General features: G+C 68.7%; 93 protein-coding genes, 3 tRNA genes, 4 pseudogenes and 1 riboswitch. Of the genes and pseudogenes, 44 read left to right on the top strand and 56 right to left on the bottom strand.

Annotated features, from left to right (window positions below):
- From FL344_RS10790 to FL344_RS10805, 4 genes and pseudogenes are all read right to left on the bottom strand, one after another.
- Positions 1-754: pseudogene (locus tag FL344_RS10790) on the bottom strand (hypothetical protein); the annotation flags it as partial.
- Between the two features lie 57 nt (positions 755-811).
- On the bottom strand, positions 812-1,309 hold the full coding sequence (locus FL344_RS10795; protein ID WP_141593547.1) for a hypothetical protein: 498 nt from the start codon (positions 1,307-1,309) through the stop codon (positions 812-814).
- Between the two features lie 13 nt (positions 1,310-1,322).
- Positions 1,323-1,826, bottom strand: coding sequence for a cupin domain-containing protein (locus tag FL344_RS10800; protein ID WP_141618456.1), 504 nt, complete (start codon positions 1,824-1,826; stop codon positions 1,323-1,325).
- Between the two features lie 16 nt (positions 1,827-1,842).
- Positions 1,843-2,622 (bottom strand): class I SAM-dependent methyltransferase, encoded by a 780-nt coding sequence (locus FL344_RS10805; RefSeq protein WP_194863069.1) that lies wholly within the window; start codon positions 2,620-2,622, stop codon positions 1,843-1,845.
- A 106-nt stretch (positions 2,623-2,728) separates the two neighbouring features.
- Between FL344_RS10805 and FL344_RS10810 the strand changes: the two genes are divergently transcribed.
- On the top strand, positions 2,729-4,033 hold the full coding sequence (locus tag FL344_RS10810) for a citrate synthase family protein (protein ID WP_141618457.1): 1,305 nt from the start codon (positions 2,729-2,731) through the stop codon (positions 4,031-4,033).
- A 124-nt stretch (positions 4,034-4,157) separates the two neighbouring features.
- Positions 4,158-4,454: a hypothetical protein gene (locus FL344_RS10815; protein WP_194863070.1), complete on the top strand. Its 297-nt coding sequence runs from the start codon at positions 4,158-4,160 to the stop codon at positions 4,452-4,454.
- A 91-nt stretch (positions 4,455-4,545) separates the two neighbouring features.
- Here the strand turns inward: FL344_RS10815 and ychF are convergent, their stop codons facing one another.
- The 6 genes from ychF to FL344_RS10845 all read right to left on the bottom strand — a co-directional run bounded on the left by ychF (position 4,546) and on the right by FL344_RS10845 (position 8,452).
- Complete coding sequence (gene ychF / locus FL344_RS10820) at positions 4,546-5,655, bottom strand: redox-regulated ATPase YchF (RefSeq protein WP_141593543.1); 1,110 nt, start codon at positions 5,653-5,655, stop codon at positions 4,546-4,548.
- 52 nt (positions 5,656-5,707) lie between these two features.
- Positions 5,708-6,262, bottom strand: coding sequence for a F0F1 ATP synthase subunit B (gene atpF / locus FL344_RS10825; RefSeq protein WP_020478431.1), 555 nt, complete (start codon positions 6,260-6,262; stop codon positions 5,708-5,710).
- A 131-nt stretch (positions 6,263-6,393) separates the two neighbouring features.
- Complete coding sequence (locus tag FL344_RS10830; RefSeq protein ID WP_002636238.1) at positions 6,394-6,624, bottom strand: ATP synthase F0 subunit C; 231 nt, start codon at positions 6,622-6,624, stop codon at positions 6,394-6,396.
- Between the two features lie 144 nt (positions 6,625-6,768).
- Positions 6,769-7,779: a F0F1 ATP synthase subunit A gene (gene atpB, locus FL344_RS10835; protein WP_141593542.1), complete on the bottom strand. Its 1,011-nt coding sequence runs from the start codon at positions 7,777-7,779 to the stop codon at positions 6,769-6,771.
- Positions 7,779-8,189, bottom strand: a complete 411-nt coding sequence (locus FL344_RS10840; protein ID WP_011550536.1) for a hypothetical protein — start codon at positions 8,187-8,189, stop codon at positions 7,779-7,781. Before FL344_RS10840 ends, atpB begins: the two co-directional genes overlap by 1 nt.
- Entirely contained in the window at positions 8,186-8,452 is a 267-nt protein-coding gene (locus FL344_RS10845) for an AtpZ/AtpI family protein (protein ID WP_141593541.1), read from the bottom strand. The genes FL344_RS10840 and FL344_RS10845 overlap by 4 nt, the downstream gene beginning before the upstream one ends.
- A 414-nt stretch (positions 8,453-8,866) precedes the next feature.
- On the opposite strand from FL344_RS10845, the gene FL344_RS10850 reads away from it, so the two are divergent.
- The 3 genes from FL344_RS10850 (at position 8,867) to FL344_RS10860 (ending at position 13,091) form a co-directional block, all read left to right on the top strand.
- A complete protein-coding gene (locus FL344_RS10850) occupies positions 8,867-9,385 on the top strand; it encodes a YbhB/YbcL family Raf kinase inhibitor-like protein (RefSeq protein ID WP_141618459.1) in 519 nt (172 codons plus the stop codon).
- 168 nt (positions 9,386-9,553) lie between these two features.
- A complete protein-coding gene (locus FL344_RS10855) occupies positions 9,554-12,181 on the top strand; it encodes an ATP-binding protein (protein WP_141618460.1) in 2,628 nt (875 codons plus the stop codon).
- Positions 12,182-12,233: 52 nt separating this feature from the next.
- The gene (locus tag FL344_RS10860; protein ID WP_141618461.1) at positions 12,234-13,091 is read left to right on the top strand and encodes a hypothetical protein; all 858 of its coding nucleotides are present in this window, start codon (positions 12,234-12,236) and stop codon (positions 13,089-13,091) included.
- Positions 13,092-13,106: 15 nt separating this feature from the next.
- Here the strand turns inward: FL344_RS10860 and FL344_RS10865 are convergent, their stop codons facing one another.
- Positions 13,107-15,035, bottom strand: a complete 1,929-nt coding sequence (locus tag FL344_RS10865; protein ID WP_228564941.1) for a serine/threonine-protein kinase — start codon at positions 15,033-15,035, stop codon at positions 13,107-13,109.
- Positions 15,036-15,081: 46 nt separating this feature from the next.
- Positions 15,082-16,377 carry a glutamate-1-semialdehyde 2,1-aminomutase gene (gene hemL / locus FL344_RS10870; RefSeq protein WP_141618463.1) on the bottom strand — a complete coding sequence of 432 codons (1,296 nt, stop codon included), beginning with the start codon at positions 16,375-16,377 and terminating at the stop codon, positions 15,082-15,084.
- A gap of 290 nt (positions 16,378-16,667) precedes the next feature.
- Between hemL and FL344_RS10875 the strand changes: the two genes are divergently transcribed.
- From FL344_RS10875 to rraA, 4 genes are all read left to right on the top strand, one after another.
- Positions 16,668-17,654: a hypothetical protein gene (locus tag FL344_RS10875; RefSeq protein ID WP_228564942.1), complete on the top strand. Its 987-nt coding sequence runs from the start codon at positions 16,668-16,670 to the stop codon at positions 17,652-17,654.
- Complete coding sequence (locus FL344_RS10880; RefSeq protein ID WP_228564943.1) at positions 17,651-18,736, top strand: HEAT repeat domain-containing protein; 1,086 nt, start codon at positions 17,651-17,653, stop codon at positions 18,734-18,736. The genes FL344_RS10875 and FL344_RS10880 overlap by 4 nt, the downstream gene beginning before the upstream one ends.
- Before the next feature lie 94 nt (positions 18,737-18,830).
- Positions 18,831-19,808 carry an aldo/keto reductase gene (locus FL344_RS10885; RefSeq protein WP_141618465.1) on the top strand — a complete coding sequence of 326 codons (978 nt, stop codon included), beginning with the start codon at positions 18,831-18,833 and terminating at the stop codon, positions 19,806-19,808.
- Between the two features lie 15 nt (positions 19,809-19,823).
- Positions 19,824-20,321 carry a ribonuclease E activity regulator RraA gene (gene rraA, locus FL344_RS10890; RefSeq protein ID WP_011550525.1) on the top strand — a complete coding sequence of 166 codons (498 nt, stop codon included), beginning with the start codon at positions 19,824-19,826 and terminating at the stop codon, positions 20,319-20,321.
- A gap of 30 nt (positions 20,322-20,351) precedes the next feature.
- On the opposite strand, the gene FL344_RS10895 is transcribed toward rraA, so the two are convergent.
- The 7 genes from FL344_RS10895 to FL344_RS10925 form a co-directional block, all read right to left on the bottom strand.
- On the bottom strand, positions 20,352-21,314 hold the full coding sequence (locus FL344_RS10895; RefSeq protein WP_141618466.1) for a hypothetical protein: 963 nt from the start codon (positions 21,312-21,314) through the stop codon (positions 20,352-20,354).
- A 428-nt stretch (positions 21,315-21,742) separates the two neighbouring features.
- The gene (locus FL344_RS10900) at positions 21,743-22,210 is read right to left on the bottom strand and encodes an NUDIX hydrolase (protein WP_141618467.1); all 468 of its coding nucleotides are present in this window, start codon (positions 22,208-22,210) and stop codon (positions 21,743-21,745) included.
- Positions 22,207-23,733, bottom strand: coding sequence for a DUF2380 domain-containing protein (locus FL344_RS10905; RefSeq protein ID WP_141618468.1), 1,527 nt, complete (start codon positions 23,731-23,733; stop codon positions 22,207-22,209). The genes FL344_RS10900 and FL344_RS10905 overlap by 4 nt, the downstream gene beginning before the upstream one ends.
- Positions 23,723-25,072, bottom strand: a complete 1,350-nt coding sequence (locus FL344_RS10910; protein WP_141618469.1) for a hypothetical protein — start codon at positions 25,070-25,072, stop codon at positions 23,723-23,725. Before FL344_RS10910 ends, FL344_RS10905 begins: the two co-directional genes overlap by 11 nt.
- 120 nt (positions 25,073-25,192) lie before the next feature.
- Positions 25,193-26,488 carry a protein kinase gene (locus FL344_RS10915; protein ID WP_141618470.1) on the bottom strand — a complete coding sequence of 432 codons (1,296 nt, stop codon included), beginning with the start codon at positions 26,486-26,488 and terminating at the stop codon, positions 25,193-25,195.
- A 178-nt stretch (positions 26,489-26,666) separates the two neighbouring features.
- On the bottom strand, positions 26,667-28,508 hold the full coding sequence (locus FL344_RS10920; protein ID WP_228564944.1) for a serine/threonine-protein kinase: 1,842 nt from the start codon (positions 28,506-28,508) through the stop codon (positions 26,667-26,669).
- Positions 28,509-28,519: 11 nt separating this feature from the next.
- Complete coding sequence (locus tag FL344_RS10925) at positions 28,520-29,440, bottom strand: DUF2381 family protein (protein ID WP_194863072.1); 921 nt, start codon at positions 29,438-29,440, stop codon at positions 28,520-28,522.
- 472 nt (positions 29,441-29,912) lie between these two features.
- On the opposite strand from FL344_RS10925, the gene FL344_RS10930 reads away from it, so the two are divergent.
- From FL344_RS10930 to FL344_RS10950, 5 genes are all read left to right on the top strand, one after another.
- Positions 29,913-30,149 (top strand): hypothetical protein, encoded by a 237-nt coding sequence (locus FL344_RS10930; RefSeq protein ID WP_141618473.1) that lies wholly within the window; start codon positions 29,913-29,915, stop codon positions 30,147-30,149.
- A 260-nt stretch (positions 30,150-30,409) separates the two neighbouring features.
- The gene (locus FL344_RS10935) at positions 30,410-31,525 is read left to right on the top strand and encodes a hypothetical protein (protein ID WP_141618474.1); all 1,116 of its coding nucleotides are present in this window, start codon (positions 30,410-30,412) and stop codon (positions 31,523-31,525) included.
- The gene (locus FL344_RS10940; protein ID WP_141618475.1) at positions 31,522-33,057 is read left to right on the top strand and encodes a DUF5906 domain-containing protein; all 1,536 of its coding nucleotides are present in this window, start codon (positions 31,522-31,524) and stop codon (positions 33,055-33,057) included. Before FL344_RS10935 ends, FL344_RS10940 begins: the two co-directional genes overlap by 4 nt.
- Positions 33,054-33,308 (top strand): helix-turn-helix domain-containing protein, encoded by a 255-nt coding sequence (locus tag FL344_RS10945; RefSeq protein ID WP_141618476.1) that lies wholly within the window; start codon positions 33,054-33,056, stop codon positions 33,306-33,308. The genes FL344_RS10940 and FL344_RS10945 overlap by 4 nt, the downstream gene beginning before the upstream one ends.
- A complete protein-coding gene (locus FL344_RS10950) occupies positions 33,305-34,528 on the top strand; it encodes a site-specific integrase (RefSeq protein WP_141618477.1) in 1,224 nt (407 codons plus the stop codon). The genes FL344_RS10945 and FL344_RS10950 overlap by 4 nt, the downstream gene beginning before the upstream one ends.
- A gap of 16 nt (positions 34,529-34,544) precedes the next feature.
- On the opposite strand, the gene FL344_RS10955 is transcribed toward FL344_RS10950, so the two are convergent.
- Positions 34,545-34,617, bottom strand: a tRNA-Arg gene (locus FL344_RS10955).
- A 291-nt stretch (positions 34,618-34,908) separates the two neighbouring features.
- Entirely contained in the window at positions 34,909-35,061 is a 153-nt protein-coding gene (locus FL344_RS10960; RefSeq protein ID WP_153881173.1) for a hypothetical protein, read from the bottom strand.
- Between the two features lie 32 nt (positions 35,062-35,093).
- On the opposite strand from FL344_RS10960, the gene FL344_RS10965 reads away from it, so the two are divergent.
- The gene (locus FL344_RS10965) at positions 35,094-35,939 is read left to right on the top strand and encodes a helix-turn-helix domain-containing protein (RefSeq protein ID WP_228564946.1); all 846 of its coding nucleotides are present in this window, start codon (positions 35,094-35,096) and stop codon (positions 35,937-35,939) included.
- Between the two features lie 88 nt (positions 35,940-36,027).
- Positions 36,028-36,417: a VOC family protein gene (locus FL344_RS10970; RefSeq protein ID WP_141618479.1), complete on the top strand. Its 390-nt coding sequence runs from the start codon at positions 36,028-36,030 to the stop codon at positions 36,415-36,417.
- Between the two features lie 159 nt (positions 36,418-36,576).
- Here FL344_RS10970 and FL344_RS10975 read toward each other — a convergent pair whose 3' ends face one another.
- The 4 genes and pseudogenes from FL344_RS10975 to FL344_RS10985 form a co-directional block, all read right to left on the bottom strand.
- Positions 36,577-37,995 carry an NAD(P)/FAD-dependent oxidoreductase gene (locus FL344_RS10975; RefSeq protein ID WP_141618480.1) on the bottom strand — a complete coding sequence of 473 codons (1,419 nt, stop codon included), beginning with the start codon at positions 37,993-37,995 and terminating at the stop codon, positions 36,577-36,579.
- 141 nt (positions 37,996-38,136) lie between these two features.
- Positions 38,137-38,466, bottom strand: a complete 330-nt coding sequence (locus FL344_RS10980; protein WP_011550520.1) for a multidrug efflux SMR transporter — start codon at positions 38,464-38,466, stop codon at positions 38,137-38,139.
- Positions 38,467-38,481: 15 nt separating this feature from the next.
- A riboswitch (guanidine-III (ykkC-III) riboswitch) is annotated at positions 38,482-38,545 on the bottom strand.
- A gap of 24 nt (positions 38,546-38,569) precedes the next feature.
- Entirely contained in the window at positions 38,570-38,695 is a 126-nt protein-coding gene (locus FL344_RS39710; RefSeq protein ID WP_255508189.1) for a hypothetical protein, read from the bottom strand.
- Positions 38,664-38,777 (bottom strand): annotated as a pseudogene (locus tag FL344_RS10985) (integrase core domain-containing protein); the annotation flags it as partial. The gene FL344_RS39710 and the pseudogene FL344_RS10985, both read right to left, overlap by 32 nt.
- Before the next feature lie 242 nt (positions 38,778-39,019).
- On the opposite strand from FL344_RS10985, the gene FL344_RS10990 reads away from it, so the two are divergent.
- Positions 39,020-39,463: a hypothetical protein gene (locus FL344_RS10990; RefSeq protein ID WP_141618481.1), complete on the top strand. Its 444-nt coding sequence runs from the start codon at positions 39,020-39,022 to the stop codon at positions 39,461-39,463.
- 28 nt (positions 39,464-39,491) lie between these two features.
- Here the strand turns inward: FL344_RS10990 and FL344_RS10995 are convergent, their stop codons facing one another.
- Positions 39,492-40,298: an SDR family NAD(P)-dependent oxidoreductase gene (locus FL344_RS10995; RefSeq protein WP_141618482.1), complete on the bottom strand. Its 807-nt coding sequence runs from the start codon at positions 40,296-40,298 to the stop codon at positions 39,492-39,494.
- 153 nt (positions 40,299-40,451) lie between these two features.
- On the opposite strand from FL344_RS10995, the pseudogene FL344_RS11000 reads away from it, so the two are divergent.
- Positions 40,452-40,574 (top strand): annotated as a pseudogene (locus tag FL344_RS11000) (IS3 family transposase); the annotation flags it as partial.
- A gap of 86 nt (positions 40,575-40,660) precedes the next feature.
- Here FL344_RS11000 and FL344_RS11005 read toward each other — a convergent pair.
- The 3 genes from FL344_RS11005 to FL344_RS38460 form a co-directional block, all read right to left on the bottom strand.
- A tRNA-Leu gene (locus tag FL344_RS11005) sits at positions 40,661-40,734 on the bottom strand.
- Positions 40,735-40,771: 37 nt separating this feature from the next.
- Positions 40,772-40,843 (bottom strand) — tRNA-Gly (locus FL344_RS11010).
- A 96-nt stretch (positions 40,844-40,939) separates the two neighbouring features.
- A complete protein-coding gene (locus tag FL344_RS38460; protein WP_194863073.1) occupies positions 40,940-41,086 on the bottom strand; it encodes a hypothetical protein in 147 nt (48 codons plus the stop codon).
- Between the two features lie 157 nt (positions 41,087-41,243).
- Here FL344_RS38460 and FL344_RS11015 point away from each other — a divergent pair, with 157 nt between their 5' ends.
- The 3 genes from FL344_RS11015 to FL344_RS11025 all read left to right on the top strand — a co-directional run bounded on the left by FL344_RS11015 (position 41,244) and on the right by FL344_RS11025 (position 45,031).
- The gene (locus FL344_RS11015) at positions 41,244-42,605 is read left to right on the top strand and encodes a hypothetical protein (protein ID WP_141618483.1); all 1,362 of its coding nucleotides are present in this window, start codon (positions 41,244-41,246) and stop codon (positions 42,603-42,605) included.
- Positions 42,606-42,746: 141 nt separating this feature from the next.
- Complete coding sequence (mgtE, locus tag FL344_RS11020; RefSeq protein ID WP_140786811.1) at positions 42,747-44,072, top strand: magnesium transporter; 1,326 nt, start codon at positions 42,747-42,749, stop codon at positions 44,070-44,072.
- A gap of 44 nt (positions 44,073-44,116) precedes the next feature.
- A complete protein-coding gene (locus FL344_RS11025) occupies positions 44,117-45,031 on the top strand; it encodes a hypothetical protein (RefSeq protein WP_141618484.1) in 915 nt (304 codons plus the stop codon).
- Positions 45,032-45,051: 20 nt separating this feature from the next.
- Here FL344_RS11025 and FL344_RS11030 read toward each other — a convergent pair whose 3' ends face one another.
- Positions 45,052-45,957: a tetratricopeptide repeat protein gene (locus tag FL344_RS11030; RefSeq protein WP_011550514.1), complete on the bottom strand. Its 906-nt coding sequence runs from the start codon at positions 45,955-45,957 to the stop codon at positions 45,052-45,054.
- Complete coding sequence (locus FL344_RS11035; RefSeq protein WP_228558106.1) at positions 45,957-46,211, bottom strand: hypothetical protein; 255 nt, start codon at positions 46,209-46,211, stop codon at positions 45,957-45,959. The genes FL344_RS11030 and FL344_RS11035 overlap by 1 nt, the downstream gene beginning before the upstream one ends.
- A 221-nt stretch (positions 46,212-46,432) precedes the next feature.
- On the opposite strand from FL344_RS11035, the gene FL344_RS11040 reads away from it, so the two are divergent.
- Positions 46,433-47,260 (top strand): SDR family NAD(P)-dependent oxidoreductase, encoded by an 828-nt coding sequence (locus FL344_RS11040; RefSeq protein ID WP_141618485.1) that lies wholly within the window; start codon positions 46,433-46,435, stop codon positions 47,258-47,260.
- Between the two features lie 37 nt (positions 47,261-47,297).
- Positions 47,298-47,594, top strand: coding sequence for a LytTR family DNA-binding domain-containing protein (locus FL344_RS11045; RefSeq protein WP_228564947.1), 297 nt, complete (start codon positions 47,298-47,300; stop codon positions 47,592-47,594).
- Positions 47,595-47,600: 6 nt separating this feature from the next.
- Here FL344_RS11045 and FL344_RS11050 read toward each other — a convergent pair whose 3' ends face one another.
- From FL344_RS11050 to lspA (FL344_RS11070), 5 genes are all read right to left on the bottom strand, one after another.
- Positions 47,601-47,987, bottom strand: a complete 387-nt coding sequence (locus FL344_RS11050) for a hypothetical protein (protein WP_090486774.1) — start codon at positions 47,985-47,987, stop codon at positions 47,601-47,603.
- A 229-nt stretch (positions 47,988-48,216) separates the two neighbouring features.
- Positions 48,217-49,434, bottom strand: coding sequence for an MXAN_5187 C-terminal domain-containing protein (locus tag FL344_RS11055; protein ID WP_141618486.1), 1,218 nt, complete (start codon positions 49,432-49,434; stop codon positions 48,217-48,219).
- A gap of 41 nt (positions 49,435-49,475) precedes the next feature.
- A complete protein-coding gene (locus tag FL344_RS11060) occupies positions 49,476-50,780 on the bottom strand; it encodes a prolipoprotein diacylglyceryl transferase (protein WP_141591705.1) in 1,305 nt (434 codons plus the stop codon).
- A gap of 88 nt (positions 50,781-50,868) precedes the next feature.
- Positions 50,869-51,477: a signal peptidase II gene (gene lspA, locus FL344_RS11065; RefSeq protein ID WP_141591706.1), complete on the bottom strand. Its 609-nt coding sequence runs from the start codon at positions 51,475-51,477 to the stop codon at positions 50,869-50,871.
- A gap of 33 nt (positions 51,478-51,510) precedes the next feature.
- Positions 51,511-52,107 (bottom strand): signal peptidase II, encoded by a 597-nt coding sequence (lspA, locus tag FL344_RS11070; protein ID WP_141591707.1) that lies wholly within the window; start codon positions 52,105-52,107, stop codon positions 51,511-51,513.
- 141 nt (positions 52,108-52,248) lie between these two features.
- Here lspA (FL344_RS11070) and FL344_RS11075 point away from each other — a divergent pair, with 141 nt between their 5' ends.
- Positions 52,249-52,602, top strand: coding sequence for a hypothetical protein (locus FL344_RS11075; protein ID WP_090486788.1), 354 nt, complete (start codon positions 52,249-52,251; stop codon positions 52,600-52,602).
- 58 nt (positions 52,603-52,660) lie between these two features.
- Here FL344_RS11075 and FL344_RS11080 read toward each other — a convergent pair whose 3' ends face one another.
- A complete protein-coding gene (locus FL344_RS11080) occupies positions 52,661-54,040 on the bottom strand; it encodes an endonuclease/exonuclease/phosphatase family protein (RefSeq protein ID WP_194863074.1) in 1,380 nt (459 codons plus the stop codon).
- Between the two features lie 237 nt (positions 54,041-54,277).
- On the opposite strand from FL344_RS11080, the gene FL344_RS11085 reads away from it, so the two are divergent.
- From FL344_RS11085 to FL344_RS11115, 7 genes are all read left to right on the top strand, one after another.
- Entirely contained in the window at positions 54,278-55,036 is a 759-nt protein-coding gene (locus FL344_RS11085) for a Mut7-C RNAse domain-containing protein (protein WP_194863075.1), read from the top strand.
- A gap of 239 nt (positions 55,037-55,275) precedes the next feature.
- Complete coding sequence (locus tag FL344_RS11090) at positions 55,276-56,019, top strand: pilus assembly PilX N-terminal domain-containing protein (RefSeq protein ID WP_141618489.1); 744 nt, start codon at positions 55,276-55,278, stop codon at positions 56,017-56,019.
- 14 nt (positions 56,020-56,033) lie between these two features.
- Positions 56,034-56,501 carry a c-type cytochrome gene (locus tag FL344_RS11095; RefSeq protein ID WP_141618490.1) on the top strand — a complete coding sequence of 156 codons (468 nt, stop codon included), beginning with the start codon at positions 56,034-56,036 and terminating at the stop codon, positions 56,499-56,501.
- On the top strand, positions 56,501-60,748 hold the full coding sequence (locus tag FL344_RS11100; RefSeq protein ID WP_141618491.1) for a PilC/PilY family type IV pilus protein: 4,248 nt from the start codon (positions 56,501-56,503) through the stop codon (positions 60,746-60,748). Before FL344_RS11095 ends, FL344_RS11100 begins: the two co-directional genes overlap by 1 nt.
- Entirely contained in the window at positions 60,745-61,278 is a 534-nt protein-coding gene (locus tag FL344_RS11105; RefSeq protein ID WP_141618492.1) for a prepilin-type N-terminal cleavage/methylation domain-containing protein, read from the top strand. Before FL344_RS11100 ends, FL344_RS11105 begins: the two co-directional genes overlap by 4 nt.
- An 11-nt stretch (positions 61,279-61,289) precedes the next feature.
- On the top strand, positions 61,290-62,495 hold the full coding sequence (locus tag FL344_RS11110; protein WP_141618518.1) for a PilW family protein: 1,206 nt from the start codon (positions 61,290-61,292) through the stop codon (positions 62,493-62,495).
- Between the two features lie 2 nt (positions 62,496-62,497).
- The gene (locus FL344_RS11115; RefSeq protein WP_141618493.1) at positions 62,498-63,145 is read left to right on the top strand and encodes a Tfp pilus assembly protein FimT/FimU; all 648 of its coding nucleotides are present in this window, start codon (positions 62,498-62,500) and stop codon (positions 63,143-63,145) included.
- A gap of 71 nt (positions 63,146-63,216) precedes the next feature.
- Here the strand turns inward: FL344_RS11115 and ileS are convergent, their stop codons facing one another.
- The 7 genes from ileS to FL344_RS11150 form a co-directional block, all read right to left on the bottom strand.
- Positions 63,217-66,117 (bottom strand): isoleucine--tRNA ligase, encoded by a 2,901-nt coding sequence (gene ileS / locus FL344_RS11120; protein WP_141618494.1) that lies wholly within the window; start codon positions 66,115-66,117, stop codon positions 63,217-63,219.
- A 35-nt stretch (positions 66,118-66,152) separates the two neighbouring features.
- The gene (locus tag FL344_RS11125) at positions 66,153-66,842 is read right to left on the bottom strand and encodes a hypothetical protein (protein WP_141618495.1); all 690 of its coding nucleotides are present in this window, start codon (positions 66,840-66,842) and stop codon (positions 66,153-66,155) included.
- Positions 66,843-66,889: 47 nt separating this feature from the next.
- On the bottom strand, positions 66,890-67,036 hold the full coding sequence (locus FL344_RS38465) for a hypothetical protein (RefSeq protein ID WP_194863076.1): 147 nt from the start codon (positions 67,034-67,036) through the stop codon (positions 66,890-66,892).
- 169 nt (positions 67,037-67,205) lie between these two features.
- On the bottom strand, positions 67,206-68,216 hold the full coding sequence (locus FL344_RS11135) for a pilus assembly protein (protein WP_141618497.1): 1,011 nt from the start codon (positions 68,214-68,216) through the stop codon (positions 67,206-67,208).
- A complete protein-coding gene (locus FL344_RS11140; RefSeq protein WP_141618498.1) occupies positions 68,213-69,847 on the bottom strand; it encodes a pilus assembly protein TadG-related protein in 1,635 nt (544 codons plus the stop codon). Before FL344_RS11140 ends, FL344_RS11135 begins: the two co-directional genes overlap by 4 nt.
- Positions 69,844-70,581: a TadE/TadG family type IV pilus assembly protein gene (locus FL344_RS11145; protein WP_141618519.1), complete on the bottom strand. Its 738-nt coding sequence runs from the start codon at positions 70,579-70,581 to the stop codon at positions 69,844-69,846. Before FL344_RS11145 ends, FL344_RS11140 begins: the two co-directional genes overlap by 4 nt.
- Positions 70,582-70,782: 201 nt before the next feature.
- The gene (locus FL344_RS11150) at positions 70,783-72,213 is read right to left on the bottom strand and encodes a sigma 54-interacting transcriptional regulator (protein WP_186817724.1); all 1,431 of its coding nucleotides are present in this window, start codon (positions 72,211-72,213) and stop codon (positions 70,783-70,785) included.
- Between the two features lie 78 nt (positions 72,214-72,291).
- Between FL344_RS11150 and FL344_RS11155 the strand changes: the two genes are divergently transcribed.
- Together FL344_RS11155 and FL344_RS11160 are read left to right on the top strand one after the other, a co-directional pair.
- Positions 72,292-73,281, top strand: coding sequence for a RimK family alpha-L-glutamate ligase (locus FL344_RS11155; protein WP_141591722.1), 990 nt, complete (start codon positions 72,292-72,294; stop codon positions 73,279-73,281).
- A gap of 165 nt (positions 73,282-73,446) precedes the next feature.
- A complete protein-coding gene (locus FL344_RS11160) occupies positions 73,447-74,118 on the top strand; it encodes a DsbA family protein (protein ID WP_140860140.1) in 672 nt (223 codons plus the stop codon).
- Between the two features lie 59 nt (positions 74,119-74,177).
- On the opposite strand, the gene FL344_RS11165 is transcribed toward FL344_RS11160, so the two are convergent.
- Both FL344_RS11165 and FL344_RS11170 read right to left on the bottom strand, forming a co-directional pair.
- Positions 74,178-75,167, bottom strand: a complete 990-nt coding sequence (locus FL344_RS11165; RefSeq protein ID WP_141618499.1) for a hypothetical protein — start codon at positions 75,165-75,167, stop codon at positions 74,178-74,180.
- Between the two features lie 654 nt (positions 75,168-75,821).
- Positions 75,822-76,589, bottom strand: a complete 768-nt coding sequence (locus tag FL344_RS11170) for a hypothetical protein (RefSeq protein WP_141618500.1) — start codon at positions 76,587-76,589, stop codon at positions 75,822-75,824.
- On the opposite strand from FL344_RS11170, the gene FL344_RS11175 reads away from it, so the two are divergent.
- Together FL344_RS11175 and FL344_RS11180 are read left to right on the top strand one after the other, a co-directional pair.
- The gene (locus FL344_RS11175) at positions 76,554-77,537 is read left to right on the top strand and encodes a carboxypeptidase regulatory-like domain-containing protein (RefSeq protein ID WP_141618501.1); all 984 of its coding nucleotides are present in this window, start codon (positions 76,554-76,556) and stop codon (positions 77,535-77,537) included. The two genes, FL344_RS11170 and FL344_RS11175, sit on opposite strands and share 36 nt — an antisense overlap.
- A 307-nt stretch (positions 77,538-77,844) precedes the next feature.
- Positions 77,845-80,223: an ATP-binding protein gene (locus FL344_RS11180; RefSeq protein WP_228564948.1), complete on the top strand. Its 2,379-nt coding sequence runs from the start codon at positions 77,845-77,847 to the stop codon at positions 80,221-80,223.
- On the opposite strand, the gene FL344_RS11185 is transcribed toward FL344_RS11180, so the two are convergent.
- On the bottom strand, positions 80,213-81,313 hold the full coding sequence (locus FL344_RS11185; RefSeq protein WP_141618503.1) for a PD40 domain-containing protein: 1,101 nt from the start codon (positions 81,311-81,313) through the stop codon (positions 80,213-80,215). The genes FL344_RS11180 and FL344_RS11185 overlap by 11 nt on opposite strands.
- 7 nt (positions 81,314-81,320) lie before the next feature.
- Positions 81,321-83,180, bottom strand: a complete 1,860-nt coding sequence (locus FL344_RS11190) for an N-acetylmuramoyl-L-alanine amidase (protein ID WP_141591727.1) — start codon at positions 83,178-83,180, stop codon at positions 81,321-81,323.
- 183 nt (positions 83,181-83,363) lie between these two features.
- Here FL344_RS11190 and FL344_RS11195 point away from each other — a divergent pair, with 183 nt between their 5' ends.
- Positions 83,364-84,101: a metallophosphoesterase gene (locus tag FL344_RS11195; RefSeq protein WP_141591728.1), complete on the top strand. Its 738-nt coding sequence runs from the start codon at positions 83,364-83,366 to the stop codon at positions 84,099-84,101.
- An 11-nt stretch (positions 84,102-84,112) separates the two neighbouring features.
- On the top strand, positions 84,113-84,694 hold the full coding sequence (locus FL344_RS11200) for a TIGR02265 family protein (RefSeq protein WP_194863077.1): 582 nt from the start codon (positions 84,113-84,115) through the stop codon (positions 84,692-84,694).
- A 10-nt stretch (positions 84,695-84,704) separates the two neighbouring features.
- Here FL344_RS11200 and FL344_RS11205 read toward each other — a convergent pair whose 3' ends face one another.
- Entirely contained in the window at positions 84,705-85,721 is a 1,017-nt protein-coding gene (locus FL344_RS11205) for a hypothetical protein (RefSeq protein WP_228558111.1), read from the bottom strand.
- Positions 85,722-85,999: 278 nt separating this feature from the next.
- On the bottom strand, positions 86,000-87,961 hold the full coding sequence (locus tag FL344_RS11210) for a potassium transporter Kup (protein WP_141591731.1): 1,962 nt from the start codon (positions 87,959-87,961) through the stop codon (positions 86,000-86,002).
- Between the two features lie 277 nt (positions 87,962-88,238).
- Here FL344_RS11210 and FL344_RS11215 point away from each other — a divergent pair, with 277 nt between their 5' ends.
- A complete protein-coding gene (locus tag FL344_RS11215; RefSeq protein WP_141618505.1) occupies positions 88,239-89,732 on the top strand; it encodes an ATP-binding protein in 1,494 nt (497 codons plus the stop codon).
- 33 nt (positions 89,733-89,765) lie between these two features.
- Here FL344_RS11215 and FL344_RS11220 read toward each other — a convergent pair whose 3' ends face one another.
- Positions 89,766-90,311 carry a hypothetical protein gene (locus FL344_RS11220; protein ID WP_141618506.1) on the bottom strand — a complete coding sequence of 182 codons (546 nt, stop codon included), beginning with the start codon at positions 90,309-90,311 and terminating at the stop codon, positions 89,766-89,768.
- Positions 90,312-90,593: 282 nt separating this feature from the next.
- On the opposite strand from FL344_RS11220, the gene FL344_RS11225 reads away from it, so the two are divergent.
- Positions 90,594-91,523: an acyl-CoA desaturase gene (locus FL344_RS11225; protein ID WP_228564949.1), complete on the top strand. Its 930-nt coding sequence runs from the start codon at positions 90,594-90,596 to the stop codon at positions 91,521-91,523.
- Positions 91,524-91,543: 20 nt separating this feature from the next.
- On the opposite strand, the gene FL344_RS11230 is transcribed toward FL344_RS11225, so the two are convergent.
- Positions 91,544-91,984 (bottom strand): group II truncated hemoglobin, encoded by a 441-nt coding sequence (locus tag FL344_RS11230; RefSeq protein ID WP_140860116.1) that lies wholly within the window; start codon positions 91,982-91,984, stop codon positions 91,544-91,546.
- A 199-nt stretch (positions 91,985-92,183) separates the two neighbouring features.
- Here FL344_RS11230 and FL344_RS11235 point away from each other — a divergent pair, with 199 nt between their 5' ends.
- On the top strand, positions 92,184-94,223 hold the full coding sequence (locus FL344_RS11235; RefSeq protein WP_228564950.1) for an ATP-binding protein: 2,040 nt from the start codon (positions 92,184-92,186) through the stop codon (positions 94,221-94,223).
- On the opposite strand, the gene FL344_RS11240 is transcribed toward FL344_RS11235, so the two are convergent.
- Positions 94,192-95,076: a 5'-3' exonuclease H3TH domain-containing protein gene (locus FL344_RS11240; protein ID WP_141618509.1), complete on the bottom strand. Its 885-nt coding sequence runs from the start codon at positions 95,074-95,076 to the stop codon at positions 94,192-94,194. The genes FL344_RS11235 and FL344_RS11240 overlap by 32 nt on opposite strands.
- A 194-nt stretch (positions 95,077-95,270) precedes the next feature.
- Between FL344_RS11240 and FL344_RS11245 the strand changes: the two genes are divergently transcribed.
- From FL344_RS11245 to FL344_RS11255, 3 genes are read left to right on the top strand one after another with little or no spacing between them, the layout of a single operon-like run.
- The gene (locus FL344_RS11245; RefSeq protein WP_141591737.1) at positions 95,271-95,630 is read left to right on the top strand and encodes a DUF4398 domain-containing protein; all 360 of its coding nucleotides are present in this window, start codon (positions 95,271-95,273) and stop codon (positions 95,628-95,630) included.
- A 28-nt stretch (positions 95,631-95,658) separates the two neighbouring features.
- Positions 95,659-96,888, top strand: coding sequence for an OmpA family protein (locus FL344_RS39905; RefSeq protein ID WP_141618510.1), 1,230 nt, complete (start codon positions 95,659-95,661; stop codon positions 96,886-96,888).
- 23 nt (positions 96,889-96,911) lie between these two features.
- Positions 96,912-97,502: a GNAT family N-acetyltransferase gene (locus FL344_RS11255; RefSeq protein ID WP_141618511.1), complete on the top strand. Its 591-nt coding sequence runs from the start codon at positions 96,912-96,914 to the stop codon at positions 97,500-97,502.
- A gap of 7 nt (positions 97,503-97,509) precedes the next feature.
- On the opposite strand, the gene FL344_RS11260 is transcribed toward FL344_RS11255, so the two are convergent.
- Positions 97,510-98,265: a DUF1338 domain-containing protein gene (locus FL344_RS11260; RefSeq protein ID WP_141618512.1), complete on the bottom strand. Its 756-nt coding sequence runs from the start codon at positions 98,263-98,265 to the stop codon at positions 97,510-97,512.
- A 415-nt stretch (positions 98,266-98,680) separates the two neighbouring features.
- Complete coding sequence (locus tag FL344_RS11265) at positions 98,681-99,199, bottom strand: hypothetical protein (protein ID WP_163884510.1); 519 nt, start codon at positions 99,197-99,199, stop codon at positions 98,681-98,683.
- A 165-nt stretch (positions 99,200-99,364) separates the two neighbouring features.
- Between FL344_RS11265 and FL344_RS11270 the strand changes: the two genes are divergently transcribed.
- Positions 99,365-99,874: a GNAT family N-acetyltransferase gene (locus tag FL344_RS11270; protein WP_141618514.1), complete on the top strand. Its 510-nt coding sequence runs from the start codon at positions 99,365-99,367 to the stop codon at positions 99,872-99,874.
- 88 nt (positions 99,875-99,962) lie between these two features.
- Here FL344_RS11270 and FL344_RS11275 read toward each other — a convergent pair.
- Positions 99,963-100,162: pseudogene (locus FL344_RS11275) on the bottom strand (collagen-like protein); the annotation flags it as partial.

Genomic DNA, 100,162 nt, shown 5'->3' on the forward strand with positions numbered 1-100,162 from the left:
CCCCATTCCCGCCTCCGCCACCACCCGCGTTGTGGCAGTTGCCACCGCCACCCTCACCCGCCACGGAGCCACGCCCCGAGGCCGTGCCGAAGCGGCCCATCCGCAGGCCCTCCCCTTTGTAGGCCCCCCCTGCCTCGGGAGGAATGTCCAGGTCGGCGCAGCCAAGGAGGTCCGCGTGATTGACGAAGAACCCGCCCCGGAAGCCCATTCCTTCCGCGCTGATGAGGCCCTGGTTCGTCACGCTGCCCGTGGCGAGGAAGGCCAGGATGCCGCCGCTGCGCCCATCCCATGGACGGGCCACGACCGAGGCACCCGCGGACACGAGGACGTCCGTGTACTCGGGCACGGAGACCACCTGCGCGCCCGGCGCGGTGTAGGCATGCACCAGGGGCTCGGAGAAGCGCAGCCCGGGCGGCGATTCCGATACCGCCTCCACGCGCGCCAGCTCCCAGTGGCCCATCCGCCGAAGAGACAGGGTGCCGCCATCGCTGGAGACCACGGCCTCCTCCGGCCCGCCGCTCTGGTGGAGGAGCGCCAGCGTGCCCGCGGTGAAGCCCGAAACGCGCTGCACCGGAACGTCGTGGGCTCCGACCGCCACGAGGTCCGTCAGCGGCGTGGCGGCATTGAGGACGCGCCCCACCGTCGAGACGGACAGCGCGCCATCACGGCCCGAGCCCAGACCGAAGGAATCCAGCTCCGCCAGCGCGGGGGACGCCGGGAGCAACACGAGCAGGCAGGACAGGACGAAGCGCATGCCCCCACATGCTGCCTCAGAAGCCGGGTCTACCGCGAGTGCAGGCCCCCTGAAGACTCACTCGCCCGAGGGGTTCATCAGCGCTCGGGCGTTGCGCGGTGCGAAGAAGGGCTGGCGCGCGAGCCTCGGCAGGACGCGCTTGTCCACGCACCAGAGCTGGAGCGCATCCTCCCACTCGCCCAGCTCGGCCACCGCACGCACGTCCGGCGCATCGCGGTAGAGGCTGTTGAGGTTGTGCACCAACGCGGACAGGTCCTCCACCTCCCAGCGCTCCGTCACGTCGCCAGCCATGACATGGAGCTCCAACACGGGGCGCTCGCGCACGTCCACCACCTTGAAGCGGCGGGCCGCGCCGCCCATGGCGGTGGTGAGCGGCCCCACCAGTTCGTCGGCGCGCACGCCGTACCCCACGGACAAGCCGCCTTCGAGCAGGCCCGCGTCACACAGGCGTAGCATGGACACATGGGGAGGCTCGCCACGCGGCAGCAGCGCCGCGGCGGCATCGCGGTCCTTGAGGAGCCGCTCCCGGGTGAGCACGTCGAGCAATGGGGCCATCTCGGCCCACAGCCTATCGCTCCTCGCCGCTCCAGTAGTCCACCTCCGCGGAGAGGGGCAGCGTGGTGAACAGGGTCCGAGCGGCCTTGTCGCCTCCGGGAGCACTGCCCGCGGAGATGACCACCTTCCCTGAGTCCGGGTACACCATGACGTCCGGCTCCACCATGGTGGAGAAGGCCAGGTAGCGCAGCGTCTCAGTCCCGTCGTTGAGGAGCTGGTGCGCGCCCCCGGGCCCCACCGGCAGCGCCACATAGTCTCCCGCCGTGACGGCGAGGGTGTCGTCCCCCAGCCGCAGCCGGCCCATGCCCGCGAGGATGAAATAGGCCTCTTCGTTGGCCAGGTGGTAGTGCCGCGGCCACGCGTGCTTACCGGGTGGCAGCTCCATCAAGCTGCACCCCAGCTTGCGGCCCTTGGCGGCGGCGCCCAGTTGCTTGCGGCGGTACTCCACCCGGGGACCTTGCGTGACTTCGGTCCAGGGAAGCTCGGGCTCGTGGACGACGTGAGGATGCGAGGACATGGACAGGTGCTCCTGTTCAGGGTCGCGTCGCGAGCAGCGCGAAGACGCGGTGGGGAATGTCGAGCGGGTCCGCCGGAAAGCTCCCGGCGAGCAGGTCCGCGAGCGCGGCGTCGAAGCGGCTCACCACGCTCGCAGACATGGACGCGCCCACCTTCGCGCTGGCGCGGATGCGGCCCCGCCACGCGCGGGGGCTGTACGGCACGGACACGTCGAAGGAGAACGAGGTGAGCTGGGTGAAGCCCGCCTCGGCGGCGTCGCGGAACCACGGAGGATAGACACCGGAAGACTGGCTCAAGGACACGAAGGGCGCGGGAGCGCCCGGGTTGAAGCGCTCGATGAGCCGCTCGGTGGCCTCCACCACGTTGCCGGGCAGCGGCAGCCAGTCGAAGTGGGCGATGACCAGACGGCCCCCGGGAACGAGCAGCCGCGCGGCCTCACGCGCTGCGGCGGGCCGGTCGAACCAGTGCCAGCACTGTCCCGCGACCACCAGCTCGAACGCTTGTGACGGCAGGCCCGTGTTCTCCGCGGGTGCCTGTCGGAAGTCGATGCCCAGCCCCATTTCAGAGGCGAGCCCACGGGCGGCATCCAGCATGTCCGCGGACACATCCAGCCCCGTCACCACGGCGCCGCGCTGGGCCAATCCCCGGGCCACCGTGCCCGTGCCCGTCCCCAGGTCGACGGCGCGGAGGCCCGGACGAAGGAGCCCCTCCTTATCGAGCCGTTCGAAGAAGGCCTCCGGAAAGCCCGCCCGGTGCCTCACGTAGTCCGATGACGTGCGTCCGAAGTCCACCTGCATGACAGGCTCCTCTCCTCGCGGGCACACGCGGGCCCCGACGACCTGGGGACGTATCGACACGTCATCCAGTCGAGTCGACAATGGCCTTCGCGGAGGTGCGCGAGACATGAGTAGGCCCAAGGGCGGACGCTCTCAATCTCGATTCGACCATCGACCTGAGGAGGAGCTCGTGACCGCGGCACAGGCCGCCGCGCTCCTGGGCGTGAAGCGAGCCACGCTCTACACCTACGTGAGCCGAGGCCTCGTGCGCTGCGTGCCGGAGCGAGGCACCAAGGAGAACCGCTATGTGCGCTCCGACCTGGAGCGCCTGAAAGCGCGGCACGACGCAAGAGCGGGACACGCGGCAGTCGCCTCGGGCGCCTTGCGCTGGGGCGAGCCCGTCATCGACTCGTCGGTGTCCCGCGTGGGCGCGGAGGGGCTCGCGTACCGAGGCCATTCGGCGGTGACGCTCGCGGTGGAGGGACGCGCGTTCGAGGACGTGGCGGAGCTGCTGTGGACAGGAGCGCTCCCCGAAGAAGCGTCGCGGTGGCCCTCACCCGAACCGGCGTTTCCACCGTCCGAGCTGGCGAAGCTGCTGCCCCGTGGGACACCGCCCGTGGCCGCGCTGTCTGCGTTGGTGCCGCTCCTAGGCGCAAGGGACTCGGCGCGCTTTGCCTCTCCGCCCGAGCAGGAGCGGGCCCGCGCCCGGAGGCTGCTGCGCCACCTGTCGGCCTGGGTCTGCGTGGCGAACGCGCCGGGGCGAGTGACGCATGCCTTGAACGAGCCCACGGTGGCGCAATCCCTGGCGCGCGCTTGGAACACCCGCGTGAAGCGCGCACCTGAGCTGCTCAACCGCGCGCTGGTGCTGTGCGCGGACCATGAGCTGAACGTGTCCACGTTCACCGCGCGCGTGGCGGCCTCCTCCGGCGCGGACCTGTACGCCTGTTTGAGCGCCGCGCTGGCCGCGCTCTCCGGTCCCAAGCACGGAGGGGCCTGCGACCGCGTGGAGGCGTTGCTCGTGGAAGTGGGCCGGCCGGAGCGCGCGGCGGAGGTCATCCGGGAGCGGCTGCGGCGAGGCGAGGCGGTCCCCGGCTTCGGTCATCAGCTCTATCCAGACGGAGACCCACGGACACCGCCGCTGGTGGAAGCCGCGCGGAGCGTCAGGCCCGAGACGCCCAATGTCCGCATCGCCAGCGCCGTGCTGGAAGCCATGCGCGCGGCGGGACATCCGCCCCCGTCCGTGGACTTCGGGCTGGTGATGCTCGCCGGAGCGCTGGGGCTTCCTTCAGGCGCGGGCGCCACGCTGTTCGCCGTCGGGCGTGCCGCGGGCTGGGTGGCCCATGTGCTGGAGCAGCGGGAACAGGGCCACCTGCTGCGCCCTCGGGCACGCTACGTGGAGCCGGCACACCCCGCCGGTGGCAGGGCGTCATGAACACGCTCCGCGCATCCGGACGCCTCACACACGTCACGTGAGCACTCAGCCCACTGTCGCATGCCACGCACCGGTCGAAGTCCGTCGTTGGAGGTCCGCGCTCGCGAGGCGAGACTCCCGCGCCGTGGACACTCGACGCGTATATCCCCGTTTCGCCATCACCTCCCTGCTCGGCAACGTCGCCTTCCTCGCCTCCTGGGGTGTGGTGCTGATGCGTCCCTCGGGCTGGCAGGTGGTCGGCCCGCTCCTGCTCCTCATGTTCCTCGTCCTGCGGGTCGGCGGCATGTGGTTCTTCGCCTCGAAGCACCCGCCAGAGGAACGCCCACGCATGCGGCGCACGGCGACCCTCACCACCGTGCTGGCGCTCATCGCCGTGGGCATCTGGGTCTACACCGTGCTGCAAGGCCCGCGCGGCTTCTGAGCCGCCAGGCCCTGAAACGGCTCGCGGGCGCCGCCTCCAGACTGAACCGTCCGGAAGCACAGCGCCCGCGATGACTGCCGTGTGCTGACCGCTACACGTTGAAGCGGAAGTGCATGCAGTCGCCGTCCTGGACGACGTACTCCTTGCCTTCCACGCGCAGCATGCCCTTCTCCTTCACGGCGGACTCGCTGCCCAGCTTCACCAGGTCCTCCCAGCGCATCACCTCGGCCTTGATGAAGCCGCGCTCGAAGTCGGAGTGGATGACGCCGGCCGCCTGCGGGGCCTTGTAGCCCTGGTGGATGGTCCACGCGCGGCACTCCTGCTCGCCCACGGTGAAGTACGTCCACAGGCCCAGCAGCTTGTAGCCAGCGCGCACCACCTTGTGCAGGCCCGGCTCGGACAGGCCCGCGCTCTCCAGGAAGCCCGGACGCTCCGACTCCGGGAGCTGCTGGATTTCGGACTCCAGCGCGGCGGCGAGCACCACCACCTCGAAGCCCTCCTTCGCGGCCATCTCCCGAACGGCCTTCACGTGGGGGTTCGCGTCCTCCTTGCCCAGCTCCGCCTCGCCGATGTTCGCCACGTACAGCACGGGCTTGTCGGTGAGCAGGAACAGGTCATGGATGACGGCGCTCTCCTCCTCGGTGAGCTTCTGGGCGCGCACGGTGATGCCGTTGTCCAGGTTCGCCTTGATGCGGTCCAGCAACGCCACCTCGGCCTTGGCTTCCTCGCCGGCCTTGCCGCCCACCTTCGTGTTCTTCAAGGAGCGCTCGCGGCGCTTCTCCACCGTCTCCAGGTCCTTGAGGCACAGCTCCGTGTCGACCACGTCCCGGTCCCGCACCGGATTCACCCCGCCCTCGACGTGGGTGACGTTGTCGTCCTCGAAGCAGCGCAGCACGTGGAGCACGGCGTTGACCTGGCGGATGTTGCCCAGGAACTGGTTGCCCAGGCCTTCGCCCTTGGACGCGCCGCGCACCAGGCCGGCGATGTCCACGAACTCCAGCGAGGTGGGCACCTTCTTCAGCGGCTTGATGAGCGCGGACAGCTTGTCCAGGCGGTCATCCGGCACGGGCACCACGCCCACGTTGGGCTCGATGGTGCAGAAGGGATAGTTGGCCGCCTGCGCGCCCGCGGCCGACAGCGCGTTGAACAGGGTGGACTTGCCGACGTTGGGCAGCCCGACGATTCCGATGGATAGACCCATGGTGATTCCCTGGAACACGCGCGCCGGGGGGCGCGCTTCCCCAAGAAGGGGATTAGGCAGTGCGGCGCACGGCGCCGGTGGCGCTGGTGCTGTTCAGCGGCAGGCCCTGGACGAACTGCTCGGCCAGCGCGCGCTGCTTGCTGTCGTCCATGCGCTCGCTGATGAGCTTGCCGGCGACTTCCATGGCCAGGTCGACCGCCATGGAGCGGACCTCGGCGATGGCCTTCGCCTTCTGCTCGTCAATCTCGCGACGCGCGCTCAGCTTGAGCTCCTCGGCCTCCTTGCGGCTCTTGGCCATGAGCTCCTCGCGGAACTTCTCCATCTCCTGCGTGTTGCGGCGCATCATCTCCGCGGCCTCGCGACGGGCCTCGGCGATGGCCGTCTTCTGGTCGGCCAGCAGCTTCTCCGCCTCGGCGCGCTCACGCTTGGCGCTCTCGATGGAGCTGGCGATCTGCTTCTCGCGCTCCTCGACCAGCGAAAGGATGGGGCCCCACGCCTTCCACTTCAGGACGACGGCGGCGATGACGAAGGTAACCAGGGTCCAGAAGATGAGGCCCGGCTGGACCTTCACGAGGTTACTGGCGGCGAGGACGGAGGGCAGGAACATGGCGGGATGTCCAGCGTGAGGGAGGGATGCTGCGAAGACTTCGGTTTCCGCGGCAGGAGCGGCCGGCGCCCGCGGTGGAATTCCCTACGGGCACCGGCGACCGTCCAGCGATGACTCGACCTGCGCTCGCCTTAAGCCTTGGTGGCGAGCAGGATGCAAACGACCAGCGCGAACAGCGTGGCGCCTTCGATGAGGGCCGCCGCGATGATCATCGTGGTGCGGATGTCGCCGCCCGCGGCCGGCTGACGGCCCGTGGCGTCCATGGCGGCGGCGGCCAGCTTACCAATGCCGAGCGCGGCACCGATGATGGAGAGACCGGCACCCAGACCGGCGGCGAGGAAGGCAAGAGCGAGGTTGGTCATGGTGACACTTGTTCTTTCGTAGCGTGGACCCGCTTGTGGGGGGGTCGTGATGTCCCTTGAGGACTACCTCCGGCGGCCTTTCGAACCGCCGGGTCTTCGACCGGGGCACCGGATTTCAGCGCCCCGCTAACTCGTCAGAGCGGCCTAGGCGTGGTGCGCCTTGCCGTGGTCGTGGCTGGGGCCCGTTTCCGGGTGGTCGTGGCCGTGGTCGTCATGGTGGTGACCCATGGCCACGCTCATACCGATGAACAGCGCAGACAGCATCGCGAAGACGTACGCCTGCACGAAGGCCACGAACAGCTCGAGCAGGAAGATGGCGAAGGCGAAGGGCACGCTCACCGCCGCCACCGCGGGGTGGCCGAGGAGGAAGATGAGGCCCAGGAGGAAGAAGTAGACGATGTGGCCCGCCAGCATGTTGGCGAACAGACGCATCGTGAGGGCGAAGGGCTTGGTGAACAGACCCAGCACCTCCACCGGAACCATGATGGGCCACAACCAGGGGGCCACGCCACCCGTCAGGTGCTTCAGGTAGCCGCCCAGACCCGCCGCGCGAATACCCGCCACCTGGGTGATGACGAAGGTGCACAGCGCCAGCGCCGCGGTGACAGCCAGGTTGCCGGTGGCGGTCGCCATCCAGGGAATCATGCCCAGCATGTTCATGAACAAGATGAAGAAGAACACGGTGAGCAGGAAGGGCACGTAGCGGGGGCCCTCCTCCTTGCCGATGTTCTTGATGGCCAGCTCGTCACGAACGAACAGCACCAGCATCTCGAGGATGTTGGCGCCCGCGCCGCGCGGCACCAGCTTCGTCTTGTCGCGGTTGCCCCAGATGAACAGGGTGGCCATCAGCAGCAGCGCGGCCAGCCACATCATCAGGGTGTGCTTCGTGATGGACAGGTCCAGGCAGCCTTCCATGAGGCCCGGAATCTCCTGACCGTGCTCCGTCATCCGGGGCGCGCACCCGTCGGCCTTCAGCGGCACGTGAATCTGGGGCAGGTCGGCCGCGTGGATGGGGTTGCTGAGCGGGACCTCGATCTCCAGGTAGGGCGAGTCCACGACGTGGTGGAGGATGTACCCCGGCACGTCGTCTTCAGACCCCGCGGCCCACGCCGTGGCAGCAAACAGACTGGCGAACAGCACCATTGCCTTGCGCATCACTCGTCTCCGCCCGCCGATTCCTTCGACGCGGCCATCACGTAGCTCACTTCAATCCACTGCAGTGCGAAGTAGACGCCGAAGAAGCCGGCGATGAACGGCACCGCCGCCATTCCCCGCGACACCACGCCCAACAGCCCCGCCAACACGCCCACGGCCCGAAGGCCAAAGATGATTCCGACCACCTTCAGCGCGGCGTTGAGGTCCTGCCGCACCGCCCGCCGTTTCAGCACCAGCGCCACCGCGCCCGTCACCGCCGCCAGCCCCACGCCCCACACCGCCGAAACCCGGTCCTCCACCACCTGCGGCATCAACGCCGCCAGCGCCAGGCCCACCACCGCCACGCCACCCGCCAGCGCCGCATGACTCTTGAACGAGTCCGTCCCGCTACCGCCGCCCCGCGCCGTCACTTCCGCTTCCCCAGCCGGGCCATCTCATGGAGGAACCCATAGAAACCCACGCAGATACCCACCAGGCTCAGCACCACCAGCAACCAGGGGCCCGTCCCCAACCACCCATCCAGCCAGTAGCCGCCCAGCACGCCCACCACCGCTCCGCCCACCAGCTTCCACACCGCCGCGATGTAGGGTTGCGCCGCCCTCATCTGCCGGGCCGTCTCCCCCAGCTCGCTGCCGTCCGAACCGCCCGGTTTCCGGGGCTCCTTCACTTCCATTCGGACGCCTCCCCAAACCCCGGGAAAACCTCGCTTTTCCAACCCCGCCGCCCCAACCCCTCTACGCGGGGCGCCGCTTAACACCGAACACGCGGCACACGCAACCGGTACCATGGGCAGCGGCCCCCCGGCCCCCAGTGGCGATTGCCGCTTCGGCAAGCTCAGCTACCGCCGATCTGCCCCGCATGGAATCGAGGGCCCTTCCCGTGGGCTCGCCAGGGCCCGGGCTCGCCTCTGGGTGAGGCGCTGGAGCCCGGCGGCCTGAGCAGGCGAATGGGAATGGGGGCGCCTGCCCCAAGGCCCAGGTGGCCGGCCTCCGGGCGCCGGCCGGCCCGCTCCTCGGCGTCCGGGCGCCTGCGTCGCCAGCTTGCACCCGACACGCGTCAACCCACCGCGACACCTCTGGAGGACTCCATGCCGAAGCCGCTCGTGCTCACGTCCCCCCGCTTCAAGGACGGCGACCTCATCCCCATTGCCTACACCGGCGAGGGCGAGGACATCTCGCCGCCGCTTCAATGGACGGACATGCCCGCCGGGACGAAGAGCCTGGCCCTCATCGTGGAGGACCCGGACGCGCCAGACCCGCGTAATCCCCAGATGACCTTCTCTCACTGGGTTGTCTACAACATCCCACCTTCGGCCCAGGACCTGCCGGAAGGCGCCACGCCGGACGTCCTCCCGGAGGGCGCTCGCCAGGGTCAGAACGACTTCCGCCGCCAGAACTACGGGGGCCCCATGCCGCCCGTGGGCATGCACCGGTACTACTTCCGCCTGTTCGCCCTGGACACGGTGCTGCCGGACCTGGGCCGCGCCACGCGCACACAGCTCCGGGAGGCCATGGAAGGCCACATCGTGGGGCAGGCGGAGCTCATCGGCCTGTACACCAAGGTCCACCACCGCGGCGCGGAGTCCCCCGGCGCCACTCCCGCCTGATTCGGCGCGGGCGACAGCAACCCTGAGGACACGGGCTCGGCTGCCCTGTGTGGCCGGGCCCGTTCTAAGTACAAGCCGCAGGGCTGGCGCCGGGATGTGGGCTGGTGGGCGAAGCGGCGGGTCAGCAATTTCGCACGGACTGGCAGCGATGGAAGAGTCAGGCCTGCCGTGAAAACCGCCGCCGAAATCGGGGCAACCTACGGCCCCTTCGATGCGATGTCCGTGGGTGTCTGCGTCGTCCGTGACGGCCGCTTCGTCTATGTGAACGAAGCGCTGGTGACGATGTCGGGCTACCCGCGCGAGGGCGTGCTGGGTGAGCCCGCCACGCTCCTCGTCTCGGCTGCGAGCGCGGCGGAGCTGGCGTCCCGCCATGCCCGTCGCAAGCGCGGCGAGCCCGTCCCCACCACGTACGAGACGATGCTACGCACCACCGAAGGGGAGCGGCGGGTGGAGCTGACCGTCATCCCCAGCGGCACGGAGTGGGTAGTGCTGGTGCGCGACGTGTCAGCGAGGGCCCGGCGCCGCAGCGTGCTCCAGCGGCTGGCCGAGCTGGGCGCGAGCCTGCCCTCCCTGCGCACCGAGGGCGAGGTGCTGCGCAGGATGTTCTCCAGCGTGGAGGAGCTGGGACTTGGCTGCGCGTGGCTTTCGCCAGACCGGCTGGGCGTCCGGCTGGGACAGACGTTCGTGCCGCCCGGCATGGTGCCCACGGAAGCCGCGGCACTGAGTGGCCGCTGGGTACGAGATGTGGTGGGCCAGTGGCCTCCCCTGCTGAAGCGCGCCTGGCGCGACGGCGCGGCCTATACAGACGAGTTGCCCCAGGAGGCTGAGTGCTTCCTCCGAGGCGCCCGGGGCGTGCTGGTTCGCCAGGGCATCCAGCGCGCCGGACAGACGCGCGCCATCGCGGTGCGCATCGACGTGGAGGGCCAGCCCCGGGCCATGCTCGCGCTGGTGGCGGACTGGCTGCGCGAGGAGGAGCTTCCACCCGTGCGGCTCTTCGGCGCGCAGGTGTCCGCGGCGCTGGACGCGGCGCTCACCATCTCCCGCCTGTCCGCGCAGAACACGGCGCTGGCGGCGCTCAACCGCCTGGCTTCGGTGACGGCCTCCGCGCCGCACCCACAGGCGCTGTTCGCTCCGGGGACCGACGAAATCGCCGGGCTCCTGGGTTGCGACGCGGTGGCGGTGCTCCTGCCAGCGGACGACGGCGAAGTGGAGCTCGCGTACTCGAGCGGCCTGGACACCGAAGGCTCGGAGGACTTCACGCGGCGCTGGCGAGCTGGAAACCTGTGCCTCCAGGCGCAACGCGAAGGCATCCCGCTGGAGCGCGAGGTGGAGTCCTGTTCGGACGACCTGAGCGAGGAACTGCGCCGGCAGGGCTTCCGCACCGTGGTGGTCGTCCCCCTGCGGGTGCGCTCGCGGGGCGTGGGCACCCTGTCCGCCCTCTTCCGGGAACGGCGGCCCCTGACGCCGCTCGAACGGGAGACGTTGCAGGCCATGGGCAGCCACTTCGCGGCGGCCATCGAATCCCACCGGCTGCTGCATGAGCTTCGTGGCCGCGCCGAGGACCTGGCGCTGCTGCACGAGGTGGCCAAGGCGCTGGCGGCCACCCTGGAACTGGACAAGCTCCTGCACATTGGCGCCACCAGCCTGGCGCGCATCGTGGACACGTCGGATGCATACGTGTTCCTGCCGGATGCCTCGGGAGAACGGCTCCAGCTTCGCGCGATGACGGGAGGCTCACCGGAGCTTCAAGGGCCCGCCCTGCCACTCCTCCCGGCCGATGCGTCACTCGCGTCGGTGGCGTTCCACACGCGCGAGGTGGTGATGGTGGAGGACGCCCGCTCCGACCTGCGCGTCAACGAGGAGGTGCGGCGCCTGCCCGGTGCTCGAGCATTCCTGGTGCTCCCCCTGGTGGTCCACGAGCGCCCCATGGGCGTGATGATGGCGGTGGAGACGCGGCGGCCACGGCGCTTCACGCTCGCGGAGGTGGAGCGAGCCAGTGCCATCGCCAACCAACTGGCGCTGGCCCGCGAGGGCGCGCGGCTGGTGGAGGACCTTCAAGCCAGCTACGTGGAGCTGGCCCGGACGCAGGCCCAGTTGGTGCGCCGCGAACGGCTGGCCGCGCTGGGCGAGTTGTCCGCCGTGGTCGCCCATGAAGTGCGCAATCCACTGGGTGCCATCTTCAACTCGGTGGCATCCATCCGCCGCATCGTCGGGCCGGACAGCGCGGCGGTGCCGCTGCTGGACATCGTCGGGGAGGAGTCGGACCGGCTCAACCGCATCGTCGCGGACCTGCTCACCTTCGCGCGGCCGCCTGCGCCGCATCCCTATGCCGTGCCGCTGTCCCCCCTGGTGGAGGACGCGGTACGAGGCGCGCTGGCGGAGGCCCCGGGTCAGGTGCGCGTGGAGCTGGACCTGGCGGACGATGTCCCCTCGGTGACGGTGGACGAGCGGATGATGCGCCAGGCCTTCCTCAACCTCGCCATCAACGCCGTGCAGGCCATGCCTCAGGGCGGCCTGCTGCGCGCGAGTGTCCGGCGCGCGACGGGGACTCCCGAGGTCGAAGTGCAGTTCGTGGACAGCGGGCCGGGCATCTCCCCCGACGTGCGGGCGCGCATCTTCGAGCCCTTCTTCACCACCAAGGCCAAGGGCACCGGATTGGGGCTGGCGGTGGTGAAGCGCATCGTCGAGTCGCACCAGGGCCGGGTCGCGCTGGAATCCCAGCCGGGCCAGGGCACCACCTTCCGGCTCTATCTCCCTCTGGACACCTCCGCCGCGGCGGTAAGCGAAGGCTGGTAACGCACTTGAAGCTCACGCGTCCGGGGCGCAAATCCCTTCGCGAGGAGCAGAAATGCACCGCCATGCCGCCGTCCTGGGAGTCCTTCTTTGTCTGAGCACCTTCACCGTCCAGGCCCAGGCGCCCACGGCTCCGGACGAGCCTCGGGTGCAGCTGAAGTTCGAGGGAGAGCTGGGCTTCCTGGACGTGCTGGCGCACAGCATCCGTCAGGGCAGCGACGGCACCCTGTTCCGCTACACGGACGACGGAGGGCAGGACAACCTCTACAACTTCATGCGGCTGTCGGCGGAGCTGACGTTGAAGGGCCGGCACTCGGTGGTGTTCCTCTACCAGCCGCTGGCCATTGACACGCAGGTGGTGCTCAAACGGGACGTGCGCATCGACGCGCTGGACTTCCCCGCGGGCACTCCGCTGGACGTGAGCTACAGCTTCCCCTTCTACCGGGCCAGCTATCTGTATGACCTGCTGTCCGGTCCGGACCGCGAGCTGTCCGTGGGCGTGTCGCTCCAACTGCGCAACGCGAACTATGTCTTCACCTCCGCGGACGGGACGCTGCGGCGGACCGCGCGGGACGTGGGGCCGGTGCCGCTGCTGAAGGTGCGCGGACGGTGGGGACTGGGCGGTGGCTGGTGGCTGGGCTTCGAGGCGGACGGCAGCTACGCGCCCACAGCCATCATCAACGGCGACAGTGACTCCAACACCACGGGCGCACTGCTGGACGCGTCCCTGCGCGGCGGCGTGCGAATCACCGACAAGGTGGATGCGTTCCTCAACCTGCGCTACCTCGGCGGCGGCGCGCGAGGCACATCGGATGACAACGAGGACGAGTTTGGCGACGGCTTCACCAGCAACTGGATTGATACCGCCACCATCAGCCTGGGCTTCAGCTACCGGCTGCCCTGGGGAAACTGACGCCCGCGGCTGGCTTCAGGCCAGCGCCCAAGCCAGCGCGAGCCCCAGGGCACACGCGCCCGCGCAGAGTCCCGCGACGAGCCAGGGACGACCACCGCGAAGCCATGTGCCGAAGTCCTCCTCGGCCTCTGGCACGGGCAGCGCATCATCCCCCGTGATGGCGCGCACCAACTCCTGACGACGGGCCTCCACCGCCGCGGCATCCACCGCTTGGGAGATGTCCACGCCGAAGCCCACCTGTGTCTCGCGGGTGGCTCGGCGCAACTGCGCGGCCTGGGGCGGCAAGGACGGGAGCGCCCTGGCGGGATTCACCTCCGTCACGGTGACATCCTCGGACGCGGTGGCACGGGCGCCCTGGCTTCGGCTGGTCTCCGCCCGTTCGAGCGCGACCATCAGCTTCGCCGCATCGACGGCTTCGGTGGCCGCCGCGTCTCCGCCCAGGCTGGCTCCGGAGTTCGCGGCCCCAGGGCCCACCGCGGACTTCGACGCCATGCCAGCGTCCGCCGCCATCCGGGCACGTTCGGGCTGAACGACCGTGGTCTCCTCGTCCGCATCGAGTGGCGCGCTTGCGACCGGGCCTCGCGATGGATGGACGACGGTGGCCTCCCCCTCCACATCGAGGTGTGCCCGTTCGCCGCCGGGAAGGCCCCGGCGCGCTCGCGAGGCTCCGCCCTCCACCACGGTCGTCTCGTCCTCCGTTCCGTACAGCGCGGTGACGCGAGGCGCATTGTCAGCGCGAGGCACCTCCGGCGCCCGTCCAGGAACCCCTCGCACCGTGACTTCAAGTTCATCCGCGTCATGCGCTGCCTTCGCTGGCGTGCCTCGCACGGAGGCATCAGGCGCGGCTGGGACATTCGCATCAGGCGGACGGGCCGACGGCGGCGCCTTCGAAGGCTCAGCGTCGCCACGCTCGGCCGGGACGTAGTCCTCGGGCGCGTCGATGCCTTCGTGCTCGAACGCGAGCGCGGTGGGCGGAGCGAGCACGGTGGCCAACGCGGGCTCGGTGAGTGCGCGGGAACGCGGCTCCCGCAGCAGCTCGCGGAGCACGAGTTCCTCCGCCTTCTTCTCGCGGGGGAACGCGGCCGCGATGAGGCGCGCGACATCCGCATCCCCCACGTTGGGCGCCAGCTTCGCCTTCATCCGCGCCAGCTCCGCGCCCATGGCGGCCGCGTCCGGGAAGCGATTGTCGGGCTCGGAGGCCAGCGCGCGCATCAGGAACGCATCCACGCTGGTAGGCACGCCCTGCCGGACGCTCCCCGCTGGTTCCCACTGGGGGTAGGCCGCGCGCCGCCACCGCTCCACCGGGTCGCCCCGCTGCGCCAGGGGCTTCCATGCGAACAACTCCCACAGCAGCGCGCCCACCGCGTACACGTCCGCGCGCCGGTCCACGAAGCGCTTCCGCGCCTGCTCCGGTGCCATGTACGTCAGGTTGCCAATCACCACCCGGGGCGCCGTCTGCTGCTCCTTCAGCGTGGACTGCGCCGCGCCGAAGTCGATGATTTTCACCTCGCCCGCGTAGCTGATGCAGACGTTCGCGGGAGACAAATCCCGGTGGACCAGGTGCAGCGGATTGCCGAACTCATCCGTCGCGTCGTGCGCGTAGGCCAGGCCCTCACAGAGCCGCTGCCCCAGGTGGAGCATGATGCCCAGCGGCAACGTCCGCCCGAGCTGCCGCAGCCGGTACGTCAGCCGGCTGAGCGTCTTGCCCTGCACGTACTCCATGGACAGGTAGAGCTGCCCTTCCACCTCGCCCATGGCGTACACGCGCGCGATGTTCGGATGGTGCAGCCGCACCACGACGCGGGCTTCATCCCGGAAGCGTCCGGCGAACTGCGGGCTCGCCATGAGCTGCGGGAGGACCTTCTTCACCACACAGGCACGACGAGGCGCCTCCTCACGCGCGAGGAACACCTCTCCCATCCCCCCGGCGCCGATGCGGCGCACGAGGGTATAGGGACCGAAGCGAACGGGCCCCTCGAGGGGCGCGGGCTCAACCGGTCTTGCCAAGCGAACGGAAGGCCTTTCTCGCCGCCGCGAGGACGTGCGCGACTTCCGGCTCGCCAATGGCCAGCGACACGAACGCCGCCTCGAACTGGCTGGGCGGCAGGTAGACGCCTTCGTTCAGCATGGCGTGGAAGAACTTCCCGAAGCGCGCCGTGTCCGCCTTCTTCGCGCTGGTGTAGTCGTAGACGGGCTCACCGGTGAAGAACACCGTGAGCATGCTGCCCACGCGGTTGACGGTGACGGGCACGTCCGCGGCCTTCGCCTCGGCGAGCAGGCCGACCTCCAACATGCGGCTGACCTCCTCCAGCCGCGCGTAGGTGCCGGGGGCCGCCAGGGCCTTGAGGCACGCCAGGCCCGCCGCCACCGCCACCGGGTTCCCCGACAGCGTGCCGGACTGGTACACCGGGCCCGCGGGAGCCACCTTCTCCATGATGTCGCGGCGGCCACCATACGCGCCCATCGGCATGCCCCCGCCAATCACCTTGGCCATGGTGGTGAGGTCCGGCTTGAGGCCGTACAGCTCCTGCGCGCCGCCTCGCGACAGCCGGAAGCCCGTCATGACCTCGTCCAGCACCAGCAGCACGCCGTGCTTCTGGCAGAGCGCCTGCAACCCTTCGAGGTAGCCCGGCTTGGGCACCAGCACGCCCATGTTGCCCACCACCGGCTCGATGATGGCGCAGGCGATGTCATGGCCATTCTCCGCGAAGATGCGCTCCACGGCGGCCAGGTCGTTGAAGGGCGCGGTGAGCGTGAGCTTCGCCAGCGCCGACGGCACGCCCGGAGAGTCCGGCAGGCCCAGCGTCTCCACGCCACTGCCCGCCTTCACCAGGAACGGGTCACCCGCGCCGTGGAAGCAGCCTTCGAACTTGAGGATGTGCTCGCGGCCGGTGAAGCCCCGCGCGACGCGGATGGCCGCCACCGTGGCCTCGGTGCCACTGGAGACCAGGCGCACCATCTCCACCGCGGGCATGGTGGCGCAGATGAGCTCCGCGAACTCCACCTCGTCCGCATGCGGCGCGCCATACGACGAGCCCCGGCGCGCGGCGTCGATGATGGCGTCCAAGATGGGCGGATACGCGTGGCCCAGGATGAGCGGTCCCCAGCTCCCCACGAGGTCGACGTAGCGGTTGCCGTCCACATCCGTGAGCCAGGCACCTGAGCCTTCACGGAAGAAGACAGGGTCGCCGCCAACGCCTCGGAAGGCGCGCACCGGGGAATTCACTCCGCCGGGGATGCGAGCCTGCGCGCGAGCGAAGAGAGCCTGACTGTGAGCGTGGTTCATGGCTCGTTCCATAACATGCGGCACGAGGCAGTCTGTGTCCCCACACGCCCGCTCCCATGCCCCCCGCTTCTTCGTGCCGTCGTCGACACATTATGGACAGTCTCAGGCAGTGCGGAAGAAACCGCCTTTCTTGTAAATCTGACTAAATTGGATGGTTTCAGCGACGCATCGTCCAGGGTTCGACACGCGCCATGCCCGCCGCCCCTCCCTTCAGCCAGGCCCTTCGCACACGAGTCCGAGCCTGGGCCCGCGCGCTCTGGCCGTTCCTCATGTGTGGCGTCCCTCCCGCGATGGCCGCCAAGCCGCCCCTCCAACGTCTTCCACGCCTCACCTGCCGCGCGGGCTATTTGGACTTCGAACAACGTCACGGGCTGCCGACGGTGCGAGCCGCCATCCAGCAGGCCCTGGCGCAGAACTACGCCGCCGCCCTCACCTTCCTCACCGAACGGATTCCGGAAGTCCTGGGTGAAGACGCCCAGGCCGCGCTTCAGGTGCTCGACTGGGCTGACACCGCACCGGCGCCCGAAGCCTCCGTGCTGCTGACGGGCCTGCGTGAAGCCTCCGCGGTGAGGGATGCACGGGTGGCCGAGCGGCTCCTCACGATGGCGGAACAGCACGCATCCATCGACCACCGCGCACAGGCGCTTCAGACACTGGAGACACAGGCGCGCTTCGGCGCCCCTGCGCAGGACCGGCTGATGGCGTTGGCCAGGAGCAGCACGGCCCCTCAGGGCGTGTCCCTGCTCGCGGTGAGAACCCTGGGCAGGGTGATGAAGAACGACTTCCAGGCAGGAGGCTCGGAGGAGCCCTACCTCACTCGACTCCTGACACTGGCGCGGGAGTCCGAGGACCATCACGTCCGCGCCCTGGCGGTGGAGCTGGCCGCATCCTTGTCCGTGCGACTGGAGGCGCGGGCCGTGGAGCAATTGGCCTGGGTGCTCGAGAATGACTCAGACGCCAACGTCCGGGAGCTTGCGGCCCTGGCGTTGTCCGATGGCCGCGACACGCGCGCGGTGCTGAATCACTTCAGCGCCGCGTTTCCTGGAGAGCAGCGCCTGTGCGTGCGCTGGGCGCTCCTGCGATACACGCTCCGGGCCGGTGGCGCCGAGGCCCTTCCCCAAGTGCGGGACTACTCGAAGCAGGACCGCCGATTCGCTCGAGACGTCGCCGACTTCCAGGCGCTCTACGACGCGGGACACGTGGACTTCGACCGGCTGTGGCTGAACAAGCGCGTGTATCACCAATGCCCTGAGGACGTGGAGGCCCTGACGCCATGAGGAATCCGCGTGGAAGGTTCGGCTGGGTCCTCCTCGCCGGGGCGTTGGGCGCAGCCGTGGTGGGCACACGCCTCTGGCGTGCTCCAGAAAGGAACACCGCCCCTGTCCTCGATGCCTCGACGCCGCCGGCCGCTGACGCCGGACATCCGACGCTCCCGCCTCTACCCGCCCATGCACAGCCGCTGAAGGAAGTGCCGTGCGAGTTCACCGCGCTCCTCGCGGAGTATCGCCAGGGCCACGCCTCACCGGCGTACCGGCGTTACGTGCGAGAACAACTCCGCGGGCTCGTGGAGTCCCTGTCCGAGGACGTGCATTGGCAGCACCTCAGCGAGGAGCAGGACGCTGACGTGCTGGCCTTGCTCTCCGACACCTGGGTGCTGCGCTACGCGCTGGAGGGCCAGGCCCGCATCCTGGAGCGGCTGGTGGACCGCGTAAGTGAGACACCCGACGCGCGCCTGCGTGCCGTGTTGATTCGTTCACTGCAACAGACGGGAGAGCCCTCCACCCAACTGTTGGGCATCCACGTCCTCAAGGGCCGAGACATCTACCGTGACTGGGTGACGGACGCAGCGCCCGAGGTCCGCGCGGCCGTGGTGGAGAACTTTCGGGAGGAAGCCGCTCGCAACGCCGGCCGCTACCGCGTGGTGGCGGAGCGTGCGGTGTCGCTGGCCTCCGTCGCGGAAGACCCGGCCACGGCAGCGGGACTCCTGGGCGCGTCTTCCATCGAAGCGGTGAGAGGACCGTCCGTGGCGCAGGTCCGCACGTTGCTCCAGTCAGCGCAGTCCCCCGTCGTGCGTGCCGCGGCTGCACGGGCCCTGGCGACCTCGCCCGTGGCAGAGCTCTCCGCGAGCCTCGATGCACTCGCCGCCCGCTACAGCGCCGAACCTGAGGCGAGCGTACGCGAGGCGCTGCTGGAATCCATCTCCCGGCTGGGCCTGAGCCGCGCCGTGCCCGTCCTCAAGCGGCTCCGTGACACGAACGCCGCGGCTCGAGACGAAGTGAATCCCTGGATTGCACTGCTCGCGGAGCATCCCCAGCGGTGGGAAATGCTCGATACCGCACGGCGACACTCTCGCCGATGAACGGGGGCATTTTGACCTGCACCCTGCTTCGGGACGCGTTAGCTACGCCGGCCACGGCCCGCGGGCCAACCACTCACCGAGGGAGCGACAGGCAATGCCCCAGACGAAGCTCGAAGCACGCAAGGCACTCGGAACCACCGGCCTTCAGGTATCCCCCCTATGCCTGGGAGGGAACGTCTTCGGTTGGACGGCCGACGAGGCGACCTCGTTCGCGGTGCTCGATGCCTTCGTCGACAACGGCGGCAACTTCATCGACACGGCGGACGTCTATTCGAGCTGGGTCCCCGGCAACCGCGGCGGCGAGTCGGAGACGCTCATTGGCAAGTGGATGAAGTCGCGCGGTGCTCGGGAGCGCGTCGTCATCGCCACCAAGGTGGGCTCGCAGACGGAGCTGGGGAAGGGCCTGGGCCGCGAGCACATCCAGCGCAGCGTGGAGGCCTCGCTGCGCCGGTTGCAGGTGGACGTCATCGACCTCTACTACGCGCACTACGAGGACCTGGACACGCCAGTGGAGGAAACGATGGCGGCCTTCGACGCGCTGGTGCGCGACGGCAAGGTCCGCGCACTGGGCACCAGCAACCACTCCCCGCAGCGGCTCACCGAGTCGCTGGAGGTGTCCCGCCGCAACAACCTCGCCCGGTACGCAGTGCTGCAACCGCACTACAACCTCGTCGAGCGCAAGAACTTCGAGTCTTCGCTCCGGGGCATCTGCGAACGGGAAGGGCTCGTGGTGGCGCCCTACTTCGCGTTGGCCTCGGGCTTCCTGACGGGCAAGTACCGCAAGGACCAGCCACCTCCGAAGTCGGCCCGCGCCGAAGGCGTGCTGAAGCAGTATGGAAACGCGCGCGGCTGGGCGGTGATTGATGCCCTCGACGCCGTGACGCGCCGGCATCCGGGAGCGAACTTCGCCCAGGTCGCGCTCGCGTGGCTCGCGGCTCAGCCCACCATCGTGGCGCCCATCTCGAGCGCGACGTCCGCCAGCCAGACGCAAGAACTGCTGGGGGCGTTCACGTTGCAACTGACGGAGGAGGACCTCCGCGCCCTGGACGTTGCGTCGTCCCGCGAGGCCTGAGAAGGCTCGAAGCCCATGAGCACGTTCACCGACTTCAAGACGGCCGACCTCTGTGATGCCCACGCGGGCACACCGCGGTTCCAGATTGCCGAGCCCGGGTTCCAGGACTACGGCGGCGTCCGGACCTTCGCGGGTCCCATCAGCACGGTGCGGGCGCCCGAGGACAACTCCCTCGTGCGCAAGGCCTTGGAGGAGCCCGGCCAGGGCCGGGTGCTGGTGGTGGACGGCGGAGGCAGCCGCCGCTGCGCGCTCGTGGGAGACCAGCTCGCGTTGCTCGCCCAGCAGAATGGCTGGGCGGGCGTGGTGGTGAATGGCTGCATCCGAGACGCCGAGGACGTGGGCCGCATGCGCATCGGCGTCAAGGCGCTGGGCACCCACCCGCTCAAGAGCCTCAAGCGCAACGAGGGACAACGTGACGTGGAGGTCCGCTTCGCCGGAGTCACCTTCCGCCCCGGCCACTACGTCTACGCGGACCTGGACGGCATCGTCACCTCCGAGTCGCCCCTGGGCTGACGCCAGGGGCCTCGGGCGGAAGTGCTGACACTACCCGCGTCGCCACCACTTCCGCCGCGCGGCCCTCACGTCGGACCAGTCCACCAGGCAGTCGTGCACGTTCTCCTGGCCGCGCTGGGCGTCGGGCATGTCCCCTGACTCCACGCGCGAAATCAGCTCCGGCAGCCGCTCGTAGAACGTGGGCGAGCGGTACTGGGGATGCAATGTCCACAGGCCCGGCGCCGCGCCCAGGAAGTCCAGCCGCCACAAGCCGCGACGCTTGAGCCTCCGGGTGACCAGATTCTCCGGCTCGCGGTACGGCGGATTGCCCGCGCGCAAGGCACGCAGCACGTGAATGGGTGGCGCCAGCTTCGCCTGCAGCGGGCCTACCCGGCGCACCAGTGCATCGCGGTCCACGAAGAAGGCCCGGCTGCTGAAGCGCCGGAAACGGAACGCGTGGGAGCCCTGTGCATCGGGCTCGTACCAGCGACTGTCTCCCGCAATCGTCCCGTCCGCGCGCGGCGGGCCCGACAAGGGACTGCAGCTCACCAACTCCTCGCGTGACGCGAGCTGCGCGGCCGCCTCCGCCATCCAGGCGCGCGACGCTCCGCCGATGAGCATGTCCGCATCCAGGTGCATCACCTGCGGGTGCTTCGCCGCCGCGAGCCCGAAGAAGTAGGAATGGAAGGGCCCACCGCGCGAGTCCTTCATGGGCAGCCGGGAGCCTCCGAAGAACTGCTCGGAGAGTGCCTTCGTGACGGCGGGGGAATAGTCCACCTCCACCAGCCGGATGCGCGGATCCGCCGAGGACAGCTCCGACAGCAGCGCGTCCATCTTCGGCTTTCGCTCCAGCCACGCACCCGCGAAGCGGCTGCCCTGGCTGCGGTGCAGGTCCAGCACGAGCAGCACCTCCTGCACGGAGGGCCCGAGCTGGCGCAACTGATGCGGAAGGATGAGGCGCGCGTGCGGATAGTCCGTGGGCGCGAGGTTGATTTGCAGGGTGACCGGGCTCACGGAGTGTCCAGCAAGAGGGTGGTCGCGTCATCCATGACGGAGTGGCCCTCACTTGCCATACCCACGGTGCACCAGACAACTGAAGGAGGAGTGGTCCTGGCAGGAGTCGAACCTGCGGCCGGTCGGTGCGCAAACCCAGCAGAGTCGCGCCCTTACCTCGCATCCGCTCGGAGAACCTCGGATTCGACTCCCGTTCAGGCCCCCGACGTCCCGCCATGTTCCAGCGCGTTCCGCAGGGTCATGCGACATACGTGCAACATGGAGGGGGGCTGATGGGGACGTTCTTCAGCCCGCGTAGAGAGGGACCGAGTTGCGATGGCTCGGCCCCTCTTGTTCCTGCGGTTGGGGCTAACGAGTGTGGCCGTAGCGCGCGAGCCTGACGGGTATTCAGCGCCCCCCTCACCAGCTTGCGAGGCCACCACTGCTGGTCACGCTTCTTCGTCGGGGAGGAGCGTCAGAAGCAGCTCGTCATCGGGACCGAGCGGACGCCAGCCGATAGGCGGAGGATTGGCGAGAAGAGCATTCCCTGCTCGGTCAACCCGCTCCCTGTGGGTTAGCGGGGTGTAGGCGAACCAGGACCCGAGCCCCATCGCAGCTTCGACACGGGATGCATCGTCCAACACGTCCGGCCAGCCATTAGGGAACCTCTCGGCCAGCTCGCGCACGAGGACGTCACGAACCAAGCGCGTGACCTGCTTGCGCTGCTCCGCCTCGAACATCAAGCCACTTAGAATCTGTACGGCAGCAACGTCGCTGCCCAGCTCGTCGGCCAGGACGTACAGCGGAACGGCAGGGCGCGCTTCAGCAAAAGCGGTCAGTGAGTCGTAACCTCGCTCGCGGACCCGTTCGTACAGGCGTGCCTTGATGTCGCCCCGCCAAGCTTCTCCGCCGCTCATCGCCCCCTCCCAGGGGTGAACTCCATAGGGATTCGATAGTCCCGCATATGCCTCGCGACCTCCTTCAAAATCCCATCCCGCGTCAACATCCGGCCAGCTCTCGTCTCAGCCTGGAGTAACGCATCCATGATCATTCGGTTCCACTCCCCGGGCCACATGCGCCCCAGCTTCCAGTTCCCTCCTCCGTGAATCGCCTCGTGGTGCGCCTGTTCCAGTCGAACGCAGAACTGGTCGATGTCCATGTCACCCTTGAAGCCGCGCCGCTCGAACCACTCCCGGTGCTCTTTCGGTAGGACGTGATGCTTCGGTGCGCTGGACATGCCCGCACCTGCTCTACCCGTCACCCGCATACCGCGCACCTCCGGGCTGTCCCCCAGCGCCTCGCGCACGCCTTCGGGCAAGTCCTGGTGAGCCTGGGCCATCATCACCTGCCCACCGTGGATACGAACCGCCGCGCTGACTGCGGGGAGGGAGATGACGCCCGCCTGCACCAGCCTTCGCATCATCTCCACCCACTCAGCCGAGACGACGAGCCGAGAGCCCGCCATGACGCCCCCTGAACTCATGACGAGCCCCATTCCGAGCGTCGTGGAGGCTGCTGGGGGTGGCCGTGGGAGCGACATGTTCAGCGTGGAAATCAGGGCGAGCAACTCCATCACCTGCGCCGCCACCATGACCTTGCCGCCCACTTCCATGGCCGTGCGCGCCTCCCGGCGAATCGTGTCGAACTCGTGGGTCAGCTCCCCCATCAGCACGGGCATAGCGGTCGCCGCCGCCTCGATCCGCTCTGAGTCCCCCGATGAAAGGTCCGCCAGCGTCGGAGTCAGCTTGTTTTGAACTCGATGCAGGTCCGCGAACAGCTTCTCGGAGCCGCACATCGGGCAGTCGCGGAGCAAAGCATCAGCGAGTTGAAGGAAGTCCACCCACGTAGCCAGCAGCAGGGTTCCGAACATCGCGGCCTGGAGCCGGGGCCCTGTCATCTGGAGGATGCCCAGCTCCATTCCTGAATCCCCGACCTCCGACGCCGCTCCCGCCAGCGCCGTGGCACTCCCCAGCGTTCCTCGGAGCCACGTCAGTTGCTTGGAGCCGTGGTCGAGATAGCGCGTGAACACCCCATCGAGTCCCCGGCTACCAAGAGAGGAAGGACGCGACGCAAGTCGAGCGCGCGTAGTTTCGATGCCCTCCAGGGAGCGCTTCACCTCGGCAATGGCGTCGAGGGTTGCCTGGCGCACGGCTGCGGCGCTCTGCACCCCACCTCCGACAGCTACGGACGCGGTGCCAGTTGCGTCGTGTCGTGGGCTCAAATTCCGCCACAGCCGTTGCTGGGCTTCGGGCCCGGAGATTGAGAATGGAGAAGCGTCCGACACACGTGGAGGCTCATCGTTTGGCGTGTGCTCCCACGCGGGGGACGGGGCCAAGCGAGGCGCGTTGTGCAGCGTTCCGCCAAGCCCGGAGGCATGCGCCATCGAAGCGCCCCCCGTGGCCAACACCGCCACAACTACCAGCAAGGCGTTAGCGCGCATTGTCCACCCCCAGGCCCACCGACGCGAAGGCTCCCGGACGCAGCGCCCCTTCCGCCGTGGGGAAGAGCAGCGAGCCTCCCGTCCCCATCGCGTAGAGCTTCCCGCCCAGGAATCGCCAGCGCACTTCCGCCGCCCCCAGGTAGCGCGCTCCGGGTTGCCCCATGCCCACGCCCAGGCCCTTCAACGCCACTTCCAGGCTGCGCTCGAAGAGTTGCACCGCCACGCGCCCGTCCACGTCGAAGCGCCCCCAGGAGAACGCCTCCGCGCCTAGCGACAGCTTCAGGTGCTTGTTGAGGCCCCCGTAGCTGATTGCGTCCCAGCCCACTTCGGCCTCACCGAATGCGGAGTAGCCGTCCGGGAAGCCAGCATTCGCGAGTGGTACGCCCGCCGTGCCCGCAGCCTGGAAGCGCGCCAGCTCGTGGTCCGCTCCGAAGAAGCCTTGCCGGAAGCCGCCTTGCTGGCGCCGCGCCTCCAGCCGCAACCTCAGGCGGAGCGTCTCCGTCTGCGTGTCCAGCCCCGCGCCCGCGACAGCCCCCCATGCGCCGCCCTCGCCAGGACGTCCGCCCCAGCCCGCCACCACGTGGACCTCGTAGTCAGGCCGCAACAACACCCCCGCCGTTGCGTCCAGGTGCGCCAGCGTCACCGAGGCCGCGTGTCCACCTGCCCGACCCCAGTCATGCACGGCGGACACCGCGAGTGTGTAACGGCCGCGCTGCTTGGGCTGGCCAAAGAGGATGTGCTCCATGTCCAGGGCCACCTCCGCGCCCATCAGCCGCGCGCCCAGCACGTCCGAGGCGAAGGCTTCCGTGTAGAGGGGACCAACCTCGGCGGTGAAGATGCCCCCAGCCGGGTGGTAGTCGGGATTCGTGCGGTTGGAGTAACGGCGGACGAGATGCCCGGAGAGGAGCCGGTGTTCCTCCAGGGGCCCAAACCAGATGCCCACGGGAGCGTTGTCCGAGCCGAACTTGAGGCCACGGACGAGCTGCCCCCAGTCCGAGAGGGAGTCCCAGTCCTCTCGCCGCACAATCCCCGCGCCCTCACCACCGCCCCACATACGGAAGCGAACGGGAGCCCCCACGTTGACGCCGAACTCGGGGCCACCGTCGATGATGAAGGTGGGCTCCACCTGGATGAAGCCGTCATCATCACCAGCGCCCGCGCGAGGGAGCAGCGCGAACGTCGTCGCTTCCAGGCGCGTCAGGTAGTGCCACTTGCGCGCGGGAGGTGCAGACGGGGCGGTGGAGGCTTCTTCCTCTGGAGCAGGAGGCTCCGAAGCCCATCCCTTCATCGGTAACAGCAACAGCAGCAGCGCGGCCAGACAGCTTTGCTTCCTGTGCATACACGCCTCCTGTGCGTGCCCCGGAATGAGGCACGAGAAACACACGTCTCCCGGTCGGCTCCTCGACTTGCGCCGGGCCAGTGGTGAATCAGCAGTGGTGAGAGGGATTGAGGGCTGCCGTTAAACGGTCGGCTGCTTCGTCAACGCGCGACGGGGGCCTGCGCCGGGCTCCGTTGGCACTTCGTCCGGGTGGAGAGCGCCCACCGATGCGCGACGCACGCCCCCACGGGGTGACGGCGCTTCCGTCGTGGGCTCGTAGCCGCCCCGCTCCGTGGTGACAGGGGGCGTGATGCCTCCCTCATCGCTGGGCACCTCGAAGTCCCAGAGTCCTTCACTGGCGTCCGCGAGCGCCCGCTGAATCTCTGTGAGCGCATCCTCGCGCGCGTAGGGCCCCAGCCGCGCTAACTGAACTCGCAAGATGACCTCCAGCTCAGCAGCCGTCCCGAAGCGTTCAGCGGGGCTTCTACGCAGCATCGTGTGGAGGATGTCCCGAAGGGGAATGGAGAGCCCTCGCGCGGCCTGCTCGACGTCGTCGGAGCGGAAGGCCATGGCGCACCAGATGGCGTCTTCCGCGAACTCCGGCAGCTCTGTCACCACGGACGCGACGGAGGCGGAGAACGCCCTCTCCCGCTCCGACTTCGACATCCGCGATTCCACCTCCTCAATGCGGACATGGCCCGGGTCGTAGAGATGTCGCCCCGTCGCGAACTCCAGCAGCGTCAGCCCCAGGGAGAACACGTCGGCCCGCGCGTCCACCACTTCGCCCAGCAGCATCTCCGGTGCCGAGTAGAGGACTTCACCTTGGGGGCGCGGCAGGGACGTGGCCAGCCGCCCCGAGAGGCGAGAGAGGGCCACGCCAAAATCCGTCAGCCAAACCTCACCGTGGGGCCCCACGCGGATTCGAGCGGGATTCACATCACGGTTGACGATGCCAAGAGGAAAACCCGCGTCGTCCGTGCGCTCGTGCGCATAGGCCAGCGCCGCCGCGACCTCCGCGCCCACGTAGAGGATGAACGCCTCGGAGAAGTAGCGCCCGCGCGCCTGGGCGACGGCCAGCAGCGTGTTGAGAGACAGCCCCTCCACATGCTCCATCGCCACGCACAGGCCCTGCGGGATTTCATGGAGGCCATGGACGCGGGCGATGCGCGGGTGACGCAGGTACTGCGCCAGCCGCACCTCTTCTTCCAGTCGAGCGCGAGCGCGATGGTGCTTCTCCGTCACCTCCGAGGACTTCGGCACCGGCAAGCACTTGAGCACCACGCAGTCACCGAGGCCCTTGGGCGTGCGGGTCCGCGCGAGGAGGATTCGCTCACCCACGCGCCCCTCCCCCAAGTCCCGGAAGAACTCGTAGGAGGTGTCGCCGTTGGTGAATAGGACAGCGCTCCCGGCAGGCCGAGAGTCAGACGGATTGGACATGGGCAGGAAGCTCCGAGTGCCCGCGCGAGAGGGATTCGCGCAAAGGCAAACTCAAGGTACTGCCAGCCCATTCCGAGTTGAACGACGTGTCAGGTCTAAAAAGATGGAAATCTCATTCACTCCAAGTGAACAGAGATAGGTCGAATTTGCAAAGTTCCTTTACGTTTCCCGAGGAAAACTAGGGCCAACGCTCGACGGCATACGCGGGGAGACTTCGCCCCACCACCGCAGCCCCTGGCTTGGACCAGTCCTCCTTCTCTACGTACCCACGCTTTCCCAGAACGATGCACACAGGAACTGCGCGCCCATCGGAGAGATGAGCCTCCGTGTAGCGGCCCACGAGGTACTCCCCGCCCGTCCACAAGTAGCCCGACAGCCGCGTGCCCTCTGGCAATCCGCGCACGTTGCTGATGTTCACCACGCCGGTAACTGGGCCGTCAGCATAGGAGCCCGGTTCACCGATGTCGCCGGGTTGGCGAATGTCCAGGGTCAACATCACCCTGTCCCCGACCTCCAAGCGAAGCCCTCTCTTGTTCGCCCAGTTGAACATGGCGTCGCGTGCCTCCGAAGGGCAGGCGCCGGGCTCGGGACGTACTTGGGCACCAGGGCAGCCCATGGACAGCGCGGCGACAGCGGTCGCACCCGCGCACGTCTTGAGGAACCCCGCCCACGGAGAGGGGGGCCAGCTCGGACGGGAGGCCAGGGCCTTTGGCTTCCTGGCGGTGGACTCGGCGAGAGGGGACATCGGAACGGGAGCGCGCTTCACGGGAGGGCTTTCTTTCTCGACAGGTACGGGAGCGGGCAAAGCTACCCCAGGGGACGACACAGGGGGTGTAGGAGGGACGGAGGAGGCCACCGACTCAACGACGCCAGCATCCGTTGATGGGAGCGGCGCGGGGGGCTCCACAAGCCGCTGGGCCTGCTGTGCTGGGGCCGTGGGGCGTAGAGCCACGTAGCCCACCAGCGAGGCCACAACGAGCGCCAGGAATGCCACAGCGCCCGCCACGCGTCGCCCAGGGGCACGCTTCGGCGTTGATGGCGGTGCTTCGTCCTGGGGCACGTCGTTATGCGCCACCTCCAGGGCAAGCGGAAGGCGGGGCGTGGGGACATGCAACGTCGCGGTCCACACCTCCCCCTCTTCGTGTAGCAGCGCGTCCAACTCGCGCCGCATGACCTCAGCGGAAGGAGCGCGCTTCTCGGGGTGGCGCTCGATGAAGTGCATGGCCGCCGCGCTCAAGGACACAGGCACGCGCGGATTCAGTGCGTGCGGCGCGGGGGGAGGCCACTGGGCGCCCACCAGGACGCGGGGCGTTTCGCTCAAAGGCTGGGGATTGGTCAGCACGTCATAGAGGCAGACTCCCAGCGCGTACACGTCGTCGGTCGCCTTGAACTCGTAACGCGCGTCCTGCTCATCTCCGTGCTCGCGAAGGAATCGTGTCGCCTCGGGAGAGCGATAGCGCCGGGTGCCAGGTGGCAAGGGCGTGTCCGTCAGCTCCGGGGCCAGCGTGTAATCCCCCACGCTGAAATCCAGGATGAAGGGCTCACCATCCGTGGCGCGCACGAGGATGTTCCCCAGCTTCAAGTCGCGGTGAAAGACGCCACGCGAATGCAGGTGGGCGAGAGCGCCCGAAAGCTTGCCGAACACCCGGGCCACCTCATGCGCCGTGGGGTGCGTCTTCTCCACCCACTCCCCCAGCGTGTAGCCCTCCACGTAGTCCAGGACGATGTAGAGCCACCCCTGGGTTGGGTGCTGCCAGCGTCCGTGGGCGTGGACCTCCACGACATTGGAGTGTCCACTCACCTGGGACAGGCAGACCATCTCCCGCAGCAGCCGCGCGTCGGCCTGTTCGGCGTCTCCACTACTGGCCCGGTGCATGGCCATCTTCATCGCGAAGTGGTGGCCCTCCTTCTCCACGAGGTAGACGGCACCAAAGCTCCCCGCGCCCAGCGGCTTCACGACGCGCCAGCCGTCCACCGTCTGCCCAGGTTGCAGGTGTGCCGGACTCAACCCGATCAACATGGAAGGCGGTTCTAGAACGGGAGTCGAGGAATGAGAAGGCGGCGCCCCCCGTCGTTGTCGCGCAGCTCCAACCGGAGCGCCGCGCCTTCCGGCCAGTTGGGCGCCCCAGTCTCCACCACCACAAGGGCTGTCCCACCCGGTTCGATCCGAGGTTCCTTCATGCGCACCGCGAGCACGTTGATGCGTTCACCGTTCGCAGCCACGGTGAGCCGTGCCTCCACGGGAGTCCAAGGGTGAGAGCCAATGTTGCGGACCCATAGGGACACAGCTCCCCACCCACTTGATCGGTACGTCACAACATCCCGCGAGACCAAATCCCCCCCTCCCTGCGACAGCAACCTCTCAGGGCTTCCGGCTTTGAATCCTCGATCGTTCAGCAACCCCGCGAGGATCATCCCGGCAGGGCCACTGGCCACGTTCCGGGCCCGGAGCGCTTCCAACTCGGCATCCTTGGCCGCACAGGTGGCACGCACCTCGTCCAGTTCGGCCTGAATCGCTTCCGCCGTGAGTGGGAGGCGCGACACCATCACCTGCGCGTCGACCTCGGAGGGGTGCGTGACCAGCGAGAGCACGACGCGGGCAGGGGCGGCCCCATCCGCGAACGGAATGGTCAGCTCCACGCCTCGCCCGGGGCCCAGCTCCATCGCGGGCTTGAGCAAGATGACTCGTGACGTGACCTCGAACAGCGCGAGTCGCCCCCCAGGGTCCCCAAGTACCACCGCATCACGGTCCACAGGGGAGTCGAACTCCAACGCGGTGAGGTAGCCCGGCGCGACGTGAAGCGCCACGGGGTTGCCAGCCGTGGCCGCCGAGAGCGCCACCCGCCGCCGCTTCAGCTCCCGCCCACGGAGGGCATCCTGGGGCTGTGCCGCAGCCGTCAGGCCCACCAGGAGCACGAGGGGCAGGGCAAGCCGGGCAAGTGACGAGAACACGCGCGGACGACCTCCAGGGGGCATGGCAGGACCGTACCAGGATGAGCGCGGCTTCCAGCCCTTCTCCGTTTGTCCTGGCACGAAGGAGGCTGCGGTTTTTCTCTAAACCTATGCCCCGCGCCCCTCAAAACTCCCCTCGGCGCACGCGGTCCCCATGCGGCATGTGTTCAGGAAGTTCCGGAACCACCGCGCCACGCTGAACACATCGCGGCAAGGGAGCCTCGCGATTTTCTGCGGGATTTTCTCAGCGTGTACCACCTCCAAGCACGGTCCTGAGTGGCCACCCATCGGAAATCCGAGGCGGGGGGCCTTCCGCAGGTCACCCGAGCCGCCCACGGAATCCGCACGCATTTAGCTGAGGCCACCCCCAGTCAGTCGTGGCCGAAAAATGGCCCGGCAATGGTCGCGTGGGCCACCCGCAAAAGCCGCACGCATTTACCGGGGGCAGGACATCGCTAGAGGAGTCCAACGCGTGATTGAACAGGTTGAGCAGTACCGCCCCCGCATCGTCGCAGCACTCACCGACGCAGGTCCCCACGGGCGTACCGTGAAGGAGCTGTGCGGCGCGCTTGGAGCGGGAGAGCAGGCCATCCGGCGCAGTCTCGCGGTGCTCGTCGCGGCTGGCGTGGTGCGCGAGTTCTCCAAGTACCAGCCCGGCGTTCGCGGCGCGGTGCCTCGGGCCTACAGCCTTGTCGGAAAGGGCGAATGAGCGCGCGCTGTCCCCAACCCCACCGAGGCCATGACGCTGTGACTGACGGACGATGGTCCCCTCTCCCTCTTCTTCTTTCTTCTCTTAGGAATGAGAGGTCTCAGTCACTCCGTCACCTACAGAGTGAAAAAGGCCATGACGGAGCTGTGACGGAACACCCAGCGCCCGAGCGTCCGTCACACCCCGGCGAAGTGGCTCCGCTCCCCGAGCAACACCGCGCCGTCGTCGTGCCTCCATCGAGTTCCCCAGCGTCGTGCCCCATGACTTGGACTCTCTGCATCACCCCCTCGCGCTTCCAACCAGACCAACTCTCCGTCCGGGAGTTCTCGTCCATCGATGGCCTCATGTCGGAGTTCTTCGAGGACGCCCTGGACCCAACGCTTCGTACTGAGAAGGACGGTCACGCAGTCATCCCCGCCAAGCCTCTCTCACCTCGCGCCAATGGGCTCTACGAGGGCAAGGGCGGCGACCCCACACCCACACCGTACAGGCGCAATGCGAACTTCTCGCACGTCGCCCTGGCCGTCGTGGACTTCGACTGCGAGGAGCTGGCCGCGTTGGACGCATGGCTCGCAAGCCTTCGCCAGCGTGGCCTCTGGTTCCTCGCATACCCGACCCATTCCTACGGGCATCCCATCAAGCCCATCCGCTACCGCGTCGTCCTCCCGTTCAGTGAGCCCGTCGCGGTTGGCTCGCCCAGCCGGTGGGCCGACAGCCTCTGGCCGCGCCTCATGGACTACTTGGGACTCACGGCGCAGGCGACAGCCGCGTTGAAGGCGGATGCGTCCTGCAAGGACGTGGCGCGCCTCTACTACCTTCCAAGCTGGAACCCCGCGAACACCACCCCGCGCCCGACTCCCGAGCATCACCGAGGCCAACCGCTCGACGTGGAAGCGCTGTTTGGCCCCCTGCTGCGCCAGCCGTTTGCCCGCTACGTCGAGCGCCCCGGCATGCAGCAGGTCACCGGAGCGGCCTCCGTGGACCTCCAGGCCATTCGGAAGCGTCTGAGCCGCTTCAAACGGAAGGACTACTGCCAGGTCATCGAGCAGATGGATGCGGGCGAGGTGCTCATGCTCGACGGCCAGCGCCACCTTGCCATCAACCGGCTGACGGAGATGCTCGCCAGGGTTGCAGCACCGGAAGAAAGCTCGGAGAGCCTGCTCGCCATCGCCCAGCGCTCACTCGATGCGCTCGGCAAGCTGGAGCCCTCCCGCGACGTCTGGGGGGAGGCGCTTCGAGGGCTGGACGGCGCACGCGCCAAGCTCCAGCAGTGGGACCTTCAGCAGAAGGCCAATCGCGAGGCGAAAGACGCCAAGTGGCGAAGAACCGTCCTGCTCGCCGCCACCTCCAACCACCGAACTGGGAGCGCCTCATGACTCCGAACTTCCCTCCCGAAAATGAGGCCGCCACGGACGCCGACCGAGAAGCGGCACGCGCGGAGATTGCGAGCCTTCCCCTGGTGAAGGTCGTCCCCCTGGAGCGCTACCTGTCGCGCCGACCGGGTGGCCGCTCCTTCAGCTCGGACTTCCTCACCCAGAAGGCCGCCGAGGACTACTTGATACTGCGCCAGCTTCTCCCCCCACGCGACGCGTGGCCGAGAGGTGCCAGCCCCTTGGCCGTAGGACCCAACGTGCCGCAGATCTGCGTCGGAGTCATGGGGCTCGAATGCCGCCCCAACGCCCCCGAGCTGTTGCCGCGCGAGGACGAAACGCTCCTGGTCAACACCTGGGAGGCGCCTACGCTCACCCCTGCGCCGGGGGACTGGAGCGACGTGCGCCGCGTCCTTCTCTGGCTCGCGGAGGATGAAGCCGGGCTCGATTGGCTCCTGAACTGGATTGCGTTCAAGGTCCAAAACCCGGGCTCCAAGCCGGGAACTGCGGTTCTGCTCCAGGGGCCCCCGGGCACCGGAAAGAACGTGCTCTATCGCATCCTGGCGCACGTACTCGGCCACGCGAACTGCGTCCAGATTGGGGAGGACGACCTCGCCAAGCCCTATAACCACCACTACGCCACGAAGCTGTTGGTCTTCGCCAACGAGCTGCTCGACAACCACAAGCGCGGTGGGGCACTGGGCGACGGGCTCAAGGCGACCATCACCGATGGTGAGGTGTTCCTGGAGAGCAAGGGCGTTGCCCGGACTCCAGCGGTCAACCGCGTCGCGCTCATCGCGGCGACCAACCGCTCCAAGCCCATCGAACTGGAGGAGAGCGACCGGCGATGGACAGTCTTCCACAACAGGACGAAGCCCGCTGAGTACCAACACCCGGACCTGGGACTGTCCCACCGCGATTTCTTGGAGTCGCTCCATGCTCCGGGAACAGATGACGCCTTCACACGAGAGTTCATGCGGCAGGTGGCCGCCTTCGCCTACGAGATGAGCACCCGCGCGGTGGACATGAAGCGCGTCCGCAGACCGCACACGAATGCATCCCGCGATGAACTCCAGCAGCTCAGCGAGCCCGTGACGGAGCAATTCCTCCGCGAACTCAGCGAGAGCCCCGAGCCAGACCGACAGCTCTACAATTGGGCGACACACGTCTCCAACTTCGCCTCGATTTGGACCACGAGCACGGGGCCCCGAGTCGGAAAGACTCAAGCGCTCACAAATGACGCCCTCTTCGTGGCCATGGTGGGGTTCTGCAAGTCCACCGGACAGAAGCACGCACCACAGAAACGGACCTGCCTGGCCGCGTTGAAGGCAGCGGGTTGGGTTGAGCACCGCGACAACAAGGCGCGGGGCTGGCTTCCGCCATGGCACGTGAACGGGAGCAATGCCCCTTCGAGCCACGACGCGAAGGTCGTTCCGTTCCCCTCGCCGAACTCCATCCCGCAATCAACCTCGAATGCCCATCCCCACGTTGCGCGCCCGCGCTCCCTGCGGGACCGACTGCTGGGGAAACCTTCATGAGCCACAGCACTTGTCGGAACGGGCCCGCGCACGCTGCGGAGGCCCCCACTCCAAAGGTTCCCGACTTCCTCACCGTGGAAGAAGCCGCAGCACTCCTGCGCGTGAATCGGAAGACGCTCTATGAGTCCATCCGGCTCGGACAACTCCCAGGGGTTGTCCGCATCGGGAAAGCAGTCCGCATCCGCCGCGCAGCATTGGTAGAATGCCCGACAGGTAAGGGCCGTGATTCTGCGCTCGGGAGTCAACGATGAGCGTCAGGTTGCGGAAGTGGACGACGAAGGAAGGAAAGTCTGAGGAGGCGTGGCAAGTGGACTTCGTGTTTCAGCACGCGGACGGACGGAAGCAGCGAGTCGTAAAGGTCTCGCCCGTTCAGACCCGTCGGGGTGCCGAACAATACGAACGCGAGCTGCGCAACGCCCTGCTCAACGGGACTTTCGGAAAGGAGATGCAGAAGGAGGAAAGCTGCGCGCTCACGTTGGCGAAGTTCGCACCGCGCTTCCTCACCTACAGCGAGAACAACAACAAGCACTCCAGCGTCACGCACAAGCAACAGGTCCTGAGGGACCACCTCACCCCCTTCTTCGGTGAGATGCCTCTGAACAGCATCGGATTGGCGGAGATCGAAGACTTCAAGTCCCTGATGCGGAAGAAGAAGTCGGCGTCACGCGTCCGGAAGGAGACCGCTTCACGGTCAGCGGTTCGCAAGCGCAAGGGAGACGGCCCTAAAGCGTTGAGCTTGAAGACCATCAACAACGTCCTCACGGTGCTCAGCAAGCTGCTGCGCGTCGCCGTGGAGCAAGAGGTGATTCCGCAGGCTCCACGCGTGCAGCTCTTCAGGAACCTCCCCAAGCCGTCCTTCGACTTCCTCACGTTCGAGGAGGCCGAGCGGCTGGTCTCCATGGCCGAGCCGGAGTGGAGGCCGGTGCTGCTGGTGGCCATCAAGACGGGCCTGCGGCAAGGGGAGCTTATCGGGCTCCAGTGGCCTGACGTGGACTTGAAGCGCGGTCTTCTCCACGTGCGCCGGGCCATCTGGCGTGGCGTGACCGACGTGCCCAAGGGAGGCCGCGAGCGAACGGTGGAGCTGCCCTCCTCTGCGGTGGACGCGCTGAAGGAGCATCGACACCTTCGAGGGCTCTACGTGTTCTGCCAGGAAGATGGGAAGCCGCTCACGCCGGGCAAGATGGACCTGCCTCTCGTGCGCTCACTCCGCCGAGCCAACATCACGCGAGAGGAAGGCATCATCGGCTGGCATGACCTGCGCCACACCTACGGGAGTCACCTCGCGATGAGGGGCGTTCCCCTGAAGGTCATCCAAGAGCTGATGGGGCACGCCACCATCGACATGACGGAGCGGTATGCCCACCTCAGTCCCGACACGCGTCGTCACGCGGTGCGAGTGCTGGACCTCCCGCTTGCGCCCGCGTGCGACATACGTGCGACACAGGCGGAGGCCGTGGCCAACCATGCGTAATGACTGAGTAGAAAAGTGGTCCTGGCAGGAGTCGAACCTGCGGCCTCTCGGTCCGCAACCGAGTGCTCTATCCTCTGAGCTACAAGACCGGAACTGCGACTGCGAGAGCGCCCCAGCCACTGGGCGCGGTGTCAGAAGGAAGCGATGCCGTCGAACAGGTCTTCCGGCTCGGACTCGATGGGGAGGGGATTCATGGGCGTCACCTCGGGGATGAGCGCTCCGACAGGGAATCGAACCCTGTTCACACGGTAGACGGCCGTGCTGCGATTCCAATCGCATCCCGGAGCAGTGGGGTTGACCCGGAAAAGAAAGAGGCCGGGTCCCCTCGGGGAGCCCGGCCTCTGGCCTGCCATGCCCTGTCCTTCGACGGGCACGGTGGGTCAGAACCCAGGCGGGAGATCTCGACGGGAGGTCGCCCCCCGCTTGGAATCACGAGCGGTGGCCCGGCCAGCGAGCGCGAGCGCATCGATGCCGATGACAGTATCGTTCAGGGTGTCGGGATTCATCGGGCTCGTCAGGTTCGCCGTCTTCATGGCCACCGCTCCTTTCATGGGAAATGGACGCAATGGCCGCACAGGGCCTGACAGGCTGTGCACGGGCTGAAGACAGGGACGCGATGGTGGAGGACGCACAGCAGCAGGGCTACACCCAGTGGGCACCGCCTATCGAGATGGCGGATGCGGTGGACGCGTTCTGGCAGTTCTGGGTGCCCCGAAAGCCCCACGACGTCCCCTTCCCCCGGCAGCACCGGGTCCTTCCGGATGGCTGCACCGACCTCATCTTCGGATTCCAACACGCCCCAGGCCCGGTGTGGCTGGCCGCCCCCCGGCTGGCCGTCGTCGGCCCCATGAAGCGATTCATCCTCGTCGACCTCGAGCCCGGCGGGGTGAGCCTGGGCGTCAGGCTCCGTCCTGGCTGGGCGCAGGCCCTGCTGGGTGTCAGTCCGCGTGAACTCTGCGGACTCAACGTCTCCGCCCAGGATTGCTCGCCCGCCCTCATCCAGGTTCAGCGGCGAATGGAAGACTGCGCCTCGCCCGCCCAGGCCATGGCCCTGCTCCAGCGCACCATCGCCCGACGCTGGGCTTCGTTCCGGAGCATGGCGAAGCCGCGCGCCGTCCAGGCCCTGGGACATCTCCAAGCCTCGTCGGGGCAGGTGCGCATGGCCGCGCTCGCTCGCGAGCTGGGTGTGAGTGAGCGCACCCTGCACCGGGACATCCTGGACGAAGCCGGCGTACCGCCGAAGCTGCTCGCGCGAGTGCTGCGCTTCCAGCGGGCGGTGTCCCTGCTGCGCTCCCGTGAGGGCACGGACCTGTGTGACATCGCGCTCGAATGCGGCTACGCCGACCAGGCGCATCTGTCACGAGACGTGCGGGAACTGGCCGGCGTGTCACCCACCGCACTCGTGGGTTGAGCGCTGTCCGATTCCTTCAAGACAGGCCCGTGCCATCCGTGTGACGACGCACTCACACAGACGTCCCACTGACCAACAGGAGTCCGCCATGAAGCTCGGCTACATCATCCTCTACGTACCGGACGTGAGCGGCGCCATCGCCTTCTACGAGAAGGCCTTCGGACTGGCGCGCCGCTTCATCCACGAGAGCGGTGGCTACGCGGAGATGGAGACAGGCACCACCGCCCTGGCCTTCGTCGAGGAAGGCGCGGCGAAGGAGCATGGCTTCACCGTGCGCCATCTACGGCCGAAGGAAGACGCCGCGGCCATCGAACTGGCGCTCGTCACTCCCGACGTGGCCACCGCGTACACACGTGCCGTGGAGGCGGGCGCCGAGGCGACGCAACCTCCCAAGCAGAAGCCCTGGGGACAGACGGTGGCCTACGTGAGGGACCTCAACGGCGTCCTGGTGGAGCTCTGCTCGCCGATGGAGGGGTAGTCGCAGCGCACCCCCAGCGCGCTCTTGTCCAAGCGGAGCTACGTCCCGGAAACAAACTTGCCGCGGGTGGGACTCGAAGGCAGGAGCGCGCCTGGAGCTGCCCCCATCAAATCGGACAGCTCGGGGTTGGGAATCAGCAGTACGGAATTCGGGGGGACATCATCTTCCGTCCGCGATGAGGGCGGCAGCGGCTGTAGCCGTCGTCCCGTCCGGCGGCCGTGCATCACGGGTGGGCGCCGTGGGGTCGTCCGCCGTCACCTTGCCCGCGTGCGGCGCGCGCTCAGACGCGACCTTCGGACTCAACCGCCACTCGTGCTCCGTAATGAGCCGCGCGCCGCGCGTGCTGAACAGGTAGCTCCACACCCACGTGATGAACACGCCGAAGCGGTTCTTGAAGCCCACCAGGTACCAGACGTGGATGAAGAGCCACGCCACCCACGCGACGAAGCCCGTCAGCCTGGCGCGGCCCGTCTCGGCGATGGCCCGGTGCTTGCCGATGGTGGCCATCGCGCCCTTGTCCTTGTAGCGGAAGGGCGTGCGGGGGCGGCCGCGCAGGTCCGCGAGGACGTTGCGCGCCACGGCCCGGCCCATCTGCATGGCCGCAGGCGCGACGCCGGGCACGAGCTTGCCGTCCAGCTCCACGTGGGCCACGTCACCCGCGGCAAAGACTTCCGGGTGGCCGGGCAGCGTGAGATCCGCCGCCACGTGCACGCGCCCCGCGCGGTCCAGCGGCACGCCGAGCCCGCGCGTGAGGTGCTCGGCCTGCACACCTGCAGCCCACACCACCGTGCGCGAGGCCAGGCGCTCGGAGCCGAGCATCACCCCCTCGGCGTCCACCGCCGTCACGCGAGCCTCCGTGCGTACTTCCACGCCCAGGGCCGCAAGGTCGCGGTGCGCACGCACTCCCAGCTTCTCGCTGAAGGACGGCAGAATGCGTGGGCCCGCCTCCACGAGGAAGACGCGCGCACGGGACGGTTTGATGCGGCGGAAATCGCGCACCAGCACCGTGCGGCTGATGTCCGCGATGGCGCCCGCCAGCTCCACGCCCGTCGGGCCCGCGCCCACGACGACGAAGCTCAGCAGCGCGCGCTGGCGCTCGGCGTCGCGCTCGTTCTCCGCCTGCTCGAAGGCGCTGAGGATGCGGCGGCGCAGCTCCGTCGCCTGCTCCAGCGTCTTGAGTCCCGGGGCGAAGTCCTCCCACTCCGACTTGCCGAAGTAGCTGTGCTGCGCGCCGCACGCGATGACGAGGTAGTCGTAGCGCAGCCGCACGTCGCCCTCGCCGCCCACCCAGCGCTCCTTGAGGTTCACCCACGTGACGCGGCCCAAGTGCACCGACACGTTGGGCTTGCGCGCGAACTGCGAGCGGATGGGCACCGCGATGTCCGCGGGGCTCAGTCCGCTAGTAGCCACCTGGTAGAGCAGCGGCTGGAAGAGGTGATGGTTGCGCTGGTCGAGGACCGTCACATACAGCGCCGAGTGACGCGCGAGCGCCTTGGCGGCCGTGAGTCCAGCGAAGCCCGCCCCCAGCACGACGACGTGCTTCTGGCCGGGAGCGAGCGGAGGCGTAATGGGGTCCATGGGACATCTCCTTCACCTGGCCGGCGCACACGTCTGAGTCACCGTGGTGCGCCACCCTGGCGTTGATGAGGCTCAGCCGATAGGCGCAGTGCGCGTCGTCGCCAAGGCTCGACACACACTGCGCGCTCGGACAGACAGCCCCTAGTGCGCGTCCCCGCCGCTGGTGAACTTCAGGCCAATGACAGAGACGACCATGAGTCCGAGGAAGAAGAAGCGCCCCAGTGTGGCCGGCTCACGGAAGAGCACGATGCCAACAAGCGCGGCGCCCAAGGCCCCAATTCCAACCCAAACCGCGTACGCAGTCCCGGCCGGCAGCGTGCGCATCGCGATGGACAGCAGCGCCAAGCTGCTAATCAACGTGACGGCAACAAAGAGACTGGGCCAAGGCCGGGTGAAGCCCTGCGTATACTTGAGGCCCACAGCCCAGCACGTCTCCAGCAACCCAGCAACGAGAACAAGCAGCCACGACATGACGCACCCCTGGTCAGGGCGTCGTCTTACGTAACCGGGTACGGCGCATCTCGTCCGGGCAGGGCTGCACTCTGAACTGAGTGCAACTGGTGCGGCTGGCCTACTAGCCCAGCGAGGCCGTCTTGTCCACCGCAGTAGCTTGTGAGTCGACAGGCCGGACGCTGGGCAGTGGAGGTGCCCCCGTCAAATCGGACAGCTCAGGGGTGAGAGTTAGCAGTACGGAACTCATGGGGTGGCTTCATCTTCAGCCCGCGGTGCGGGTGGCAGCGGTTGTAGTCGTCGAACCAGAGGGGCAGGTGGGCTCGTATTGTTCTTGGCTATCTCAGCCATTCCCCCTCGGGAGAGAGGAAGTTCCGAGCCGTACGAATCTCCAAGCTCGTTTCAGCCCTTGCAACCATCACTGTCAGTCTGGCTTCGGCGCAGGCGTTCGCGGGAGTCGTCTTCATCGACACGACGGCCGCGATGCGCAGCGCGTCTGGCTATCCCATCACCGCTCGTTCGGACGTGAGCTGGGCGTACGCGAACAGGGGCGCGGAGGCGGTGTGCGCCCGGTATGGGTATCCGCGAGGTCTACACGGGCGCCCAGTCCGGTGAGCTGATGGGCCTCCACTGCTTCACGTCCGACATGGTGACGTGGCAGGGCGTTCCGTTCTCCCAGATTCCGCAGTGGGCGTGGTGGCAGACCAGTGAGGCCAAGTTCATGACGGGGGGCTTCGGGGCGGGGTTCCTCAGAGGGCACAAGAACTCCGCGACGGACATGGTGGGGCTGGTCGGCATCCCTTATTCTCGCGTGCAGAACCGGGGTGTGCGGACCGACGCCACGGGCTACCCGGACCTCTATCCGTCGCTCCATCCCTTCACCGCGCCGTGGTTCCAGGTGGGCGCCGTCGCGAACCAGGTGTGCCAGCACCACGGGTTCGCGACGGGCGTCGCCTCCGGGGCCTACACGACCAGCACCGTTGGCGTCCTGAGCCTGACCTTCGACTGCTTCTCGTGATGTAGCCGCGCGACTCGGAGCCGCGCCGCTACTTCGCGGCGCGGCTCAGCATGTCCCAGTAGCTGTGCAGGCCACGGATGTGGTTTCCACCATCGACGGAGAGGGTCTCCCCGGTGATCCACGCCGCGTCCTCGCCGCACAGGAAGGAGACCACGCCCGCGACATCCGACGGCATTCCACACGGCTTGCCCAGCGGCGTGCGAGCCAGGAACTCATGACCCATGACCTCGATGAGTCCGACACTCTCCGCCAGCGGTGTCTGGATGGCTCCAGGGGCCACCACATTCACCCGGATTCCATGCCGCCCGAGCTCCGACGCGGCGACCTTCGAGAGGTTCGCCAGTCCCGCCTTCGACGCGCAGTAGTGCGACAACCCATCCGTCACCGCGAGCTGGTTCAGGGAGGAGATGTTGACCACCACGCCGGGCTTCTTGGCCTGCACGAGCGCCCGCGCGAAGGCCTTCATGAACAGGAAGGGCCCCTTCAGGTTGATGGCCATCACCTGGTCGAAGTCCTCGTCCGGCAGGTCGAGCAGCGGCGCCAGCGTGGCGGTCCCCGCGTTGTTCACCAGAATCCCTGGCAGGCCCAGCTCGCACGTGGCGACCTCGAGACTCCGGGCGACATCCTCCGACCGGCGGACGTCACCCGTGAAAGGCACGGCGCGCGCATTCCCGTCGAACATGCGGTTGAGGTCCCTGGCGGCCTCCTCCACCTTCGCCTGAGTCCGGCCAAAGACAAGCACGTTGGCCCCATCCCGCATCAGTCGCTCGGCGATTCCCCGCCCGATGCCCTGTGCAGCTCCCGTCACGATGGCACTGTTTGATATGAGCTTCACGCCGCCTCCTGGCTGCTGGTGAGTCACGCGGGATGATGGCAGCCCGGAGCTCTTCGTCCATTTCAGGGGAATCGTCCTTGGCTGCCGTGGCAGACACCCGTGTCGCCGTCGTCAGGGAACGCCGCTCACGGCCACGCACGAGACTTTTCCACGAAGAGGGCACTGTTCGAGTACATTGAGGTGTTCTACAACCCGAAGCGTCGCCACTCGGCCCTGGGCTACGTCAGCCCATCCGAGTACGAGCGGATGGCCGCAACGAAGAGGCTGGCAGCGTAGTCAACCTGTCGACCGAACCGGGCCAAGCCCAGACGGAATGAGAGAAGGCCCAGCAACCCGTTGAGATTGCTGGGCCTGAAGGTGTGTGCCGCGGGCGGGATTCGAACCCGCACGTTCTGCATTCTGAGTGCAGTGCCTCTACCAGTTGGGCTACCGCGGCGTTCTTCGATGACGGCAACCCGGATGGGCTGCCGGAAAGCGGTCGACGGGATTCGAACCCGTGTTCACCTGGATGGCGACCAGGGGCCTGACCATTCGGCCACGACCGCATGTGCTGCCACGACCCGGCAAAGAAAGAGGCCGGGTTCACTCGGGGAGCCCGGCCTCTGGCCTGCCATGCCACGTCGATGGACGGGCGAAAGGCGTCAGAGTCCGGGCCATCTACCGCCCATGGGTAGACTGGGCAGCACGGGAGCGGGCAGCAGGGCGACGGGCGCGAGCACACCGATGCCGATGACAGTGTCGTTCAAGGTGTCGGGATTCATCGAGCTCGTCAGGTTCGTCGTCTGCATGTCACCGCTCCTTTCTGTGAAAAATGACGCGCTGGGAGCACGGGGCCTGACACGGCGCCACGCCTGTCACCGGCCCGGCCCGCGGATGGGGTAAGAAGGCCCTGGAGCCTGCGCCGCCTCCCCCAGGCCGAGGTCACCCGGGCGGCGCCCCCCCTCGATGAAGACCGTTCCCTGCCTGCTCGCATGGTCCGCAATGTTGTTCCTGTCCGGGTGTGCGGACACCGGCGACGACTGCGGCATCGTCCCGCCGCCAGGAGGCATGGGACAGACCCCGCCCCTGCTGTCGCTGGAGGTCCCCGCGGAGCTCCAAGTCCAGCCGAGCCTGAACTCCACCTGTGAGGGCCCCGACACCTCCCAGGTCCCCGACAGCATCACGGCGGAGGTGTTCGACCCGAACAACCACGCCGTGGCCTCGGAGGCGTCCCTCACCGGCAATGGACAGGCGGCCACCGTCCGCTTCACCCCGACGACCACCGGACGCCACCACGTCCGCGTCGCCTTCGCCCCCGTGGGCAGCCTCCAGCAGTTCGGCGCCTACGTGTCACGCGCGTGGACCGGAGGAGCGCCGACAGTGCTCCCGCTGCCCCGCTGCACGCAACTGGACCGCACCACGCATGGCACCTGGCTGTGTGACGGTGTGGCGGTGCACGCGGCGAACGGAACCCAGACGCCACTCGGCGGCGTCTCCGGCATGCCCGACGTGGCCGTCGCGGGAGACGTCGTCTGGGTCGTGGGCGAGGACCGGGTGCGCCGCTTCGTCGACACCGGCTCGGAACTCGAGCTCACCGGCTCGCTCCTGCTCAACCAGCGCGACACCGTGAAGGTCATCCAGAACCGGCTCGCCACCGCGGATGAGCTGTGGGTGCTCGACTCCGAGCGCCTGCACCGCTTCGCCTTCACCTCAGAAGGCGTCGTCATCGGTCCCCCCCCCACGCCGTGGGTGCGGGCCAACCAGTTGCCCTTCGGCGTCGACATGGTGCTGGGCCTGCTCGTGCGTCTGGGCCCCGACACGGTCAGCGTCATCCAGGTGACGCACGAACCCGGCAGCCGCGCGTGCACGTTCCGGTTGGGCCCGAGCGGGGCCTTCGTCGCCTCGGAGGCGCCGTGTCAGCGCCTGCCGGGCGTGCCAGCGGGCATCGAGGAGGGCGCGGTGTGGACCCGCGTGGACACCCTGCTCCTGCCGCAGCCAGGACAGACGCTGTACCGGTGGGCCGCGGTGGATGGCGCGCTGACCGAACGAGGCACCCTGGTCGTGGACGCGCCGCTCGAGCTGGTGAGCGCGCCCCTCCGCCCCGGCTTCGCCATCCCCTTCCTCCAGTGGCGGCAGTCCCGCGTCGGCTCCGCGGTGCCCGTGCCGCCCGAGTCACAGGGCCCGCTGGGACTGGAGCTGCTGCCGGGCAACGCGGACCTGTCTCCCGGGCTGCGAACCATCTCTCCGCGCTTCTACTGGGAGGCCGGCGGCGGGCAGGGCCTCGGTGGCACGCGGGTGTACGAACGGCGTGCGTCTTCGTTGAAATAACGAGACGGTTGGGGCACACACGGAAGGAAAGCGCGAAATGTCGCCTGCCTGCCTCTCGCGATACCTGGCCTTCCGGGTGTAGAGAGGCCCGCGCGCCGCGGCACCACGCGCTCCACCCTACACGCCCGGAGGTGAGCCCCCATGATGGAAAGCCCCCAGAGCGCCGCGCTCTCCATGGAGGAACTGCACGAGGCGTGGCCCGTGCTCTCCATCGATGAGCGGCTGGAGGGCTTCCGGTTGCTTCCCGCTTCGGTGGCGGACGACTTCTTCCTGGCGTTGTCGGCGCGTGAGCAGGCGGAGCTCATCCTCCACCTTCAGCCCGCCGAGCGACGGACCTGGGTCCGGCTGCTGCCCCCGGACGACCTGGCCGACCTGGTACAGGCGGTGGAGCCCGAGCAGGCGGAGTCCATCCTCTCGCAGCTCGACGACGCCAGCCGCCGCGAAGTCAACGTGCTCCTGGCCTACGCGGAGGACGACGCCGGCGGTCTGATGAATCCGCGCTTCGCCCGCGTGCGGCCGGACATGTCCATCGACGAGGCCATCAGCTACCTGCGCAAGCAGGCGCGGGAGCGGGTGGAGACCGTCTACTACGCCTATGTGCTCGACGCCGAACAGCACCTGCTGGGCGTGCTGTCCCTGCGTCAGCTCTTCCAGACGGCCAGCGACAAGCGCGTGGCGGACGTCATGCAGCGCGACGTCATCACCGTGTCGGAAGACACCGACCAGGAGGCCGTGAGCCGGCTGTTCACCGAGCACGGCTTCATGGCCCTGCCGGTGCTCGACGTCCAGCAGCGGATGAAGGGCATCGTCACGGTGGACGACATCGTCGACGTCGTCCAGGAAGAGGCCACCGAGGACATCCAGAAGGCCGGCGGTATGGAGGCCCTGGAGGCGCCCTACTTCGAGACCGGCTTCTTCGGCATGTTGAAGAAGCGCATCGGCTGGCTGCTGGTGCTCTTCCTGGGGCAGATGCTCACCGCCACCGCGATGAGCAGCTTCGAGGACGAAATCGCCACCGCCGTGGTGCTGAGCCTCTTCGTGCCGCTCATCATCTCCTCGGGCGGCAACTCCGGCAGTCAGGCCTCCACGCTCATCATCCGCTCACTCGCGCTGGGCGAGATGCGGCTGAGGGACTGGTGGCGCGTGGCGCGCCGCGAGCTGCTCTCCGGACTGGTGCTGGGCGTGGTGCTGGGTGTGGTGGGCCTGGCGCGCATCCTCATCTGGAACTCCATCTCCGGCGTCTACGGGGAGCACGCCTTGGTGTTGGGCATCACCGTCGCCCTGTCCGTGCTGGGCGTGGTGACGTTCGGCACCCTGGCCGGCTCCATGCTGCCCTTGGTGCTGCGAAAGTTCGGCTTCGACCCCGCGAGCGCCTCCGCTCCCTTCGTGGCCACACTGGTGGACGTTAGCGGCGTCCTCATCTACTTCACCGTCGCCAGCCTCCTGCTGCGCGGTACGCTGCTCTGAAGCGCCGGGGCCCGTGAGGCCGCGGCTTCGCGGGAGACACGGCCATGCTTCACCTGACCCCACGGCGCACCCTCGACCTGGAGGCGCCCGTCGCGCCAGGACGTCCGTCTCACGTCACCGCCTCGAGCGGACTGGTCCGCTCGGGCGACTGGCTCTACACCGTCGCGGATGAGCCGCTGCACCTGGCCGCGTTCTCCCTGTCGAAGGCAAGTCCCGGTCATGGCGTGGTGCTCGTCGCGAACCACCAGCCCGACGCGTCTGTCTCCCTCAAGTCGTCGCAGCCCGACCTGGAGGTGCCCTGCCTGCTAGCGCCCCTGGGCAGCGCGCCCCACGGTTCGCTGCTGATGCTGCCGTCGGGCGTCTCCGCAGGCAGGCAGCGCGGCGCGCTGGTCGCCCTGGGCGCGGACGGCACCCTGGCGGGAGATGCCCGGACCGTGGACGTCACGGCGCTGTACACCCAGCTCAGCCGGGAGTTCGGACCGCTCCGCATCGCCGGGGCGGCGATGTCGGGGGGACTGATGCGGCTGCTCCAGCGCGGCAGCGGCGAGCCCGGCACCGACGCCCTCGTGGACCTGGACGCGGAGCGGGTGCTGCGCGGACTGGAAGCCGGCGCGCTGGGCCCGGACGTGGTGCGCATGACGCGCCGCTGGGAACTGGGACAGGCCGGAGGCATGCGGCTGTCCTTCACGGCGGCATCGCCGCTTCCTGGCGGGCGGATGGTCTTCACTGCGACTGCGGGGAGCACCGGCCCGACGGCAACCGTGGGCGGCTCCGTCGTGGGCGTGCTGGCGCCGGATGGCTCGCCGCAGTTCCTCGACGCGCTGGAGGGCCACGTGACGGTGACAGGCGTGGATGCCCGGGTGGAACAGGGGCGCGTGCGGCTGCTCCTGGCGGCCCTCTCCGAAGCTGGGGCGGGCCCCGCGAACCTGCTGGAAACGACGCTGGACGTCCCGGCGTAGGGCGGCGTGTCCGCCCCGCGTCAGTCGTGCTCGTGCGCGGCTTCCTCGGGGCGGCCACCGACAGCTTCCAGCGACGTACGCGCCGGCCGGACGCGGTCGAAGGCCACCTCGCGCTGCCCCACGCCCGCAGCCGTGGTGTTGGCGATGCGCCGACGCGCCCTCGCGATGTAGTCCTGCACCAGCGCGGGGTCGGGGTGTGTCTTCAGCGCATCCACCCACGTCTCGATGGCCTTCTCGTTCTCTCCGGCGTCGGCGCGCAGCTTGCCCATCTCGAAGAGAGCGTGCGGCGCCAGCTCGGAGTCCGGGAAGCGCGTGCGCAGGTCCGCGAAGGTGCGGGAGGCCTCCTGGCGGCGGCCCTCCATCATCGCGATGGCCTGGGCTTGGAGGTACAGGGCGTCATCCACATAGGCGCTCGTGGGGAAGCGCTCCATGACTCGGCGGGTCTCCAGCTCGCACTGCTGATAGTCGCCCAGCTCGAAGTAGAGCTTGGTGACCAGGTAGTGCAGCTCCGCGCCCTGCGGTGGATTGAGCTTGAGGGCCGCGGTGAGCTGGTCGATGGCGCCGCGCAGGTCGCGGTAATGCACGCGCAGCAGGTCCGCCAGGATGATGCGGGACTCGAGCGCCTCCGGCGACTCGGGGCACTGCTGGATGAGCTCGCGGTAGACGCCCACCGCCTCCTTCACCTTGCGCTGCTCCAGCCAGTAGACATCCGCGGCCCCCTTGAGGGCGCGCGCGCGGAGCACCAGCGCCTCCGGTGAGGAGTCGTGGCGAAGCGCGTCGAAGGCCTTGCGGTACTCGACGAGCGCCTCGTCGGGCCGCTTCTCGAAGGTGGCATCACGGGCCCGCTGGAGATGGTCCACGGGCTTGTCCCGGCACGCCGTGGCGGCCAGGGACAGCACGGCGAGCGCGAGCCGCAAGGACTTCATCAGTCGCAGGCCTCCGGCGTCACGGTGACGCACTTCGTGTCCTGACAGCGGACGCAGACTTCCACTGGCGAGACGTCGGTGACGCAGACGTTGACGCGCGAGGTGCGCGGGCAGTCCTCGGACGTGACGCAGCGGTAGGGCTCCCCGCCATCACGCGTGATGTCGCTGGCCGTCGAGCCACAGACTTCCAAGTCGTTGCATCCGAAGAGGCCCACCGCGATGGCGGCGAACGCTCCGCACAAGGCGCGTCTCACGGCGGCGGTTGTACCCGGATTCGCCCGCGTCGTCACTGACGCCCCGCTCGCTTGCCTGGTGCCAGGAGCCGCGTTCGCGATTTTGGGACAGGGATGTCGGGTGTGTCATGGAGCACCCGGTGTCAGGGCCGTTCTGGGCGCTTGCGTCAAGGCACCGCCGGGGTGATGGCGGCGAAGGCCGCGACAGGGACATGCTGAGCGCCATCGCGCCAACGACACGCATGAGCCTTCCATCCCATCCAAGAGCCGTCATCACCGGCGCAGGCACCGGCCTGGGCCGCGCGCTCTGCGAGGAGCTCGCACGCAGGCGGGCCCGCGTGCTCGTCACCGACATCAACGCCGCCTCTGCCGAGGAGACCGCGCTGCGCGTCACCCGCGCGGGAGGCGAAGCCCACGTCCATGTCTGTGATGTCACCGAGCCGGCCCAGGTCGAAGCCATGGCCGACGCCGCGGAGCGGCTCCTGGGCGGCGTGGACCTGTTGGTCAACAACGCGGGCGTCGTCAGCGCGGGCCCAGTGGGCGAGCTGTCGCTCTCCGAATGGAAGCGCGTGCTGGACATCAACCTGTGGGGCGTCATCCACGGCTGCCATGTCTTCGTCCCCCGGATGCGCAGGCAGGGGTCCGGCCACATCCTCAACATCGCCTCGGCGGCGGGGCTCGTGTACGTGCCCGACCTGGCGGCCTACAACGTGTCCAAGGCGGGCGTGGTCGCGCTCTCCGAGACACTCCACGCCGAACTGAGGGCCACCGGCATCGGCGTCACCGTGGCGTGCCCCAGCTTCTTCCGCACCCAGATTGCCAGTTCGGGCGCCTACGCCAACGACACGCTGCGCGCCCTCGCCGTCGGGATGATGGATGCTGCCCGCCTGGGTCCGGAGGTCGTCGCGCGCAGGCTCCTGAAGGCCGTGGACGCGCGAAGCCTCTACACCGTCCCCATGGCGGATGCGCGCTGGGGCTGGCGCCTGCGCCGCATGTCCCCCAGCCTCTTCCTCCGCGCCGTCGCCGCGATGGACCACTTCGCTCGCGAGTGGCTTCTGCGACGACGCTGAGCCCCTTCAAGGTGCTGGCCGATAGAGGCCGTGCTCGATGAGGCTCGGCGGCAGCATCCCGTCCTCGCCCGGCTTGCAGAGGGGCTGCATCTCGCCACGCCCTTTCGTCGCTATTCGTCCTATCGATGCTCCTGCACTCGCTGACCTATCTGGAGGAGAGGCTGACTCGGCGCGCTTCTTCCGCGCCAGCCACCAGCACCTCATCAACCTGGACTTCATCGAGTCCCTGGAGCCTGGGCCCAGCGGCACGCGGGTGGCGCGCCTGCGCGGTGGCCGCGAGGTGGAGATGACCTGCCGCCAGTCGCAGCGCTTCCGCGAAAGGCTCAGCGCCTGAGCGCCGTCAGTTGTTGCCGCGTGGCGCCTTGCCGGAGGTGAGCACCGCCTTGTCCACCGAGGCGACACCACTGCCGCGCCGCTTGAGCTGACGCGCGCGGTCCTCCTGCTTCTTGTAGTGCTTCATCATCGCGACCATGTGCGGGTCGGACGTCTCGCAGTGCAGCTGCGTCACCTGCTGGTGGCGACGGCCAAGCTCCTGCCACGTCTGGAGCATGGCCTGGTTGCCCAGGAGCCGCTCCTCGACGGAGTCGAGCACCGCGTCCATCGCCTCGCCTTCGGCCTCCAGCGCCGCGAGACGCTCCTGAGCCTCCTGAGAGGGCGACATGCACCCCGTGCCCAGAGAGAGCCCCATCACCATGGAAAGCCCGAGCCACCTCCGCCGAATCCCCACGTCGCCTCCCGCAGTGTCTCGCGCCGCCCACCGGCCGCTTACGCGAAACGCAAGCTAGGGAGGCACCCCCGGGGCGACAACCCGCTCCAGCAGCAGAGGCAGTCGTTCTTTCAGCAGGCGACGATTCCCGACACTGGTGGCGCGGGGGGCAGGTCGGCAGCGGAAGGGGGTGCGCACACACCTGCGTCCAGCCAACGACGTGCGGCCCCCGCACACTGTCCAGTGACGTCTACTTCGGCACGGCCTTGAGCGACGCCTTGCCGTCCTTGATGACGACCTTGAACTCCACCGCCTTCGCGTTGTGCTGCTTGAGCAGCTCCGGCACCTGCTTGCGCAACGTGGCCGCCACTGACTCGTAGGACAGCTTCGACGTGTCCTCCTGGCAACGGCGCTTCGCGGTGACGTACGCGTCGTAGACAGCACGCAGCTTGTCATCCGCCAACCCGCCTCCGCCGCTCGCCGAGGGAGGCCGGAACGCGGCAGAGGAAGGCGGCGTCGAAGCAGGCCGCGACGGCGGAGGGATGCTGCCGGCCGCGCCCGTGCCGGGCGCCCTCGACGGGGGAACCATGCTCCCGGCGCCGGTTGCCACGGGCCGCGACGGAGGCGGCGTGCTGCTCGCGCCGACGGCAGAAGTCCTCGACGGAGGCGGTGTGCTGGCCACGGCGCCCGGTGCCTTCGCCGCCATGCCCGGCGGCGCCACCGACGTGCCGTGCGCAGGCGTGCCACCCACCGCGGACGTCACGGTGGGCTGACCGCGCGGCGGTGTCCCCGCCACGGGCGCCACGGAGGGAATCCCCGTCAGCGGCGCAACGGCGGGGGTGCCTCGCAGCGGCGTGCTTCCCACCGCGGGCATGACGGGCGCGATGGCGGGCGTCAGCGGCGCGACCGCGGGCGGGCCCTTCGACGGCGTTCCACCCGTGGCCTGGAGAAAGCTGGCGGCCACCTGCGGCTCGTTGACGGGACGGGGGCGGATCAACTCCTCCACCTCCTCGAAGTCCATATCGGAGATGTCCTCCGGCAACTCGACTACGCCCTTCTGGCCCGCCGCGCCCGTCGAGCTGGTCTTCCGGCCCTCCGCGCGGCGGCGCGCCTTGAAGACATCCCGGCGATAGGTGCCCGCTTCGATTTCCTGGAGCGTGCGCGCCCACAACCGTTCGTACGTGAGGAACTTGTTGTACAGGCCGGCGACGCGGAACTTGGCGGAGGTGCTGCGGATGAACGCGCCCTTCAGCTTGTTCATCCGCTTCTTGAGGTCTTCGTGAGCGCGCGACGGCGCCTGACGCTCGTTGCCCAGGAAGTACTGTTCGTAGAGGTTGCGGAGGACGGCGACCTCCGCCTCCAGGGCTTCGCACTCCTGGAGGACGGCCTCGCTGGAGCCGGGGTCGGCCGGGGTGGACCTGCCAGCGAAGCTCTTGGAAGCGGACTGTCGGGCGTCGGGGGGCGGCATGACTCCTCAGAGTGTCCCCAAGAGGCCCGCGCGATTCAACCTCACGCAGCCGAGGGGGTAGGCCCCAGGCTTGCCGCCTCGCTCTCCCGGCGGCGGCCCTTCTGGGCGAGCAGCACCGCGCCAAAGGTGAACATGCACAGGGAGATGAACTGGCTGGTGGAGACATTGTACCACGCCTCCAGCGGCACCGCCGCCGCCAGCTCCCCCGCCCCCAGCGACTGGAGCAGGCCGTGCAGGGTGCCGCGCTCCACGTCCCCACGGAACAGCTCCACCGTGCTCCGCAGCACCGCGTAGGCCATCAGCCAGAACGCCAGGACGTGGCCATGGAAGCGGCGGTAGCGCCGGGCGTACAGCAGCCCCACGAAGAGCACCAGTTGCCCGACGGACTCGAAGAGCTGGGTGGGGTACACCCCCAGGGTGTGGCCCTGCTGCGCCACCCAATCTGAGATGCGCACCGCGCCAGGCGCGGCGTGGTGGAAGATTTCACCCGTGGCCTCCACGACGTACCGCGTGTCCTGGAGCTGGGACGAATACGCCAGGCTGGACGTGTTGCCCGTCCCGCCCAGGAGGTCTTGCGCCACCCCACTGCCGGGGAAGTGCACGGCAGAGGCGGCATGCGCGGGCGCCACGTCCCCCCAGCAGCACCCCGCGCTGAAGCACCCCAGGCGGCCCAGGCACTGGCCCAACGACACGGTGGGGATGCACACGTCGGCGAGGCGCCAGAAGTCCAGGCCATGCATCCGCGCGAACACGAACGCGGCCACGGACGCGCCAATCAGGCCGCCGTAGAAGACGAGCCCTCCGCCCAGGGAGAACACCTGCGTCCAGTCACGGGCGTAGTCCTGCCAGTTCACGAGCACGAAGAGCAGCCGGCTCCCGCCGATACCGCCGAGCAGAATCCAGACCGTCATGTCCATGATTTGCTCGCGCTTCTTCGGCCCCTCCACGTCCACCCACGCTCCGTCCTTCAGCTCCAGCGTGCGCCATTCGTCCTGCGCCAGCCGGCCCGCCACCGTCACCGCGGTGATGAAGCCCAGGGCCAGCAGCAGGCCGTAGGTGTGCACGGGGATGCCCTCGCCCTTGGCGCCTGGAAAGGCCCCGGGCGGCAGCGAGTACTGCAGGGCGAACCAGGCCAGCACGGCGCCCACGACGCCATACCCCGCGGCCCGCAGCAGCCGGTCTTGCGAGGACACCGGCGCGCGCGTGCCCGTCCGGGCATCCAGCTCACCCTCGGCGCTGCGCCAGCCGTTGAAGACGACGTAGCCCACCGTGCCCGCGGCCATCGCGTACAGCAGGAGCTGCGACCAGAGCGAAGTGAAGGTGAGGTGGACGAGGACGGGGAGCATGGCAACGAAGGCTACCCTCGTTGGGCGGGCGGGACGACACGCATGCGCGCATCAGGGCCCGCCCGGCTGCTCGGCCCGATTCGGCAGCCTAGGCCTGGGTGGGGGCCTGGGCCGGCTTCTCCTTGCGGACGAAGGAGTCGACGATGAGCATGCCCACGCCAATGCAGATGGCCGCGTCGGCGACGTTGAAGGACGGGAAGGTCGCCTTGTCGAACCAGTGGACCTCCAGGAAGTCGATGACGAAGGCCCGGGCGATGCGGTCGATGTAGTTGCCCAGCGCGCCGCCCAGCACCAGCGGCAGCCCCCAGAGCGCCCACTTCTCTTCCGGGTCCGTGCCGGTCAGCTTGCGGAAGCTGAAGGTGATGAGGATGAGCGCGCCAATGATGGCCACGTGGAAGAGCGGCACCCGCGCCTCCGGCGGCATGCTCCGGAACATGCCCCACGCGGCGCCCGGGTTCTCCAGGTAGCGGATGCGGAAGAACGACTCCGAAATCTCGATGTGCCGCCGGGGCTGATAGTGCATTCCCGTGAAGCCCTTGGGGGGCGGCTCGGAGTACATCGCAGCCAGGCGCTCGCCCAGGCGCTCCTTGCCTTCCATCTGGGTGGTCAGCTCGCGGACGACGAGGTACTTCGTCCACTGGTCGAGCACGATGACGCCAAGGGTGACGGCGAGGAGGATGATGTATTTGCGCGGCACGGGCCGGGACTTACACCAGCCGCCGCCCGCCCGTCACGGATTGGGGCTTTTCGGCGCCCGCAGCGAGTCCAGCAGCATGAGACTCACCCCGACGGTGATGGCCACGTCCGCCACGTTGAAGGTCGGCCAGCGCATCCCCGGCTGGTTGCGCCAGTGCCAGTCGATGAAGTCGATGACGTAGCCACGCAACAACCGGTCCACGAAGTTACCCAGCGCTCCAGCCGTCACCAGCGCCAGGGCCACCCGGGCCAGCCGCTGCTCCGAGGGCGTGCGCCGGTACATCACGAAGATGAAGCCCATGGCCGCCAGGCTCACCACGAGGAAGAAGAGGCGCCGCACGCCCTCGGGCATGTCGCCGAAGATGCCCCAGGCCGCGCCCGGGTTCTCCACGTAGCGGAAGTGCCAGTAGTCCTCGATGAAGCGATAGGGCCGCAACACCCGGTACGAGCCGTCCTCGGGCGGCGGGCGGTTGTCCAGGTTCTGCTCGGTGACGAACCCCGTCACCCGCGCCAGGCCTTCCCGCCCATCCAGGGCATCCGTCAGCCGAGAGACAGCCAGGTACTTGGTCACCTGGTCTGCGGCGAGCACCGCGACAATCACGAGGAGGACGAATCGATGGGAGACTTTCATGTCGCGCGCCCTCCTCTATCCCGCTCCCCGGAGTCCTGACAACGAAGAGTGCCCACCCGCCGCTTCCTTGTCCGCTCGCTCCATTTCCCGGCCGGCACGGGATTGGGGCATGGTGTCACCATGCCGCCTGTTGAGTCCGACGTGAATCCTTCAGTCTCCGACACGCCCCCACCCACCGAGGCCGCGGCCAAGCCAGCGAAGCCCTCGCTGATGGCCCGCTTCAAGAACCTGATGCTCGAATTCGGGCCGCTGGCGCTGGTGGTGAACTACGTCATCTTCGGCCTGGTGATCGTCGGCTTCTACGCCGCCATCGAGTTCGGCTTCCAGCCCAGCAGCACCGGCGAGAAGGCGGGCAGTTGGGCGGCGGCCTACGCGGCGTCGCAGGTGGTGAAGCCGCTGCGCCTGGCCGCGGTGTTCGTGCTCACGCCGCTCATCGCCCGGATTCCTCCCGTGGCGCGCTTCATCGAGCGGAACAAGCACAAGTGGAGCTTCTGAGTCGAGGCCCGCGGCGGCCCAGGATGGCCGCCGCGAACCCGCCAGAAAGGGCGTCCCCTCAGAAGTTGGGGACGAGGAAGTCCTTCACCACGCCCATGTGCTGCATGTTGGAGGAACTGCTGTCGCCGGACTGCACCGGGGCAATCTCCGACAGAGGCCGGTAGGTGCGGCTGTCGAGCACCAGCCCGTTGGGGAAGGTGCTGGAGCCGATGACGGTCGCCTGCTGGTACTGGCGCAGGTCCTGGTCCACCAGAATCTGGTCGTAGGGCTTGTTGCGGTTGCTGTTGGTGCCCGTGTTGCCGTTGTGGTCCGCCGGGTGCGGCCCCGCCGTCGTCACGACCTGCCGGAAGGTGGCGAAGCAGGACTCGCTGAAGCTGTCCGTGTTCAGGTCGCCACCGATGACGAGGTAGTCGTCCTCGGGAATCTGCGAGCGGACCTCGTTGACGATGGCCTGCGCCTCCGCGTTGCGGTTGCTGGAGCTGGACGTGAGCAGGTGCACGCTCACCGCCCAGAGGTCGCGGGGACCGGGGATGTCGATGCGCGCCCAGGCGAAGTCCCGGTTGGACACGCGCGGGTCGGGCCACTGGCCGAACTGGATGATGGGCCAGCGGCTGATGATGCCATTGGGAATCTGCGCGCCCGTCTCACGGGAGTAGTGGAAGCCCGGCGCAATCTGGTCCACCAGCGAGCGGATGTCCGACGCCGAGTTGCTCCCGTAGTTGAACTCCTGCATCAGCACGATGTCCGGGTCCACGCCCTTGATGAGACGGATGCCGTGCCCCGGGTCGTAGGACTGGTAGTTGCCGCTGCTGAGGTTGGACGCCATCACGCGGATGGAGGTGTGGCCCGCGTCCGTGCCACCGTCGGTCCCCGCGTCGGTTCCGGCATCCGTCCCCGCGTCCGTACCGGCATCCGTGCCCGCGTCGGGCTCGGTGCCAGCATCCGGCTCCGGATCCACGCCCGCGTCCGGCTCGGGGTCGGTGCCGGCATCCGGCTCCGGGTCCACGCCCGCGTCTTCTTCCTGGGTGCCGCCGTCATCGGTGGACGTGCCGCCATCCTCCAGGGCGCCGCCGTCCGTCTCCTCGTTCGAGCCGCCGTCCACGCCCGCGTCGGTCGGCACGCACGCGTTGCTCGGCACGCAGTGGCCGCCCTCGGCCCCCTCTCCGGACGAGGGGCAGCAGACCGCATCCGGGTGCTCGCACGCGGTCTGCGAATCACAGGCCCGGACGCACAGGTGGCGGTCATGAGACGCGACGAAGATGCAGGATTCGCCCTGCGAGCAGTCTTCCCTGGCGCCCTCGGGGCTGCACTCCGTCCAGAGAACCCCTCCATCCTCGAGCGGCTGCGGCACCTGAGGCGGGCTGCCCTCACCACACGCCAGGGAAAGAAGGGTGAGCGAAACCGCCGCGCACAGGAGGGAGGTGAGCGTCTTCTTCATGCTGTCGGACTCAGGAGTCGAGAGGGGGGAAATCGCCGACGACACCCAGGTGCGGACGGCGGCGGGAGTATAGGAACCCTCGATGTGACGATCTTGTGACTTATGGCACAGCTGAACGATTTTATCTACGCAGTCACCCGGAAACGTCACAGGAAGTCTGGCGGACCCGGCACGGCAGTCACAGAAACATCCCCGTGAAGCACGGAGGGCCACGACAACGCGGGCCGGAGGGTGGACATGGGACAGCCGAAGGCCCAGGTGACGATGCGCTTCCACGGCGCGCTGAATGACTTCCTGTCTCCCGCGCACCGGCATCAGACGTTCAGCCACGCGCTGAGAGGCCGCCCGTCGGTGAAGGACCTCATCGAGGCCTTGGGTCCGCCCCACCCGGAAGTGGACGTGGTGCGTGTGGATGGCGAGGCCGTGGACTTCACCCACCGGGTGCAGCCGGGCGCGTGCGTGGAGGTCTATCCCGCGTCCATGGACGAGGCGCCCGGCGTCCGGGTGGGGCCTCCGCTCCAGGACACGCCCCGCTTCGTGCTCGACGTGGGGCTGGGACGGCTCGTGGGCTTCTTGCGGATGCTGGGCTTCGACGCCCTGTGGCGCAACGACTTCGCGGACGACACGCTCGCGCGGCTCTCGCATGACGAGGACCGCATCCTCCTCTCGCGTGACATCGGGGTGCTCAAGCGCGGCGAGGTCCTGCGTGGCTACTTCCCCCGCTCGACGGACCCGGCGGAGCAGCTGGTTGAGGTGGTGCGCCGCTACGGGCTGACGTCTCGCATGCATCCCTTCTCGCGCTGCGTCGCCTGCAACGCCGCGCTGACCTCCGCCGAGCCGTCCGAGGTGGCCAGCCGCGTCCCCGAGCGCGTGGCGGAGCGGCACTCGCGCTTCCAGCAGTGTCCGGACTGCCAGCGCGTCTACTGGGCCGGCACGCACCACCAGCGAATGCAGGCCCTGGTGGACCGGCTGCGCGACCTCGAAGGCGCCCCCTAGGCGTCCGGTTCACTCAGAACATTGGAACTCAAGAAGTCACCAAGGCGTAACGGAAACCTCGCAAGTAATTGCAACTCCGCAACTCTTGCGAGGTCTCTTGAGACTCAGCCCTGAAATACGACCCCAGTGTCGTCCACGAGTTCCGGCCAGTTACAGCGCCGCCGCTCAGGCATGGCAATTGCCTAGTGCGCAACACTGGCATCGCCCTCACGGGCCGGAGTCCAAGGGAGTCCCGCGACATGGTGCAACGTCCCACAGCCCGACGGCGGCAAGGTGGCTTCACGCTGCTGCTCGCCATGGGCGTCGTCACGATGGTCACCCTCGCGGTGCTCCTCAGCTACGGCGTGGTGAGCCGCGAGGCGGAAGTCCAGGGTGATGGCCGCCGCTACAAGGAGGCCTACTTCGCGGCGGAGGCGGGCCTGGCCGAGGGGCGCGAGGCGATGCGCATCCGGCTGGGGACCGATCAAACCTATAGCGGGGTGCTCGCGGTCCTGCCCGTGGTCAACGAGCCCGGCCTGAACGGTGGAGACCGCCCCTTCCTGGAGGTGCTGGAAGGGCCTGGAGGGGTCGGGACCTGGAACTCGCTGGCCATCGTCGAGGCGGACCTGGCGCCAGCGGAGCGCCAGAGCCCAACGGGTGAAGCCTTCGCCGCCTTCCCTCTCCAGGAGAACGTGCGCTACCGCGTCTTCGCCCGGGACGATGAGGACCCCGTCGATCCCACCGATCCCACCCCGGCCAACCAAGGCATTCGGGATACCAACAAGCAAGTCTGGCTCATTGCCGTGGGCGAGGTCGTGGGTCCCGCGGACAGCCGCCCCACGCGCGCCGTCATCCATGCCCTCATCACCAACGAGAACGCACCAGCCGTCACCAGGCCTGGCTCCGGGTCGGATTCGGGCGGCCCCGAAGGCACTTATGACAGTGGGGAAGAGGAGCCCATCGACGTCGAAAACGAGGTCGTAGTCCTTTCCTCCACTCCTTGAGCTGAGCCCTCCCAATGAAACGACTCTCCCTGTTGTCGCTTCTGCTCCTGCCGGGCCTGGCCGCTGGCGCGACGGATGAAGGCAAGCTCGCCTTCGACAAGGCCTGCGCCGGCTGCCACACCATCACCCCGCAGTCCCAGAGCAGCGGAAAGACAGCGACCGCGGCGAAGGCGGCGCCTGCGAAGCAGCGCGGCCGCAGCATCGACCTGGGCCCGCTGATTCCGAAGCGAACGCCCGAACAACTGCGCACCTGGATTGCGGGGCCCACCCAGGTCAACCCCAAGACGAGTTGCGACACGCGCCTGGTGCGAGTGGATGACCGGGACCTGCTCCTCAACCACTTGGCGCTCAGCATCCATCCGCCGCCCCCGTCACGCGAAGAACTGCTGCGTCAGCAGTTCCAGCAAGACCTCGCAACTCGCCGTGCACACCAGCAACGCAAGGCGAATGACCCGTCCCGCCGTTCACAGGGAAAGAAGTGATGCGCACCCTCACCCAGACGCTCGCGGTGTTCGCCCTGCTGACCGCGCCGCTCGCCCATGCCCAGACCGGTTCGGAAACGCCGGCCAAGCTGTGTGAAGACCAGCTCGACCAGAACAAGCAGCCCGAGTTCAGCGACGAGAACCTGGAGATTCAAGAGTCGAGCATTCTCATCACCGATGAGAATCCGGCCCGGCTCCAGCTCAACACCAACCTCACGGCACTGAACGCCGAGCGGATCTTCTTCCCGTTCGACCAGAACGTCACCATCAGCTACGTGTACGAGTCCGCTGGCGCCTCGCACTCGCTGGGCTACATGTACATGGATGACCTGCGCGATCGCGGGTACGTCGACGCCAACGGCAACCTGCTCGACACCAACGACAACGGCGTCCTGGACCTGCACGAGGACCTGTTCAACCTCGCGCCCCAGAACGGTCCCAAGGCCCGGCCCTACGTTGGCCAGACCCGTCGCTGCACGCGCCAGTTCACTTCAGGCGGCCAGCAGTACAGCGAGCCCGAGCTCGCGATGAACGTGAACTGCGACGTCACCTTCCAGCATGACATCAACCTCGCGGATGCCCGGCCTGGCCTCGGCGGCGAGTGGAACCGAACGGACCAGGTGGGCGCCTTCGCCTCGGGCACCGTCACCAACAACAACTTCTCGGACCGGGGACTCTTCGCCCACCTTCCCAACCTGCTCGAGCCCCCCTCGCCCAGCAACGGAAACATGGGCCTGGGACGGATGGTCTTCCTGCTCGCCGATGACGACTCCGGCCGGACCACCCACCGCAACCTGGCCCCGGTGCCGGACATTGGGGACTACTCCGAAGGCATCCCCGACTACAACGTGTCCGCGTACGACCCACGAGGTCTGCTCCGCGCCGTCGACCCGGACCCCGGACTGACGGCGTACGACCGGACTGTGGACCTGGGGATGATTCAGGGTGGCAAGGAAATCGTCTTCTTTGTCGCCGTCTACTACGAGAGCAACCACGGTCCCCGCGAGGGCTATGTCTATCCCTGCCTCAAGCAAGACCCTGATGGCCGGTGCGCGCTGCACCTGCGCACGTCCATCAACGTCTTCTTCTCCAAGGCGGATTGGAACCTGGACCAGAACCCCGAGGGCGGAACAGTCGTCGCCGAGCGAAACATCGGGTGCCAGTACCTGGAAGGCTGCAACCGGGACAATCCCGCCAGTACCCCAGGCCAGGCGTGCCGGGTCGCAGGCACCAACGAGTACTACTGCGGCTGGCTGGACGGCCCGATCACCGAGTGGGGCACCACGCTGTACCGCCTCGCAAACGACGAACTCTACGGCAACCTGGTGATGCCCATGGAGCGGGTGACGATTCCCAGGCCCGCGGGCGTGCGCAACCCCATGCCTCACGTCATCGTCGGCGCACCCACCACGGACCCCTTCCGCTGGATTCTAGGCTTCGAGGACATCCCGGGCGGCGGTGACCGCGACTTCAACGACGTGGTGTTCGTCATCAACAAGCAGAACGGCGGCAGCATTCGCTCCGCCACGGTGTCTGGAGACCTGTCGCCTGACATCGCCAACGACTTCGTCATCACGAAGGTGCGATTCAAGCGGCAGGATGACTACGCACCCCAGCCGCGCACGTGCACTGGCGGCCCGCCCTGCTTCACGGAGGAGATTCCCGGCGCCTGCACGCCCACGGATGGCCCTCGGCCCACCATCACCTATTCGTTGGCGGTGGACTGCCGCGTCTGCCAGCCCAACCCGGACACCGGGGCGATGGAGTGCGTCGCCAACCCGAACCCGCCCACGTGGTTCCCGGTGCACTTCCCCGACACGTCTCCGCCCACCCAGGAGGTGGAGTTGGACATCATGTCCATGGGATTCACCGGCTCTCAGCTCTGCTGGAAGGTGGACATCACCAGCCCCAGCGAGCTGTGCCGTCCCATCATCGACGACGTCGAGGTGGGCTACCAGGCCGTCCGGGCCGGCAGCTACTCGCGCGCCTCACCGTCCACGCTGGGCAATGTCATCGTCTGGGGCGTGAACGAGACACCGGGCAGCGCCTGGGGCGCGAATGGAACCTGGCCGGGCAACGGCATGCCCGCGCCCGGCACGCGCGCATATGACGGCAACAAGGACTTCACCATCCGAGGCCGGCTCTACTTCCGCTCGCTCTACGACCCGGAAAATCCGAGCGTCACCAACGCCGTCCAGCGGTGGGATGCCGGCCGGGTGATGGCCCTCACCTTCGGCACGAATGGACACGCCTCCGACCCGCTCCAGCGCAAGCTCTACACGATGAACGCCGCTGGCAACCGCAGCACCATCTCCGAAGAAATGACGGACACCAGCAGCGCCAGCCCGCTCTTCCCCGACTGGCTCTGTGACCAGGAGCAGAACGGACGGTACCTGTACGACCTCAACAATGACGGGACATGCGGCACGCCCTCCATCACCGCGCCAGAAAAGCGCGTGACGGACCACACCAACGACCGCAACTTCCTGAAGGAGTGGCTGTACGGCTGGGAGGACCATTACGCTCCCGGGCCCGCGAATGAGCGGCGGCCGTGGGCCCTGGGTGGCATCAACATGTCCACCGTGGCCATCACCATGCCACCGTACCTCGACACCTGGGCCTTGAATGCCCGCGCTGGCGAGCGAGACCTGTACCGCCGCAACTTCATGGATCCGCTCGCCACGCGTCCGACCGTGGCCTACGTGGGCACCATGAATGGCTATCTGCACGCCTTCGAAGCGGGCGCGTTCCGCAACTCCACGCACGACAACTGCGCGCCCGGCACGCAGGTGCGCGGCTACTTCGACACGACCGCCAGCTGCGTCCCGGGCAACGTCACCCCCCGCGACTACGGCTCGGGCGCGGAGCGTTTCACGTACATGCCACGCATGCAGTTGGAGCGGTACCGCAACACCTACGTGCGCTTCAACGGTTCGGGCAACCTGCCCCGGCCCTCCATGGATGCCTCGCCCCAAGTCGCCAACGTGGACTTCGGCATCCCCGGACAGCCTGCCTGGACCCGCGCAACCTCCGCAAACAAGACGCAGGGTGCCAAGACGGTCCTGGTCAGCGCTTCCGGCAAAAACAGCCCTGCCGTCGTCGCGCTCGACATCACCCACCCCGATGATGCCTGGTACCCGCTGCCGCTCTGGGAGTTCAACCTGCGCGAGCCCAGCATCGAACTGGCGTTCTCCACGGCGAAAATCGTGGACCCCACCGTGAACTTCCCGGACAACTCCGGCTCCAGTCATGCGCCGTCGATTGGCCGATTGACCTGGGGCTCAGGAACGGAAGGGAAGTGGGCGGCCGTCGTGGGCACAGACTACGTGCCGACCTCCCCGAACCACGCCGGTGCGCTCTACCTCATGGACCTGAAGACGGGGCAGCCGCTCGACTTCGGCGCGACGCCCGGCGGGACCAGGGCCGGCATCATCACCCTGGACCGAGGCTCCGGCATCGCCGCGAGCACGGCGCTCATCGACCTCGACCGTGACGGGAACTACGACGTCATGTACGTGCCCACCACGGCAGGCAATGTCTACCGCATCAACCTGGACACGGTGAACCCGAGCGCGCCCCTTGGCCGCAAGGTGAAGACGTGCAAGGTGGCCAGTGCGCCGGTCACCCTTTCGGACCATCCCGATGCTGCAACGGGACAGGACTCCATCTACCAGCAAATCCACTCCAACCTCGGCGTGAGCATCGTCCGCAACAGCGGGTCCCCCGTGGTCCGCTTCTACTTCGGTACGGGTGACAATCCGGACGAGTTCTCCGACGGCCCTCCGAACAAGGACAGCTATCGCTACCACCTGCTGGGCTTCGAAGACACCGACCCCTCGGGCACGCGCCCGTGCGAGTTGCTCGAGCCTCTGTGGGTACAGCAGTTGGATCCAGGCCAGGCAGTGTGGGGTGGCGTGACGCTGGCGGGAGACAAAGTCTATGCAAGCACCGCGGTGGGTGCGGCGGCGGACGTCTGCAACCTGAGCGAGACCGAGAGCGGTCGGTTCTACGAGTCCGGCCAGCTTCCGGATGGAACCAGCGCCCCTGAGATGAAGAGCGTGGCGCTGGGTGGCCATGCGGTGAATGCACCGGTGGTGCATGACGGCCACCTCCTCATTCCCACGGCGCTGGGCGAAGTGAGGGTCCAGGGCAGTGGCGAGTGGAACACCGGCAACGCCAACGGGGGCATGGCCCGCTCCAAGGTGCTCATCTACGCGCCCAGCCCGGACGGGAGGATTCAGCAGTGAAGTCCCTGAACAGGCGCCAGCACTCCCGGGGCATCACGCTCCTGGAGGTGCTGGCCACCATGGCCATCCTGCTGTTGGGCATCGGCGCGGCGATGCTGGTGGTGACCCAGACCAGCACCTCCAATCGTCGCAGCCTCAGCGCCACGCAGGCACAGCTCATCGCGGAGCAGGCGCTGGAGAACATCACGCTGCTGGGCTGCACGGTACAACCCCCGTGCATCAACCTGGTGGGCCTGGATGAAACCTACACCCTCTTCCAGACCAGTTCGGGAGAACTGCGTAACGCCCCTCATCCCAATCCGGAAGTCATCACGCGTGAGTACCAAGTCGTCGTGGACGTGGACGTTCCCTCGCAGCTCACCACCCTCGAGCCGGGCTCCACGGTTCCGGCGGACCTGACGCGGAACCTTATTCCCACGCAAGCAGACACCGCGGGGAACATCGCCCACGTCCGCGTCACCGTGAGCTGGCTGGAGCCAGGGCGGCGCGACCGGCAAGTAGTGATGCTCCAGACGAGGATGGCGCCGTGAGACTTTCTTCGATGCGGACTCAGCCCCGGATGCCGCGTGGCTTCACCTTGCTTGAGGTGATGATCGCGAGCGCTATCGGGCTCATCGTGCTTGGAGCAGGGCTGGTGGCGGCCATGCAGATGCAGCGTCGCTCCCACTTCGAGGAACAGACGATGCTGGCGCAGTCCACCGGCCGGGTGGTCAAGGACCTGATTGCCGCGGACCTGCAGCGCGCCGGTACGGGTATGGGTAATGCGCCCATCGTCTTCAGCGACATGCGCACCCAGACGGCTATCCAGGTGTGGACCGAGCCTGACCTCTCTGCGGTCGACGTGACGCGTCCCTTTCCCCCGGATCCCAACTTCGCACTGCCACCCGCGGGTCCCTACGAGGAGTTCGTGTCGGACGTCCTGCAGCTCCACTGGGGCGATACACGCGGGATGGTGACGCTGGCCAACTGCCTCCCCACCTCGAACGTGCGTACTGGGGCGCAGGACTTCTGCACGACCCTCAATCCCTCCCCACGGCTTCAGCCCACTGTCACGCCCTCACTCCCCGCCTTCGCGGTGAATCCCAACCGACAGGTGGCCTGCCATCTCCGCGTCCTCAACGTGAACACGGGCGGCAACTCCGTCACGGCCGATCCAGGCTACGGCACGGACCCCACGAACAACCCTCCGTGTGGCAACCCGGCCGACAACCTCTGGCGAGTCGACCGTCCAGACCAGGAGTCCTGGCGAATCATGCCGGCCCAGAGTGCTGCCTACCGGGTCAACTGGGCCAGCGGAACGCCCACGCTGGAGTATCTGGGCACGGGCGCAGCAGACTGGGTCGTCCTGAGCAGGGACGTGGAGCGCCTCAAGGTGCGGCTGGGCGTCATGAGCCATGTCCCGCCACTGGGCTTCCGCTGGTTCCCTGATGTCGCAACGGCTCTTCCCGAGCTTGATACCTGCACGATTGGAACCTGTGCCATTGACCAGCACCCGAGCGAGCTGCTCGCCCCAGCGACAGACGAGGAGTTGCGAATGCGGCTGCGTCAACGCATCCGCGAGGTGGAGGTCACCCTGGTGGTCCGTACGCCGCGGCAGGACCGGCAAGCCTTCAACCCTGACGCCCCCATCGAACTGGACCCGGAGGATTTTCCCATCGATGGCTTCAAGCGGCGCACCTTTACCTTCCGGGTGACGCTCCGGAACTTCGCCGCGGGTGGGCTGCTTCCCATTCCGGTGGGAAATTGAGCATGAAGCACACACGCGGAATCACCTTGCTGGAGATGATGGTGACGGTGGCCATCGCCGCCATCTTGCTGTCTGCGGCGCTGGTGGGCATCCAGACGCCCGTCAACCGCCAGCGGGAGAACGAGGCCACGCGGGAGCTCTGGGCCTCCACGCTCCGCGCCCGGCAGCGCGCCATCTCCACCAACCAGCCCGTGCGCATCGTCGTGGACGAGAACGTGGAGCAAGGTGATGGAACCCGGCGCACCGTGGCCCGGTGGGAACAGCTCCGGTGCGACAATGACTGGGACAACGCGAGCTGTCCCGCGAACGGCTGTGAGAACATCACCTGCCGCGCCAACCCGGACTGCTGCAGCGAGGTGGGTCAGGACATCGTCATTCCCGTCTCCATGAACGCGGCTGCGATTCACGGGCTCTGCTACATGCCCGGCACCGGCCGTCCCGTGCGCCCGGGCGACCTGGGCTGCATGCGGGACGCGCTCGATGACCTGCCCGCGCTGGATGCCGCAGCCCCGGGCAATCTGCGCTTCGACTTCACCTCGGGCCGCGCGCGCAGCCTCATCATGGTGGAGCCCCGGACGGGCTTGGCCAGCGTGCTGGACTGCAACTCCCAGGCGGCGATCGACCGCCCGGTGGCAGAGTGCGCGAACTGAGCTCGCGCCTCGCCTGAGAAGCTCCCCTCCTCGGACACACCCGCCGGGGAGGGTTCCACCCAGGCGGCCCGCTACGCCGCCAGGGCCTCGCGGCACTTGAGGCAGACGTCGCCGCCCTGCCCCACCGCTTCCGAGTACGTCCAGCAGCGCGGGCACTTCTCGCCGTGTGCTGGGAGCACCTCGGCCGTGACGCGGACGCCTTCGCCGAAGGCCTGCGCCACTTCCAATGTCTGCGCCGCGTCACCCTTCACGTCCGCCAGCTCCACCTGGCTGGTGATGAAGAGGCCCGGCAGCTCGGCCAGGTTCGCCTGGAGGAAGTCGCGCGCCGCGCCCTCCGCCGTCAGCACCACCCGCGCCTCCAGCGATGAGCCGATGCGCTTGTCCCGCCGCGCCGCTTCCAGCACGCCCTGCACCGCGCCGCGCACCGCGAAGAGCTTCGCGTAGCGCTCGGCCAGCGCCGGGTCCAACTTCGCGGACACCACCGGGAAGCCGCCCAGGAAGACGCTCTCCGTCGGCTTGCCCGGCAGCGTCTGCCACGCCTCCTCCGCCGTGAAGCTCATCACCGGCGCCAGCAGGCGCAGCAGCACCGAGGCCACCTCGTACAGCACCGTCTGCGCGCCGCGCCGGGGCTGCCCGTCCGCGCGCCACGTGTAGAGCCGGTCCTTGAGGATGTCGAAGTACACCGCCGACAAGTCACCGGCGACGAAGTCCACCACTGTCGCGTAGACGAGGTGGAACTCGTAGTCCTCGTACGCCTTGCGCACCCGCGCCACCACCTCCGCCAGCCGCCCCAACGCCCAGCGGTCCAACGGCAGCAGCTCCGCCTCCGGCACCGCGTGCTTCGCCGGGTCGAAGTCGTAGAGGTTGCTCAGCGCGTAGCGGACGGTGTTGCGAATCTTCCGGTAGCCTTCCGACAGGCCCTTCAGAATCTGGTCCGACAGGCGAACGTCATTGCGATAGTCGCTGGCCGCCACCCACAGGCGCAGCACCTCCGCGCCGTACTGCTGGATGACCTTGTCCGGCGCCACCACGTTGCCGCGGCTCTTGGACATCTTCTCGCCCTGGCCATCCACCACGAAGCCGTGCGTGAGACAGGCCTTGTACGGCGACATGTCGCGCGTGCCCACCGCCACCAGCATGGACGAATGGAACCAGCCACGGTGCTGGTCGCTGCCCTCCAGAAAGAGGTCCGCCGGAATCCGCTGCCGCTTCTCCAGCACCGCGGAGAACATGCACGCCGAGTCGAACCACACGTCGAGGATGTCCGTCTCGCGGCGGAACTCACCCTGGCCGCAGCGCGGGCACTGGAAGTCCGCGCCCAGGAAGTCCTTCACCGGCGTGCGGTACCACACGCCCACGCCCTCCTTCTCCACCGCCGCCGCCACCCGCTCCATCAGCTCCGGCGACACCACGGCTTCCTCGCAGCCCTCGCAGTAGGCGATGCAGATGGGCACGCCCCACGTCCGCTGCCGGCTGATGGTCCAGTCTGGCCGCGTCTCCAGCATGCCGCGGATGCGGCTGTGCCCCCACGAGGGCACCCACTGCACCTTGTCCACCTGCTCCAGCACCACCTGCCGGAACGTCTGCGTCCCATGGAAGGGCGCATCCATGGGGATGAACCACTGGTACGTCGCGCTCAGGATGACCGGATTGCGGCAGCGCCAGCAGTGCGGATACGTGTGCGCCACCGTGTCCGTGGCGCCGTTGAGCAGCGCGCCCTTCTCCACCAGCAACTGGATGACGACGGGGTTCGCATCGAACACGCGGCGGCCTTCCAGCACCGGCCCCACCGTGTCGTCGTAGCGGCCGTCCGGACGCACGGGGTTGTAGATGTCCAACCCGTACTTCAGGCCGACCTCGTAGTCCTCCTGGCCGTGCCCCGGCGCGGTGTGAACCAGGCCCGTACCGGCCTCCAGCGTCACGTGCTCGCCCAGGATGACGCGGCCCCGGCGCTCGTAGAATGGGTGCTGGTACGTCAGGTGCTCCAGTTCCTCGCCGCGCGCGTACGCGAGGATGCGCGACGGGTCCACCAGCGCCGCCGCGGAGACTTCACCGCCGGGCAACTCCACGTGCTTCACCGCCAGCTCGTCCGCCTTCACCTCCGCCAGAACCTTGGGCAAGAGCTCCCGGGCCACGCAGATGACGCGTGCGCCGAGCTGGTAGAAGACGTACTCGAATTCCGGGTTGACGGAGACGGCCAGGTTGGACGGCAGCGTCCACGGCGTGGTCGTCCAGATGACGAAGGCTACGTCCTTGCCCTTCAGCGAAGGCACGCGCTCGGCCAGCTCCGCCCCGGCCTGGAAGGCCACGTACACGGAGGGCGAGGTGTGGTTCTCGTACTCCACCTCCGCCTCCGCCAGCGCCGTCTGGTCGTACAAGCACCAGTACACGGGCTTCTTGCGGCGGTAGAGCATGCCCCGCTTCGCGAACGCGGCCAGCTCGCGGATTTCTTGCGCCTCGTAGGTGAAGTCGAGCGTCTTGTACGGGTGCTCCCACGAGCCGAACACGCCCAGGCGCTGGAACTCGGCCTTCTGGATGTCGACGAACTCCAGCGCGTAGGCGCGGCACGCCTCCAGGAAGGCGTCGCGAGACAGCGTGCGCTTGTCGATCTTCTTGTCCTTGAGCCGCTTCTCCACCGCCTGCTCAATCGGGAGCCCGTGCGTGTCCCAGCCGGGGATGAAGTCACACCGGCGGCCGGACATGTTCCGGTACTTCACCACGATGTCCTTGAGGACCTTGTTGAGCGCGTGGCCCGCGTGCAGGTGGCCGTTGGCGTAGGGCGGACCATCAGGCAGGACGAAGGGCTCCGCGCCCGCGTTCTGCTCCAGAATCTTCCCCCAAATCCCCCGCTCCGCCCACCAGCCGAGCATGCGCGGCTCGAGCTGCGCCAGGTTTCCCTTCATGGGGAAATCCGTGCGCGGCAGGTTGACCGAGTCCTTGAAGTCCTTGTCCTTCGGGGGCGTGTCGCTCATGTCGACAGCGGCCGTAACACGCTCCCTACAGGGCTTCAATCCGCGGCGGGGCTCGCGGGCGCCTGGGCGACGGTCCGGCGCACCACCACCACCGCCAGCCGGCCCTCCTTCGTGGAGGAGAACGACAGCTTGATTTCATCGTTCGGCGAGCGGAACAGCCGGGGCTCCTCTTCCAGGAAGCCCGCCTTGCCCAGCTCGGTCCGGTAGAAGGCCTCTACTTCGGACTGCCCGACCGAGACCGAGTACGTCACGGTGCGCGACGACTCCAGCTCCGCGTTCAGGACGTCCGTCGCGCCAGGAAACACCGGCGCCACGGTGGACTGCGGCTGCAACCGCCCCTGCCCGAGGTTGGCCTCACCCATGAACACCGTGGTGGTGCCGTCCGGGTTGGCCTGGAGGATGGCCGTGTAGGAAATGAACTGCTTGGTGTCGAGCGCGGTAATCATCGTCTCGCGCAAGAGCTGCGGCTGGAGCGACGCCTTGGGGACATGGAGCTCCCAGGCCTGGAAGCGTGACACCAGGTGCTGCCCAATGACCTCCGGCTTCTCCTTGCTGAGCACGGCGGACATGCGCACGGGCACGCCCTCCGAGACGATGACGCCCGGCACGTCCACCACCGCCACCACCTTGGGCACGTCCCAGGTGAACGGCAGGCGCTGGGCACGAGCCTCCCCGGCCAAGAACACCATCACTCCCGCCAGGAGTCCCTGCAGCACCTGTTTCATCCGTCACTCCACGAAGTGGCCGTCCCCCCTGGCCGGCCCGTTGACGCCTAAGACTCGACCTCGATGACCTGGGGCTCCACGTCGCCTTGCTGCACGTCCACGGGCGGCAACGGGGTCTTCGACTTGGGGCAACGCTTCGAGCAGGTGTCGAACTGCTTCTTGAACGACTCGGCGCACTTGATGGTGCAGGACATGTCCCGGCCCCGCGGGGGACATTTCGCGGTGCACTGCGACATTGCCGTCCCGGCCTTGTCGCTGCAATCCGCGTCGCACTCCGTACGACCACCAGCCGCGAAGGCAGCGGGAGACGCAAGCAGCACCGATGCCACACCCAGCTGAAGCCACTTCTTGAAACGCATCATGTCAGTCGCAGTCCTTACCCAGGAAGCAGCCATCCCGGCGCATGTAGCCGAGCCCGTACGGCATCGTGGTGATTCCACTCAAGAGCGAACCCGGCGTGGTGGTCCATCTGCCCATGCCAATGGGGTCCCGCAGGAGAGGAAACTGCGTGAACAGCGACTCCTCCCCCGCGGCACTGAGCCACATCGTCTTCTCCTTCATCCCCAGTCCCACCATGGCCAGCGCCGTGGGCGGCAGCGGGTTCATGAAGAGCGCCCGCTCGGCGAGCATGCTGGCCGCTCCCATGATGGGCATCACCGTAGGCGTATAGGTGGTGAAGACCGTGGCGTGGAGCGGTGCGTTGGTGCAGGGAATCAGCTGGTCCTGCATGAGGATGTTGCACGTGACCGACTCCACCTCACCCGCCAGGCCCCAGTCGTCGATGAGCATCGAGTAGCTCCCGGCGCACCGTCCGCCCACCGGACGCCCCACCGCGCAAACCTGGAGACTGGCCAGGCCATCTTCCATGTTCCGCTTCTGGTAGAGGCCTTCCTCCCCCTGGTCGAGGAAGGAGCGTGGAAAGCGCCACGCGTTCAGCGACGCCTGGGCACGGCACGCAGTGCCTCCATTGTCGCGGTAGACGACCCGGGTGGCCGTCGCGCCGCCCCACTCCACTCCCGCCCCCATGTCGCACGACACCGTCATGCCGTTGCCGGTCGTCAGTGCCTGGGTGATGCCCGCGCCCGCCGTGGCGGACAAGCCATTGAAGTCCGCGTAGCGCGCCTGCGCGTCGTTCGCCGCGTCCCTCATGGAGTCGCCAGCGGGGTCGTAGTCCAGCGGGAGCAGGTGCATCTCGCCGTGCGTCCCATCCCAGAGCGCGGAGATGGCGGCCTCCTGCACCTTCAGCGACAAGAAGCCCACTTCGGCGAAGTGGATGCCGAAGGCGACGACGGTGACGAAGAGCGTGACGCCGATGGCGGCTTCCACCATTGACTGGCCGCGCGCCTGCCGGGAACGAAGGGTCTTCTTCATCATTGGACTCCCCTGAAGCCCACGTTGCGCAAGGCCCTCAGCGCCCGGGCAGCGGCGGGAGCGCTGAGGCCCAGGGTGGACTCGGCGTCATCCAGGCCGGACTCATCCGTGTCCGCGGCCACCAACGTGGCCCGCCAGTACGGGTTGAGGAGGTTGGGCGGCTCCGACCAGTGGTTGAACCCGAGGCTCCGACCCCGGTGGTAGTAGGCGATGCCCGTCGCCATGGCCGTCTGGACGTCGTTCGGCGTACCGTCCGCCATCTGGAAGCTGCGGTTGTCGTACTCCGAACCGGCACCTGAGAAGCGGAAGCGGAAGGAGTAGTCCCACGGGTCCAGCTGGCGGCTGCGCAGGTTGCGCTGCACGACAGCGAAGTTCTTGGGCTGGCCGAAGTTGTTGTCCCCACCATCCAGGAGCTGAACAAGGTTGTAGTCCAGGAAGAGCGGCCAGATGCCGGGGCAGCTCGTCACCGGATTCAGACAGGGCATGAGCATGTGACGCATCATGGGACGGTCGTCGCGGCCCCCCGTCCACGTGTGCTCCGGCGACGGCATCATCCCTCCGGACGTCACGAGGCTCGCCTCGGTCGATTCGACGCCTCCCACCATGGACGGGCAGGGAGAGCCGCCACCGTTCCCCGTGTGGTCGTACAGGTAGAGGACGCGGCCCTCGTCTTCCGCGGTGATAGCGGGCGCATACGGGGGCAGCATCGGCATGTCGCGCCCCTTCTTGCCAAAGTGCGTCGTCCCCTCTGCCTGGGCAACGATGACCAGGTCGGGCGCATCGATGACTTCCAGGAGATTGAGGGTGTGCAGCATGTAGTCCTGGATCTGCCGATGGGAGACGAAGGAGAAGCCGCGGCTTCCCATGGCCGCATGCACGGCGTGTTGCACCGTCGCCGGGAGGTCACAGACCGCGCCATCGCTCGTACAGGCCGCGCCGCCGGTGAGCTCGTCGTTGTTGACGCCACCAATGGACGGCACCTGCCACGCGGAGTCGTTGGGGTTCGCCCCCGGCTGGACGTTGCTCACGATTTGATTGGCGAAGCGCTGTGAGTCCAACGCGCTCTTGAGCTCCTGGAAGTTCTCCCGCTGGGCAGCGTAGAGCGCGTTCTGCGCCAACTGGTGGCCGCGCATCTGGATGGCCACCAGGCCCTCGTACCGCTCGAAGACCCTGTCGACCCGGTCGTCCTCTTCGCGGAGCTCGTTCTGCAGCTTGCCCAGGTCGCTCACGCCCTTGATGCCGCACCGGCAGCGCCGCGCGCACGACGAGCTCTTCCAGGCGCAGGGGCAGCCGGTGATGATGTTCAGCTGATACGGCCACTCCCAGTCACTGTAGCCACCGCGTGCGGCGTTGAGATGGGCGCGGTAGAGACTGGCCCAGCTCACCAGGCTGGCGGCCCCCGCCTGCGCCACCGCGTGCGCAATCTGCACGCGGTTGATGACGGCGATGTTGTTGAAGGTTCGCGCGGTGGCCACCGCGTTCGAGAAGGCCGCCGCGTCCGCCACCGTCTGGGCTTCGATGCGCTCACGCACCTTCATGGAGAAGGACAGCGTCAGGGTGACCATCAGCACCAGCAGCAGCATGCTGAGGGCGAACAGCACCATCGTCTGGCCACGGGAATGGGAGCGATTCATCGGGGACAGTCCATGGATGCGAAATGACGCGCCTTGACGGGCGTCAGCATCCGCATGGTGAAGCTGGTTTCAATGGGGAACACGTACTCACGGCGGCCAACGCGGTTGGCCAGCTCCGTGCGGACGTCCGCGGCCAGGGCGTAGGGGCTGGGGAACTCACCGGCGCCCCAGTTCGCCTCGCGCTCGGCCAGCACCAGCGGATTGGCGTCCGTGTAGTCCTGGATGCCGAGCTGCGCGAGGAACATCCGCGACATCACCCAGTTCGCGAAGGGGATGCGCATCGGGTACCAATAGATGAGCCGCACCTCCAGGCGCCGCAGGTGCCCGGGTTCGTCGAACTCACGGTCCTGCGGGCTGTCCACGCCGCCGCCCGCCAGGCTGCGGTTGATCCACACGATGCTACCGGTGTGCACGCCGTCCAGCCCGGCCCGGTACCGGTTGTCCCGGCGCGGCGCGAAGGCCATGGCCAACCGCTCGGGTGCGCCCACACCGCCGCCGTGCTCCCCGCCCACCTGCGACGTGCGCATGCCGATGAAGGAGTGGAACGAAGGCAACAAGGCGAGGATGGCCGCGTGGCTCATCCGCTCGCACTCGCCGTGAGCCACGCTGCCCGCGCGCGTCGCGCGGAAGGCCGCGTACTGCGCGAGCACGCGCGCCTGCAGCATCAGAAACAGCTGAAGCGTGCCCAAGACCAGGAACACGACGAGCGGAAGCGACAAAGCCGCCTCCACCATCGCCTGACCGGACTGCCTCCCACGGCTCGGACGCTGTGAATTCATGGCGAGCGTATGTTCCGGGGATTCATCTGCGATCGGACATACGTCAACTTGACGGGGCGTTCCTTGCATCGCGAACAGGAGAACACGGCGCTGCGACAAACGCGCTTTTCTGGCGTGAAACAACCGAGTTACAACACCCACCGCTGACTCATGGGGCTAGCGCGACTTCATCCCCTTTGTATCCAGCTGGTACTTTTTCACCAACCGTTCAATCGACTTCCGGTGGAGCCCACTCTCACGCGCGGCGCGAGACAGGTTTCCTTCGCAGCGCGTCAAAACGCTGGTGATGTATTCGCGCTCGAAGTTCTCCAGCAGCTGCTCCTTGGCGTTCTTGAAGGAGAGGTGCTCGTTGAAGGGCAGCGGCCCTTCGCGGACCTGTCCCCGCACGCGGGGCGGCAGGTGCGCGGGCTGAATCTCCTCGCCCTCACTGAAAGTGAGGACGTGAGACAACACGTTCATCAGCTCACGCACGTTGCCGGGCCATGAATACGACATCAGCAGGCCCAGGGACTCCGCGGAGAAGCGCTTCTTGCCGTGCTTGCCCACCACTTCCGGATCCGCGAGCGCGCGCTTGAGGATGAGGGGAATGTCGTCGCGGCGCTGTCGCAGCGGCGGCAGTTGGATGGTGATGACGGACAAGCGAAAGTAGAGGTCCTCGCGAAAGCCGCCGCCCTGAATCTCCTTCATCAGGTCGCGGTTGGTGGCGGCGATGACGCGGCAATCCACCTCGATGACGTCGTTGCCACCCACGCGCCGCACTTCATGGTTCTCCAGCACGCGCAGCAGCTTGGGCTGAAGGTCCAGCCGCAGCTCGCCCAGCTCATCCAAGAAGATGGTGCCCCCGTGCGCGCGCTCGAAGGCGCCAGGCCTGCTGCTCACCGCGCCGGTGAAGGCGCCCTTCTCATGGCCGAACAACTCGCTTTCGATGAGGTTGGGGGGAATGGCGCCGCAGTCCAGCACCTCCATGGGCCCCTTCGTGCGGCCGGACAGCTCATGGATGGCGCGCGCCACCAGCTCCTTCCCGGTGCCCGTCTCACCTTGGATGATGACGGACACCCCCATGGGGGCGATCTTCTTGATGAGGCCGAATATCTGCCGCATCTTCATGCTCTGCCCCACCATGCCGCACAGCTCGCCCTCGCGGTCGGGCTCGATGGTGACTTCCTCATCCAGTGGCGCGAAGGTCAGCACCGACGAGCCCGCGCGAATCTGCGAGCCCGGTGACAGGTAGGCCCGCTCGATGCGCCGGCCATCCAGGAAGGTGCCGTTGGTGGAGCCCAGGTCCACCAGCAGATAGCCGCGCTCGGTGAACTGGATTTCGAAGTGGTGACGGCTGGCGGTGCGGTCCTCCACCAGCACCAGGTCATTGCCTGGATGCGCGCCGCAGCGCAGCCGCTCCTTGTCGCTCACCACCGAGCGGCCGGTGTCCGGTCCGGAGGTGACGGCCAGGCGGCACTTGTGGAGCTTCACCGTGGTGCGCGGGTCCACCACGAGCGTTTCGCTCAACAACGGAGAGTGGTTCAGGTCTTGTCCGACGTCGCCGGGACTGGTGTGGATGTCGTCAGGGTGCAGAGGGGGAGCACTCATCTGCGCACGAGGATAGCAAAGGCCCCCCACGAGGCCCGCCCCTCGCGGGCGTCCGTGCTAGGCTCTCACGCCCCGCCCATGCCTCCGCGCAAAGTGAAGTCGAAGAAGGTCCCGGCCCTGCCCGGGTCCCAGGCACTCGACCGTCCCGAACGGGCCCCACGGCGAGGCCACGCGAAGAAGACGGTCGTCATCCTGTCCCGCAAGCGCGCGCTGTACTCCACGCGGCGGCTGGTGGCCGCCATCCGCGCGCGGGGCCACCGCCCGTTGGTGCTGGACACGCTGCGTTGCTGCCTGCTGCTCGCGCAAGACGCGCCGCGCATGACGTACCGCGGCGTGGAGGTGCGTGGCGTGGACGTGGTGGTGCCGCGCATCGGCGCGTCCATCACCGCCTATGGCCTGGCGGTGGTGAACCACTTCGAGATGATGGGCGTGCCCGTCCTCAACCCGCCCACGTCCATCGCGCGCAGCCGCGACAAGCTGCGCGCGCTGCAGTACCTGTCGCGCTCCGGGCTGGACATCCCCCGCACCGTCATGGCGCACGACCGCAGCAACGTGCGCCGGCTGGTGGAGGAGGTCAACGGGCTGCCCGTCATCATCAAGCTCATCAAGGGCACCCAGGGCGTGGGCGTGATGATTGCCCACACGCTGTCGGAGGTGCAGACCATCCTCGACACCTTCTGGGACCTGGGACAGGAAATCGTGCTCCAGGAGTTCGTCGCGGAGAGCGAGGGACGGGACGTGCGGGCCCTCGTCGTGGGTGACCGCGTGGTGGGCGCCATGCGGCGCAAGGCCAAGTCCGGCGAGTTCCGCTCCAACATCCACCGCGGCGGCGAAGGGCAGGCAATCGAGCTGACCGCGCCCTACACGGAAGCCGCCGTGCGGGCCGCGCGCGTCGTCGGGTTGGAGGTCGCGGGCGTGGACATGCTGGAGGGCCACGCCGGCCCCCGACTGATGGAAATCAACTCCAGCCCGGGCTTCGAGGGCCTGGAGCGCGCCACGGGCATGGACATCGCGGGGGCCATCATCGACCACGCGCTGAAGTACGCCGAGGCGAAGCGCGCCGGGTGAGCGCGAACCCGGGTCACGTGAGGTTGCTCGCCTGCTTTCGAGCAGACACACAGCCGGGGCAAGGCACCTTGCATGCTCCTCAGGAACACAGGAATGCCTCCGTGGCCCGTGTGTCCTGAGGAGTTGGCAGCGACGCGGGTGCCCCTCTAATCTGGCGGCCCTCAAATGAAAACGCTGCACAAGCCGCTGCAGATCACCGTCTACCAGGACGTGCTGTGTTCCTGGTGCTACCTCGCCGACCTGCGCCTCGATGTCTTGCGCCAGGAGCTGGGCGAAGCCGTTCGCTGGAGCGTCAGGCCGTATCCGCTGCGCGTCCATGACGTGCTGCCCACGACGCGCGAACAACGCGCGTTGGTGGAAGAGGTCGAGCGCGCACAGCGCGAACCGGATGCCGCCGCGCGCATGTTGTCCACGGACCTGTGGCTCGGGGGAGATCCACCGCGCACCAGCGTGCCGGCGCTGGCGGCACTGGAAGCGGCGCGGCTGCAGGGCCCGCAGGCGCGCGCGTTCCTCGCCCGCGCCATGCAGCGCGCGGCGCTGGAGCAGGGCGTCAACGTGTCCCGCCCGGACGTGGTGTTCGAGCTGGCCTCGCGGGTGGGCCTGGCGATGAACGAATTCTCCGCGGCCTTCCGCTCGGAGGAGACGCGCCGCCTCATCCTCGACGAGCACCGGGATGCCACCCACCGTGGCGTGCGGGGCGTGCCCACGCTCGTCATCGGCGGCCGGTGGATGCTGTGCGGCCTGCGTGAGCTGGCCGAGTACCGCGAGCACATCCTCGCGTGCCTGGGCAAGGTGTCCGTGCCCCGCTCGGGTTCACCCGAGCGCGTGGTGCACTGAGGCGCCCCACCCTTCCGGAGGCCCTGCGCGCGACGGGCGCGCAAGGCCCCGTGTGGAGGTCAGGCCTCTTCGGCGCCGCTGCTGAGCGCCATGACGAGCCCGGCCATCAGCAACTGCAAGAAACCCAGGGCGGGAATCACGGGCACGCAGCAGAGGAACACGCTCACCGTGGCGAGCAAGCCCCCCAGCAGCATCGTTCCAATCATGGGCAGGCGCTCACCGCGCGAGTAGGCGAAGCAGCGGCGCAGCGTCTCCACGGCGCCGGGCGAGTCGGTTCTTGCCAGCTCCGGCTGCAGCAGGATGAGCGGCGTGAGGAGCCACCCGCCCGGGAAGACGTAGAGCGCGAAGGCCACGAACCCCATCACCGCGAAGCCCGGCAACATGGGCGTCACGGCCGCGTCCAGCTCCGAGGGAGGCAGGTCCTTCAGCGCCACCAGCTCCGACCAGGACACGGTGCCAGTCGCCAGTCCCGCGCCCACCGCGCTCACGACGATGAGCAACAGGAGCGGGAGCATCAACAGGAAGGACAGGAACAGCGTCCCCAGGTACGTGGGAATCTTGCCGAACTGGCTGAACATCCGCCCCAGGTCCGCGCGCCGGCCGCTGAGCACGTCCATGCTCATCCGGAGGAAACCCAGCGTTATGCCGCCCTGGATGGCGTAGGAGCCAATGATCCCGATGAAGAAGCCCAGGACGGTGATGACGGTGCTCCCCGTCGCGCCACCGACCATCGAGGAGACTTGCGAGACGACCTGCCCGGCGAAGGAGCCCGCCAGGAAGATGAGCACGCCGACACAGAGCATCACCCACTCGCGCTTGAACGCATCCCAGGACAAGTCCATCAGCCCGGAGACGCTCCAGTTCTCGCGGTTCAGCGGAAAGGCCTGCCCCACGCCCTCGCGCTGACGGCAGGCCGGGCACCAGGCTTGCGAGCCACCCTCGCCGCAGGTGCGGCACATGAAGTTGCCGCAGCGGGAGCAGGTGCCCACCGCATCGAATCCCGGGTGGAGCGGACAGCTCGCGCCCGAAGTGAACTCCGTCTCCGCCATGGTGCATCTCCCCTCGCGCCGCTGCTCACCTTTCCGGGACAGGCGGCACGCACATTTCCCCCTACACCAACCCAGGCGGTGTCCACCAGAGGACGAAGGGCGTTATCCTGGGGCTAGAGGGTGGACGAAAGCGGGACTGCCCCCGGGCGTGAATTTTCTCCACGCTCGGCCGTCTTCCTCGCGTGGCCGCAAGGTGGACGGCCCGGCCGTCCACTCCGCCCAGGAGAGTCACCACATGCGCCGCCTGCTCGCCCTCGCCGTTCCGCTTGCCCTGATGATGGGCACTGGCTGTGTCGCCCACGTCCACGGGCCGGCACGTCACCACGCCCCGGTTCAGGTCATCGAGTACAGCTATTCGAGCGACCACCCCATCCCCGATGACTTCGGCGGCGGCTGGTGCCCGTACTCGCACGTGCATGTCCACGACTACGAGCCGACCACGACGTACTACGTCTACTCGGACGACGCGTACTACTACAGTGGCCCGTCGGTGGTCTGGTACTGGAACGACCACCCGCACGCGCACGGCGGCCTCTGCAACATGCACGGGCGCCACTCCCACGACTACTACCCGAGCTCGGGCAGCATCTACCGCTACGAGCGCAACCGCGGCTACGTGTGGAGCCGCACGCACAGCGCTTCCGCGGGCTACGGCTACGTGCGCCCGGCGACGCGCCCCTCCAACCGCCCCGCGGTGCCCGGCAACACGTACAGCGGCACCCGGCCTCCCCCGGGAGGTACGCGCTGGACCACGCCGCGCGGTTCCAGCTCGGGCGGCAACCACCGGCCGTCGCGTGGCCAGGGCAACAACTCCGGCAGCGGCTGGAGCAGCCCTCCCGCGGGACGCTCCTCGAACAACGCCGCGCCCAGCAACAACTCCGGCAGCGGCTGGAGCAGCCCTCCCGCGGGACGCTCCTCGAACAACGCCGCGCCGAAGGACGACGACTCGCGTGACAACAACAGCGGCAACCGCTGGGGCAGCGGCAACTCCGGGAGCAGCGGCAACTCCAACAGCGGCAACTCCAACAGCGGCAGCGGCTGGAACACGCGGGGAGGCAGCAGCTCGGGCTCCAGCAGCTCGGGCTCCAGCAACTCCAACTCCAGCTCCAGCGGCAGCGGCTGGGGACGCGGTGGCAGCAGCTCCGGAAGCAGCAACCGGAGCTCCAGCAGCAGCTCGGGCTCCAGCTCCAGCAGCGGTGGCTGGGGACGCGGAGGTAGCAGCAGCGGGAAGTCGTCTTCGGGCTCCAGCGCGCCTCCGTCCGGCCGCTCGGGTTCGTCGTCCTCCTCCGGCGGCAACGGCCGCTGGCGCTGAGGCGGGCCACGCCCGCGAACAACACCTGGCTTCCACATGAACGGCGCCGCGTCCCACTCCGGGGCGCGGCGCTGATGTTTTTCGGACAGCGCGGCGCCCTCCAGCCCCATGGCCAACACCACCGCGGCGTCGACCAGGGGACGAACGGAGCGTGGGGTGGATTGCCGCCACGTGAGGCCGTGGAGAGCTTTCCCGCGATGATGCGTCCTCTCCTGATGGTTCCATGTGCCGTGCTGGGACTCTCACTGGGCTGCGGCCCTGGCGATTACACACCCGCCCCTGGCGTGCAGACCGACGACGCCGAGGCCGTGGACCTGGACAACCTCCGCATTGGTGTCAGCGGCACGGTGGACCTGCTCCCCGAAGCTCGGCGGTTGCTCGAGGCCCGGGGCCTGCCCCTGCCCACGCTGGAGGGAGCGCCCCTCACCGCCGCGGAGCCTCTACGGCTGGCGGTGAATGACGCCAACGCCACCTTCGGCACCGCGCCGGCCGCCGCGGATGGCGCCTTCACCGTGCGCGACGTGGCGGTGCGGGAGATGCACTTGAGCCTCGCGGTGGGCGCGGAGGCCGCGGGCCTGGTGCCCGCCCATACCGTCGTCTACGACTCCGCCTTCACTGGTGCCCGGCCGCGCACGGACATCATCGGCGCGCGCGTGTGGGCGCTGCCGGACGCCTTCCATGACGCGCTCAGCATCGCCGTGGGGGAGAGCGCCATCCGGGGCCACACCGACAACCGGGCGGCCACCCTGCGCGATGCCGGCTTCGTGCTGGGGCGCGTGGTGGATGCCAGCGGCCATCCCGTCGCTGGCGCGAAGGTCGCCCCCGACGGGGAGGCGCTGGCTGGTCGCATCTACTACCCCACCGCCGACCTCCAGGGAGCGAACCAGGAGGGCACCGGCCCGGACGGATTGTTCGTCTACGTCCACTCGGGCGCGGACGCGGAGGCCTTCCTCCTGTCCGTCACGGGCACGGACGGCTACACGCCGCGCAACGTGGGCGTGGCGCGGGGCTGGGGGCTGGTGCTCACCGTCCATCCCGGCCTCCACCCGCCTCCCTAGACAGCGCGGCGCCCGGCCTTCCGCTCGCGACTCGGCTGCTCGGGGTCTGCTGCCTCGCGCGCTGGCCGCCCCCATGTTCCGACGGAGGCGCGCACGGCCCGAGCCAATGACTGGCGGCGCCCCCACCGTCCGCACCCATCGCTGCGCCGCACTCGCGTCCGATGCCGGAAGCAAGGGCGCGACGCATCTCTCACTGGAGCGTCTCGACCGGGGGCCTCGGGCTGGTGCGTCACGGGAGGAGCCCTGTGCGTTCCTGGGGGACGCCACGATGAACGAGTGCTGGAGGCCGCAGCGTCGGAGCGCGGCCATGGCCCACGGCATCGCCTGGCTCGCGACGCTGGGCGCCCCGCTCGTGGGCGCGCTGTACCTCCTGGGCTGGGCCTGGGATGTGGAGATGCTGAGGCCCGGCGTGGCCGGCATCCCCATGACGCCGGTGACGGGCATCGCCATGATTTTCGGCGGCGCCGCACTGGGCCTGCGGCTGCACTCCCGCCCGTTCCGCCATCAGGAATCCACGGCCACCGCCTGCGCGCTGGTGATGGTCGTCATCGGCGCGGTGAGTCTCCTGCGCGACATCACCGGCTGGGACGTGGGGCTGGAGCACCTCATGCTGCGCCTGCTCGATGGACACGCCTCGTCGGTGCTCCCTCGGCCCTCTCCCCTCTCCGCCACCTGCATGACGCTGCTGGGCGCGGCCCTGGCCCTCCCGGAGCGGAACCACTCCGTCCGGCTGCGCGACACGCTGGTCGTGTTGTCGCTGGTGACCTCGACGCTGGGCCTCAACGGCCTGCTGATGGGCCCCTTGTTGACGGTGGGCACCCTGCCCTTCCTCGCCGAGCGCAGCATGGGCCTGCCCACCGCGCTGACGCTGATGCTGCTGGCGGTGGGCACGCTCTGCGCACGGCCGGGGCTGGGGCTGATGGGCCGCATCACCCGCGACTCGCTCGGCGGCTTCCTCGCGCGCCGGTTGGTGCCGGTGACGCTGCTCGGCCCCTCGGTGCTGGGCATGGTGTTGATGCTCCTGCACGAGGTGCGCGCCATCAATCTGGAGGCGAAGCTCCCCATCTTCGCCACCTTCGTGAGCGCGGGCGGCGCGGCGCTCGTGCTCATGTCCGCGCGGGCCCTGGACCACATTGAAGCCCACCGCCAACAGGCCACCGCGGCGCTGGAGGCCTCCGAAGCACGCTACCGGGGCCTGCTGGAGACCACCCCCGCGCCGCTGCTGACGGTGGACGCGCAAGGCCTGCTGCGCTTCATCAACGCGGAGGCGGAACGGGTGTTCGGCTACCCGCGCGAGGAGCTGCTGGGGCGCGAGGTGGAGGTGCTGATCCCCGAAGGACTCTCCGGTGGCCGGAGCCTGGACACCGGCTTGGGCGAGCGCGCCATCCAAGGCCGCCGCAAGGACGGCAGCCCGCTGTCACTGGAGGTGCGGCTGAGCCCGGTGTCAGGCCCGGAGGGCCCCAGCGTGCTCGCTGTCGTCCGCGACGTGTCGGAGCGGGAGCGGTACCTCGCCAAGGTCCAGCGCGCCCGTGAGGAAGCGGAGATGCAGCGCAGCCAGGTGCAGGCCCTGCTGGACCACACGCCCGTGGGAATCGTCTTCGCGGAGGCGGACGGCAGCGGGCTGGTGGCCAATCCCGTCGCGGAGCAGCTGCTCGGGCGTCCGCTGAAGGGCGTGTCGCTGGAGATGACGGGAATCAACCCCCTCGTGCTCACCACCGACGGCAAGCCGGCTCGCCGGGAGGACGTGCCCATCGTCCGCGCGCTGCTCACGGGCCAGCTCGCAGGGCCCGAGGAGTTCCTCATCCTCCACCCCGACGGGAGCCGACTGCCGGTGTTGATGACCGCGGCCCCCGTCTTCGGCCCCGGCGGGAAGGTGCGCGGCGTGGTCTCCACGGCCCAGGACGTGACGACGCGTCACGAGCTGGACCGGCTTCGCGAGGAATACGTCAGCCTCATCTCCCACGACCTGCGCAATCCGCTCCACACCATCAGCCTGCGCGTGGGACTGCTGCGGCGCGCCCTGCGCGAGCGGAACCTGGAGCAGGAGGAATCCATGACGGAGGCCATCCAGCGCAGCGTGGCCTGGATGAACACCATGATTGAGGACCTGCTGGAAGGCTCGCGGCTGGAGTCCCAGCGGGAGACGATGCGCCGCGAGCCCCGAGACCTGGCGCGCTTCCTGGAAGAGGTGATGGAGCGGGACGTGGCCCCCGACGTGCGCGAGCGCTTCCACCTGGAGGTCCCAGGCGCGCTGCCCCCCATCTGGATGGACGCGGCGAGGCTGGAGCGGGTGATGGCCAACCTGCTGAGCAACGCCGCCAAGTACAGCCCCGGTGGGAAGCCCATCACCGTGCGAGCCCAGCTCCAGCCGGGACAGGTGGTGGTGTCGGTGAAGGACCTGGGCCCGGGGCTGAGCCCGGAAGACGCCGCGCGCGTCTTCGACAAGTACTTCCGCACGCAGAAGAGCGGCGCGTCGGACACGAAGGGCCTGGGCCTGGGGCTGTACATCAGCCGCCTCATCATCGAAGCGCACGGCGGGCGCATCTGGGTGGAGAGCGAGCCCGGCCAGGGCTCCACCTTCAGCTTCAGCCTGCCCGTGGCCCCGCCCGGCGCGAACCCGCTCCCGCCCCAGGTCCCGGATGACCAGGCCCCGGCGGCGGGAGACGGCTCGGCCGTCAGCGCGTAGGGGCCCAGCGCGGCAACCAGTCCGGCCCCTTGGCGGTCGTCAGACGCGTCTGCCCGCTGCCATCCGCGCGCATGAGGTACACGTCCGTGTCGCCCTGGCGCTCGGACACGAAGGCCAGGTACTTCCCGTCCGGACTCCACGCGGGCATGTCGTCCCGGTGCTTGCCGTCCGTCAGGGCCACCGGCGCGCCGCCCGCCACCGGCACCATCCAGATGCGGGCGTTCCCATCCGGCAGACGGCTCACGTACACCAGCCGTTGCCCATCCGGACTCCAGGCGGCCTCGCGCTCGTCGCCCTCGAAGGACTCGCCCGACACGGCGCGCAGGTCCGAACCGTCCGGACGGAGGAAGTACAGCCGGTCCTTGCGCTCGCGATCGCTGACGATGACGAGCCACTTGCCGTCCGGGCTCCACTTCGGCGTGCGGTCCTCATGGTGGAAGAAGGTGAGGCGGCGCTCACCGCTGCCGTCCGCGTTCGCCACGTAGACTTCGGGGTCGCCCTCGCGGCTGCACACGAAGGCCACCTCCTTGCCATCCGGAGACACCGCCGGCTCGAAGCAGCCTTGTGGCACCTGCGTGAGGCGCACCTCCGGAACACCCTCGCGGGGCTCCAGGCGCACCACGTCACTGAAGCCCTCCGCGTCGGACTCGGCCACCAACCAGGTGCCATCCGGCGCCCAGCTTGCGTTGCGCGCACGCGCCCGGGGCGGGTGCAGCGGTACCGCCGGGCTCTTGCCATCCAGCGGCAGGACCCGCATCTGCTGGCGGTGCAGCCCGTCCTCCTCCGCCGCGGAGATGACGAGCAGCGACTTGCCGTCCGGCGACAGGGGACCGGGGTACATGTCCTCCTCGCCGCGAGTCAGCTGCGTCTCCACGCCCTCCGGACTCACCTTCCAGACATCCTTCCGCCCTGCCCGCTCCGACAAGAAGATGACCGCGCCTGGAATGGCGCGAGCCTCCTCCTTGGACAGCGGCCCGGAGCCGGACGTCCCGCCACACCGGCCGGAACATCCGACACCGAGCACGGCGAGCGCGGTCAGACACCGCGCCCGCCACGGCCAGGAACGTTGAAGCCGTTCAAGGCCCCGCATCACCACCTCACTGAATCCGGAGGGCGTCCGCCATGACGACGTAGCCTTCGGTGGCCCAGCGGCTCAGCTGCACCTTGTTCCAGCCGGCGTTGAAGTTGTAGGTGCCCAGCGTCACCCACTTGCTGCCGTTGGTCTGCTGGTTCACCGTCACCGTGCTGTTGCCGCCCGCGTGCGTAATCATGAAGGGCGCCGCGGGAGAGCGGTTGGTGCCCTGCACCCACCAAGCCTGGATGGTCCGGCTGCCCGCCGCAGGCATGTGGAAGTGGAACACCGCCGGCTCGGAGATGGGCTGCGTGGAGGCGTAGTAGTAGTCGTTGCCGTAGTAGCCCGCGCTGGTGCCACGCGCCCAGGAGGACGGCACCGCGATGTAGCCCTTGCTGGAGTCGTTGTTGGCGTTGTTGCTGTCCACGACGATGGCCGGGTTCGTTCCACCGCCGCCGTCACCACACTCGCTGCGAATCTTGCTGATGTACGTGGACCACGGCCAGTTGGGGCCCGGGTCCGTGCGAGTCTCCGGCTGCAGCCGGCCGTGCGCCACGATGTGGTAGCTGTCGCGCGGGATGCCCTGGTCCCGGGTGATGTTGCACGTCAGCTTGGCGGAGGTGGTGATCATCCCCGAGGAGAACGAGGCCGAGCTGGCGTAGCCACCGTGCTCGATGCCGATGGAGAAGTCGTTCGTCGACCGGCCGTTGAGGTGCGACTTGACGCCGCCGTTGAGGCTGCTGCGGTAGGCGGCGGCCACGTGCCAGGCGCGGCTCGACTCACGCACCAGCTGCGACACCTCGGTGCCGCTCTCGTTGACCACGTAGTGCGCGCTCACGCCCGCGGCGGAGTTGGTCAGCCAGCTCCAGCAACCCGAGTAGCCACCCTCACAGGTGTGGATGACGACCATCTGCTGACCGATGCCAGCGGGCCGCGCGTTGTAGTTGGGCGACGGGCGCCAGATGGAGGCCGCGTAGTCCGGGCCGGCCGCCAGGGCCTGCATCTTCGGCAGGGCGAACTTCGGCTCGACCTGGGTGGCATCCAGCGACACCGCCACCTTGCCCGCCGGCGTGAAGGCGCCCGCGCCCTCGCGCAGCACCGAGTACACGTCGTTGTGGATGTAGTGCGCCTGGATGTCCGGGTCGGAGATGTCCGTCAGGCGCACGGCCACCGGGGCCCACGCGCCCAGGTCCGCGCGGTCGATGCCCGCCTCGTCGGCGTACTTCGACAGCAGCGCGGCGCCGGCGCGCAGGTTGGCCAGCGGCTCGTCACGCACCGCGTCCGCGGACACACCCGCCAGGGCGGCGCCGTCGGTGATGAGCTGACCGCGCAGGGCCAGCAGACCAAAGGCCGCCGGACGGCCCTCGAACTCCTCCTCGCCGCGGACGTGCTCCCAGCGCGTCTCCGCGTAGGAGATGGCCTTGAGCAGGTTCACCGGAACGTTGAACTCACCAGCGGCCTTCGCGAACTGCGCGTCCAGTTCGTTGGGCGTGCGGCGAGCCGCATCGGCCACCGCGCGGGCGGCGTCGTCCACCGCGCCTGCGGGAACCTGCGACTCAGGTGCTGTTTCTTCCGGAGACGTTTCGGTCTGGGGGCCACAGGCCGTCAGGGCCATGGCCGCGGCCGTCACCGCGAACGTCTTGCGCAACACGTGCATGGAAACTCCTTGAAGGGGGGTCAGCAGCTCCACGGTCGCCCCCGTCCCACGGGAGCGGCGCAGGGCGCCATGCCTGAGCACCATGCATGCCAGCCACGCGTTCCCAGGGAGCACCTCTTTTTCTCGACCCCAGGTGGAGCATGGATGCTCCACCTTCCCGTCAAGAAATCTGCCCTCGAACCCGGGCCCCCGACGGCGCAACCACCTGGAATCAGGGATGACGCACATGTAAGCCCTGACAACCCAGGCGTCGGATTGGCCAACCGATGTCGCACTGACGTGTTTCGAGACAACTCGACGTAAAGTTACTTTACTACCTTTCCAGTTCCCCCCACCTTTTGGCGTGACACCGGATGCAGGGGATAGGACGAGGGGGCCGACAGGGGCGAGGGCTTCCGCTATGAGGGGGCCATGCGGCTCTTCGGAATCGGCGACACCCACCTGCCCTCCACGCGACAGAAGGACATGCACCGCTTCGGGTGGTCCGAGCACCCCCTGCCGCTGCAGCGCGCATGGGATGAGCGGGTGGCTCCGGAGGACGTGGTCATCGTGGCGGGGGACATCTCCTGGGCCACGCGGGCCCACGAGGTGATGGATGACTTGGCGTGGCTGGACGCGCGCCCGGGCCGCAAGGTGCTAGTGCGCGGCAACCACGACTACTGGTGGGGCGACTCCGCCTCCAAGCTGCGCAAGCTGCTGGAGCCCTTCCGCACCCTGGAGGGCTTCCTCCACAACAACGCCGTCGTCATGGGCCCCTGGGTGATTGCGGGCAGCCGGCTGTGGACCGCGCCGGAGGCGCCGCCCATGCCCGGTGGGGAGATGGGGGACGAGGCGGCGGACACCGGCTACGTGGAGCGGGAGACGCGCCGGCTGACGGCCTCCATGGAGGACGCGAAGAAGAAGGAGGCGGCCAGCGCCACGCCGCTGGTGCGCGTGGTGGCCGTGCACTTCCCACCGGTGTACGCGAACGAGAAGTCCACCGCCTTCAGCGAGCCCATTGAAGCCTTCGGACCGAAGGTGTGCGTCTATGGCCACTTGCACGCGGCCGGCATCGCCGCGGGCTTCACGGGCGAGCGCGGCGGCGTACGCTACGTGCTGGCCTCGTGTGACGCGGCGGGCTTCGCCCCGGTGCTGCTCGACGAGGTGTGAGGAGGCGCGCCATGCCGTCCAACAAGGCGGAGCTCGAGGCCCGGCTCGCGGCCGTGCACCCTGGTGATTCGGTGCGCGGGCTGTTCTTCAAGTCGGTGCTCAGCCTCGTCCAGCAGCAGGCGGGCCTGACGGCACTTGAGACCGTGCGCCAAGGGGCGCTGAGCGCGGCGTACACCGACTTGCTCACGTACCCGGCGCAGGACTTCCTCACGCTCCTCTACCGCGCGGCGGACGCGCTGGAGCCGCTGCTGGGTCCCGAGGACGCCGTCTTCCACGCCTGCGGAGAGAAGGACGTGACGCGCTTCTCCACCGGGCCGGGCATGCTCATCTTCGGAATCATCTCCCGCGGGGACCCGCAGAAGCTCTTCGCGGGCGCGCAGATGGGCTACGGCGCGGCCGTCAGCTACGGCAGCCGCGACTACGTGCCCACCGGCCCCACCTCCGGAACGCTGCACATGCGCCGGGACATGCTGCCGCCCGCCTACCACGAGGGCATCCTCACCGGCGCGCTGAAGGTGCTGGGCCTGCGAGGCACCGCGCGCGCGACGCCGCGAGGCATCGACAGCGCGGACTACGACATCCAGTGGGCTTGAGGCGCGGCGCTCAGTCCACGCGGGTGTAGGTGACGTCCAGCTCGGCCACGACGCGCTCACCCACCGACGCCTGGCAGGTGAAGGTGTGCGCGTCACCGTCGTGCGCGCTGCGAACGGCGCCGAACGTCACCGTCTGGCCCGCGTAGGCCAGGGTGTCCGCCTTCAGGCGCACATCCTTCGCCATGCAGCGGGCCCACGGCGCGCCTTCCAGCCGGCGAAGCAGCGTGGTGGCCACGCGCGTCATCCCACTGGCCACCACGGCCACCGGCATCACCGGGTGCAGCGCGAAGTGCCCCTTGCACATCTCCGCCGTCACCGGCCCCAGCGTGGCCGACAGGCTCTCACCATCCGGCCGCCAGTCGCGCAGCGCCAGCGGCTTGCTGTAGGGGTTCTGCCGCAGCTTGGCCCACTCCTCGGGGGTGCGCTGCACGCCGTCGTCGCGGCGCGGCTCGCGGCGCATGTCCACCCGGGCCTCGCCGAACAGGCGCGTGAAGGCGGCGGCGGACAGCACGTTGTAGTCCACCTCCAGGCGGAAGAACGGCGTGCCGTCCGGCAGCGACAGCAGCGTATGCGCGGTGGCCGAGCGGCGGCCGGTGAACTCCGCCTTCGCCAGCCCCCACAGCAGGTCCGTGGCGCGGGCCATGGGCTCGGGGCGCAGCCACTGCCCGCGCGCGCCGCACGCCAGGTAGAAGTGCTGGCCGTCCTTGGGCGACATCAGCGCGGACGCGCATGAGCCCAGAATCGCCAGGTGCCGCCCCGCCTCACCCAGGCCAATGGGGCCCGCTTCCGCGTCCGGGTCCTGCTGAACGGGGATGCGCGCCACCACCTCGCCCTCCCCCATCACCGTCACGTCCTTGAGGGCGTAGTAGGGGTCCCGCACGCAGATGCGCGGGTAGAGGTCCGCGTGCGTCAGCAGCGTGTGCGGCGCCAGCCCCGACAGCGTCTCCAGCGTCTGCTCCGACGAAGCCCAGGCAGAAACAGGGGCAACAGCGGAATTCGCGGACGAGGGCGCAATGTCGAGGAGCATGGACTGACCTGATTTCGGACGAGGGGTGCCGGGGGACACCAGTTTTCGAGATGCCGAGCTTCGTTCCACCGACAGAAGACCAATTCCGGCGGACGAAAATGATTTTCGGCATACGGTCCGAATTGTTGCTTCCTGCCGTAATTTTCCGTCCGAGAGGTAAAATCGGACGCAAATGTGGCAGGGAGGCGCAGCCCAGGACACAGAATCGCCATTCAACGCAAAGAGTCAAGGCAGATGTGGGGTGAAGCACACCCGCCCCGGCTCAGGCGTTCACGGAGCTACAACTCCACCTGCGCGCCCAGCTCCACCACCCGGTTGGGCGGGATGCGGAAGTACGAGGTGGCGCTGCGCGCGTTGCGGCTCATCCAGGCGAACAGCGCCTCGCGCCACACGGCCATGCCCGGGCGCTTGGTGGGAATGAGCGTCTCCCGTCCCAGGAAGAAGCTGGTGCCCATCAGCTGGAACTGGAGCCCCTTCTCGCGGCAGCGCTTCAGCACGTCGGGGATGCCCGGGTTCTCCATGAAGCCGTAGCGCGCCACCACGCGCACGAAGCCCTGCTCCAGCGGCTCCACCTCCACGCGCTCGCTGTGCGGCACGTGCGGCAGCTCCTCGGAGAGGATGGTCAGCAGCACCACCTGCTCGTGCAGCACCTTGTTGTGCTTGAGGTTGTGCAGCAACGCGGGCGGGGTGCCTTCCGCGTTGCCCGTCATGAAGATGGCCGTGCCCGGCACCCGCACCGGAGGGTGGTCGCCGAAGCTGCCCAGCAGCTCCTTCAGGGGGATGCTGGCCGCGCGCAGCTTGGCCGCCAGGATGTCGCGCCCGCGCTTCCACGTCGTCATCAGCGTGAAGACGACGACAGCCATCAGCAGCGGGAACCAGCCGCCGTCCGCCACCTTCACCGCGTTGGCGCCGAAGAAGGCCAGCTCCACGGTCAGGAACAGCCCCACCACGGGAATGGCCACCCACCGCCGCACGCCCCATAGCTCCCGGGCCACCACGTAGGCCATCAGGGTGGTGATGACCATGGCCGTGGACACCGCGATGCCGTACGCCGACGCCAGCGCGCTGGAGGAGCGGAAGCCCAGCACCAGCGCCACCACGCCCACCAGCAGCGCCCAGTTCAGACCGGGCAGGTAGATTTGCCCCATCTCCTCCGCCGAGGTGTGCACCACCTCCATGCGCGGGCTGTAGCCCAGCTGCATCGCCTGGCGCGTCAGGGAGAACACCCCCGCGATGAGCGCCTGCGAGGCGATGACGCCCGCCACCGTGGCCAACGCCACCAGCGGGTACAGCAGCCAGGACGGCGCCAGCAGGAAGAAGGGATTGCGCGCGGCGCTCGCGTCGCGCAGCAGCAGCGCCCCCTGCCCCAGGTAGTTGAGCATCAGCGCCGGCAGCACCATGGAGAACCACGCCAGCTGGATGGGCTTGCGGCCGAAGTGGCCCATGTCCGCGTAGAGGGCCTCACAGCCCGTCACCACCAGGAACACGCCGCCCAGCACCAGGAAGCCATGCAGGTGGTTGTGGCGGAACAGCTCCACCGCATGCCAGGGCGACAGCGCCCCCAGCACCGCCGGGTTGTGGACCAGTTCCTTCACGCCCAGCCCCGCCAGCGTGAGGAACCAGACGCACATGACGGGACCGAAGACAGCGCCGATGTCCGCGGTACCGTGCCGCTGCACCAGGAAGAGCCCCACCAGGATGACCAGGGCGATGGGGATGACGTAGGGGTCGAAAACGGACGTGGCCACATGCAGGCCTTCCACCGCGCTGAGCACGGTGATGGCCGGCGTGATGATGCCGTCTCCATAGAGAAGCGCCGCGCCGAAGATGCCCAGCGTAATCAACACCGGACGCGCTCGGTGGGACGGCTGCGCGCGCTGCCGCTGCATCACCAGCGCCATCATCGCCAGGATGCCGCCTTCGCCCCGGTTGTCCGCCTTCATCACCAACAGCAGGTACTTCACCGACACGATGATGATGAGCGACCAGAAGATGAGCGACAGCACCCCCAGCACGTTCGCGGGCGTCGGCGGAATCCCATGCGCCCCCGTGAAGCACTCGCGCAACGCGTACAGCGGGCTCGTGCCGATATCGCCGTAGACGATGCCCAAGGCCCCGAGGGCCAGCAGCGCCGAGCGCTTGAAGGTGTCCGGGCCCTTTTTGACGTCTTCGCCGCCCGGCACTCCGGTGGTGGTCGCTTTCACGAAGCCGCGCTTTAGCTGAACCCGGGCCTGGAGCAACCGCCACCGTGTTGCGCACGGAGTATTCCCTTGTGTGCCTGACGCATCCCCGCCTCGGCGTCACAGGGCCCTAGGGCGGGGAGTGCGTCCGGAACAAACACTCCCAGGCCAGGGATGTTCGACATTCGCGACGGCACGGCCGCCCTGCCCGGAGGGACGCTCCTCGCCCCGTTACAGCCATGCTCCCATGCAACACGATGGGTGGGGGGACTCGATGACGATGGTGGCGGCACTTGGTCAGGCAGAAGCCCGGCGGTCCGGAGCACGAGGTCCAGCGATGCTGGAAGCCATCCTCCAGGTCTCCCCCCTGGCCATCCACCTGATGGACCTGGATGGCACGGTGCGGCTGTGGAACCCCGCCGCCGAGCGGCTCTTCGGCTGGAGCCGGGAGGACGTGCTTGGCCACCGCGCCCCCTGGGCCACCGACGCCCGCTGGGAGACGTTCCGCCACCATCAGGAGCAGGCCACGCAGGGCCTGGAGCCGCCCTGTCTGGAGCTGGAACTCCACCGGCGAGATGGCACGCCCCTCCATGTGGAGCTGTGGGCGGCGCCCATGCCACCGTCCACCACCGGTCCCGCCCAGTGCCTGGGCATGCTGGTGGACATCACCGAGCGGCGCCGGGGCGAGGCCCACCGACGGCTCCTGTCAGAGGCCAGTGAAGTCCTCGGCTCCAGCCTGGAGCAGGACGCGACGCTGGAGCACCTGGTGCGGCTCGCCGTGCCTGCCTGCGCGGATTCCTGCCGCGTGTTCCTCGAGGAGGCCCCGGGCGAGGTGCGATGCGTGGTGGCCGCGGGCCTGGACGCGCGGGAGCCCCTTGATGCGGGTACGCCCCTCGTCCCGGACGAAGCGGCGGTGTCGCGAATCATCGCGTCCGGAGAGCCGGCGCTGCACGACGCGGAGCCGCCGTCCTGGCTGGGCGTGCCGCTGACGTGGCCGGGGCGGAAGGGCGCCGCGCTCGTCTTCTCTCGCACCGGACGGACCTTCGACGCGCGGGACATGGCACTGGCGCGGGAGCTGGCGCGCCGGGCGTCACTCGCCCTGGACCACGCGCGCCAGCACCACGAGGCGCGCCAGGCCATCCGCGCGCGCGAGGAGTTCCTGGCCATCGCCAGCCATGAGCTGAAGTCCCCCCTCAGCGCGCTCCAGCTCCAGGTGCAGAGCCTGCGCACCGCGATGGAGCGCTCACCGGACGCCGTCCCCTGGGAACGGCTGCACCGGGGGCTGGACCTGGTGGGCCGGCAGGCGAAGCGTCAGGCGAAGCTCATCGACGCGCTGCTGGACGTGTCGCGCATCCACGCCGGACGGCTGGAGCTGAACCCGGAGCCGGTGGACCTGGGCGCCCTGGTCCGCGAAGTGACGGAGCGCTTCGAACCGGAGCTGGCGGGCGCGGGCACACACCTGACGTTGACGCTGCCGTTGGAGGCCCGCGGCCACTGGGACCGGCTGCGGCTGGACCAGGTGCTCACCAACCTGGTGTCCAACGCCGTGAAGTACGGGCGGGGCAACCCCGTCCAGGTGGCGCTGTCCAGCACCGAGACCCACGTGCGCCTGGACGTGCGCGACGCGGGCATCGGCATCCCGCCGGAGCACCTGCCCCGCCTCTTCCACCGCTTCGAGCGCGCCGTGTCCGGCCGGGACTACAGCGGCGTCGGCCTCGGGCTGTGGATTGTCCGCGAGGTGGTGGAGGCCATGGGTGGCCACGTCACCGTGAGCAGCGAGCTGGGCGTGGGCTCCACCTTCACCGTGGTGCTGCCGCGTGCGCGCGGGTGAGGACGCCGGGGCCCACCCGCGCGGGCGCGCCCCTCACAGCGCGAGGAACAGGATGGCGGCCTTCTCCTCGGGGCTCGCCGCGAGGAACTCGTCCGGCAGCCAGATTTCCGAGTCGGGCGTCATGGCCCGGTCGCAGCTGCGCCGGCCCGTGTAGAAGCGGTTCGTGTTCGCCGCCTTCAGCCGGTAGGTGCAGTCGCGGACGTAGATGGTCAGCTCGCTGGGGCTCAGCTTCAGGTTGACGGGGCGTCCGCCAAATCCGCCCTTCGCCACGATGGCGTCCCCCTCCTTCGTCACCGTCAGGTTCACCGGCGCGCCGCCGACGGCGCCCTCCACCGCCCCGTCCTTCAGCGTCAGGGCGAAGTTGCCCTTCAGCCCGCGGCCCTTCAGCATCCCGGGCGAGCGAGCCACCTGGAAGTCCGCCCCCGTCACTGCCTCTGGCGTCATCTCCAGGTTGAACGACTGGTAGGCAATCTTCATGTTGATGGCGTCCTGCTTCCGTTCAGCCATCGCTACGCTCGCCCCCAGCACCACCCCCAACACCAGCACGCTCCGGCGGAGCGGCATCAGCATGCGCTTCATGTGGAGACCTCCTCGTACGGTTTCATCCCCGGCTGAGTAACGACAGTGTGGACACCGGATACCGGCCCGTCATGCACCTTGGGGTAACCCCCGGGAATTGCTTTCGGCGCGGTGGGCATCCCGCCAGGGAGGGGCCGGCGGGAGTCCACCGCCCACGCCGTGGGCACGCACCGTGAACGGCGTTGACACCCAGGCTCACCCTGCGCGCGCACCCCCGCGGAAACAGGCTCGTCCTCCGGTGGCAGGCCCCTTGCGATGGCGCCCCTCCAAAAGGAGCGGGCCATGGCGGAGACGGGCAACACGCGGTGGGGAACGGCGAGGCTGGACGGAGGCAAGGTGCTGCGATGGAGCCTCCTGCACGCGGGAGCGCTGGTGGGGGGCGCCTGCTTCTTCTCGTGGAGCGCGGTGGCGGTGTTCGCCGGAATGACTGCGGTGACGATGTGCCTGGGCGTGTCGGTGGGCCTGCACCGGGGACTCATCCACCGGGCCTTTCGTGCCTCGGCGCCCGTGGAGCGCGCGTTGGCGCTGCTCGGCACCCTGGCCGGCCTGGGCGGCCCCATCGCGATGAGCCGCATGCATGACCTGCGCGACTTCCACCAGAACCAGCCGGAAGCGGACTGTCCCCCCTACTTCGGCTACCGCGAGGGCTTCACGCGCGCCATGGCCTACGCCCTCTTCCACACCTGGCACCCGCGAAGCGGCGCCGCGGACGTGCCAGCGGCGCCCCATGTCACGCAGGACGTGTTCTTCCGCGGACTGGAGCGCGCGGGCCTGTGGCTCCAGGTGCCGCTCGCCCTGGCCTTGTACGCACTGGGCGGGGCGCCCTGGGTGGCGTGGGGCATCCTGGTGCGGCTGGCGCTCACCCAGGACGGCTTCTGGTGCGTCCATTACGTGAGCCATGTGGAGGGCGAGCAGCCCTACGAACTGCCGGGCTGCGCCGAACAGGGACGCAACGCCGGCTGGCTGGCGCTGCTGAGCATGGGCGAGTCGTGGCACAACACCCACCACGTCTACCCGGCCTCGGCGCAGATGGGGCTCGGGTGGCGGCAGCCGGACCCGGGCTGGTGGGCCGTGCGCGGACTGGCCGCGCTGCGGCTGGTGCATGACGTGAAGTCGCTGGCCCACCTGCCGCTGCGTCCGGGCGCACGCCCGCGCCGCCCGGAGCCTCGTCGAACCCGGCGCCTCTGCGTGCTCGCCCTACTCCGGGCCTGACGCTCCGATGTGGGCGTGCCTCACTCCTCGACGTTGCGCAGGAAGTCCGCCACGTGGGCGAAGCGCGCATCGAGGAAGCGGCGCAGGCCTCCGGTGATGCCCCGCGCATCCATGGCCCGTTGCATGGAGCGCACCCACGCATCACGCATGGCGACGCCGATGGACAGGTGGCCATGACGCATGCGCAGTCGGGGGTGGCCGTGACGCTCCGTGTAGTCCTGCGGCCCGCCCAGCCATCCCGCGAGGAACAAGCCGAACCGCTCACGCGTGCCGCGGTTCACCCGGCCCTCGGCGTCCAGCTCGTGCAGGCGCGCCAGCTCCGGCTCGTGGGCGTCCATGGCGTCGTAGAAAGCCTCGGCCAGGGCCATGGCCGCGTCGGTGCCGCCCAACCGGTGGTACGGCAGGTCGTCCGGGCTCGGGACCCAGTCGTCTTCGGTGGGCATCTTCAGTTGTACGGACATGCTTTCTTTCTACCGCTGGAAGCGCCCGGCTTCATGGAGACTCGTCATTCCCCTCGAAACGCCCGGCTGACCTCCGGCGGACAGAGAGGCAGGCGGTCCATGGGCCGCTCACCCTGGAAGATTTGACCTGGGTGAGAGGCGGTTGCTAGAGCCACGGCCACCCGTGCCCATTTCCCCCCGCGCCGCACCTTCCCCTCCCGTGGCCTGGGTGCTCGACGACAGTCCGGTAGAGACCCAGGCCATCTGCAGCGCGCTGGAGCCCTACTGCAGGGTCACCGGGTTCTTGGACGGGGCCTCGCTGCTGGAGTCCCTGACGCAGGGGCCCGTGCCCGAGGTGCTCGTGCTGGACTGGCACCTGCCCGGCATGTCGGGCCTGGAAGTTTGCCGCTTCGTCCGGAGCAATCCCGCCACCGAGCACGTCCCCGTCCTGCTCATCACCGGGAACACGCGCGCGGAGGACGTGGTGGAGGGCCTGTCCGCGGGGGCCAACGACTACGTCTTCAAGCCCTTCCGCCCGGTGGAGTTCGCCGCGCGCGTCCAGGCCCTGGCGCAGTGGGAGCGCACGCGACGCAAGACGCTGGAGGATGAGCGGGCGCGACGCCTGCGGCTGGAAGGCACGCTGACGGAGGTCCAGGCCGCCGAGGAGCGCGCCTGGCGCAGCGAGCTGCGCTTCCGGCTGGCGGCGCGCGCCACGCGGGACGCGGTGTGGGAGTGGGACCCGCGCACGGGCCTCATGGATTGGACGAGCGGACTGCACGAAGTCTTTGGCTACGCCCCCGGAACCATCCGGGACGAGCATCGCTGGTGGGAGGAACGGCTGCACCCGGACGACCGCGCGCGCGTCGTCGCCAGCCGGAAGGCCACCGTGGAGGGCCCCGAGCACGAGTGGCAGGACACCTACCGGTTCCAGCGCGGAGACGGCTCCTGGGCCTACGTGGCGGACCGCTGCCACATCATCCGCGACGCGCAGGACAAGGCGACGCAGGTGGTGGGCGCCATGCAGGACGTCACCGAGCGCCACGAGGCCGAGGCCGCCCGGGCCCGGCTGCTGGAGCTGGAGCGCGGCGCCCGGGAAGAGTCGGACCGGCAGCGCGCCATGCTGGCGACGCTCTTCGAACAGGTGCCCGCGCTGCTCGGCGTGCTGAGCGTGCCGGACCAGCGCTGCGTGGTGGCCAACGCGCGGCTGAGGCAGCGCTTCGGCCAGCGGCAGTTGGTGGGCCGCACGCTCCGCGAGGCCCTGCCGGAGCTGGAGGACCAGAACGTCCTCGAGTTGCTGGACGCCGTCTTCGCCACTGGTGAGCCCTTCAGCGCGAGGGAGCTGCCCGTGCGCATCGCCCAGGTGCCCGGCGCCCTTCCGCCGGAAGGCTACTTCGACTTCATGTACCAGCCGATGCGGGACGCCAGCGGACGGCTGACGGCCGTCATCCTGTTCGCGGTGGAAGTCACGGACTCCGTCCTGGCGCGGAACAAGGAGTCAGAGCTGGCGCAGCAGATGAAGGCCCGCGCGGACTTCGAGCGGCAGCTCATCGGCATCGTCAGCCACGACCTGCGCAACCCGCTGGGGGCCATCACCCTGGCGGTGTCCATGATGCTCCAGCGCGGACCGCTGGATGAACGGCAGGAGCGTCAGGCGCAGCGAATCCGGAGCTCGGCGGACCGCGCGACGCGGATGATTCGCGACCTGCTCGACTTCACCCGCGCGCGTCAGGGGACGGGGCTTCCGGTGTACCCGCAGCCCATGGACCTGCACGAAGTCGTTCGCACCGTGCTGGACGAGGTGCACGCCGGCTGGCCCGACCGTCACCTGGAGACGGAGCGCACCGGAAATGGCGTGGGCACGTGGGACCCGGACCGGCTTGCGCAGCTCATTGGCAACCTGGTGGGCAACGCCTTGCAGTACAGCCCGCCCGGCACGCCCGTGCGGGTGACGTCCCGAGGCGATGACGACGGCGTCGTGCTGGAGGTCCACAATCTGGGCCCGGCGATTCCCCTGGAGCGGCAGCCGCGCATCTTCGAGCCGCTGGAGCGCGCCACGGTGCGCCCGGAGGACCAGGGCCGGCGCAGCATCGGCCTGGGGCTCTACATCGTGCGCAGCATCGTCCTGGCCCACGGCGGCACGGTGGAGGCCCGCTCCCAGGAGGAGACGGGCACCACCTTCACCGTGCGGCTGCCACGCCATGCGCCCACGGCGCTGCCCGTGCACGAACTCACGGCGCCCAGCGCTTGGGACGGCGCTTGAGCGTCGTCAGGCCCAGCCGGTCACAGAACGCTTCGTACACGGCGGCCGGCACGCCCTTCCACGCCAGGTCCTCCAGTGACGACGTGCCCGGCAACGGCGCGTCCGTCACCAGCGTGGCCAGTCGGCGGTAGAGCAGCGCGGCCTCACGGTGCTCGCGCAGCGTCGCAGCCAGCTTCTCCGCGCCCCGGGGACGCACCTTCCACTCGGACGCCTCCGCGGGGATGTCCTCCAGGTGGCCATGCGCGCTCAGCAATGCAGACGCGCCCTTCTCCCCGAAGCCCGGCAGTCCGGGGATGCCATCCGCCGCGTCGCCCATCAGCGCCAGCAGGTCCGGCACGCTCGCGGGGGGCACGCCCAGCTTCGCGCGCACCGCCTCCTCGTCGAGCACCTTCTCCTGCCGCCGGTCCACCTGCACCACGCGGCTGCCACGCACGCACTGGCCCAAGTCCTTGTCGGGCGTGAGCAGCCGCACCTGCTCCACCGCGTCCGCCCAGCGCGCCGCGGCGGTGGCCAGCGCGTCATCCGCCTCCTGCTCCTTCATGGACCACGCGGTGACGCCCAGCGCGCGCACGGCCTCCTCCGCCAGGTCGAACTGCGCATGCAACTCCGGCGGCACGCCCTCGTCGCTCTTGTAGCCGTCGAACAGCGCGTTGCGGAACGAGCGGATGGGGTTGTCGAACGCCACCGCCACGTGCGTCACCGCCTCGTCCGCGTCGTGAAGCAGCGCGAGCAGCGAGGACATCAGCCCCACCGTGGCCTTCACGTCCTGTCCATCCGGCGCGGCATGGCCCGGACGGGGTGAGAAGTGGGCGCGGTAGAGCTCGTAGGTGCCGTCGACCAGGTGCAGGCGCATGTCGCCCTCTCTACCCCCGGTGGCACACGCCGGCCAGTGCCTCGGTGCGCCCGGAAGGCGCTTGCAAGGCTGCCCGCCCGCCCTTCGGCCAACCCTGCCACGGTCGGATTGCCGGCCTGTCTCCGCGGCCCCACCTCTACGTCTGGGCGCGCCATGACGCGTGTCCACGTCCTCGAGCGGCAGGAGGTGAAACCATGCGCCTGAAGCTGGCGGCGGTGCTGCTGGGCCTGACGATGGTGGGATGCGCCGGGCGGCAGGTGCTTCCCGCACCGAACGAGCACCGGGTGCAGGCAGAAGCCTCGCTGCGCGCGGCGGAAGGCGCTGGCGCCGCCCGAGTCCCGGAAGCGGCCCTACACCTGGAGTTCGCCCGGCAGCAGATTGCCGACGCGGAGCGGCTGTGGGTGGAAGGCGAACAGGAAGCCGCGGAGCTGCGCTTCATGCAGGCCGAGGCGGACGCGGAGCTGGCGCAGGCGCTGGCCCGGGCCGTCCCGCTGGAGCGCGAGTCGCGACGCACGGCCGCCCAGGCGGAGTCCCTGCGCCGCGGCCAGCCGTGAGCAGCCAACCTCGATAGGAGAGAGCGACATGCTGAAGCGTGGATGGAAGGCCCTCGCTGGCGTCACGGCGCTGGCCGCCGTGGGGTGCGCACACGCACCGCCGCCACAGGAACTCCTCAACGCGCGCGCGGCCTACCAGGAGGTCTCCACCAGCCCCCAGGGCCGAGAGCGTCCTCGAGACGTCGCGGCGGCGCGAGATGCGCTGCTGGAAGCCGAGCGGGAGTACGACCGCAGCCAGGACTCTCCTCGCACCCGCTCGCTGTCCTACGTGGCGTTGCGCAAGTCCGAGACGGCGGGGGCACGCGGCACCGCGGACCTGGCGGCGCGGCGTCAGGCGGAGGCCCAGGCCACGCTCCAGCAAGCGCAGGCGCGGCAGTGGCAGCGCTCGCAGGCGGAGCTGGATGCGGCCCGGCAGCAGCTCGCCCAGGCCGAGCGTGAGCGGCTGCAAGCCCTCCAGCAACAGCAACAGGCCCGGCAGCACGCCGTGACGCAGCAGCAGGAAGCCGAGCGCATTCGGATGGATGCCCAGCGGCGCCAGCACGAGGCGGAACAGCTGCGGCGGCTGGCCCAGCAGCAGGAGGCGGAGTCGCGGCGGCTGGCGGAGAAGACCACGCGGCTTCAGGAAGAAGAGCAGCGCCGGGCGCGGGCCGAGTCCGAATCCCGGCGCCTGGCCCAGGAGAACCACGAACTGCTCCAGCGCTCGGCGGAGCTGGAAGCGGAGCAGGAGGCTCGGCGCCAGGTGGAGCGGGAGCTGGAACGCGAGCGACAGGCGAGGCTCGACGCGGAACGGCGCGCCACGGAGGCGCTGACGCAGTTGGAGTCGACGGCGCGCGACGTGAAGGTCCGCGAGGAGGCGCGAGGCTTGGTGCTGACCATGTCAGGGCAGGTGCTGTTCGCGTCGAACGCCGTGGACCTGCTCCCGACGGCGCGTGAGCAGCTGACGGAGGTGGCCAACGCGCTCAAGGTGTCCGACAGCCCCATGGTCATCGAAGGCCATACGGATTCGATGGGCTCGGACGCGATGAACGAAGCCCTGTCCTACCGGCGGGCGGAGCACGTGCGGGAGTTCCTCATCAGCCAGGGCGTGAGCCGCGACCGCATCCAGGTGCGCGGCCTGGGCGAGTACCGGCCCATCGCCAACAACTCCACCCCAGAGGGCCGCGCCAACAACCGGCGCGTTGAAATCATCCTCCCGCGTGGAGGAGAGGAGGCCACTGGCGGCAGCGGCGCCGAGCCCCCGACGACGCCTCGGCGCTGAAATCCCACGGACGCCGGAGTTGAATGCCCGCCATGGGCCCAGGCGCAGTTTCCAATCTGCTGAGCACCGAACGCCTGCACCTGGTGCAGCTCCCACCGGATGCGGCGTGGCGGGTGCTCGCGTACCACGAAGCGAACCGGGAGCACGTCTCCACCGTGTCACCGGCACGGCCGGCCAACTTCTTCTCGGTGACGTACTGGCGCACGCGGCTGGCGCAGGACCGCGAGGACTTCCGGCTCGACCTGTCGCTGCGCGTGTTCCTGCTGCCGCGAAACCAGCCCATCCAGCTGTCGCCCATCATCGGCAACGCCTCACTCACGAACATCCGCCGAGGCCCGTTGCAGTCCGCGGACCTGGGCTACGGCCTGGACCACCGCTACGAAGGCCAGGGCCTGATGACGGAGGCCCTGCGCGCGCTGTGTGACTACGCCTTCAACGTCATGGGCCTGCACCGGCTCCAGGCCAACCACCTGCCGGAGAACCTGCGCAGCGCCGCGGTGCTGAAGCGCCTGGGCTTCCAGGTGGAGGGCATCGCGCGGGAGCTCCTGCTCATCGACGGCCAGTGGCGCGACCACGTCCTCAACGCGCTGATTGCCCCTGGCCGGCGGGGATGAGCCGGGGCTATTCGCCGCGCTTCGTCATGTCGAAGAGCGCCCGGGCCTGGGAGCCCAGGAAGCCGTCGAAGTCCGGCGTGCGCTGGGCAATCTCGAAGTAGGCGTAGGGCCAGGAGCGCGAGCCACCGCCCTTGAGCGGCACCGGCAGCGGCGCGGCCTGCGTGGCCGTCTGCCGCAGCGACGTCCCGGGCGAGCCCTCGATGTCGGCCTTCATCGGCACCCCGGCCTCGCGCATGCGTCGCTGCCACGCCTCCACGTCGTCCACCGAGCCGGTGAAGTGGTTCACCTTGCGGCCGAAGGCGAGCAGCCAGGCGCCATACTGGGACTCCTTCTCCAGCTCCAGCAGCGCGGCCTCGTCGGGAGGGGGCGGTGGGCCGAACCACGCGGCCAGTGCGTCCACGTCCTCGGGAGGTGCGGGGTCCTCGGGCAGCCGGGCGAGCAGCTCGCGAGCGCGCGGGGACAGCTCCTCCTGCTTCAGCTCGGAGATGAAGATGCGGGGCAGCCCCGCCGGATGTGACAAATAGATGGCGGACAGGTGCGCATCCGGAAAGGTGTACGCGCCCGCGGCCTTCCAGCCGAGCCGGATGAAGGGCTGCGAGAAGAGCGCGATGCCACCACCGGGCCGGGCCAGCGAGCGGAGCGCGACGTGGTCATTGCGGAAGCGGCCCCCGGAGAGCTGCACGAAGGTGCGCGCATAGGGCACCTCCGCGGCGTAGCGCTCCCACAGCAGGTCCAGGAGACGGTGGGCGGAGTCGGTGGTCATGGCGCGCGAATCTAGCGCCACCACCCGCCGACGGCCGCCGTGGCGGCCCGGGCCACCGTCCCGAGGAAAAAAGAGCGGCGGCGCGCGGCCCCGGGTCCTTGGAGGGGACTTCAGCCAGAGACGCGCGCCGCCGAGCAGCGAAGCTGCTGAAGACTCGCCTTGGAGTTTCGAGTCTTCACACCGAGGGTATGGTATGCATTGACTTCTTCCCCGCCACTCCACCCGCCACCCGGAAGCGAGCGCCGGAATAGGGTGTGGCGAAGGAAAATGCCAGGACGCCGCAAGCCGCCTCACCAACGCAGCGTTGAGCTAGCTTGAAGTCCTGCTAATCCAAACTTTGTAGCCGCAACATTCCGCCTGAGATGCGTGAAAGACGGCTCACATCATTTGAATGAGAGAATTTGAGAACTGAGAGTCAGTGCAGGTGCTCGGGAAGCATGGGCAGTCCGTGGAAGAAGCGGCGCCCGCTCTCGAAGCGGCGGTGGAAGCAGATGCGGTCATCCAGGTAGAGGCGGGCCATCTCCTCCTCGCCATAGGCCGTGAAGAAGGTGGCGCGGGCCTCGTCGCAAGCGGCCTCATACGCCGCGCGCAGGGCCTCCCAGTCCTCGGGTGGAGTCTCCTCGCCGCTGAGCCAGACGCCCTGCTCCACGCCGTACTCCCGCTCCATCAGCTCCAGCTCCAGCGCCAGGCGGCACACGCGGGGTTCGTCGCCAATCGCCTCGTCCGCCATGGAGGTGAGGATGTGGGCCACCAGGAAGAAGCCCGCATCGGGAGGCACCACCCCTTCTTCACGCGCGGCGCGGAAGGCCACCAGCAACTGCGCATCCATCGCGTCGTCCCCCAATTCCAGCAACTGGGTGGCGAGGCCCCGCCACCGCGCCTCCATGTCCCCCACTTCCTGGAGGTTCAGTGCCTCGTCTCGCGTCTTCTTCATCGTGTGGCTCCTTCGGGAACTGCTCCCGAAAATCTCATCCGGGTCTGACGTCCAACCACGATTGCGAGGACGTCCGGATTTACCGCTGCTTGCATCCACCGTTGGGCGGATGACGGAGCACCGCGGTGGCCGTCCGCTGATGGACGCGTCGTCGCCCGTCGAGTCATGCTGCTCGCCACCGTGTCCATCGACCTGCGCGCCGCGACGGCTGCGGACGACCCCTTCCTCTTCGCGCTGTACGCCAGCACCCGGGAGTCCGAGCTCGCCGCCTGGGGTTGGGCGCCCGCACAGCGCGACGCCTTCCTCCGCATGCAGTGGGTGGCGCAGTCGCACGACTGGGCCGCCCGCCATCCTCGCGCCGACCACCAGGTGGTGTGTCTCCAAGGCCAACCCGTGGGGCGCCTGCTGATCGCGAAGGACGCGGCGGCGTGGCGGGTGGTGGATATCGCCTTGTTGCCCGCGCACCAGGGAAGCGGCGTGGGGACCCTGCTGCTGACCCAGGTGCGGGACGAGGCCGGGAAAGCAGGCGTCCCCCTCCGGCTGCGAGTGCTACGAACCAACCCCGCGCGCAGGCTGTACGAGCGCCTGGGCTTCGAGGTGGACGCCGAGCCTCCCGAGGAGGCCGCCGCCCCTTACGTCGCCATGACGTGGAACCCCGCGCCACGTCAGGACTGATGCACAGCGGAACCATGCTCCGGAAACACGAACGGCCCGCGAGCTGATTGCCCGCGAGCCGCCCGCATCCCCCCCAAACCGCCAGGACCTACAGGAACACGTTCTCCGGCGTGGGCGTGACAGTCCGGAGGTCATATCCGGCGGCACCCGCCTCGGACGGCTGAGGCGCGGCCAGCGTCCCGCCACCACCCGAGCCACCATTTCCACCGCACGCGCCGCCCCCACCGCCCGCGGAGATGGCCTGGCTTGCTCCCGTGGGATTCGCGGTGGCGCCCGCGGCCCCCGCAC

Source organism: Myxococcus sp. AB036A (genome assembly GCF_006547355.1).
Classification (GTDB): Bacteria; Myxococcota; Myxococcia; order Myxococcales; family Myxococcaceae; genus Myxococcus; species Myxococcus virescens.

Excerpts from the sequence above, each read along its gene's own strand:
- FL344_RS11155 (WP_141591722.1), top strand. The coding sequence starts at position 72,292 with ATGCCTCCGCGCAAAGTGAAGTCGAAGAAGGTCCCGGCCCTGCCCGGG.
- FL344_RS11090 (WP_141618489.1), top strand. The coding sequence starts at position 55,276 with ATGGTGCAACGTCCCACAGCCCGACGGCGGCAAGGTGGCTTCACGCTG.
- FL344_RS11240 (WP_141618509.1), bottom strand. The coding sequence starts at position 95,076 with ATGCGCCTGCACCTGGTCGACGGCACCTACGAGCTCTACCGCGCCCAC.
- FL344_RS10990 (WP_141618481.1), top strand. The coding sequence starts at position 39,020 with ATGGGTATCCGCGAGGTCTACACGGGCGCCCAGTCCGGTGAGCTGATG.
- FL344_RS11165 (WP_141618499.1), bottom strand. The coding sequence starts at position 75,167 with ATGGCGGAGACGGAGTTCACTTCGGGCGCGAGCTGTCCGCTCCACCCG.
- atpB (WP_141593542.1), bottom strand. The coding sequence starts at position 7,779 with ATGCGCAAGGCAATGGTGCTGTTCGCCAGTCTGTTTGCTGCCACGGCG.
- FL344_RS39905 (WP_141618510.1), top strand. The coding sequence starts at position 95,659 with ATGCTGAAGCGTGGATGGAAGGCCCTCGCTGGCGTCACGGCGCTGGCC.
- FL344_RS11025 (WP_141618484.1), top strand. The coding sequence starts at position 44,117 with ATGCTTCACCTGACCCCACGGCGCACCCTCGACCTGGAGGCGCCCGTC.
- FL344_RS38460 (WP_194863073.1), bottom strand. The coding sequence starts at position 41,086 with ATGCAGACGACGAACCTGACGAGCTCGATGAATCCCGACACCTTGAAC.
- FL344_RS11255 (WP_141618511.1), top strand. The coding sequence starts at position 96,912 with ATGCCCGCCATGGGCCCAGGCGCAGTTTCCAATCTGCTGAGCACCGAA.
- FL344_RS10915 (WP_141618470.1), bottom strand. The coding sequence starts at position 26,488 with ATGTCCAATCCGTCTGACTCTCGGCCTGCCGGGAGCGCTGTCCTATTC.
- FL344_RS11190 (WP_141591727.1), bottom strand. The coding sequence starts at position 83,180 with ATGTGCGTCATCCCTGATTCCAGGTGGTTGCGCCGTCGGGGGCCCGGG.
- hemL (WP_141618463.1), bottom strand. The coding sequence starts at position 16,377 with ATGAACCACGCTCACAGTCAGGCTCTCTTCGCTCGCGCGCAGGCTCGC.
- FL344_RS11140 (WP_141618498.1), bottom strand. The coding sequence starts at position 69,847 with ATGAATCGCTCCCATTCCCGTGGCCAGACGATGGTGCTGTTCGCCCTC.
- FL344_RS11150 (WP_186817724.1), bottom strand. The coding sequence starts at position 72,213 with ATGAGTGCTCCCCCTCTGCACCCTGACGACATCCACACCAGTCCCGGC.
- FL344_RS10850 (WP_141618459.1), top strand. The coding sequence starts at position 8,867 with ATGCCGAAGCCGCTCGTGCTCACGTCCCCCCGCTTCAAGGACGGCGAC.
- FL344_RS10875 (WP_228564942.1), top strand. The coding sequence starts at position 16,668 with ATGGCCGCCAAGCCGCCCCTCCAACGTCTTCCACGCCTCACCTGCCGC.
- FL344_RS11060 (WP_141591705.1), bottom strand. The coding sequence starts at position 50,780 with ATGCTCCCCGTCCTCGTCCACCTCACCTTCACTTCGCTCTGGTCGCAG.
- FL344_RS39710 (WP_255508189.1), bottom strand. The coding sequence starts at position 38,695 with ATGAGTTCCGTACTGCTAACTCTCACCCCTGAGCTGTCCGATTTGACG.
- FL344_RS11055 (WP_141618486.1), bottom strand. The coding sequence starts at position 49,434 with ATGCCGCCCCCCGACGCCCGACAGTCCGCTTCCAAGAGCTTCGCTGGC.
- FL344_RS10900 (WP_141618467.1), bottom strand. The coding sequence starts at position 22,210 with ATGAGCGGCGGAGAAGCTTGGCGGGGCGACATCAAGGCACGCCTGTAC.
- FL344_RS11215 (WP_141618505.1), top strand. The coding sequence starts at position 88,239 with ATGCTGGAAGCCATCCTCCAGGTCTCCCCCCTGGCCATCCACCTGATG.
- FL344_RS10950 (WP_141618477.1), top strand. The coding sequence starts at position 33,305 with ATGAGCGTCAGGTTGCGGAAGTGGACGACGAAGGAAGGAAAGTCTGAG.
- FL344_RS38465 (WP_194863076.1), bottom strand. The coding sequence starts at position 67,036 with ATGTCCTGCACCATCAAGTGCGCCGAGTCGTTCAAGAAGCAGTTCGAC.
- FL344_RS11265 (WP_163884510.1), bottom strand. The coding sequence starts at position 99,199 with ATGAAGAAGACGCGAGACGAGGCACTGAACCTCCAGGAAGTGGGGGAC.
- FL344_RS11205 (WP_228558111.1), bottom strand. The coding sequence starts at position 85,721 with ATGCTCCTCGACATTGCGCCCTCGTCCGCGAATTCCGCTGTTGCCCCT.
- FL344_RS11045 (WP_228564947.1), top strand. The coding sequence starts at position 47,298 with ATGAGGCTCGGCGGCAGCATCCCGTCCTCGCCCGGCTTGCAGAGGGGC.
- FL344_RS10800 (WP_141618456.1), bottom strand. The coding sequence starts at position 1,826 with ATGTCCTCGCATCCTCACGTCGTCCACGAGCCCGAGCTTCCCTGGACC.
- FL344_RS10885 (WP_141618465.1), top strand. The coding sequence starts at position 18,831 with ATGCCCCAGACGAAGCTCGAAGCACGCAAGGCACTCGGAACCACCGGC.
- FL344_RS10795 (WP_141593547.1), bottom strand. The coding sequence starts at position 1,309 with ATGGCCCCATTGCTCGACGTGCTCACCCGGGAGCGGCTCCTCAAGGAC.
- FL344_RS11125 (WP_141618495.1), bottom strand. The coding sequence starts at position 66,842 with ATGAAACAGGTGCTGCAGGGACTCCTGGCGGGAGTGATGGTGTTCTTG.
- FL344_RS11040 (WP_141618485.1), top strand. The coding sequence starts at position 46,433 with ATGAGCCTTCCATCCCATCCAAGAGCCGTCATCACCGGCGCAGGCACC.
- FL344_RS11245 (WP_141591737.1), top strand. The coding sequence starts at position 95,271 with ATGCGCCTGAAGCTGGCGGCGGTGCTGCTGGGCCTGACGATGGTGGGA.
- FL344_RS10910 (WP_141618469.1), bottom strand. The coding sequence starts at position 25,072 with ATGCACAGGAAGCAAAGCTGTCTGGCCGCGCTGCTGCTGTTGCTGTTA.
- FL344_RS10970 (WP_141618479.1), top strand. The coding sequence starts at position 36,028 with ATGAAGCTCGGCTACATCATCCTCTACGTACCGGACGTGAGCGGCGCC.
- FL344_RS11175 (WP_141618501.1), top strand. The coding sequence starts at position 76,554 with ATGTTTTTCGGACAGCGCGGCGCCCTCCAGCCCCATGGCCAACACCAC.
- FL344_RS10965 (WP_228564946.1), top strand. The coding sequence starts at position 35,094 with ATGGCCGCACAGGGCCTGACAGGCTGTGCACGGGCTGAAGACAGGGAC.
- mgtE (WP_140786811.1), top strand. The coding sequence starts at position 42,747 with ATGATGGAAAGCCCCCAGAGCGCCGCGCTCTCCATGGAGGAACTGCAC.
- rraA (WP_011550525.1), top strand. The coding sequence starts at position 19,824 with ATGAGCACGTTCACCGACTTCAAGACGGCCGACCTCTGTGATGCCCAC.
- FL344_RS11270 (WP_141618514.1), top strand. The coding sequence starts at position 99,365 with ATGCTGCTCGCCACCGTGTCCATCGACCTGCGCGCCGCGACGGCTGCG.
- FL344_RS11230 (WP_140860116.1), bottom strand. The coding sequence starts at position 91,984 with ATGTCCGTACAACTGAAGATGCCCACCGAAGACGACTGGGTCCCGAGC.
- ileS (WP_141618494.1), bottom strand. The coding sequence starts at position 66,117 with ATGAGCGACACGCCCCCGAAGGACAAGGACTTCAAGGACTCGGTCAAC.
- FL344_RS11200 (WP_194863077.1), top strand. The coding sequence starts at position 84,113 with ATGCCGTCCAACAAGGCGGAGCTCGAGGCCCGGCTCGCGGCCGTGCAC.
- FL344_RS10975 (WP_141618480.1), bottom strand. The coding sequence starts at position 37,995 with ATGGACCCCATTACGCCTCCGCTCGCTCCCGGCCAGAAGCACGTCGTC.
- FL344_RS10935 (WP_141618474.1), top strand. The coding sequence starts at position 30,410 with ATGACTTGGACTCTCTGCATCACCCCCTCGCGCTTCCAACCAGACCAA.
- FL344_RS10830 (WP_002636238.1), bottom strand. The coding sequence starts at position 6,624 with ATGACCAACCTCGCTCTTGCCTTCCTCGCCGCCGGTCTGGGTGCCGGT.
- FL344_RS11160 (WP_140860140.1), top strand. The coding sequence starts at position 73,447 with ATGAAAACGCTGCACAAGCCGCTGCAGATCACCGTCTACCAGGACGTG.
- FL344_RS10905 (WP_141618468.1), bottom strand. The coding sequence starts at position 23,733 with ATGCGCGCTAACGCCTTGCTGGTAGTTGTGGCGGTGTTGGCCACGGGG.
- FL344_RS11110 (WP_141618518.1), top strand. The coding sequence starts at position 61,290 with ATGCGGACTCAGCCCCGGATGCCGCGTGGCTTCACCTTGCTTGAGGTG.
- FL344_RS10860 (WP_141618461.1), top strand. The coding sequence starts at position 12,234 with ATGCACCGCCATGCCGCCGTCCTGGGAGTCCTTCTTTGTCTGAGCACC.
- FL344_RS10945 (WP_141618476.1), top strand. The coding sequence starts at position 33,054 with ATGAGCCACAGCACTTGTCGGAACGGGCCCGCGCACGCTGCGGAGGCC.
- FL344_RS11220 (WP_141618506.1), bottom strand. The coding sequence starts at position 90,311 with ATGAAGCGCATGCTGATGCCGCTCCGCCGGAGCGTGCTGGTGTTGGGG.
- FL344_RS10920 (WP_228564944.1), bottom strand. The coding sequence starts at position 28,508 with ATGTTGATCGGGTTGAGTCCGGCACACCTGCAACCTGGGCAGACGGTG.
- FL344_RS11185 (WP_141618503.1), bottom strand. The coding sequence starts at position 81,313 with ATGCGGGGCCTTGAACGGCTTCAACGTTCCTGGCCGTGGCGGGCGCGG.
- FL344_RS11225 (WP_228564949.1), top strand. The coding sequence starts at position 90,594 with ATGGCGGAGACGGGCAACACGCGGTGGGGAACGGCGAGGCTGGACGGA.
- FL344_RS11260 (WP_141618512.1), bottom strand. The coding sequence starts at position 98,265 with ATGACCACCGACTCCGCCCACCGTCTCCTGGACCTGCTGTGGGAGCGC.
- FL344_RS11095 (WP_141618490.1), top strand. The coding sequence starts at position 56,034 with ATGAAACGACTCTCCCTGTTGTCGCTTCTGCTCCTGCCGGGCCTGGCC.
- ychF (WP_141593543.1), bottom strand. The coding sequence starts at position 5,655 with ATGGGTCTATCCATCGGAATCGTCGGGCTGCCCAACGTCGGCAAGTCC.
- FL344_RS10960 (WP_153881173.1), bottom strand. The coding sequence starts at position 35,061 with ATGAAGACGGCGAACCTGACGAGCCCGATGAATCCCGACACCCTGAAC.
- FL344_RS10980 (WP_011550520.1), bottom strand. The coding sequence starts at position 38,466 with ATGTCGTGGCTGCTTGTTCTCGTTGCTGGGTTGCTGGAGACGTGCTGG.
- FL344_RS10805 (WP_194863069.1), bottom strand. The coding sequence starts at position 2,622 with ATGCAGGTGGACTTCGGACGCACGTCATCGGACTACGTGAGGCACCGG.
- FL344_RS11080 (WP_194863074.1), bottom strand. The coding sequence starts at position 54,040 with ATGAAGAAGACGCTCACCTCCCTCCTGTGCGCGGCGGTTTCGCTCACC.
- FL344_RS11030 (WP_011550514.1), bottom strand. The coding sequence starts at position 45,957 with ATGAAGTCCTTGCGGCTCGCGCTCGCCGTGCTGTCCCTGGCCGCCACG.
- FL344_RS11115 (WP_141618493.1), top strand. The coding sequence starts at position 62,498 with ATGAAGCACACACGCGGAATCACCTTGCTGGAGATGATGGTGACGGTG.
- FL344_RS10810 (WP_141618457.1), top strand. The coding sequence starts at position 2,729 with ATGAGTAGGCCCAAGGGCGGACGCTCTCAATCTCGATTCGACCATCGA.
- FL344_RS11195 (WP_141591728.1), top strand. The coding sequence starts at position 83,364 with ATGCGGCTCTTCGGAATCGGCGACACCCACCTGCCCTCCACGCGACAG.
- FL344_RS11145 (WP_141618519.1), bottom strand. The coding sequence starts at position 70,581 with ATGGTGGAGGCGGCTTTGTCGCTTCCGCTCGTCGTGTTCCTGGTCTTG.
- lspA (WP_141591707.1), bottom strand. The coding sequence starts at position 52,107 with ATGAAAGTCTCCCATCGATTCGTCCTCCTCGTGATTGTCGCGGTGCTC.
- FL344_RS11085 (WP_194863075.1), top strand. The coding sequence starts at position 54,278 with ATGGGACAGCCGAAGGCCCAGGTGACGATGCGCTTCCACGGCGCGCTG.
- FL344_RS11135 (WP_141618497.1), bottom strand. The coding sequence starts at position 68,216 with ATGATGAAGAAGACCCTTCGTTCCCGGCAGGCGCGCGGCCAGTCAATG.
- FL344_RS11170 (WP_141618500.1), bottom strand. The coding sequence starts at position 76,589 with ATGGGGCTGGAGGGCGCCGCGCTGTCCGAAAAACATCAGCGCCGCGCC.
- FL344_RS11180 (WP_228564948.1), top strand. The coding sequence starts at position 77,845 with ATGGCCCACGGCATCGCCTGGCTCGCGACGCTGGGCGCCCCGCTCGTG.
- FL344_RS10880 (WP_228564943.1), top strand. The coding sequence starts at position 17,651 with ATGAGGAATCCGCGTGGAAGGTTCGGCTGGGTCCTCCTCGCCGGGGCG.
- FL344_RS10940 (WP_141618475.1), top strand. The coding sequence starts at position 31,522 with ATGACTCCGAACTTCCCTCCCGAAAATGAGGCCGCCACGGACGCCGAC.
- FL344_RS10845 (WP_141593541.1), bottom strand. The coding sequence starts at position 8,452 with ATGGAAGTGAAGGAGCCCCGGAAACCGGGCGGTTCGGACGGCAGCGAG.
- FL344_RS11100 (WP_141618491.1), top strand. The coding sequence starts at position 56,501 with ATGCGCACCCTCACCCAGACGCTCGCGGTGTTCGCCCTGCTGACCGCG.
- atpF (WP_020478431.1), bottom strand. The coding sequence starts at position 6,262 with ATGTTCCTGCCCTCCGTCCTCGCCGCCAGTAACCTCGTGAAGGTCCAG.
- FL344_RS11015 (WP_141618483.1), top strand. The coding sequence starts at position 41,244 with ATGAAGACCGTTCCCTGCCTGCTCGCATGGTCCGCAATGTTGTTCCTG.